Annotated in this window: 107 protein-coding genes and 4 pseudogenes (1 of these 111 running past the window's edge); 52 read left to right on the top strand and 59 right to left on the bottom strand. The window is 69.8% G+C overall.

Annotated elements, in window-relative coordinates; translation table 11 throughout:
• The 5 genes in view from ACZ4UU_RS07815 to ureA are tightly spaced (at most 56 nt apart) and all read right to left on the bottom strand, a layout consistent with a single transcriptional unit that may run on beyond the window.
• Positions 1-334, bottom strand: partial view of a TetR/AcrR family transcriptional regulator gene (locus ACZ4UU_RS07815; RefSeq protein ID WP_468037894.1) — the 5' portion only. The gene continues 215 nt to the left of window position 1, outside the view; 334 of the gene's 549 nt are visible here — the first part of the coding sequence; it begins with the start codon at positions 332-334; its stop codon lies beyond the left edge, outside the window.
• A 56-nt stretch (positions 335-390) separates the two neighbouring features.
• Positions 391-885 (bottom strand): hypothetical protein, encoded by a 495-nt coding sequence (locus ACZ4UU_RS07810; protein WP_468037475.1) that lies wholly within the window; start codon positions 883-885, stop codon positions 391-393.
• Positions 886-894: 9 nt separating this feature from the next.
• The gene (locus ACZ4UU_RS07805) at positions 895-1,944 is read right to left on the bottom strand and encodes an agmatine deiminase family protein (RefSeq protein ID WP_468037473.1); all 1,050 of its coding nucleotides are present in this window, start codon (positions 1,942-1,944) and stop codon (positions 895-897) included.
• 9 nt (positions 1,945-1,953) lie between these two features.
• Positions 1,954-3,666, bottom strand: a complete 1,713-nt coding sequence (locus ACZ4UU_RS07800) for an urease subunit alpha (protein ID WP_468037471.1) — start codon at positions 3,664-3,666, stop codon at positions 1,954-1,956.
• Complete coding sequence (ureA, locus tag ACZ4UU_RS07795) at positions 3,663-4,373, bottom strand: urease subunit gamma (protein WP_468037469.1); 711 nt, start codon at positions 4,371-4,373, stop codon at positions 3,663-3,665. The genes ACZ4UU_RS07800 and ureA overlap by 4 nt, the downstream gene beginning before the upstream one ends.
• A gap of 143 nt (positions 4,374-4,516) precedes the next feature.
• Between ureA and ACZ4UU_RS07790 the strand changes: the two genes are divergently transcribed.
• On the top strand, positions 4,517-5,953 hold the full coding sequence (locus ACZ4UU_RS07790) for a cytosine permease (RefSeq protein ID WP_468037467.1): 1,437 nt from the start codon (positions 4,517-4,519) through the stop codon (positions 5,951-5,953).
• A 62-nt stretch (positions 5,954-6,015) separates the two neighbouring features.
• Here ACZ4UU_RS07790 and ACZ4UU_RS07785 read toward each other — a convergent pair whose 3' ends face one another.
• From ACZ4UU_RS07785 to ACZ4UU_RS07770, 4 genes are all read right to left on the bottom strand, one after another.
• Positions 6,016-7,104, bottom strand: coding sequence for a branched-chain amino acid aminotransferase (locus tag ACZ4UU_RS07785; protein ID WP_468037465.1), 1,089 nt, complete (start codon positions 7,102-7,104; stop codon positions 6,016-6,018).
• Between the two features lie 273 nt (positions 7,105-7,377).
• Positions 7,378-8,421 carry a 3-isopropylmalate dehydrogenase gene (locus ACZ4UU_RS07780; protein WP_468037463.1) on the bottom strand — a complete coding sequence of 348 codons (1,044 nt, stop codon included), beginning with the start codon at positions 8,419-8,421 and terminating at the stop codon, positions 7,378-7,380.
• 189 nt (positions 8,422-8,610) lie between these two features.
• Positions 8,611-8,751: a hypothetical protein gene (locus tag ACZ4UU_RS07775; RefSeq protein ID WP_107083653.1), complete on the bottom strand. Its 141-nt coding sequence runs from the start codon at positions 8,749-8,751 to the stop codon at positions 8,611-8,613.
• Positions 8,752-9,010: 259 nt separating this feature from the next.
• A complete protein-coding gene (locus tag ACZ4UU_RS07770) occupies positions 9,011-9,568 on the bottom strand; it encodes a GNAT family N-acetyltransferase (protein WP_468037461.1) in 558 nt (185 codons plus the stop codon).
• A 93-nt stretch (positions 9,569-9,661) separates the two neighbouring features.
• Between ACZ4UU_RS07770 and ACZ4UU_RS07765 the strand changes: the two genes are divergently transcribed.
• Positions 9,662-9,868 carry a DUF5988 family protein gene (locus ACZ4UU_RS07765; protein ID WP_468037459.1) on the top strand — a complete coding sequence of 69 codons (207 nt, stop codon included), beginning with the start codon at positions 9,662-9,664 and terminating at the stop codon, positions 9,866-9,868.
• Position 9,869: 1 nt separating this feature from the next.
• Here the strand turns inward: ACZ4UU_RS07765 and ACZ4UU_RS07760 are convergent, their stop codons facing one another.
• From ACZ4UU_RS07760 to ACZ4UU_RS07750, 3 genes are all read right to left on the bottom strand, one after another.
• The gene (locus tag ACZ4UU_RS07760; protein WP_468037457.1) at positions 9,870-10,694 is read right to left on the bottom strand and encodes an alpha/beta fold hydrolase; all 825 of its coding nucleotides are present in this window, start codon (positions 10,692-10,694) and stop codon (positions 9,870-9,872) included.
• A 67-nt stretch (positions 10,695-10,761) separates the two neighbouring features.
• Complete coding sequence (gene pruA, locus ACZ4UU_RS07755) at positions 10,762-12,393, bottom strand: L-glutamate gamma-semialdehyde dehydrogenase (RefSeq protein ID WP_468037455.1); 1,632 nt, start codon at positions 12,391-12,393, stop codon at positions 10,762-10,764.
• Positions 12,394-12,444: 51 nt separating this feature from the next.
• Positions 12,445-13,371, bottom strand: coding sequence for a proline dehydrogenase family protein (locus ACZ4UU_RS07750; protein ID WP_468037453.1), 927 nt, complete (start codon positions 13,369-13,371; stop codon positions 12,445-12,447).
• Between the two features lie 128 nt (positions 13,372-13,499).
• On the opposite strand from ACZ4UU_RS07750, the gene ACZ4UU_RS07745 reads away from it, so the two are divergent.
• From ACZ4UU_RS07745 to ACZ4UU_RS07725, 5 genes are all read left to right on the top strand, one after another.
• Complete coding sequence (locus ACZ4UU_RS07745) at positions 13,500-14,687, top strand: PucR family transcriptional regulator (RefSeq protein WP_468037451.1); 1,188 nt, start codon at positions 13,500-13,502, stop codon at positions 14,685-14,687.
• A gap of 118 nt (positions 14,688-14,805) precedes the next feature.
• Positions 14,806-16,299 (top strand): ABC transporter substrate-binding protein, encoded by a 1,494-nt coding sequence (locus ACZ4UU_RS07740; RefSeq protein WP_468037449.1) that lies wholly within the window; start codon positions 14,806-14,808, stop codon positions 16,297-16,299.
• The gene (locus tag ACZ4UU_RS07735; RefSeq protein WP_468037447.1) at positions 16,296-18,125 is read left to right on the top strand and encodes an ABC transporter permease subunit; all 1,830 of its coding nucleotides are present in this window, start codon (positions 16,296-16,298) and stop codon (positions 18,123-18,125) included. The genes ACZ4UU_RS07740 and ACZ4UU_RS07735 overlap by 4 nt, the downstream gene beginning before the upstream one ends.
• Positions 18,115-19,104, top strand: coding sequence for an ABC transporter ATP-binding protein (locus tag ACZ4UU_RS07730; protein ID WP_468037445.1), 990 nt, complete (start codon positions 18,115-18,117; stop codon positions 19,102-19,104). The genes ACZ4UU_RS07735 and ACZ4UU_RS07730 overlap by 11 nt, the downstream gene beginning before the upstream one ends.
• The gene (locus ACZ4UU_RS07725; protein ID WP_468037443.1) at positions 19,097-19,813 is read left to right on the top strand and encodes an ATP-binding cassette domain-containing protein; all 717 of its coding nucleotides are present in this window, start codon (positions 19,097-19,099) and stop codon (positions 19,811-19,813) included. The genes ACZ4UU_RS07730 and ACZ4UU_RS07725 overlap by 8 nt, the downstream gene beginning before the upstream one ends.
• On the opposite strand, the gene ACZ4UU_RS07720 is transcribed toward ACZ4UU_RS07725, so the two are convergent.
• Complete coding sequence (locus tag ACZ4UU_RS07720) at positions 19,800-20,378, bottom strand: TetR/AcrR family transcriptional regulator (protein ID WP_468037441.1); 579 nt, start codon at positions 20,376-20,378, stop codon at positions 19,800-19,802. The genes ACZ4UU_RS07725 and ACZ4UU_RS07720 overlap by 14 nt on opposite strands.
• A 96-nt stretch (positions 20,379-20,474) precedes the next feature.
• Here ACZ4UU_RS07720 and ACZ4UU_RS07715 point away from each other — a divergent pair, with 96 nt between their 5' ends.
• Positions 20,475-22,025: an MFS transporter gene (locus ACZ4UU_RS07715; protein WP_468037439.1), complete on the top strand. Its 1,551-nt coding sequence runs from the start codon at positions 20,475-20,477 to the stop codon at positions 22,023-22,025.
• Between the two features lie 66 nt (positions 22,026-22,091).
• On the opposite strand, the gene serA is transcribed toward ACZ4UU_RS07715, so the two are convergent.
• From serA to ACZ4UU_RS07685, 6 genes are all read right to left on the bottom strand, one after another.
• A complete protein-coding gene (gene serA, locus ACZ4UU_RS07710; RefSeq protein ID WP_468037437.1) occupies positions 22,092-23,681 on the bottom strand; it encodes a phosphoglycerate dehydrogenase in 1,590 nt (529 codons plus the stop codon).
• A gap of 264 nt (positions 23,682-23,945) precedes the next feature.
• Positions 23,946-24,944, bottom strand: coding sequence for a ketol-acid reductoisomerase (gene ilvC, locus ACZ4UU_RS07705; RefSeq protein WP_370264994.1), 999 nt, complete (start codon positions 24,942-24,944; stop codon positions 23,946-23,948).
• A gap of 129 nt (positions 24,945-25,073) precedes the next feature.
• Positions 25,074-25,598: an acetolactate synthase small subunit gene (ilvN, locus tag ACZ4UU_RS07700; RefSeq protein ID WP_030051183.1), complete on the bottom strand. Its 525-nt coding sequence runs from the start codon at positions 25,596-25,598 to the stop codon at positions 25,074-25,076.
• Between the two features lie 25 nt (positions 25,599-25,623).
• On the bottom strand, positions 25,624-27,477 hold the full coding sequence (locus ACZ4UU_RS07695; protein ID WP_468037434.1) for an acetolactate synthase large subunit: 1,854 nt from the start codon (positions 27,475-27,477) through the stop codon (positions 25,624-25,626).
• Between the two features lie 335 nt (positions 27,478-27,812).
• Positions 27,813-30,839, bottom strand: coding sequence for a putative bifunctional diguanylate cyclase/phosphodiesterase (locus ACZ4UU_RS07690; RefSeq protein ID WP_468037432.1), 3,027 nt, complete (start codon positions 30,837-30,839; stop codon positions 27,813-27,815).
• A 452-nt stretch (positions 30,840-31,291) separates the two neighbouring features.
• Positions 31,292-32,242, bottom strand: coding sequence for a 2-hydroxyacid dehydrogenase (locus ACZ4UU_RS07685; RefSeq protein ID WP_468037430.1), 951 nt, complete (start codon positions 32,240-32,242; stop codon positions 31,292-31,294).
• Between the two features lie 150 nt (positions 32,243-32,392).
• On the opposite strand from ACZ4UU_RS07685, the gene ACZ4UU_RS07680 reads away from it, so the two are divergent.
• A complete protein-coding gene (locus ACZ4UU_RS07680) occupies positions 32,393-33,391 on the top strand; it encodes an aldo/keto reductase (protein WP_468037428.1) in 999 nt (332 codons plus the stop codon).
• A gap of 181 nt (positions 33,392-33,572) precedes the next feature.
• On the top strand, positions 33,573-34,706 hold the full coding sequence (locus tag ACZ4UU_RS07675) for a PQQ-dependent sugar dehydrogenase (protein WP_468037892.1): 1,134 nt from the start codon (positions 33,573-33,575) through the stop codon (positions 34,704-34,706).
• A gap of 9 nt (positions 34,707-34,715) precedes the next feature.
• On the opposite strand, the gene ACZ4UU_RS07670 is transcribed toward ACZ4UU_RS07675, so the two are convergent.
• The 7 genes from ACZ4UU_RS07670 to ACZ4UU_RS07640 all read right to left on the bottom strand — a co-directional run bounded on the left by ACZ4UU_RS07670 (position 34,716) and on the right by ACZ4UU_RS07640 (position 42,691).
• Positions 34,716-34,943, bottom strand: a complete 228-nt coding sequence (locus tag ACZ4UU_RS07670; protein ID WP_468037426.1) for a DUF6191 domain-containing protein — start codon at positions 34,941-34,943, stop codon at positions 34,716-34,718.
• A gap of 44 nt (positions 34,944-34,987) precedes the next feature.
• Positions 34,988-38,041, bottom strand: coding sequence for a helix-turn-helix transcriptional regulator (locus tag ACZ4UU_RS07665; RefSeq protein WP_468037424.1), 3,054 nt, complete (start codon positions 38,039-38,041; stop codon positions 34,988-34,990).
• 128 nt (positions 38,042-38,169) lie between these two features.
• Complete coding sequence (locus tag ACZ4UU_RS07660) at positions 38,170-38,364, bottom strand: hypothetical protein (protein ID WP_468037423.1); 195 nt, start codon at positions 38,362-38,364, stop codon at positions 38,170-38,172.
• Between the two features lie 208 nt (positions 38,365-38,572).
• Positions 38,573-39,151, bottom strand: a complete 579-nt coding sequence (locus ACZ4UU_RS07655; RefSeq protein ID WP_468037421.1) for a hypothetical protein — start codon at positions 39,149-39,151, stop codon at positions 38,573-38,575.
• 54 nt (positions 39,152-39,205) lie between these two features.
• On the bottom strand, positions 39,206-39,781 hold the full coding sequence (locus ACZ4UU_RS07650) for a GNAT family N-acetyltransferase (RefSeq protein WP_468037419.1): 576 nt from the start codon (positions 39,779-39,781) through the stop codon (positions 39,206-39,208).
• A complete protein-coding gene (locus ACZ4UU_RS07645) occupies positions 39,759-41,987 on the bottom strand; it encodes an MMPL family transporter (protein ID WP_468037417.1) in 2,229 nt (742 codons plus the stop codon). Before ACZ4UU_RS07645 ends, ACZ4UU_RS07650 begins: the two co-directional genes overlap by 23 nt.
• A gap of 245 nt (positions 41,988-42,232) precedes the next feature.
• Entirely contained in the window at positions 42,233-42,691 is a 459-nt protein-coding gene (locus ACZ4UU_RS07640) for a hypothetical protein (RefSeq protein WP_468037415.1), read from the bottom strand.
• A gap of 188 nt (positions 42,692-42,879) precedes the next feature.
• Between ACZ4UU_RS07640 and ACZ4UU_RS07635 the strand changes: the two genes are divergently transcribed.
• Complete coding sequence (locus tag ACZ4UU_RS07635) at positions 42,880-43,683, top strand: SAM-dependent methyltransferase (protein ID WP_468037413.1); 804 nt, start codon at positions 42,880-42,882, stop codon at positions 43,681-43,683.
• 49 nt (positions 43,684-43,732) lie between these two features.
• Here the strand turns inward: ACZ4UU_RS07635 and gatB are convergent, their stop codons facing one another.
• The 5 genes and pseudogenes from gatB to ACZ4UU_RS07610 form a co-directional block, all read right to left on the bottom strand.
• The gene (gene gatB, locus ACZ4UU_RS07630) at positions 43,733-45,247 is read right to left on the bottom strand and encodes an Asp-tRNA(Asn)/Glu-tRNA(Gln) amidotransferase subunit GatB (RefSeq protein WP_468037411.1); all 1,515 of its coding nucleotides are present in this window, start codon (positions 45,245-45,247) and stop codon (positions 43,733-43,735) included.
• A gap of 15 nt (positions 45,248-45,262) precedes the next feature.
• The gene (locus ACZ4UU_RS07625; RefSeq protein ID WP_079055846.1) at positions 45,263-45,505 is read right to left on the bottom strand and encodes a hypothetical protein; all 243 of its coding nucleotides are present in this window, start codon (positions 45,503-45,505) and stop codon (positions 45,263-45,265) included.
• Positions 45,502-46,995, bottom strand: coding sequence for an Asp-tRNA(Asn)/Glu-tRNA(Gln) amidotransferase subunit GatA (gene gatA, locus ACZ4UU_RS07620; protein WP_468037409.1), 1,494 nt, complete (start codon positions 46,993-46,995; stop codon positions 45,502-45,504). The genes ACZ4UU_RS07625 and gatA overlap by 4 nt, the downstream gene beginning before the upstream one ends.
• Positions 46,996-47,001: 6 nt before the next feature.
• Positions 47,002-47,298, bottom strand: a complete 297-nt coding sequence (gene gatC, locus ACZ4UU_RS07615; RefSeq protein WP_468037407.1) for an Asp-tRNA(Asn)/Glu-tRNA(Gln) amidotransferase subunit GatC — start codon at positions 47,296-47,298, stop codon at positions 47,002-47,004.
• 124 nt (positions 47,299-47,422) lie between these two features.
• Positions 47,423-47,560: pseudogene (locus ACZ4UU_RS07610) on the bottom strand (DUF4267 domain-containing protein); the annotation flags it as partial.
• Between ACZ4UU_RS07610 and ACZ4UU_RS07605 the strand changes: the two are divergent.
• Positions 47,552-47,983 (top strand): annotated as a pseudogene (locus ACZ4UU_RS07605) (TetR-like C-terminal domain-containing protein); the annotation flags it as partial. The pseudogenes ACZ4UU_RS07610 and ACZ4UU_RS07605 sit on opposite strands and share 9 nt — an antisense overlap.
• A 42-nt stretch (positions 47,984-48,025) precedes the next feature.
• Here the strand turns inward: ACZ4UU_RS07605 and ACZ4UU_RS07600 are convergent.
• The 3 genes from ACZ4UU_RS07600 to ACZ4UU_RS07590 form a co-directional block, all read right to left on the bottom strand.
• Complete coding sequence (locus tag ACZ4UU_RS07600) at positions 48,026-50,260, bottom strand: putative bifunctional diguanylate cyclase/phosphodiesterase (RefSeq protein ID WP_468037405.1); 2,235 nt, start codon at positions 50,258-50,260, stop codon at positions 48,026-48,028.
• A gap of 272 nt (positions 50,261-50,532) precedes the next feature.
• On the bottom strand, positions 50,533-52,728 hold the full coding sequence (gene ligA / locus ACZ4UU_RS07595; protein WP_468037403.1) for an NAD-dependent DNA ligase LigA: 2,196 nt from the start codon (positions 52,726-52,728) through the stop codon (positions 50,533-50,535).
• A gap of 15 nt (positions 52,729-52,743) precedes the next feature.
• The gene (locus ACZ4UU_RS07590; protein WP_468037401.1) at positions 52,744-53,745 is read right to left on the bottom strand and encodes a methionine synthase; all 1,002 of its coding nucleotides are present in this window, start codon (positions 53,743-53,745) and stop codon (positions 52,744-52,746) included.
• 305 nt (positions 53,746-54,050) lie between these two features.
• Here ACZ4UU_RS07590 and ACZ4UU_RS07585 point away from each other — a divergent pair, with 305 nt between their 5' ends.
• The 5 genes from ACZ4UU_RS07585 to ACZ4UU_RS07565 all read left to right on the top strand — a co-directional run bounded on the left by ACZ4UU_RS07585 (position 54,051) and on the right by ACZ4UU_RS07565 (position 56,780).
• Positions 54,051-54,788, top strand: coding sequence for an LmeA family phospholipid-binding protein (locus ACZ4UU_RS07585; protein WP_468037891.1), 738 nt, complete (start codon positions 54,051-54,053; stop codon positions 54,786-54,788).
• Positions 54,789-55,011: 223 nt separating this feature from the next.
• The gene (locus ACZ4UU_RS07580; RefSeq protein WP_370260121.1) at positions 55,012-55,116 is read left to right on the top strand and encodes a putative leader peptide; all 105 of its coding nucleotides are present in this window, start codon (positions 55,012-55,014) and stop codon (positions 55,114-55,116) included.
• A 127-nt stretch (positions 55,117-55,243) separates the two neighbouring features.
• Positions 55,244-56,083 (top strand): sulfurtransferase, encoded by an 840-nt coding sequence (locus ACZ4UU_RS07575; RefSeq protein WP_468037398.1) that lies wholly within the window; start codon positions 55,244-55,246, stop codon positions 56,081-56,083.
• A gap of 60 nt (positions 56,084-56,143) precedes the next feature.
• The gene (locus ACZ4UU_RS07570) at positions 56,144-56,431 is read left to right on the top strand and encodes a DUF1416 domain-containing protein (RefSeq protein ID WP_003991226.1); all 288 of its coding nucleotides are present in this window, start codon (positions 56,144-56,146) and stop codon (positions 56,429-56,431) included.
• Between the two features lie 88 nt (positions 56,432-56,519).
• Complete coding sequence (locus ACZ4UU_RS07565) at positions 56,520-56,780, top strand: DUF3099 domain-containing protein (protein WP_468037396.1); 261 nt, start codon at positions 56,520-56,522, stop codon at positions 56,778-56,780.
• Positions 56,781-56,807: 27 nt separating this feature from the next.
• Here the strand turns inward: ACZ4UU_RS07565 and ACZ4UU_RS07560 are convergent, their stop codons facing one another.
• Positions 56,808-57,170 carry a DsrE family protein gene (locus ACZ4UU_RS07560; protein ID WP_468037394.1) on the bottom strand — a complete coding sequence of 121 codons (363 nt, stop codon included), beginning with the start codon at positions 57,168-57,170 and terminating at the stop codon, positions 56,808-56,810.
• A gap of 103 nt (positions 57,171-57,273) precedes the next feature.
• Between ACZ4UU_RS07560 and ACZ4UU_RS07555 the strand changes: the two genes are divergently transcribed.
• From ACZ4UU_RS07555 to ygfZ, 6 genes are all read left to right on the top strand, one after another.
• Entirely contained in the window at positions 57,274-58,071 is a 798-nt protein-coding gene (locus ACZ4UU_RS07555) for a hypothetical protein (protein WP_468037392.1), read from the top strand.
• Positions 58,068-58,865 carry a hypothetical protein gene (locus ACZ4UU_RS07550; RefSeq protein ID WP_468037390.1) on the top strand — a complete coding sequence of 266 codons (798 nt, stop codon included), beginning with the start codon at positions 58,068-58,070 and terminating at the stop codon, positions 58,863-58,865. Before ACZ4UU_RS07555 ends, ACZ4UU_RS07550 begins: the two co-directional genes overlap by 4 nt.
• Positions 58,862-59,731: a hypothetical protein gene (locus ACZ4UU_RS07545; RefSeq protein WP_468037388.1), complete on the top strand. Its 870-nt coding sequence runs from the start codon at positions 58,862-58,864 to the stop codon at positions 59,729-59,731. The genes ACZ4UU_RS07550 and ACZ4UU_RS07545 overlap by 4 nt, the downstream gene beginning before the upstream one ends.
• A 228-nt stretch (positions 59,732-59,959) precedes the next feature.
• A complete protein-coding gene (locus ACZ4UU_RS07540) occupies positions 59,960-60,535 on the top strand; it encodes a heme-binding beta-barrel domain-containing protein (RefSeq protein WP_468037386.1) in 576 nt (191 codons plus the stop codon).
• 49 nt (positions 60,536-60,584) lie between these two features.
• On the top strand, positions 60,585-61,022 hold the full coding sequence (locus tag ACZ4UU_RS07535; RefSeq protein WP_030052152.1) for a Fur family transcriptional regulator: 438 nt from the start codon (positions 60,585-60,587) through the stop codon (positions 61,020-61,022).
• 10 nt (positions 61,023-61,032) lie between these two features.
• Complete coding sequence (gene ygfZ / locus ACZ4UU_RS07530; protein ID WP_468037384.1) at positions 61,033-61,998, top strand: CAF17-like 4Fe-4S cluster assembly/insertion protein YgfZ; 966 nt, start codon at positions 61,033-61,035, stop codon at positions 61,996-61,998.
• Positions 61,999-62,024: 26 nt separating this feature from the next.
• On the opposite strand, the gene dtd is transcribed toward ygfZ, so the two are convergent.
• Complete coding sequence (dtd, locus tag ACZ4UU_RS07525; RefSeq protein WP_468037382.1) at positions 62,025-62,450, bottom strand: D-aminoacyl-tRNA deacylase; 426 nt, start codon at positions 62,448-62,450, stop codon at positions 62,025-62,027.
• A gap of 183 nt (positions 62,451-62,633) precedes the next feature.
• On the opposite strand from dtd, the gene ACZ4UU_RS07520 reads away from it, so the two are divergent.
• Positions 62,634-63,257 (top strand): RsiG family protein, encoded by a 624-nt coding sequence (locus ACZ4UU_RS07520; RefSeq protein WP_468037380.1) that lies wholly within the window; start codon positions 62,634-62,636, stop codon positions 63,255-63,257.
• A 209-nt stretch (positions 63,258-63,466) separates the two neighbouring features.
• Positions 63,467-64,759 (top strand): GNAT family N-acetyltransferase, encoded by a 1,293-nt coding sequence (locus ACZ4UU_RS07515; protein ID WP_468037378.1) that lies wholly within the window; start codon positions 63,467-63,469, stop codon positions 64,757-64,759.
• A 193-nt stretch (positions 64,760-64,952) separates the two neighbouring features.
• Here the strand turns inward: ACZ4UU_RS07515 and ACZ4UU_RS07510 are convergent, their stop codons facing one another.
• Positions 64,953-65,132, bottom strand: coding sequence for a hypothetical protein (locus ACZ4UU_RS07510; RefSeq protein ID WP_468037376.1), 180 nt, complete (start codon positions 65,130-65,132; stop codon positions 64,953-64,955).
• 176 nt (positions 65,133-65,308) lie between these two features.
• Between ACZ4UU_RS07510 and ACZ4UU_RS07505 the strand changes: the two genes are divergently transcribed.
• A complete protein-coding gene (locus tag ACZ4UU_RS07505) occupies positions 65,309-66,232 on the top strand; it encodes a winged helix-turn-helix domain-containing protein (RefSeq protein WP_468037374.1) in 924 nt (307 codons plus the stop codon).
• A 35-nt stretch (positions 66,233-66,267) separates the two neighbouring features.
• On the opposite strand, the gene ACZ4UU_RS07500 is transcribed toward ACZ4UU_RS07505, so the two are convergent.
• A complete protein-coding gene (locus tag ACZ4UU_RS07500) occupies positions 66,268-66,456 on the bottom strand; it encodes a hypothetical protein (protein WP_468037372.1) in 189 nt (62 codons plus the stop codon).
• Positions 66,457-66,642: 186 nt separating this feature from the next.
• On the opposite strand from ACZ4UU_RS07500, the gene ACZ4UU_RS07495 reads away from it, so the two are divergent.
• From ACZ4UU_RS07495 to ACZ4UU_RS07480, 4 genes are all read left to right on the top strand, one after another.
• On the top strand, positions 66,643-67,524 hold the full coding sequence (locus ACZ4UU_RS07495) for a winged helix-turn-helix domain-containing protein (protein WP_468037370.1): 882 nt from the start codon (positions 66,643-66,645) through the stop codon (positions 67,522-67,524).
• A 17-nt stretch (positions 67,525-67,541) separates the two neighbouring features.
• Positions 67,542-68,411, top strand: a complete 870-nt coding sequence (locus ACZ4UU_RS07490) for a GntR family transcriptional regulator (protein ID WP_468037368.1) — start codon at positions 67,542-67,544, stop codon at positions 68,409-68,411.
• A 199-nt stretch (positions 68,412-68,610) separates the two neighbouring features.
• Positions 68,611-69,480, top strand: a complete 870-nt coding sequence (locus ACZ4UU_RS07485; RefSeq protein ID WP_468037366.1) for a winged helix-turn-helix domain-containing protein — start codon at positions 68,611-68,613, stop codon at positions 69,478-69,480.
• Between the two features lie 29 nt (positions 69,481-69,509).
• The gene (locus ACZ4UU_RS07480; protein WP_468037364.1) at positions 69,510-70,229 is read left to right on the top strand and encodes an HAD family hydrolase; all 720 of its coding nucleotides are present in this window, start codon (positions 69,510-69,512) and stop codon (positions 70,227-70,229) included.
• Here ACZ4UU_RS07480 and ACZ4UU_RS07475 read toward each other — a convergent pair.
• Complete coding sequence (locus ACZ4UU_RS07475) at positions 70,220-70,402, bottom strand: hypothetical protein (protein WP_468037362.1); 183 nt, start codon at positions 70,400-70,402, stop codon at positions 70,220-70,222. The two genes, ACZ4UU_RS07480 and ACZ4UU_RS07475, sit on opposite strands and share 10 nt — an antisense overlap.
• Before the next feature lie 187 nt (positions 70,403-70,589).
• Between ACZ4UU_RS07475 and ACZ4UU_RS07470 the strand changes: the two genes are divergently transcribed.
• The 5 genes from ACZ4UU_RS07470 (at position 70,590) to ACZ4UU_RS07450 (ending at position 77,622) form a co-directional block, all read left to right on the top strand.
• Positions 70,590-71,462, top strand: coding sequence for a winged helix-turn-helix domain-containing protein (locus ACZ4UU_RS07470; RefSeq protein WP_468037361.1), 873 nt, complete (start codon positions 70,590-70,592; stop codon positions 71,460-71,462).
• Positions 71,463-71,713: 251 nt separating this feature from the next.
• Positions 71,714-73,903, top strand: a complete 2,190-nt coding sequence (locus ACZ4UU_RS07465) for a phosphotransferase (RefSeq protein WP_468037359.1) — start codon at positions 71,714-71,716, stop codon at positions 73,901-73,903.
• 65 nt (positions 73,904-73,968) lie between these two features.
• Complete coding sequence (locus tag ACZ4UU_RS07460; protein ID WP_468037357.1) at positions 73,969-74,856, top strand: hypothetical protein; 888 nt, start codon at positions 73,969-73,971, stop codon at positions 74,854-74,856.
• Between the two features lie 43 nt (positions 74,857-74,899).
• Positions 74,900-75,526 carry a TetR/AcrR family transcriptional regulator gene (locus ACZ4UU_RS07455; protein ID WP_468037355.1) on the top strand — a complete coding sequence of 209 codons (627 nt, stop codon included), beginning with the start codon at positions 74,900-74,902 and terminating at the stop codon, positions 75,524-75,526.
• A 56-nt stretch (positions 75,527-75,582) separates the two neighbouring features.
• A complete protein-coding gene (locus tag ACZ4UU_RS07450) occupies positions 75,583-77,622 on the top strand; it encodes a HelD family protein (protein ID WP_468037353.1) in 2,040 nt (679 codons plus the stop codon).
• A 49-nt stretch (positions 77,623-77,671) separates the two neighbouring features.
• Here the strand turns inward: ACZ4UU_RS07450 and ACZ4UU_RS07445 are convergent, their stop codons facing one another.
• Positions 77,672-78,514 carry a nitroreductase/quinone reductase family protein gene (locus ACZ4UU_RS07445; RefSeq protein WP_468037351.1) on the bottom strand — a complete coding sequence of 281 codons (843 nt, stop codon included), beginning with the start codon at positions 78,512-78,514 and terminating at the stop codon, positions 77,672-77,674.
• A 179-nt stretch (positions 78,515-78,693) separates the two neighbouring features.
• Between ACZ4UU_RS07445 and ACZ4UU_RS07440 the strand changes: the two genes are divergently transcribed.
• Both ACZ4UU_RS07440 and ACZ4UU_RS07435 read left to right on the top strand, forming a co-directional pair.
• Positions 78,694-79,317, top strand: coding sequence for an RraA family protein (locus ACZ4UU_RS07440; protein ID WP_468037349.1), 624 nt, complete (start codon positions 78,694-78,696; stop codon positions 79,315-79,317).
• Between the two features lie 53 nt (positions 79,318-79,370).
• On the top strand, positions 79,371-79,898 hold the full coding sequence (locus ACZ4UU_RS07435) for an HAD domain-containing protein (protein ID WP_468037889.1): 528 nt from the start codon (positions 79,371-79,373) through the stop codon (positions 79,896-79,898).
• Here the strand turns inward: ACZ4UU_RS07435 and ACZ4UU_RS07430 are convergent.
• On the bottom strand, positions 79,858-80,751 hold the full coding sequence (locus ACZ4UU_RS07430) for an NAD(P)-dependent oxidoreductase (RefSeq protein ID WP_468037347.1): 894 nt from the start codon (positions 80,749-80,751) through the stop codon (positions 79,858-79,860). The two genes, ACZ4UU_RS07435 and ACZ4UU_RS07430, sit on opposite strands and share 41 nt — an antisense overlap.
• Before the next feature lie 51 nt (positions 80,752-80,802).
• On the opposite strand from ACZ4UU_RS07430, the gene ACZ4UU_RS07425 reads away from it, so the two are divergent.
• Positions 80,803-81,150: a winged helix-turn-helix transcriptional regulator gene (locus ACZ4UU_RS07425; protein WP_468037345.1), complete on the top strand. Its 348-nt coding sequence runs from the start codon at positions 80,803-80,805 to the stop codon at positions 81,148-81,150.
• A 280-nt stretch (positions 81,151-81,430) separates the two neighbouring features.
• On the opposite strand, the gene ACZ4UU_RS07420 is transcribed toward ACZ4UU_RS07425, so the two are convergent.
• From ACZ4UU_RS07420 to ACZ4UU_RS07410, 3 genes are all read right to left on the bottom strand, one after another.
• Positions 81,431-81,574, bottom strand: coding sequence for a hypothetical protein (locus tag ACZ4UU_RS07420; protein WP_468037343.1), 144 nt, complete (start codon positions 81,572-81,574; stop codon positions 81,431-81,433).
• Positions 81,575-81,738: 164 nt separating this feature from the next.
• On the bottom strand, positions 81,739-82,599 hold the full coding sequence (locus tag ACZ4UU_RS07415; RefSeq protein WP_468037341.1) for a GNAT family N-acetyltransferase: 861 nt from the start codon (positions 82,597-82,599) through the stop codon (positions 81,739-81,741).
• A 157-nt stretch (positions 82,600-82,756) separates the two neighbouring features.
• On the bottom strand, positions 82,757-83,551 hold the full coding sequence (locus ACZ4UU_RS07410; RefSeq protein WP_468037339.1) for a phosphotransferase: 795 nt from the start codon (positions 83,549-83,551) through the stop codon (positions 82,757-82,759).
• A 137-nt stretch (positions 83,552-83,688) separates the two neighbouring features.
• On the opposite strand from ACZ4UU_RS07410, the gene ACZ4UU_RS07405 reads away from it, so the two are divergent.
• Positions 83,689-84,237: a GNAT family N-acetyltransferase gene (locus tag ACZ4UU_RS07405; RefSeq protein ID WP_468037337.1), complete on the top strand. Its 549-nt coding sequence runs from the start codon at positions 83,689-83,691 to the stop codon at positions 84,235-84,237.
• A 255-nt stretch (positions 84,238-84,492) separates the two neighbouring features.
• Here the strand turns inward: ACZ4UU_RS07405 and ACZ4UU_RS07400 are convergent, their stop codons facing one another.
• Positions 84,493-84,750 carry a hypothetical protein gene (locus ACZ4UU_RS07400; protein ID WP_468037335.1) on the bottom strand — a complete coding sequence of 86 codons (258 nt, stop codon included), beginning with the start codon at positions 84,748-84,750 and terminating at the stop codon, positions 84,493-84,495.
• Between the two features lie 278 nt (positions 84,751-85,028).
• Here ACZ4UU_RS07400 and ACZ4UU_RS07395 point away from each other — a divergent pair, with 278 nt between their 5' ends.
• From ACZ4UU_RS07395 to ACZ4UU_RS07385, 3 genes are all read left to right on the top strand, one after another.
• Positions 85,029-85,697 (top strand): helix-turn-helix domain-containing protein, encoded by a 669-nt coding sequence (locus tag ACZ4UU_RS07395; RefSeq protein WP_468037333.1) that lies wholly within the window; start codon positions 85,029-85,031, stop codon positions 85,695-85,697.
• Between the two features lie 109 nt (positions 85,698-85,806).
• Positions 85,807-86,529 carry a hypothetical protein gene (locus tag ACZ4UU_RS07390; protein WP_468037331.1) on the top strand — a complete coding sequence of 241 codons (723 nt, stop codon included), beginning with the start codon at positions 85,807-85,809 and terminating at the stop codon, positions 86,527-86,529.
• Positions 86,530-86,717: 188 nt separating this feature from the next.
• Entirely contained in the window at positions 86,718-87,050 is a 333-nt protein-coding gene (locus ACZ4UU_RS07385) for a DUF2516 family protein (RefSeq protein WP_030052179.1), read from the top strand.
• Positions 87,051-87,134: 84 nt separating this feature from the next.
• Here the strand turns inward: ACZ4UU_RS07385 and ACZ4UU_RS07380 are convergent, their stop codons facing one another.
• The 3 genes from ACZ4UU_RS07380 to ACZ4UU_RS07370 all read right to left on the bottom strand — a co-directional run bounded on the left by ACZ4UU_RS07380 (position 87,135) and on the right by ACZ4UU_RS07370 (position 90,773).
• The gene (locus ACZ4UU_RS07380) at positions 87,135-88,430 is read right to left on the bottom strand and encodes a PP2C family protein-serine/threonine phosphatase (protein WP_468037329.1); all 1,296 of its coding nucleotides are present in this window, start codon (positions 88,428-88,430) and stop codon (positions 87,135-87,137) included.
• Between the two features lie 304 nt (positions 88,431-88,734).
• Positions 88,735-89,799, bottom strand: coding sequence for a C40 family peptidase (locus ACZ4UU_RS07375; protein WP_468037327.1), 1,065 nt, complete (start codon positions 89,797-89,799; stop codon positions 88,735-88,737).
• 164 nt (positions 89,800-89,963) lie between these two features.
• The gene (locus ACZ4UU_RS07370; RefSeq protein ID WP_468037325.1) at positions 89,964-90,773 is read right to left on the bottom strand and encodes a class I SAM-dependent methyltransferase; all 810 of its coding nucleotides are present in this window, start codon (positions 90,771-90,773) and stop codon (positions 89,964-89,966) included.
• Between the two features lie 218 nt (positions 90,774-90,991).
• Between ACZ4UU_RS07370 and mshA the strand changes: the two genes are divergently transcribed.
• The 3 genes from mshA (at position 90,992) to ACZ4UU_RS07355 (ending at position 94,615) form a co-directional block, all read left to right on the top strand.
• Positions 90,992-92,299 carry a D-inositol-3-phosphate glycosyltransferase gene (mshA, locus tag ACZ4UU_RS07365; protein ID WP_468037887.1) on the top strand — a complete coding sequence of 436 codons (1,308 nt, stop codon included), beginning with the start codon at positions 90,992-90,994 and terminating at the stop codon, positions 92,297-92,299.
• Positions 92,292-92,804 carry a type III secretion system chaperone family protein gene (locus ACZ4UU_RS07360; protein ID WP_468037323.1) on the top strand — a complete coding sequence of 171 codons (513 nt, stop codon included), beginning with the start codon at positions 92,292-92,294 and terminating at the stop codon, positions 92,802-92,804. Before mshA ends, ACZ4UU_RS07360 begins: the two co-directional genes overlap by 8 nt.
• 143 nt (positions 92,805-92,947) lie before the next feature.
• Positions 92,948-94,615, top strand: coding sequence for a glycosyl hydrolase family 28-related protein (locus tag ACZ4UU_RS07355; RefSeq protein ID WP_468037321.1), 1,668 nt, complete (start codon positions 92,948-92,950; stop codon positions 94,613-94,615).
• On the opposite strand, the gene ACZ4UU_RS07350 is transcribed toward ACZ4UU_RS07355, so the two are convergent.
• The gene (locus tag ACZ4UU_RS07350; protein WP_468037319.1) at positions 94,594-95,400 is read right to left on the bottom strand and encodes a helix-turn-helix transcriptional regulator; all 807 of its coding nucleotides are present in this window, start codon (positions 95,398-95,400) and stop codon (positions 94,594-94,596) included. The two genes, ACZ4UU_RS07355 and ACZ4UU_RS07350, sit on opposite strands and share 22 nt — an antisense overlap.
• Positions 95,401-95,449: 49 nt before the next feature.
• Here ACZ4UU_RS07350 and ACZ4UU_RS07345 point away from each other — a divergent pair, with 49 nt between their 5' ends.
• Positions 95,450-95,896 carry a DUF2000 family protein gene (locus ACZ4UU_RS07345; RefSeq protein WP_468037317.1) on the top strand — a complete coding sequence of 149 codons (447 nt, stop codon included), beginning with the start codon at positions 95,450-95,452 and terminating at the stop codon, positions 95,894-95,896.
• 20 nt (positions 95,897-95,916) lie between these two features.
• On the opposite strand, the gene ACZ4UU_RS07340 is transcribed toward ACZ4UU_RS07345, so the two are convergent.
• Positions 95,917-97,188, bottom strand: a complete 1,272-nt coding sequence (locus ACZ4UU_RS07340) for an MDR family MFS transporter (RefSeq protein WP_468037315.1) — start codon at positions 97,186-97,188, stop codon at positions 95,917-95,919.
• Positions 97,189-97,341: 153 nt separating this feature from the next.
• Between ACZ4UU_RS07340 and ACZ4UU_RS07335 the strand changes: the two genes are divergently transcribed.
• Positions 97,342-98,103, top strand: coding sequence for a phosphoglyceromutase (locus ACZ4UU_RS07335; RefSeq protein ID WP_468037313.1), 762 nt, complete (start codon positions 97,342-97,344; stop codon positions 98,101-98,103).
• A 712-nt stretch (positions 98,104-98,815) separates the two neighbouring features.
• Here ACZ4UU_RS07335 and ACZ4UU_RS07330 read toward each other — a convergent pair.
• From ACZ4UU_RS07330 to ACZ4UU_RS07305, 6 genes and pseudogenes are all read right to left on the bottom strand, one after another.
• Positions 98,816-100,040: pseudogene (locus ACZ4UU_RS07330) on the bottom strand (tyrosine-type recombinase/integrase).
• Entirely contained in the window at positions 100,040-100,279 is a 240-nt protein-coding gene (locus ACZ4UU_RS07325; protein WP_468037311.1) for a helix-turn-helix transcriptional regulator, read from the bottom strand. The pseudogene ACZ4UU_RS07330 and the gene ACZ4UU_RS07325 overlap by 1 nt, the downstream one beginning before the upstream one ends.
• Positions 100,272-100,613: pseudogene (locus ACZ4UU_RS07320) on the bottom strand (replication initiator); the annotation flags it as partial. The gene ACZ4UU_RS07325 and the pseudogene ACZ4UU_RS07320, both read right to left, overlap by 8 nt.
• A 2-nt stretch (positions 100,614-100,615) precedes the next feature.
• Positions 100,616-101,344 (bottom strand): GntR family transcriptional regulator, encoded by a 729-nt coding sequence (locus tag ACZ4UU_RS07315; RefSeq protein WP_468037309.1) that lies wholly within the window; start codon positions 101,342-101,344, stop codon positions 100,616-100,618.
• Positions 101,345-101,423: 79 nt separating this feature from the next.
• Entirely contained in the window at positions 101,424-101,861 is a 438-nt protein-coding gene (locus ACZ4UU_RS07310) for an ATP-binding protein (RefSeq protein WP_093904344.1), read from the bottom strand.
• 277 nt (positions 101,862-102,138) lie between these two features.
• A complete protein-coding gene (locus ACZ4UU_RS07305) occupies positions 102,139-102,879 on the bottom strand; it encodes a GntR family transcriptional regulator (protein WP_468037306.1) in 741 nt (246 codons plus the stop codon).
• A gap of 80 nt (positions 102,880-102,959) precedes the next feature.
• Here ACZ4UU_RS07305 and ACZ4UU_RS07300 point away from each other — a divergent pair, with 80 nt between their 5' ends.
• The 3 genes from ACZ4UU_RS07300 to ACZ4UU_RS07290 all read left to right on the top strand — a co-directional run bounded on the left by ACZ4UU_RS07300 (position 102,960) and on the right by ACZ4UU_RS07290 (position 106,536).
• Positions 102,960-104,057 carry a DUF1152 domain-containing protein gene (locus tag ACZ4UU_RS07300; protein WP_468037304.1) on the top strand — a complete coding sequence of 366 codons (1,098 nt, stop codon included), beginning with the start codon at positions 102,960-102,962 and terminating at the stop codon, positions 104,055-104,057.
• 462 nt (positions 104,058-104,519) lie between these two features.
• Positions 104,520-105,797: an AAA family ATPase gene (locus ACZ4UU_RS07295; protein ID WP_468037302.1), complete on the top strand. Its 1,278-nt coding sequence runs from the start codon at positions 104,520-104,522 to the stop codon at positions 105,795-105,797.
• Positions 105,745-106,536 (top strand): HNH endonuclease, encoded by a 792-nt coding sequence (locus tag ACZ4UU_RS07290; protein WP_468037300.1) that lies wholly within the window; start codon positions 105,745-105,747, stop codon positions 106,534-106,536. The genes ACZ4UU_RS07295 and ACZ4UU_RS07290 overlap by 53 nt, the downstream gene beginning before the upstream one ends.
• Positions 106,537-106,836: 300 nt before the next feature.
• Here the strand turns inward: ACZ4UU_RS07290 and ACZ4UU_RS07285 are convergent, their stop codons facing one another.
• Complete coding sequence (locus tag ACZ4UU_RS07285) at positions 106,837-107,727, bottom strand: DUF4365 domain-containing protein (protein ID WP_468037885.1); 891 nt, start codon at positions 107,725-107,727, stop codon at positions 106,837-106,839.
• A gap of 542 nt (positions 107,728-108,269) precedes the next feature.
• Positions 108,270-108,770, bottom strand: a complete 501-nt coding sequence (locus ACZ4UU_RS07280; RefSeq protein ID WP_468037298.1) for a YfbM family protein — start codon at positions 108,768-108,770, stop codon at positions 108,270-108,272.
• A gap of 964 nt (positions 108,771-109,734) precedes the next feature.
• On the opposite strand from ACZ4UU_RS07280, the gene ACZ4UU_RS07275 reads away from it, so the two are divergent.
• Complete coding sequence (locus tag ACZ4UU_RS07275; protein WP_468037296.1) at positions 109,735-110,049, top strand: hypothetical protein; 315 nt, start codon at positions 109,735-109,737, stop codon at positions 110,047-110,049.
• Positions 110,050-110,385: 336 nt separating this feature from the next.
• Here ACZ4UU_RS07275 and ACZ4UU_RS07270 read toward each other — a convergent pair whose 3' ends face one another.
• Positions 110,386-110,517 (bottom strand): hypothetical protein, encoded by a 132-nt coding sequence (locus ACZ4UU_RS07270; protein WP_468037294.1) that lies wholly within the window; start codon positions 110,515-110,517, stop codon positions 110,386-110,388.
• Between the two features lie 10 nt (positions 110,518-110,527).
• Between ACZ4UU_RS07270 and ACZ4UU_RS07265 the strand changes: the two genes are divergently transcribed.
• The gene (locus ACZ4UU_RS07265) at positions 110,528-111,013 is read left to right on the top strand and encodes a DUF4265 domain-containing protein (protein ID WP_468037292.1); all 486 of its coding nucleotides are present in this window, start codon (positions 110,528-110,530) and stop codon (positions 111,011-111,013) included.
• Positions 111,014-111,018 lie beyond the last annotated feature (5 nt).

Raw genomic sequence — 111,018 nt, 5'->3', positions numbered from 1 at the left:
CCTCGATCGCGGCCTGCCGGTCGCGAGCGTCGTCGTCGGCGTTCTGCGAACGGTTCCAGACCTCCAGCCACAGCGTCCAGTGCGGGTCGCGGTGCCCCTCGGGGACGTACAGGTCGACGTACGCCTCGACCCGTTCGCGGACCGTGGCGGACGCCCGCGTCAGCAGCCGGCCGCGCTCGGCGCCGAGCCGGCCCTCGCTCCACTCCAGGGTGCGCAGCAGCAACTCGTCCTTGGAGTGGAAGTAGTAGAGGAGATGGCCGCTGCTCATGCCGACCTCGCGGCCGAGCGCGGCCATGGTCAGCTTCTCCAGGCCGCGTTCGGCGATCATCTCCATGGCGGCGGCGAGGACGTCCTCGCGTGGTGGCGCGGGAGTGCGGCGGCGGGCGGGCGTCACGCGGCGGCCTCCAGGTGGACGGCGTCCGGGACGAGCCTGGTCTGGTAGCCGCCCCAGCAGTCGGAGCCGTGGACGGCGACCGCGGCCCCGCAGGCGCAGACCCGGTTGACCCCGTGGAAGGGATTCGAGCCGCAGCAGCCCTCCAGCCGGGAGGTGTCGGCGTGCAGGCCCAGGTCGACCACGTCGAGCGGGTGCAGGACATACGTCCCGCGCGGTCCGTCGGAGACCAGGAATCCGCGTTCGTCGGACATCCACATGCCGCCGGGGACGACCCCGTCGTGCTCCTCCTCGTCGGCGTCCGTCGGCACGAACGGCGCCCCGAACGGCAGGGGATCGACGACGTACGCCCCGCGCGGGACAAGCGACGGACCGTGCCGTCGGCCGTCCGGCCCCGGGAGGCCGTCCCAGCCCGGGTACTCGGGCATCTCGTCGAGCCGCCGGACCGGCTCGGTCAGCCGTGTTCCGCAGGTGCCGCAGAGCAGTACGTTCACCCGTACGTTCTACCTGACGACCCTCCTCGGCTGCTGCTGGGTGATGCAGTGGATACCGCCCCCGCCCGCGAAGATCGTCCGCGCGTCGACGAGCGTCACCGTCCGCTCCGGGAACAGCCGGCGGAAGATGCCGGCCGCGATCTCGTCGCGCGGGTCGTCGAAGCCGCACAGGACGACGCCGCCGTTGCAGAGGTAGTGGTTGATGTAGGAGTAGTCGGCCCAGTGGCCGTCCGCCTCCAGGACGGTGGGCGCCGGGATCTCGACGACCTCCAGGCTGCGGCCCCGCGCGTCCGTCTGCGCCCGCAGCAGCCCTACGACCTCCTTGGTCACCTCGTGGTCGGGGTGCGCGGAGTCCGGCTGCACATGGGCGACGACCACTCCGGGACGGGCGAACGCGGCGACGATGTCGACATGGCCGAGGGTCCCGAAGCCGTAGGGCGGGTAGTCGCCGGTCAGGCCGCGGGGCAGCCAGATCGCCTTGCGGGTGCCGAGCATGCCGTGGATCTCGGCCTCGACCTCCTCGCGCGTCCAGTGCGGGTTGCGCTCGGGGCCGAGCTGGACCGTCTCCGTCAGCAGGACCGTCCCGTCGCCGTCCACATGGATCGCACCGCCCTCGTTGACGAGCTTCGAGGCGTACGTCCTCGTCGAGCCCGCCAGGTCGGACACATGGGCGGCGATCTTCGCGTCGTGCTCCCAACGGGCCCAGTCCTGGGCGCCCCAGCCGTTGAACGTCCAGTCGACGGCGGCGAGTCCGCCTTTGCCGTCGGTCAGGAAGGTCGGACCGATGTCCCGCATCCACGCGTCGTCGAGGTCCCGCTCGACCGTCTCGACACCGTCGCCGAGCAGGGCGCGGGCCTCGGCCGACTGACCGGGTCCGCACACCACCGTCACCGGCTCGAAGCGGCGCACGGCACGGGCGACGGACGCCCAGGCGGTGCGGGCGCCGGCCAGGTCTTCCGGGTCCTCGAAGGTCACGTTCGGCCCCGGCCAGGCCATCCAGGTGCGTTCGTGCGGGGCCCACTCGGCGGGCATGCGGAAGCCGTCGGCGGCTGCGGACATGAGTGATCCTTAGAGGAAGTAGAGGCGGTTGAGGGAGACGGACTCGGCCGGCTCGGAGCGCAGCGGCTCGCCGTCGAGGGTGACCAGACCGGTGCGCTGGTCGACGTCGACGGCTCCGGTACGGGAGTTCAGGCGCAGGTCGGCCGGTCCGATGCCACGGGTGCCCCGGACGGCTACCCGCCTTCTGCGCGTGGGCATGGTGTCGTTGCCCTGGTCGGCGGCGGCCCGGGCGACGAAGGCGACCGAGATGTCGGCGGGGGTGGCCCCGTAGGCCCCGAACTGCGGTCCCAGGACGAGGGGTTCGCAGGTGTCGGTCGCGGCGCCCGGATCGCCGACCACGCCGTACGCCGGGAAGCCGGACTTCAGCACCAGCTGCGGCTTCGCGCCGAAGTACTCCGGCCGCCACAGCACGATGTCGGCGAGCTTGCCGACCTCGATCGAGCCGACCTCGTGGGAGAGTCCGTGGGCGATGGCGGGGTTGATGGTCAGCTTGGCCATGTAGCGCAGGACGCGTTCGTTGTCGTGGCCGTCGTCCGGGGCGCCGAACTCGGCCTTCATCTTCCCGGCCATCGCGAAGGTACGGCGGACCGTCTCGCCGGCCCGGCCCATGCCCTGCGCGTCGGACGAGGTGATGCCGATCGCGCCCAGGTCGTGCAGCACGTCCTCGGCGCCCATGGTCCCGGCGCGGATGCGGTCGCGGGCCATGGCGGCGTCGCCGGGCAGGTCGGTCTTGAGGTCGTGGACGGAGACGATCATCCCGTAGTGCTCGGCGACCGCGTCCCGGCCGAAGGGCAGGGTGGGGTTGGTGGAGGAGCCGATGACGTTGGGGACGCCGGCCATCTTCAGGACGTTCGGGACGTGTCCGCCGCCGCAGCCCTCGATGTGGAAGGCGTGGATGGTGCGGCCCTCCAGTACCCGCAGGGTGTCCTCGACCGACAGGCACTCGTTCAACCCGTCGCTGTGCAGGGCGACTTGGACGTCGTGTTCCTCGGCGACACGAAGGGCCGTGTCCAGGGCGCGCGTGTGGGCGCCCATGTCCTCGTGGACCTTGAACCCGCAGGCGCCGCCCTCGGCGAGGGCCTCGACGAGGGGTGCGGAGCTGGACGACGAACCCCGGCCCAGGAAGCCGATGTTGACCGGCCAGGCGTCGAAGGCGTTGAAGGCGTGCCTGAGCGCCCACGGCGAGTTGACGCCGACGCCCCACACCGGCCCGAACTCCTGCCCGATGATCGTGGTCACGCCGGACGCGAGCGAGGCCTCCATGACGCGCGGCGACAGCAGATGGACATGGGTGTCGACGGCTCCGGCGGTGGCGATGAGCCCTTCACCGGACACGATGGACGTACCCGTGCCGACCACGACGTCGACCCCGTCCAGGGTGTCGGGGTTCCCGGCCCGCCCGATCGAGCAGATCCGGCCCTCCCGGATCCCGATGGAGACCTTCCGGATGCCGAGCGCCGCGTCGATCACGACGACATTGCTGATGACGACGTCACAGGTCTCCCGGACGGCGGCGGCCTTGAGGTGCAGTCCGTCCCGGGCGGTCTTGCCGAACCCGGCGAGGAACTCGTCGCCGTACTTCTGGGAGTCCGACTCGACGCGGATCGTCAGCCCGGAGTCGCCGAGGCGTATGCGGTCGCCGGCGCGGGGGCCGTGGGTGGCGGCGTACTCGTACGGGGTGAGGCGGCGTGCCTGCGCGGGGTGGCCTCCGGGACGGCTCATCGCTCGACCTCCTGTTCCTGATCGGGCGTTCGCGTGACGCCGAGGTAGCCGCAGGCGGCGGCGCGGCGCAGTGCCTCCTCGCGGGCGCCGGGCGCGTCCAGCGCCCCGTCGACGAGCCCCGCGAACCCGATCGCGATCCGCTCGCCCCCGATCGGCACGAGCCCGACCTCGGCGCTCTCCCCCGGCCCGAACCGCTCCGAGGACCCGGCGGGCACGGCGAGCCGCATGCCGTAGGCCGCCGCGCGGTCGAAGTCGAGCCGCGGGTTGGCCTCGAAGAAGTGGAAGTGGGAGGTCACGGAGACGGGCACGGTGGCGGTGTTGGTGACCGTCATCCGGACCACCGGCTCCGGATCGGCGTGCTCGGGCCCCGGCAGCAGCGCGCCCGGAGCCCGCGCCCCGAGCCCGGCCCCGAGGGGATCGGACACGACCGCGAGCCGCGAGCCGTCGTCGAAGACGGCCTCGACATGGACCTCGGTGACGACGTCCGCGACGCCCGGCAGCACGTCGTCCGGGCGGAGCACGGACCGGGCGCGCTCGATGGCCTCCGCCAGCCGGACCCCGTCGCGGGCTGCCTCGCACACGGTGTCCGCGATCAGCGCGGTCGCCTCCGGGACGTTCAGCCTGAGCCCTCGGGCTCTGCGCGCCCGGGCCAGCTCGGCGGCTCCGAAGAGCAGCAGCCTGTCACGTTCCGTGGGGGTGAGTCTCATGACGCGGGCACCTCCTTGCCTCTCCCGCATTAGAGCATCACTCTAAACACGAAATCCAGTGAGCCGAAGTGTTGACTCGACACAGTCGATTCCCGATATTGAACGTCGCTCTAACTCTGGCGGCCGATCAAAGGAGACCTGCCATGCCGATGGAACAGCGCGGAGTCGACACCATCCCCGACGAGGAACGCACGAGCGGCCCGCGGGACCTCGTCTCGATCCTGCTGGGATCGAACCTGTGCCTGGGAGTGATCGTCTTCGGCTGGCTGCCGCCGTCGTTCGGCCTGGACTGGTGGGCGTCGGTGAGCTCGATCGTGGTCGGCACGGTGGTCGGCACGGCCCTGACCGCCCCGCTCGCGCTGATCTCCCTGCGCACGGCGACCAACCTGTCCACGTCGTCCGGCGCCCAGTTCGGCGTGCGCGGCCGGCTGGTCGGCTCGGTCGTCGGCCTCCTGCTCGCCCTCGGCTACACGGCCCTGACCGTGTGGATCGGCGGCGATGTGATGGTCGGCGTGCTGGGCCGCCTCTTCGGGCTGCCGGCCAGCGGGGTGTCGTACGGCGTGGTCTACGGACTGCTGGCCGCGGCGACCGTCGCGGGCGCGGTGTACGGCTACCGGGTGCTGCTCGCCCTGTCCCGCGTCCTCGCCATCGGCATGACGGCTCTGCTGGTCCTCGGCGTCGTCGCCTACGCGCCGCACTTCACGACCGCCGCGCTGCCGGAGGCGGGCGGCTATCTGCTGGGCGGGTTCTGGCCGACGTGGCTGCTGGCGACGGTGGCCGCGGGCCTGTCCGGCCCGATCGCCTTCATCACCCTGCTCGGCGACTACACCCGCTACATCTCCCCGGCCCGCCACACCTCACGCCGGGTGCTGCACGCGACGTGGCTCGGTCTGCTCCTGGGCCTGCTGGTCCCCCAGCTGTTCGGCACCTTCACGGCGTACGCGGCCCGGGCGGCCCTCGACTACGCCGGGCCGCTGGTCTCCGCCTCCCCCACCTGGTACCTGGTCCCGCTGCTGCTGGCCGCCTCGGCCGGATCCGTCGGCAACGCGGGCCTGATGCTCTACTCCATGGGCCTCGACCTGGACGCCATCCTCCCGCGCGCCTCCCGTGCCCGGGCCACCTACTGCGTCGCCGTCGTCGCGACCGCCTGCGTCTTCGTCGGCCACTACGCCTCCAGCGCCCAGGACGCCATGACGTCCTTCGTGCTGCTGCTGACTGCGGTCGGCACCCCGTGGGCGGTCATCACCCTGATCGGGTTCGCCCGCTGCCGTGGCGTGTACGACGCCGATGCCCTCCAGGTCTTCAACCGCCGTGCGCGGGGCGGGATCTACTGGTTCCAGGGCGGCTGGAACATCCCGGCGACCGCGGCCTGGGTGATGGGCGCGACGATCGGCCTGCTGTCCGTCTCCCTCCCGTCGTACGAGGGGCCGCTGCTGGGGCTGACGGGCGGGGTGGACTGCAGCTTCCTGCTGTCGGGGCTGGTGGGGGGCGTTGCCTACACGCTGCTGGAACCCCGGACTCAGCCCCAGCCGAGCCCGGGAATGACAGCCCGTCCGGCGTTTGAGGACGAGGCCGTTTAGGCCGAAGCGGGGGCCTGGGGGCGGCAGCCCCCAGCGGCCTCGACCTCAACGCCGAGCACTTGTCAGCCCAGCTTGTGCATCCACCCGTGCTGGTCCACGGCAGTGCCCCGCTGGATGTCGAGGAGCGCCCGGCGCAGCTTCAGCGTGACCTCGCCGGGCTCGCCGTCGCCCTGCTGCCACTGCGCGCCGGTGCGCTTGACGGTGCCGACGGGGGTGATGACCGCGGCCGTGCCGCAGGCGAAGACCTCGGTGAGGGTGCCGTTCTCCGAGTCGCGCTGCCACTGGTCGACGGAGACGCGGCCCTCCTCGGCCTTGTAGCCGAGGTCACGGGCGACCTGGAGAAGGGAGTCGCGGGTGACGCCCTCCAGGATGGAGCCGGTGAGGGACGGGGTGACGATCTTGTCGCCGTACACGAAGTACAGGTTCATGCCGCCGAGTTCCTCGACCCACTTGCGCTCGACCGCGTCCAGGTAGCAGACCTGTGCGCAGCCCTCGGCGGCGGCCTCGGCCTGGGCCAGCAGGGACGCGGCGTAGTTGCCGCCGGTCTTGGCGTCGCCCATGCCGCCGGGCACGGCGCGGACGTGGTCCTCGGAGACCCAGATGGAGACCGGCTTGACGCCGCCCGGGAAGTACGCGCCGGCGGGGGAGGCGATGACGATGAAGAGGTACTCGCTGGCGGGCTTCACGCCCAGCCCGACCTCCGTGGCGAACATGAACGGCCGCAGGTAGAGGGACTCCTCACCGCCGTGCGCGGGCACCCACGCCTCGTCCTGGCTCACCAGCGCGTCGCACGCCTCGATGAACGTCTCGACCGGAAGCTCCGGCATGCCCAGCCGGCGGGCGGAGGCCTGGAAGCGCTTGGCGTTCTTCTCCGGGCGGAAGGAGGCGACGGACCCGTCGGGCTGGCGGTAGGCCTTCAGACCCTCGAAGATCTCCTGCGCGTAGTGCAGGACCATGGTGGCCGGGTCGAGGGAGAGCGGCGCGTACGGCACGAGCTCGCCGTCGTGCCAGCCGCGGCCCTCGGTCCACTTGATCGTCACCATGTGGTCGGTGAAGTGGCGTCCGAACCCCGGGTTGGCCAGTATCGCCTCGCGCTCGGCGGCGGAGAGCGGGCTGGCGGAGGGCTTGAGCTCGATCGTGGGCGTCGTCATGAGTAGATGTCCTTCACCGGTTTGATTGTGGCGGGCCGCGCTCACGCCAGTACTGCCAGTGGCCAGTGCTAGGACGTCCGAGCATTCCCTCATTCCGCGGCTCCGCGTTCGATTATCGCAAGCGGGGGCCGCGGAAGAAATCGGCCTGATCGGCGTGATCCGGAGTGAATCGCGATCCAGGGGTTGATGGTGTCACCCGACGGCGGACATGGGGAAGCCGCCGGGCGCTTCAGTGACCCGGCGGCTTCGAAGGGTGTTCGAGTGGCGGCGGGGTCAGCCGGCTACTCGTACGGCCAGCGCGTCGCCGATCTCCGACGTCGAGCGGGCGGGCTTGCCGGTGCGCTCGGCGAGGTCGGCGGAGACCGCCTCGTCGATGCGGGCGGCCTCGGCGTCGTAGCCGAGGTGGCGCAGGAGCAGGGCGACGGACAGCACCGTGGCGGTGGGGTCGGCCTTGCCCTGGCCGGCGATGTCGGGCGCGGAACCGTGGACCGGCTCGAACATCGAGGGGAACTCGCCGGAGGGGTTGATGTTCCCGCTCGCGGCGACGCCGATGCCGCCGGATACGGCCGCGGCGAGGTCGGTGATGATGTCGCCGAAGAGGTTGTCGGTGACGATCACGTCGAAGCGACCGGGGTCGGTGACCAGGTAGATGGTCGCCGCGTCGACGTGGATGTAGTCGGTGGTGACCTCGGGGAACTCCTCGGCCACCTTGTTGAAGACGTTCGTCCACAGGTGACCCGCGAAGGCCAGCACGTTGTTCTTGTGGACCAGCGTGAGCTTCTTGCGCGGGCGGGCCTGGGCGCGGGCGAAGGCGTCCCGGACGACGCGCTCGACGCCGAAGGCCGTGTTCACGGAGACCTCGGTGGCGACCTCGTGCTCGGTGCCCTTGCGGATGGTGCCGCCGTTGCCGGTGTACGGGCCCTCGGTGCCCTCGCGGACCACGATGAAGTCGATCTCGGGCTGCCCGGCGAGCGGGGTGGCGACGCCCGGGAGGAGCTTCGACGGACGCAGGTTGACGTGGTGGTCGAAGAGGAAGCGGAGCTTCAGCAGGAAGCCGCGCTCCAGGACACCGGACGGGACCGACGGGTCGCCGATGGCGCCGAGCAGGATGGCGTCGTGCTTCTGCAGGGCATCGACGTCCGCGTCGGTGAGGGTCTCACCGGTGGCGTGGTAACGCTTGGCACCGAAGTCGTACTCCTTGGTCTCCAGCTTCACATCCTGCGGGAGGACGGCGGAGAGGACCTTGAGGCCTTCGGCCACGACTTCCTGCCCGATGCCGTCACCGGGGATCACTGCGAGATTGAGGCTGCGAGACATGTCGGCACCCTACTCCTCGTCCCATGGAATGACACACGATGTCCGCGATACGGACAGCACGCGGCCGACGGGAGTGCTGGATGATCCCGACACCTTCAGCGCCCCGCAAGGTGCGCGGGGAACCGCGCGACCAGCCACGAGGGCACCGCAGCCAAATGACGCCCCGTCGCGGCACTCCCGGCGGAGCGCCTACGCGGCCTGGTGACCCGTGGCGCCGCCGTTGTCCCTGCGGTCGAGGGCGCGCTGGAGGGCCGCGGCGGCGTTCTTGCGGTCGGACTCGCTCGTGCGGGAGAGGTGACGGACTCGGCGGCGGGCGGTCGTCTCGGCCATGGGAAATCGACTCCTTCGACAATCCGGGAGTGCGGAAAGGGGGTTACGAGACGCCGGATGGGGCGGGGAGCGGTGCCGCAGGGGTTGCCTGCACGGGGCCCGGCTCACGACCGCCATTCGCTTGATCGAGCGAGACGTTCGGCTTCTACAAAGCTAAGGGAGGACGGCGCGTCTGTCTCCACAATTACTCGGACTTCCTACTATCTGAGACGGTGGAGCCGGTCACACGCCACTGACCTGGGCTTTTCCCGTCACTCCGTCAGAGCACGTCGCCGTCGCGCCAGTCGAAGACCAGCTCGAACGCCGGGTCGAGCGAACCGGCGAGCGCGGGCCGCAGGAACGTGCTGCCCTCCTCGTCCGGCAGATGGACGACGCCCTCGGGGCCCAGCGCGCAGACCCGCCCGCCCCACACCTGCCAGCCCCGGGCGGCGTACAGCGCGGCCCCCTCGTCGCTCGCGGACAGCATTCCCGCGTCGTACGCCCGGTCGATCACCCGCTCCAGTTCCGCCATCACCCGGCCGCCGAGCCCGGTCCGGCGCGCGTCGGAGCGTACGGCGACCGCCTCGACGTACCCGACCCGCAGCCACCGCTCCCGGTGCCGCACCCTGCGCATGACCACCGACCCGTGCGCGACGAGCCGCCCGGCGTCGTCGTGGACGAGCGCGTGCATGCCGCCGAGCCCGTGGTCGAAGTCCTCGTCGGAGAAGTCCCCGCCGAAGGCCTCGTCCAACAGGGCGCGGACGGCGCGCAGTTCGGCGGCCGTGAGGTCGGCGGTGTGCGCGGTGCGGGGCGTGACGGGGGCCGTGGGTGTGGTCATCCGTCCAGTATCCGGGCGACGGTGGATCGCCCACTCGGCTGATCCTCCGCGCGGTACGGGACAGACGGCGACCGCGAGGGGAACGGTGAGGTCATGAACGACACGGCGAAAGTGTTCCTCGAGGGCGGCCCGGACGACCTGCCCGAGCGGATCGTCCCGACCCCGTCCCCCGGCCCGGACGTGAAGATCAAGCTCCGCGGCGGGTACGAGCACTTCCGGCCGACCTCGCGGCAGTCGGACACGCCCGAGGGCTCGCTGCCCGTGTACGAGTGGTGGGAGCGGACGGAGATCGCCGAGTAGATCAGGTCAGCGCGGCCGCCAGCGCCGCCCGGAATCCGTCCGGATCCTCCACCCAGGGCGAGTGCCCGGCGCCGGGCAGGATCACCCGCGTCACGTTCGGCAGCGCCCGCTCCAGGGAGTCGACCGCCGAGCGCGGCCGGATGTCGCACTCGCCGTCGACGATGAGCACGGGCACGTCCAGGGCCCGGCAGGCGGCGTACAGCTCCGGGGTGTCCAGCCCGCGCCGGTTCTCCGCGGTCACGGCGGCGTTGCACTCGGTGTTGATGCCCAGCCACGGGTCGGCCATCCGCTCGGCGTGCTCCGGCGCCCGCTTGCGGTCCTCGAACTCCGCGGACCACTGGAGCACCGCGCCTTCCCGGTCACCCGGGGGCAACTCCCGCCAGCGGGCGAGGCGTTCGGGGTCCTCGCCCAGTCTCGCGAGGAGGTTCTCCTGATAGGCGGGGCGCCACTCGGAGGTCGGGCCGATGCCGGTCCCGGCCACGTACACCAGCAGGCTCACCCGCTCCGGATGGGCCAGTGTGTAGGCGAGCGCCAGCTGGGCGCCCCAGGAGTGTCCGAACAGCGCGGTCCGCTCCGGGGCGAAGTGCCGTCGTACGGCGTCCAGATCGGCCACGAACCGGTCGGTCGTCCACGGCCCGGCGCACCGCTCGGACCGTCCGCAGCCGCGCTGGTCCCAGCGCACCACCGTGGCCAGGTCACCGAGCATCGCGGCCACGTCCTCGAACATGTCCCACAGCCCCGGCCCGCCGTGGCACAGCACCAGTGGCTCGCCCCGGCCGGAAGCACTCGCCCACAGCCGTACGCCGTCATCCGTCGTCACCGTCATGACCGCATTGTCGCAACACGAAAGGGCCGGGTCCGCTCAAGACCCGGCCCTTTACGCGGAGTTGGCGTCAGCCCATGTGCGGGTAGCCGTAGTCGGTCGGGGCGACCAGCGTCTCCTTGATGGCGCGGGTCAGCGTCCAGCGCATCAGGTTCTGCGGGGCGCCGGCCTTGTCATTGGTACCGGAGGCACGGCCGCCGCCGAAGGGCTGCTGGCCGACGACGGCGCCGGTCGACTTGTCGTTGATGTAGAAGTTGCCGGCCGCGTAGCGCAGCTTGTCCATCGTGTACGCGGCCGCGGCGCGGTCGCCGGAGATGACCGAGCCGGTCAGCGCGTACGCGGACACCGACTCCATCTGCTCCAGCATCTCGTCGTACTTGTCGTCCTCGTAGACGTGCACGGCGAGGAACGGGCCGAAGTACTCGGTGGTGAAGACCTCGTTCTCCGGGTCGGTGCACTCGACGACGGTCGGGCGCACGAAGTAGCCGACCGAGTCGTCGTAGGAACCGCCCGCGACGATCGTGCAGGTCGGGTCGGACTTGGCGCGGTCGATGGCGGCCTTGTTCTTGGCGAAGGCGCGCTCGTCGATGACGGCCCCGATGAAGTTCGACAGGTCGGTGACGTCACCCATGGTGATGTAGTCGACCTCGGCGGCGAACTCCTCCTTGAAGCCGGAGTTCCAGATCGACGCCGGGATGTACGCCCGGGAGGTCGCCGAGCACTTCTGGCCCTGGTACTCGAAGGCGCCCCGGGTGAGGGCGGTCTTCAGGACCGCCTTGTCGGCGCTCGGGTGGGCGACGACGAAGTCCTTGCCGCCGGTCTCGCCGACGATGCGCGGGTAGGAGCGGTACTTCTCGATGTTGTTGCCGACCGTCTTCCACAGGTACTGGAAGGTCTTGGTGGAGCCGGTGAAGTGGATGCCGGCGAGGTCGCGGTGCTCAAGGGCGACCTTGGAGACCTCGATGCCGTCGCCGGTGACGAGGTTGATGACGCCCTTGGGCAGGCCCGCCTCCTCCAGCAGCTGCATGAGCAGCACGGCGGCGTGGGTCTGCGTCGGGGACGGCTTCCAGACGACGACGTTGCCCATCAGGGCGGGCGCGGTGGGCAGGTTGCCCGCGATGGCCGTGAAGTTGAACGGCGTGATCGCGTAGACGAAGCCCTCCAGCGGGCGGTGGTCGAGGCGGTTCCAGACGCCCGGGGAGTTCGCCGGGGGCTGCTCGGCGAGCAGGTCACGGGCGTACTTGACGTTGAACCGCCAGAAGTCGATCAGCTCGCAGGGGGTGTCGATCTCGGCCTGCTGGGCGGTCTTGGACTGACCGAGCATCGTGGAGGCGGCCAGCGTCTCGCGCCACGGGCCGGACAGCAGTTCGGCGGCGCGCAGGATGATCGCCGCGCGGTCGTCGAAGGACATCGCGCGCCAGGCCGGCGCGGCGGCGAGGGCCGCGTCGATGGCGTCCTGGGCGTCCTGCTGGGTGGCGTTGCCGTAGCTGCCGAGGCGGGCCTTGTGGTTGTGCGGCTGCACGACGTCGAAGCGCTCGCCGCCGCCCATGCGCTTCTCGCCGCCGATGGTGCAGGGCAGGTCGATCGGGTTCTCGGCCAGCTCCTTGAGCTTGACCTCCAGCCGGGCGCGCTCGGGCGAGCCGGGGGCGTAGCCGTGCACCGGCTCGTTGACGGGGGTGGGGACCTGGGTCACAGCGTCCATGGGTTCCGTAACTCCTTACTGAGCGGTGTGTTGCGAGCCGTGTGTGGGGGCTCAGCCCTTGCTGACCATCGAGCGCAGGAAGAACCGCAGGTTGGCGGGCTTCTCCGCGAGGCGCCTCATGAAGTAGCCGTACCAGTCCGTGCCGTAGGCCGTGTAGACGCGCATGCGGTGGCCCTCCGCGGCCAGCCGCAGGTGCTCGTCGGTCCTGATCCCGTACAGCATCTGGAACTCGTACTCGTCGAGCTTTCGGCCGACGCGGTGGGCGAGTTCCTGTGCGATGGCGATCAGGCGTGGGTCGTGGGAGCCGATCATCGGGTACCCGGCGCCCTCCATGAGAATCCCGAGGACCCGGACGTACGCCTTGTCGATCTCGTGTTTCTGCTGGTAGGCGACCTCGGCGGGCTCCTTGTAGGCGCCCTTGACCAGCCGTACGCGGCTGCCGTTCGCCGCGAGGCGGCGGGCGTCGGCCTCGGTGCGGAAGAGGTAGGCCTGGATGACGCAGCCGGTCTGCGGGAAGTCCTTCCGCAGTTCCTCGTGGATGGCGAACATCGAGTCGAGGGTGGTGTGGTCCTCCGCGTCGAGGGTGACCGTCGTACCGATGGCGGCGGCGGCCTCCACGACCGGGCGGACGTTGGCGAGCGCCAGCTCGTGGCCGCCGTCCAGCGCCTGCCCGAACATGGACAGCTTCACGGACATCTCGGCCCTGGTGCCCAGCTCCAGCTCCTTGAGCCGGTCGATGAGCGCCAGATAGGCGTCCCGGGCGGCCTCGGCCTGCTCGGGCGTGGTGATGTCCTCGCCGACGACGTCCATCGTCAGCTCCAGGCCCCGAGAGGTCAGGTCCTGGATGATCGGCACGATCTGGTCGACCGTCTCACCGGGGATGAACCGGTCGACGACCTGCTTGGTCACCGGGGCCGCCGAGATCAGGCGTCGCATCCGGTCGCTGCGCGACGCGGCAAGAATCACGGGACCCAGCACGGGGCACCTCCACAAACCAGCAGATAGAACCACCGTGAAACCTAAGGATCCCTCCGATCGTCGGCCATCGACAGCTGTCACGCATCCGTGCCGCAGATCTCAGACAGATGTATGAAGGGGCTGCGGAAATGCGGGAGAATGCCCGGGTGACGTCCGAATACAGGGGTGACTTCCAGGAGCTGGTCGACGAGATCTCGGAGCTGCTGGGCGTGCCGGCGACGCTGGAGAACCGGGACTTCGAGCTGATCGCCTTCGGGGCGTACGACAGCGAGGACGAGCTCGACGCGTCGGCCCTGGACCCGGTCCGCGCCCGCTCGATCCTGACCCGTCGCTCCACGGCGGCCGTACGGACGTGGTTCGAGGGCTTCGGCATCACGCGCGCGACGGGCCCGGTGCGGATCCCGCCGACTCCGGAGGCCGGGGTGTACCGGGGACGTATCTGTCTGCCGGTACGCCATCGGGGGGTCGTCCTCGGTTACGTCTGGCTCCTGGACGACGATCCGGGCCCGACCGAGCAGCAGCTGGCGGCCGCGATGGAGGTGACGGCGCGGATCGGCGCGCTGCTCGCGGACGAGGCGCAGCACGGGGCGGATCTGAGCCGGGAGCTGCGGGCGGCGCTGGTCGCGGAGCCGGGCTGGCAGGGGGACATGGCGGTGGCGGCGCTGCGCACGGCCCTCGGCGCCCGCGGCGACGGACCGCACACCGTGGTCTGTGTCGCCCCGTGGCCGTCGGCCGACCCCGACGACGCCCCGTCCGTGCGTACGGTGCCGCACGCGACGGCACTGTGCACGGTGCCGTGGGGGGCAGGCGGGCAGAGCCTCGCGGTGCTGGTGCGGCTGCGCTCGGCGGAGGTGCGGACGCCGGCCCAGGCGGCGGCGTCGAGGCTGCTCAAGGACGAGGCGGCGCGTTCGGCGGCCGGCATCGGCGCGCCGCGCACGGGCCTCGGCGAACTGCCCGCCGCATGGCGGGAGGCCTCGGCCGCGGCCCGAGCCGCCCTGGCCGAGCCCCGGTTGGGCCCGATCGCCGAGTGGGCGCACATCGGCCCGTACCGCCTGCTGACCTCCCTCCCCCCGGAGGTCACCCACGACCCCGCGGTCGCCCTCCTCCTCTCACCGGCCCACCACGAACTCGCCCGCACCGCCGAGACCTACCTCGACCGCGCCGGCCAGGCCGCCCGCACCGCCGCCGAACTCGGGATCCACCGCCAGACCCTCTACTACCGGCTCTCCCGCGTCGAACAGCTCACGGGGCTGGACCTGGACGACGGCGAGGACCGGCTTCTGCTGCACATGGCGTTGAAAGGGGCGCGGCTGTAGCCGAACGGCCGCACGCCGAGCCGTCCCGCCACCAGGGCCGATGTATTGGAAATGATTGTCATCATGTTACGGTTCGCAGCAACCGCTCTCTTGACCGCCCCTTTACCCGGAGGGTTCCGTGCGCCTCCCCGCTCGCCGTCTGCTCCCCGCCACCGCCCTCACCGCGGCCTCCGCACTGCTCACCGGCTGCTTCGCCGGGGCGGAGAACACCGCTGACGCGGGTGCGGGCGGCAAGCGTGTCCGTGTCGCGATGATGCAGCCCCCGCGCTCCGGGCTGTCGCCGCTGTCGGACGACGCGTTCAAGCTGTCGCGCTGGTCGACCGCCGAGACCCTGGTGAAGCTCGACGAGGACGGCGACGCCCGGCCCGCGCTGGCCACCAAGTGGCAGCAGTCCGGCCGCACCTGGACGTTCGAGATACGCGACGGCGTCACCTTCCACGACGGCACGAAGCTCACCCCCGAAGCCGTCGTCACCTCCCTCACCGAGGCCGCCACCGCCTCCCCCAAGCCCCGCATCCTGGACGGCGTGGACCTGACCGCGAAGGCCGCAGGCGACAAGGTCACCGTCACCACCGCCACCGAGGACCCCCTGGTCCCGCAGCGGCTCAGCTCACCGCAGCTGTCGATCCTGGCGGCCAAGGCGTACCGGGGGAAGACGGTCGACCCGGTGGGCGCCGGCACCGGCCCCTTCGAGTTGACCAAGGTCAACGGCACCGCCTCCGCCGCCCTCGACCGGTACGACGCCTACTGGGGCGGCAAGGCCAAGGCCCCCGGCATCGACGTGACGTTCGTCCCGGACGGCACCGCCCGCGCGGCGGCGCTGCGCAGCGGCGAGGCCGACATCGTCGAGGCGATACCCGTCTCGCAGGCGGCGGTGCTCGACCAGGACCTGATCACCGAGGTGCCGATGCCGCGCACCAACACGCTCTACCTCAACACCGAGCAGGGCGTCTTCAAGGACCCCTCGCTGCGGGCCGCCGCCCGCGAGGCCCTCGACGCCGAGTCGATCGTCGAGGGGGTGTACGAGGGCCGCGCCGACGTCGCCGAGGGCCTGCTCGGCCCGGCCCTGCCCTGGGCCTCCGAACTGCGCTCGCCCGTCGAGCACGCCAAGGCCGGCAAGCCGAACGGCGCGGAGATCACCATCGGCACCTTCACCGACCGGGCCGAACTGCCGGAGGTCGCCGCCGCGTTGCAGCAACAGCTGCAGAAGGCCGGGTTCAAGGTGAAGCTGGACATCCGCGAGTACGCGAACATCGAGTCCGACGCGCTCGCGGGACGCTTCGACGCGTTCATCCTCTCCCGCGCCACCGTCCTCGACTCCGGCGACCCGGCCGCGTACCTCTACAGCGACTTCGCCTCCAAGGGCACCTTCAACATCGCGCAACTGGCGTCGCCGGAGGTCGACAAGGCCCTGCAGAAGGCCTCCGACGCCAAGGTCGGCGACGCCCGCCGCAAGGCGGTCATCGAAGCCGAGGCCGCCGTGCTCGCCCAGGACGCGGCCGTACCGCTGCTCCACGAGCGGGTGATCCAGGGCGACGCGGCCGGCGTCGTCGACGCGGCCCACGACCCGCGCGAGCGCGAGCTCGTCACGGCGGACACCTACGTCAAGTGAAGGCCCCTCAGCGTCAAGCGAGGTCCAGCGCGAAGAAGTCGGCCGGCTCCGCCGGGCTGACCCGCCTCGTCTGCCTCGTCGCCGTACTGGCCACCGTAGGCCTGCTGCCCTGGCTCTCGCACCGGGACCCGGCGCTCACCGTGCTGCGCGCCCGGTCGGCCGAGCAGGAGGCGACCGAGGAGGCGCTGTCGGCGATCCGCGCGGACCTCGGGCTGGACGCCGGCCCGCTCGCCCTGCTGGGGAGGTGGGCCTCGGACCTGCTGCGCGGCGACTTCGGCACCTCCTGGGTGTCCGGCACCGACGTCCTGCCGTCCGTGATCGGCGGGCTCCAGGTGTCGCTGGGCCTGATGGGCGCGGCGCTCGGCGTGGCGGTGGTGCTCGCCGCGGTGTTGGTGGCGCCCGTGCTGGTGCGGGGGCGTGGATCGGCCGGTGCCTTCGCCGCCATGCTCGCCGCGATCCCCGAGTTCCTGCTGGCCACCGTGGTGCTGCTGGTGTGCGGGGTGTGGCTGGGGTGGCTGCCGACGGCCGGGTGGGCGGGCCCCGAGTATCTGGTGCTGCCCGCGCTCGCCCTCGGTGTCCCGGCGGGCGGCCTGCTCGGCCGGCTGGTCGCCGACGCGCTGCCCGCCGTCCTCGACGAACGGTGGGTGGAGCTGTGGCGGGGTGCGGGAGTGAGCCGTACGGCGATCTCGGTGGCCGCCCTCAAGCGCGTACTGCCGCCGCTGGTACCGCAGTTCGGGATGGTCGCCGTCGGTCTGACCGGCGGCGCGGTCGCCGTGGAGATGGTTTTCGCGGTGCCCGGCATCGGGCGTACGGCGCTCGGTGCGGCCAAGTCGCAGGATCTGCCGCTGCTCCAGGGGGCGGTGCTGGCGCTGCTGCTGCTCGGCCTGGTCGCGGGCGCGGCGGCGGCGTTCGCACGGCGCCGGCTGCTGGGCCCCGCCCTGCGTGACGCCGGCCTCACACTGCCCCCGGCACGTCCGGTCCGTTCACACCCGGCGATCCCGTTGACCCTGTTCACAGTCCTCGCCGTGACGATCGGCTGGGGCCTGCTGCGCGACCCGTACACCGTCGACACCGCCGCCCGGCTCGCCGCCCCAACCTGGGCCCACCCGCTCGGCACCGACGCCCTCGGCCGTGACGTGCTCGCCCGGCTCGGACACGGCGCCGCCTCGACCGTCGGCACGGCCGCCGCCATCTGCGCACTGAGCCTGCTGGTCGCGCTCGCCCTCGGCTTCCTGCCCGGCGTCGCGGCGGGCGCCGCGGACATCGCCAACGCCCTGCCGCCGGTGATCGTCGGCATCCTGGTCGCCGCGGCGGTCGGCCCCGGCACCGGCGGCGCCGCCCTCGCGGTCGCGCTGATCTCCTGGCCGGCGCTGTCCGCACACGCGGCGGCACTGGTGCAGGAGGTACGGGCGTCGGCGTTCCTGACCGCCCAACGCGCCATGGGCGCGACCCCGCTGTGGATCCTCACCCGGCACGTCCTGCCGTCCGTCGCCGCGCCCGTCGCCCGGCACGCCCTCCTCCGCCTCCCCGGCATCGCCCTCGCCCTGGCCTCCCTCGGTTTCCTGGGCCTGGGCGCCCAGCCGCCCGCCCCCGAGTGGGGCCTGCTCCTCGACGAGTCACGTGCCTACGTCGAACGCGCTCCCTGGGCAGCCCTCGCCCCGGCCGTCGCGCTCGCCCTGCTGGCGGGCCTCGCCGTGTCGGGTGCGGCGGCCGTAGAGGGCCGGAGGGTGCGGCGAGCCGCGCCGACCACGAAGAAACCCGCGGCGCGGAAGCCCTCAGCGAGGAAGCCCCCGGCAGGGAAGAAGGAGACCTCCGTTGCCGTCTGATCCGCCTCTCTCGCCCGCTGCACCACCCCCGCCCGAACCGCTGCTCTCCGTGCGCGACCTGCGGATCGCCTTCGACGGCGTCGAGGCCGTGCGCGGCCTGTCCTTCGACGTCCGCCCGCGCGAAGTGCTCGCGATCGTCGGCGAGTCCGGCGCGGGCAAGTCCCTCACGGCTCGGGCGCTGCTGGGCATGCTGCCCCGGGGCGCCACGACGAGCGGGACGGTCGAGCCCGACCTCACGGCGCACCGCGGCCGCCGTATCTCCCTGGTCCCGCAGGACGCCCTGTCCGCGCTCTCCCCCGTACACCCGGTGGGCGACCAACTCGCCGCCGCCGTACGGTCGGTGGCCCGCGTCTCCCGCAGGGAGGCCCGCGCCCGGGCGGTCGCAGCGCTCGACCGGGTCGGCATCCCGGACGCCGCCCGCACGGCTCGGGCGTATCCGCACGAGTACTCCGGCGGCATGCGGCAGCGCGCGGTCATCGCCATGGCGACGATCAACGAACCCGACGTCGTCGTCGCCGACGAGCCCACCACAGCCCTCGACGAGGACCGCCGCGACCAGGTGCTGCGCGTGCTTGCCGAGCAGCGCGAGGCCGTGGGCGCCACGCTCGTCCTGGTCACCCACGACATGGACGTCGTACGCGACCACGCGGACCGCGTGCTGGTCATGTACGCCGGCCGTCTCACCGAACTCGGCCCGGCGGACGAGGTGCTGACCCGGCCCCGGGCCCCGTACACGGCGGGCCTGCTGGCCTCCCTCCCCCAGCACGCGCTTCCGGGCCGCCGCCTCCCCGCCCTCCGCGGCACCCCACCCGCCCCGGCCGCGCTCCCACCCGGCTGCGCCTTCACGCCCCGCTGCCCCCTAGCGGCGGACGTCTGCGCGACGGCGGAACCGGAGCCGCAGGAGGTGGAGGAACGCCTGGTTTCCTGTCACCGCTGGCCCGAACTTCCGTACCCGGCAACGGAGTTGTTCCATGAGTGACGCCCTGCCCGACACCCCGCCCGACACTCCGGTCGACGCCCTGCTCGACGTCCGCGACCTCGTCGTCCGCTACGGCGACGTCACGGCCGTAGACCACGTCTCGTTCACCCTGGCCCCCGGCGAGACCCTCGCCCTCAACGGCCCGTCCGGCTGCGGCAAGTCCTCCACGGCGCTCGCGGTGCTCCAGCTGCGCCGCCCGGACTCCGGTGAAGTCGTCTTCGAGGGCCGGGAGCTGACAACCCTCACCGAACGCGAGCTGCGCCCGCTCCGCCCCCGTATGCAGCCCGTCTTCCAGGACCCGTACGGCTCCCTGAGCCCGCGCCACCGCATCCGTGACGCGGTGGCGGAACCACTGAGGGTCCAGGGCCGCTGGAGCGCGGCCGACGGCCCGGCCCGCGTCGCCGAACTCCTCGACCGGGTGGGCCTCGACGCGTCGTACGGCGACCGCCTCCCGCACGAGCTCTCCGGCGGCCAGTGCCAACGCGCCGGAATCGCCCGCGCCCTGGCCTCCGACCCCCGCCTGCTGGTCCTGGACGAGCCGGTCTCGTCCCTCGACCCCTCCGTCCGGGCCGGCGTACTGAACCTGCTCGCCGACCTCCAGGACGACCTCGGCCTCGGCTACCTGTTCATCTGCCACGACCGGGCTGTCGTCCGGCATGTCGCGGACCGGGCGATCGAGATGCGCGAGGGACGCGTCATCTCCGGGTAGCGGCCTCGATCACCTGCCGCAGCCCTTCCGCCAGCTGGTCGGCCTCCGGTGCGGTCTTCGGGTCGAAGGTCCACTGCGCCATGACGCCCATCATCAAGGTCAGGTAGAAGTAGCCGAGGGTGTCCACGGTCTCCTCCGGGACATCCTCCTCGCGCCCCCCGTGGAAGAGCGTCACGATGCCGCGCGCGCCCCCGCGCTGGGCCCGCGCCAGATGCTCCCGCACCTCGGGCAGCTGATCGCCCATGACCACGATCTCCATGCTGAGCCGCCACATCGAGCCGGGGTCCCGCATGGTGCCGATGATGTTCGACCACACCTCGGCGAACCGCTCGATCGAGCCGGGCTCCCCACTGAGCTCGCCGCCGCCCTCGAAGGCGTCCGACATGCCCTCCACCATCTCGACGTACGCCTGCGCCAGCAGCGCGTCCTTCGAGCCGTAGTGGTAGCCGATCGACGCCAGGTTGGTCCCCGACTCCTTGACGACGTCGCGCGCGGTCGTGCGCACGAACCCCTTCGCCAGCAGGCAGCGCTTGGCGCCTTCGAGCAGATCCTCACGGTGTCCCATGGCATCACCCTACTCCGGATCCATACGACCGTCCTAGACGTACGTCTTATACAAGCGTTCTAGACAAGCGTTTAAGACGCGCGTACATTCACCGCCATGACAACGAACCCGCTGAGCCCTTCGACGGGCACCCGAGCCGGCCGCCGCGAATGGACCGCCCTCGGCGTCCTGATGCTTCCGCTTCTGCTGGTCTCGATGGACGTCTCGGTCCTGTACTTCGCGATCCCGGCGATCAGCGCGGACCTGGCGCCGAGCGGCACCCAGCAGCTGTGGATCTTCGACATCTACGGCTTCGTCCTGGCCGGCCTGCTGATGACGATGGGCTCGCTCGGCGACCGCATCGGCCACCGCCGCCTCCTGCTGATCGGCGCCGTCGCCTTCGGCGCCGCCTCGCTGCTGGCGGCCTACGCGCACAGCGCCGAGGTCCTGATCGCGGCCCGCGCGGTCCTCGGCATCGGCGGCGCGACCCTGATGCCGGCGACGATGGCCATCCTGCGCACGATGTTCACCGACCCCGCGCAGCGCGCGAAGGCGATCGGCATGTGGTCGGGTGTGATGACGGCCGGCGTGGCCCTCGGTTCGGTGATGAGCGGAGTCCTGGTCGAGCACTTCTGGTGGGGCTCGGTCTTCCTGGTCAACCTGCCCGCGATGGCGCTCCTGCTGCTCCTCGGCCCCTTCCTGCTGCCCGAGTCGCGAAACCCCGCGCCCAGCCGCTTCGACTGGCTGAGCATTCCGCTGTCCATGGCGGCCGTACTGCCCGTGGTCTACGGCCTGAAGGAGATCCCGTCCGAGGGCTGGAACGTCCGCTACGTCGTCTCGATCACCGTCGGCCTGCTGTTCGCGGCCCTCTTCGTCCACCGCCAGCGCACGGCCGCGGCCCCGATGATCTCCCCGGCCCTGTTCCGCGGACGCGGCTTCGCGCCCTCCGTGGCCCTCAACCTCGTGTGCATGTTCGGCGTGCTGGGCTCGTCCTACTTCACCACGCAGTACCTTCAGTCGGTGCTCGGCATGGGCGCCCTGGAGGCGGCTTTGTGGGCGCTGCTGCCGTCGGTGCCGATCGGCGCGGCGGGACCGCTCGCGACCCAGCTGGTGCAGCGGGGCGTCCACCGCGCCTATGTCGTCACCGCGGGCTTCGCGGTCTCCGCGGCCGGTTTCGCGCTGCTGTCCCTCGCCGGCACGGACTCGCTCTGGCTGGTGCTGACCGCGTGCGCGGTGATCGCCGTCGGAGGCGTCACGGTGATGTCCCAGATCATGGACCTCGCGATGGGCTCCGCCCCGGTGGAACGGGCGGGCTCCGCGTCCTCCCTGCTGGAGACCGGTGCCGAGTTCGGCGGCGCCCTCGGCATGGCCGTCCTCGGCTCGATCGGTACGGCGGTCTACCGCCACGAGATCCCGGCGTCGGCGCCGGACGTGGCGCACGAGACGCTCGGCGGAGCGCTGGCGGTCGCCGACCGGGTCCCGGGCCTGGCCACCGCCGCGCGGGAGGCGTTCACCAGCGGGATGCAGGGGGCGGCGATCGCGGGAGCGGTGCTGCTCGCGGGGGCCGCGGTGCTGGCGGCGGTGACGCTGCGGCGGGTCGAGGTCCGGGAGCAGCAAGCATGCGAAACGCCGGACGGGCCGAGTCACCTCAGCCCGTCCGGCGTTTGAGGACGAGGCCCGTTCAGGGCCGATGCGGGGGTCTGGGGGCGGCAGCCCCCAGCCACGGTGGTGGACCTAGGCCAGGTTCACCGCACGAGCCGACGTGGCCCCGATCTCCTCGGCGACCTCGGTCAGCACCCCGGCGGGCACCGTGTCGTCGACGGTCAGGACGGCCAGCGCCTCACCACCGGCGACGGCACGCGAGACCTGCATGCCGGCGATGTTGATGCCCGCCTCGCCGAAGACCCGGCCGACGGTGCCGACGACACCGGGACGGTCCTCGTACTTCAGGACGACCATGTGGTCGGCGAGCGCGAGGTCCACGTCGTAGTCGCCGACCGCGACGATCTTCTGGAGGTGCTTGGGGCCGGCCAGCGTGCCGGAGACGGACACCTCCTCGCCGCCCGAGAGCGTGCCGCGCACGGTGACGACGTTGCGGTGGTCGGTGGCCTCCGAGCTGGTGGTCAGCCGGACCTCGACACCCCGCTCCTGGGCGAACAGCGGCGCGTTGACGTACGACACCGTCTCGTCGACGACGTCCTCGAAGACACCCTTGAGGGCGCTGAGCTCCAGCACCTTCACGTCGTGCTGGGTGATCTCGCCGTAGACCTCGACGTCGAGGCGGACCGCGACCTCACCGGCGAGCGCCGTGAAGATCCGGCCCAGGCGCTCGGCGAGCGGCAGGCCCGGCTTGACGTCCTCGGCGATGACGCCGCCCTGGACGTTCACCGCGTCCGGCACGAGCTCACCGGCGAGGGCGAGGCGCACCGAGCGGGCGACGGCGATACCGGCCTTCTCCTGCGCCTCGTCGGTGGAGGCGCCGAGGTGCGGGGTGGCGACGACCTGGTCGAACTCGAACAGCGGGGAGTCCGTGCAGGGCTCCTTCGCGTACACGTCGAGACCGGCGCCGGCGACCCGGCCCTCCTTGAGGGCGGAGTACAGCGCCTCCTCGTCGACGATCCCGCCGCGCGCGGCGTTGACGATGCGCACGCTCGGCTTGACCTTGCGCAGCGCCTCGTCGCCGATGAGGCCCACGGTCTCGGGGGTCTTGGGCAGGTGGACGGTGATGAAGTCGGAGACCTCGAGCAGCTCGTCCAGCGAGAGCACCTTGACGCCCATCTGGGCGGCGCGCGCGGGCTGGATGTAGGGGTCGTAGGCGACGACCTTCATGCCGAAGCCGGACATGCGCTGGGCGACCAGCGCGCCGATGCGGCCCAGACCCACGACACCGAGGGTCTTCTCGGCGAGCTCCACGCCCGTGTACTTGCTGCGCTTCCACTCGCCGTTCTTCAGCGCGGCGTTGGCCTGCGGGATGTGGCGGGCGGTGGCGACGAGGAGACCGCAGGCCAGCTCGGCGGCGGTCACGATGTTCGAGGTGGGGGCGTTGACGACCATCACGCCGGCCTTGGTGGCGGCGGAGACGTCGACGTTGTCCAGGCCGACGCCGGCTCGGGCGACGACCTTCAGCTTGTTCGCGGCGGCGATGGCCTCGGCGTCGACCTTGGTGGCGGAGCGGATCAGAATCGCGTCCACTTCGGCGATGGCCGGGAGCAGTTCGGCTCGGTCCGCTCCGTTGCAGTGGCGAATCTCGAAGTCGGGGCCAAGCGCGTCCACGGTCGCGGGCGACAGCTCTTCAGCGATGAGTACGACGGGTTTCGAGCTCACGTGAGTCCTCACAAGTCCAATGCGGACGGCCGTCCCGACGGCCGCAGGCGGTGGAGGGGGCTTGCCGCGTGGAAGACGCACGACGTTGTGGGCCTGACGCGTATGTAGTACGGCAGTGTAGTGCCGTGGCGGAGGGCGTCTTGCGCCTCTGCGGAAGGATCACCCGGACGAGAAACGCCATTTTGTAGGGGTCTCCGGGTCGGGTCCGGGGCAAAGCCCCGTGGCGGTACCCCCAGCCGAGGGTACCGCCACGGAAGGCGTGGCTCACGCCTCTTCGTCGACCCAGCTCATCAGCTTGCGCAGCTGCTTGCCGGTGGTCTCCAGCAGGTGCTCGGAGTCCTGCTTCTTGTACTCGTTGTACTTCTTCAGACCGCCGTGGTACTCGTCCATCCACTGCTGCGCGAAGGTGCCGTCCTGGATCTCGGCGAGGACCTTCTTCATCTCGGCCTTGGTGGCGTCCGTGATGATCCGCGGGCCGGTGACGTAGTCGCCCCACTCGGCGGTCTCGGAGATCGACCAGCGCATCTTCTCCAGGCCGCCCTCGTACATGAGGTCCACGATCAGCTTCAGCTCGTGCAGGCACTCGAAGTACGCGATCTCCGGCTGGTATCCGGCCTCGGTCAGCGTCTCGAAACCGGCCTTGACCAGCGCGGCCGTACCACCGCAGAGAACGGCCTGCTCACCGAACAGGTCGGTCTCGGTCTCCTCGGTGAAGGTCGTCTTGATGACGCCCGCGCGGGTGCCGCCGATGCCCTTGGCGTACGACAGGGCCAGCGCGAAGGCGTTGCCGGAGGCGTCCTGCTCGACGGCCGCGATGCACGGAACGCCGCGGCCCTCCTCGTACTGGCGGCGCACCAGGTGGCCCGGGCCCTTCGGGGCGACCATGCAGACGTCGACGCCGGCCGGGGGCTTGATGAAGCCGTAGCGGATGTTCAGGCCGTGGCCGAAGAACAGCGCGTCGCCGTCGTTCAGGTTCGGGGCGATGTGCTCCTCGTAGACCTGGGCCTGGATCGGGTCCGGGACGAGGATCATGATGACGTCGGCCTCGGCGGCGGCCTCGGACGGGCTCACCACGCGCAGGCCCTGTTCCTCGGCCTTCGCCTTGGACTTGGAGCCCTCGTGCAGACCGACACGGACGTCGACACCCGAGTCACGGAGCGACAGCGCGTGGGCGTGGCCCTGGCTGCCGTAACCGATGACCGCGACCTTGCGGCCCTGGATGATGGACAGGTCGGCGTCGGCGTCGTAGAACAGCTCGGCCACTTTGGGTTCTCTCCTTGTGTGCAGGTGTTGCGTCCCACCGTATGACGGCGGGGGGAAGGGAAGTTTCGGGGTCTCGCTATACGGGCGCGATCCGGACGGCCGGTGTCACCCGACCGTCCGAACGCGTCCTTACGCCGACCGGTCGAGCGCGCGCAGCGAGCGGTCCGTGATCGAGCGGGCGCCGCGGCCGATCGCGATGGTGCCGGACTGGACGAGCTCCTTGATGCCGAACGGCTCCAGCATCTTCAGCATGGCCTCCAGCTTGTCGCTGGAGCCGGTGGCCTCGATGGTGACGGCCTCCGGGGAGACGTCGACGGTCTTGGCGCGGAAGAGCTGGACGATCTCGATGATCTGGGAGCGGGTCTCGTTGTCGGCGCGCACCTTCACCAGAACGAGTTCGCGCTGAACGGCCGAGCCCGGCTCCAGCTCGACGATCTTCAGCACGTTGACCAGCTTGTTGAGCTGCTTGGTCACCTGCTCCAGCGGGAGGTCGGCGACGCTCACCACGATGGTGATGCGGGAGATGTCGGGGTGCTCGGTGACACCGACCGCGAGCGAGTCGATGTTGAAGCCGCGGCGGGAGAACAGCGCGGCGATCCGGGCGAGGATGCCCGGCGTGTTCTCCACCAGGACGGAGAGCGTGTGCTTGGACATGGTCTGCTTCCTTTACCTACGGCTCTCAGTCGTCTTCGTTGTCGCCGAAGTCGGGGCGGACGTCCCGGGCGGCCATGATCTCGTCGTTGGAGGTGCCGGCGGCGACCATCGGCCACACCATGGCGTCCTCGTGGACGATGAAGTCGACGACGACGGGGCGGTCGTTGATGGAGTTCGCCTCTTCGATGACCTTGTCGAGGTCCTCGGGCCGCTCGCAGCGGATGGCGTAGCAGCCCATGGCCTCCGACAGCTTCACGAAGTCCGGCACGCGCGTGCCGGCGCTCGGCTGCTTGCCGTCGGCCTCGGGGCCCGAGTGCAGCACGGTGTTGGAGTAGCGCTGGTTGTAGAAGAGGGTCTGCCACTGGCGGACCATCCCGAGGGCGCCGTTGTTGATGATGGCGACCTTGATCGGGATGTTGTTCAGGGCGCAGGTGGTGAGCTCCTGATTGGTCATCTGGAAGCAGCCGTCGCCGTCGATCGCCCAGACCGCCTTGTCCGGCGCTCCGGCCTTGGCGCCCATCGCGGCCGGGACCGCGTAGCCCATCGTCCCGGCGCCCCCGGAGTTCAGCCAGGTCGCGGGCTTGTCGTACTGGATGAAGTGCGCGGCCCACATCTGGTGCTGGCCGACGCCCGCCGCGAAGACCGTGCCCTCCGGGGCGAGTTGGCCGATGCGTTCGATGACCTGCTGCGGGGACAGCGAGCCGTCCTCGGGCTGGTCGTAGCCGAGCGGGTAGGTCTCGCGCCAGCGGGACAGGTCCTTCCACCAGGCGCTGTAGTCGCCCTGGTGCCCCTCGGCGTGCTCCTTCTGCACGGCCTGGACGAGGTCGGCGATGACCTCGCGGGCGTCCCCGACGATCGGCACGTCGGCGGCGCGGTTCTTGCCGATCTCGGCCGGGTCGATGTCGGCGTGGACGATCTTGGCGTACGGGGCGAAGCTGTCCAGCTTGCCGGTGACGCGGTCGTCGAAGCGGGCTCCGAGGGCGACGATCAGGTCGGCCTTCTGCAGCGCGGTGACGGCGGTGACCGCACCGTGCATGCCCGGCATTCCCACGTGCAGCGGGTGGCTGTCGGGGAATGCGCCGAGCGCCATCAGGGTGGTGGTGACGGGCGCTCCGGTGAGTTCGGCGAGGACCTTCAGCTCGGTGGTGGCACCGGCCTTGATCACGCCGCCGCCGACGTACAGGACCGGCCGCTTCGCGGCGGTGATCAGCTTGGCGGCCTCGCGGATCTGCTTGGCGTGCGGCTTGGTCACCGGGCGGTAGCCGGGCAGGTCCATGGCGGGCGGCCAGGAGAAGGTCGTCTTCGCCTGGAGGGCGTCCTTGGCGATGTCGACCAGGACCGGGCCGGGCCGGCCGGTGGAGGCGATGTGGAACGCCTGCGCGATGATCCGCGGGATGTCCTCGGCCTTGGTGACCAGGAAGTTGTGCTTGGTGATCGGCATGGTGATGCCGACGATGTCCGCCTCCTGGAAGGCGTCCGTACCGATCGCCTTGGACGCCACCTGCCCGGTGATCGCCACGAGCGGCACCGAGTCCATGTGCGCGTCCGCGATCGGCGTGACCAGGTTGGTGGCACCCGGCCCCGAGGTCGCCATGCAGACACCGACCCGGCCGGTGGCCTGGGCGTAACCGGTGGCGGCGTGGCCGGCGCCCTGCTCGTGCCGGACCAGGACGTGACGCACCCGGGTGGAGTCCATCAGCGGGTCGTACGCGGGAAGGATCGCACCGCCGGGAATGCCGAATACCGTGTCGGCGCCGACCTCCTCGAGCGAACGGATGAGGGACTGCGCACCCGTGACGTGCTCGGGGGCGGACGGGTGTCCTCCGGATCGGGGCCGCGGCTGCGGGTGAGCCCCGGTGGCCTGCTCGGTCATCGGCATTCTCTTCTCGATGCTGAGGGTTTTTGCGAGGTTTGGGCGGAGTTTCGGTGCTGCACGACTGGTGCTTGTGCAACAAAAAACCCCTCGTGCCAAAAGGCAAGCGAGGGGAGCGCGCCGGGTGGGGTCGCTGGGAGTTCCGGGTCTGTCCGGACGTCACCAGCTTCAGCCGACGCGCTTTCCAAGTACGAGAATTCGGGTGCGCATGGCACTGACCCTCTCCCCGGCGCACACCCACTGTCAAGTAGGTGGGACGGGAGTCTCATTATGTGAACGCAGGGCACATCCGCCTCCCAGAACGGCGGCCACACCACTGGTGTACACCCCAGAGCCCCCTTTCACCTCCGGGGCGCCGCAGTCGGCGTAGAGGCCACGACCGTGCTCAGCCCTTCGGACCTGCGTGCGCTCGTGCCCTCCACGCCGACGCGTCCCTGCGGCTCTCTCGCGCCACCCGCGAAAGCGGGCTCCACCGGCCCGTGCGGCACCGGATAGCGGCCGGCACCGATCGCCCGGCGCAGCCGGTACTCGTCCAGCGGCCCGGAGAACGCCATCCCCTGCCCGTGCGTGCACCCCATCGCCCGCAGCGCGACGACCTGTTCCGGCAGGTCCACGCCGTCGGCCACGGACTGGAGCCCGAGGTCGCCGGCGATCCGCAGCAGCCCACCGGTGATCTTGTGCAGCCGCGCGGACTCGACGACCCCCTCGACCAGACCGCGGTCGAGTTTGAGGACGTCGACGGGGAGCCGGCGCAGGGCCGTGAGCGCCGCGTAGCCGCTGCCGAAGCCGTCCAGGGCGATCCGGACGCCGACTCGGCGCAGACCGCTCAGACGCCGCTCCAGCTCGTCCAGCGAGACACGGGGGTCGAGGTCGGACAACTCGATGATCAGCGACCCCGGCGGCAGCCCGTGCCGGGTCAGCAGCGCCTCGATCGAGCCGAGCGGCATCGACCGGTCCAGCAGTCGGCGGGCACTCATCCGTACGGCCACGGGTACGGCGAGCCCGGTCGCGGTGCGCTCGGCGGCCTGCTCGACGGCCTCCTCCAGCATCCATCGGCCCAGCTCGGCCGTCTTGTCGCTGTCCTCGGCCACCCGCAGGAACTCGGCGGGCGTGAACAGCACCCCTTGCGAGGACCGCCAGCGCGCCTGGGTGGCGACCGACGTGATCCGGCCGTTCTCCAGGCACACCACCGGCTGGTGCAGCAGCGCGAACTCGCCGTCGTGCAGCGCGGCACGCAGGCGCGTGGCCAGCTCCGCCTTGCGCACGACGTCCTGCTGCATCTGCGGCTTGTACAGCTCGACGCGGCCCTTGCCGCCCGCCTTGGCCCGGTACATCGCCAGGTCGGCGTTGCGCAGCAGCTCCCCCGCGCCGAGCCCCGGCTCGGCGAAGGCGACGCCGATGGAGGCGTTGACACGGACATCGTTGCCGTCGATGAGGTACGGCTGGGACAGCGTCACCCTGAGGCGGTCGGCGAGCTCCAGGATGTGTCGTTCTCGTGCGGTGCGGTCACGGGTGCCGTCACCGGCGATCAGGGCCGCGAACTCGTCGCCGCCGAGCCGGGACGCGGTGTCCCCGCCCCGGACGGCGTCCTGGAGTCTGCGGGCGGCCTGGACGAGCAGTTCGTCCCCGGCCTGGTGCCCGATGGTGTCGTTGACGCCCTTGAAACCGTCGAGGTCGATGAAGAGGACGGCCGTGTTGCGCAGGGCGATGCCCCGGTCGGAGGCGCGGCGGCCGGACAGGGCCTGCTGGACCCGCTTGGTGAACAGGGCGCGGTTGGGCAGGTCGGTGAGCGGGTCGTGCTCGGCGTTGTGCTGGAGCTGCGCCTGCAGGCGCACTCTTTCGGTCACGTCCCGGCTGTTGAAGATGAGGCCGCCGTGGTGGCGGTTGACGGTCGATTCGACGTTGAGCCAGCCGTCGTCACCGGACCGGAAGCGGCACTCGATGCGCGTAGTGGGTTCCTCAAGTGGGCTGGCGGCGAGGAAGCGGCGCACTTCGTGCACCACACAGCCCAGGTCCTCCGGGTGGATGAGATTGGCCAGTTCGGTACCCACCAGCTCCTCGGCGGAGCGGCCGTAGACCCCGGCGGCGGCCGGGGAGACGTACCGGAGGATGCCGTTGGGTGCGGCGATCATGATGACGTCGCTGGAGCCCTGCACCAGGGAGCGGAAGTGGTTCTCCTTCTGCGCCAGTTCCTGGGTGAGGGTGATGTTGTCGAGCAGCATGATGCCCTGGCGCATCACGAGAGCGAGCACGACCGTGCCACCGGTGATGAGCACCACGCGGTCGACGCTGCGGCCGTTGAGGACGTTGTAGAGGATCCCCAGGGTGCAGACGGCGGCGGCGAGGTACGGCGTGAGCGCGGCCAGGGAGCCCGCGATCGGCCGGGTGATCGGGTACCGGGTGTGATCACTCCCCGGCGCGGGTGGTGTGTGATGGTGGCTCGTGCCGCGCTGTCCGGGCACGTGCTCGTGCACCACGCGCGTGTGCCCGGTCCCGTCGTGCCGTTCGCCGTCCGCGTTTCTCGGCGCGGCCCACGGGGCGTACGCCAGGAGCAGCGAGCCGGCGAACCAGCCCGCGTCGAGGAGTTGGCCGGAGCGGTAGCTGTTGTGCAGCAGTGGCGAGGTGAACAGGGCGTCGCACATCACGGTCAGCGCGAGCGCGCCGATCGCGGTGTTGACCGCGGTGCGGTTCGCCGAGGAGCGGCGGAAGTGCAGTGCGAGCACCATGCTGACCAGGGCGATGTCGAGCAGCGGGTAGGCGAGCGACAGCGCGGTGTGCGCCACGCTCTCGCCGCCGCCGGCGTCGATCTTGGCCGCCTGGGCGAGGGCCAGGCTCCAGGCCAGCGTCAGCAGCGATCCGCCGATCAGCCAGGCGTCCAGGCCCAGGCAGACCCAGCCGGCCTTCGTCACCGGACGCTTGGCGAGCACCAGGAGTCCCACGATGGCGGGCGGCGCGAAGCAGAGGAAGAACCCGTCGGCGTAGGAGGGGCTGGGCACGGGCCGTTGGAGGACGACCTCGTACCACCCCCAGACCAGGTTTCCGAGGGCCGCCATCGCGGAGGAGAGGGCGAACAGCAGCCAGGCGGGTCGAAAGCGGATGCGGCGGCTACGGGCGTAGCGGAAGCAGGACACCGCGGCCGCGCCGGCCGCGGCTGCCAGCCCGAAGTCACCCATGATCAGCGCGACTTGGTTCGAACCCCAGCCGAGCGCGGAACCGACGGCGTATCCCGCGCACAGCAGGGCCAGAACGACTTGCGGGACGAATCCCGTGCCGCCCCGGAACGAGGGGCGGGGCAGTGTCGCCGCCGACGAAGGCTGCGCCCGCAGCCCTGCGTCGAGCGTGCTCGTGGAGGGCGGCGGCGAACTCACCGGGTCCTCCCGGTCCGTGCCGCTCGCGGGTCCCGAGGGTCCCGGTGCGCTGGACGCGCATGCCGCCTGCGGCCGCTGTGTCCGCGGTGATGGTGAGTGTGACGGCAGCTGTGGGTGCCGTGGCGGCCGCGTCTGCGCGCGGCCGTCCGCCAGGGTCGCCGTCGACGGCCCCGCCGCGTCGGATCGCTCGTCCATAGGCCGTGCATCGCCCGTCGCCCCCCTCACAAATCTGAAATGTCCATCCCCGGCGCCGAACAGTGCGCGGCGCAGCCCCTGTCGGGACGATACACCAGTCTCGTCACTCAGGGACATAGCACCTCTACGCTCCGTGACGACCAGGGCATATGCGAGCACGGACCGCTTCCGGGAGGTTGCGGACGGTACTCGAACCGGATGTCCGGCGTATTGCGCGCGACGCACTCGACGCGCGCTCGATGGTCAGCCGATGAGCGTCACGCGCGTGTCGCGCCCGTCGTAAGGATCACGTTGCGCAGGGGCTCGCGGTTCACGAACCGCGTCAACTGGTCCACCAGGAGCCGCTTGGCGCGGGGCAGGAACGCGGAGGTCGGCCCGCCCACGTGCGGGCTGATCAGCACGCCCGGCGCACGCCACAGGGGGTGGTCGCGGGGCAGGGGTTCGGGGTCGGTGACGTCCAGGGCGGCGGTGAGGCGCCCGGTCTCCAGTTCGGCGAGCAGTGCCTTGGTGTCGACGACAGGGCCGCGCGCGACGTTGACCAGCAGCGCGCCGTCCTTCATGCGGGCGAGGAAGTCGGCGTCGACCAGGTGGCGGGTGGTCTCCGTCAGGGGTGTGGAGAGGATGACTACGTCCGCTTCCGGGAGCAGAGCGGGCAGTTCGGTGAGCGGATGCACTTCTCCGCGCGCCGTGGTGCGCTCAGAGCGCGCGACGCGCGCCACCCGCGCGAGTTCAAAGGGTACGAGCCGGTCCTCGATGGCCGCGCCGATCGAGCCGTATCCCACGATGAGGACGTTCTTGTCCGCCAGCGCCGGCCGGAATCCGCCGAGCCACTCCCCCTTGTCCTGAGCCCGGACGAAGTCGGGGATGCCGCGCAGTGAGGCGAGGATCAGTGTGAGCGTGAGCTCGGCGGTGCTCGCCTCGTGCACCCCGCGCGCGTTGCACAGCCGCACGCCGGGACGCAGGTGCTTCAGGCCCGGCTCGACGTGGTCGATGCCGGCGGAGAGCGTCTGCACGACTTCCACGGAGATCATCTCCGGCAGGGGGCGCTGCCCGAGTTCGGGGGCCTTCATGTACGGGACGACGTAGAAGGCGCACTCGGCCGGGTCGGCGGGAAAGTCCTCGGCGCCGTTCCAGTAGCGGTAGGCGGGGCCCGCGGGAAGGCCCTCGATCTCGTCCGGCGGGATGGGGAGCCACACGTCAGCAGTCATGCCTTGGAGGCTAGGGCCTTCCCTCCCGGACAGGCCGGTCGGGCCGGACGGGACGGCGCCTGATCATGATCCATGGGCCAGGCCCATGGTCGGCCGAACAGGTGTGCAGAGGTTAGGTTGGGGTGCCGGAAGAGGGAGGGTTACGGCCAGGTGGAGCGCAGGACGATCGGCGCGGCGGCACTCGCGGTGGGAGCCGTCGGGCTCGGGTGCATGCCGATGAGCTGGGCGTACAGCTCGTCGCGGCAGCGGGGCGAGGAGTCGGTCAGGGCGGTGCACCGGGCGCTCGATCTGGGCTCGACGCTGCTGGACACGGCCGACATGTACGGCCCGTTCACCAACGAGCTGCTGGTGGGGCGGGTGTTGAAGGAACGCCGCCAGGACGCCTTCGTGTCGACCAAGGTCGGCCTGCTGGTGGGAGAGCAGCACATCGTCGCCAACGGCCGCCCCGGCTATGTGAAGCGGGCCTGCGACGCCTCTCTGCGCCGGCTTCAGACGGACGTGATCGACCTCTACCAACTGCACCGCGCGGACCCCGAGGTCCCCGTCGAGGAGACGTGGGGCGCGATGGCGGAGCTCGTCCGGGCCGGAAAGGTACGGGCGTTGGGATTGTGCGCCGTCGGCGCGCGGGGTGGGCGCCGCTCCGGAACCCGGCTGCACGACGCCACGATCCGCCAACTGCAGCGCGTGCAGCAGGTCTTCCCGGTGAGCGCCGTACAGGCCGAGTTGTCGGTGTGGTCGCCCGACGCCCTGGAGGCCCTGCTGCCGTGGTGCGAGGCACGCGGCGTGGGGTTCCTCGCGGCGATGCCCCTGGGCAACGGCTTCCTGACCGGCACCCTCACCCCCGGCCAGGGCTTCGAGCCGGACGACGTCCGCGCCCGGCACCCCCGTTTCACCGCGGAGATGATGGCGGCCAACCAGCCCATAGTCGCCGGCCTGCGCCGCATCGCGGCCCGCCACGGCACCGAGACCACGCCCGCCCAGATCGCGCTGGCCTGGGTACTCTCCCAGGGTCGGCACGTGATCGCGCTCCCCGGAACGAAACAGGAACGCTGGGTCACCGAGAACGCCACGGCCGCGAGCCTGCGGCTGACGGCAGGGGACCTGGCGGAGGTGGCGGAGCTGCCGGGGGCACTGGGGTCCTGGGACTGACGGTGCGGGTCGGCCCCCTGGCTGGACACCGCCAGGACCGGGCCCGGCAGCGGTCGACTGGCGGCCGGGTGATTCAAGATTCACGGATCGGGAACCTGTGAAGCTCGAGCGGTGTAAGAAAAGTAGAACCTGCCGCGTCGAAGGGACCGTGATCGTGCAACGTCGAGTTGTGACGGCCGTGATGGCCGCGGCCGTACTTGTGCTGACGGCCGGATGTTCCTCCGACGACGGGGAGCCGCCGGGTGGCGGCGGGGCCGCGGCGTCGAGCAGCGACAAGGGGGCGTCACCCACGGGGCGGGCCGCCGTGCAGACGCCGCCGGCGCAGGGGTCCGTGAAGGTGGTGCGTACGGTCGCCGAGGGATTGGCCACCCCTTGGGGCCTGGCCCCGCTCCCCGGCGGGGATCTGCTCGTGTCCTCCCGCGACGACGCCACGATCACGCGGGTCGACGGGGAGACCGGCAAGAAGACCGAGCTGGGCGAGGTGCCGGGGGTGTCGCCGGCGGGTGAGGGCGGCCTCATGGGCCTGGCGCTGTCGCCGGACTACGCCTCGGACCGCATGGTCTACGCGTACTTCACCTCGGCCTCGGACAACCGCATCGTCCGCATGCTGTACGACGAGAAGCGGCCGGCCGGCGAGCAACTGGGCGCGCCCGACACCATCTTCAAGGGCATCCCGAAGGGCTTCATCCACAACGGCGGCCGGATAGCTTTCGGCCCGGACAAGATGCTGTACGCGGGCACGGGCGAGAGCGGCGACACGGGCCTGTCCCAGGACAAGGACTCCCTGGGCGGCAAGATCCTCCGCCTGACACCGGAGGGCGAACCGGCTCCGGGCAACCCCTTCACCGACTCCCCCGTGTACTCGTACGGCCATCGCAATGTGCAGGGCCTGGCCTGGGACTCCGAACAGCGTCTGTTCGCCGCGGAGTTCGGCCAGGACACCTGGGACGAGCTGAACTCGATCAAGCCGGGTGACAACTACGGCTGGCCGGAGGCGGAGGGCAAGTCCGACGACGCCAAGTACCACAACCCGCTGGCCCAGTGGGGCACGGACGAGGCCTCGCCCAGCGGCATCGCCTACGCCGAGGGGTCTGTCTGGATGGCGGGGCTGAAGGGCCAGCGCCTGTGGCGCGTCCCTCTGAACGGCACAGAGGCGTCGGCGGACCCGCAGGCCTTCCTGGAGGGCGAGTACGGCCGGCTGCGGACGGTCGTCCCGGCCGGCGGCGACAAGCTCTGGGTCACGACGAGCAACACGGACGGGCGGGGCGACCCGAAGGACGGGGACGACCGGATTCTGGAGGTGCAGGTGAGCTGAGCGGCGGCGTCACTCCGTTCCGTCGGCCGTCTGCTCCCCCTCGCCGTCGCCCTCGGCGGCGTCCTCACCGGCCGACGGCTCCGGCATCCGTACGACGACCTTCCCGGACGCGAGGTCTATCGGCCCGCGCACGGGGTCGTTGTCCCCGACGTCCTCGCGGGTCAGTTCCAGACGGTTCTGTTCGTCGCGGGTGTGCTTGCGGCCGGGCGCGAAGAGTTCCTCGAACGCGTTGAACACGGAACCTCCCAGGACCGATGTCCCTTACAGCGTAAGCCTCGGGCTCACGTCCCCGAGGTGAGGGATTCGGACACGAACAGACCCATCCGATGCGCCAGCGCCGCGGCCTCGCCCCGCCCGGAGACGCCGAGCTTGCCCAGGATGTTCGACACATGGACGCTGGCCGTCTTCGGGGAGATGAAGAGTTCCTCGGCGATCTGGCGGTTGGTGCGGCCAGCGGCGACCAGACGGAGGACGTCGCGTTCACGGGTGGTGAGGCCGAGGGCCTCGGCCGGGTCGGCCGGGGGCGGGGGTGGGGCCGTCGTGAGAGTGAGGCGGGCTCGCTGGGCCAGGTGGGTCGTGGCGTCGACGAGCGGGCGGGCACCCAGGTGGGTGGCGGCGGCCCGGGTCAGGCGGAGCAGCTCCGTGGCGCGGGCGCGCTCGTCGTCCCCGCCGACCGCGAGCAGCGCCTCGGCCAGACGGTGGCGGACCTGGGCGAGGTCGTAGGGGCGCTCCAGGGCTTCGAAGGTGGTGACCAGGTCCGACCAGGTATCGGGCTCGAGGGTCTGGCTCGTGGCCCGGTCGAGTTCGGCTCGGGTCCACTTCTCGTACGCCAGCCACAGGGGCGCGCCCGTGGTGAGCTTGCGGACGGCCTCGAAGAGCCGGTCCAGGAAGGCGGTGCGGCCCTCCTGTGCGGCGGGCAGCGCGTGGGTGCGGGCGTCGGACTCGGCTATGGCGGCGGCCAGCAGCAGGGGCCAGGCGTAGCGCTGTGTGCCGGGTGGGAAGCCGGCGCTCATGGCCCGGTCGGCCTCCGCGCGGGCGTCGAGGAGACGGCCCTCGGCGGCGGATATGCCGAGTGCGACGTAGGACATCGGCAGGTTGTTCTGCGGCATGGGGTCGTGGGTGCCGTAGAAGGCGCGGGCGGCGGCAAGCTGACGGTCGGCCTCGGGGATGTCGCCGCGGGCGAGCGCGAGGCGGGCGAGGCTGTTGGAGCCGCCGCCGCGCGGCTTCACGGCCTGCCCCGTGCGTTGGGCGTTCACCGCGGCGTCGGCGGCCTCGTCCCAGCGGCCCAGGGAGACCAGTGACTCGGCGAGGTTCGCCCAGACCCAGGCCTCGGAGTCGCGCAGGCCCCACCGCTGGGTGAGCCGCAGGCCCTCGCGCAGGATGCCGACGGCGTCCTCTGAGCGGCCGACGCCTTCGAGGACGGACGGCAGGTTCACATGGCTGCGGCCCACCACCGCGGTGAGGCCACGGGCCAGTACCTCGTCCCTGACCTCGTGCATCTGGGCCAGCCCGGCCTCGGTGTCGCCGGCTTCGACCATGAGGCCGCCGAGGGTGAGGCGCGCGTTCAGTTCGATGTCCTCGGCGCCGACCATGCGCGCGTACTCGACGGCCCGCTCGGCGGCCGACATGGCGTCGGGGCCGGGGTCGCGGAGCATCGCCCAGTTGGCGGCGGTGGCCAGCACCTCGGCGTGCACCTCGGACGGCGGCAGGCCGCGGACCAGTTCCTGCGCGGTGCCCAGCTCCTTCCAGCCGTCGCCGCGGGCCTGCGCCTGGACCAGCCGGGAGCGCTGGACCCAGAACCAGGCGGCGCGCAGGGGGTCGCCGTCGTCCTCCAGCAGGTGCAGGGCACGCTTGGTGATCTTCAGGGCGCGTTCGCGCTCTCCGCAGAGCCGTCCGGCGACGGCGGCCTCGGCCATGAGGTCGAGGTAGCGCAGGGGTGTGGTCGCGGGGTCGCAGCCGCAGGGCGGATAGACCTCGGTGTAGTCGACGGGGCGCAGGGTGGCGCGGATGTCCTCCGGGGCGGAGTCCCACAGCTCCATCGCGCGTTCCAGCAGCCGTAGTTGCTCGGCGTGCGCGTGCCGGCGGCGGGCGGTGACGGAGGCGTCCAGGACGGCGGGCAGTGCCTTGGCCGGGTCGTGGGCGTGGTACCAGTAGCTGGCCAGCCGCATGACGCGTTCACCGGCGGGGACGAGCGTCGGGTCGGCCTCCAGGGCTTCGGCGTAGCGGCGGTTGAGGCGGGAGCGTTCGCCGGGCAGCAGGTCGTCGCCGACGGCCTCGCGGACCAGGGAGTGGCGGAAGCGGTAGCCGTCGCCGCCGGGCGCCGCGGTCAGGATGTTGGCGCCCACGGCGGCCCGCAGCGCCTCGATGAGGTCGTCCTCGGCGAGCCGGGCGACGGCCGCGAGCAGCCGGTACTCGACGGTGGAGCCGCCCTCGGCGACGATCCGGGCGACCCGCTGGGCGGACTCGGGCAGCCGTTCCACCCGTACGAGGAGCAGGTCGCGCAGGGTGTCGGTGAGGCCGGTGCAGCAGCCCTCGTGGGTCGCGACGGCGAGTTCCTCGACGAAGAAGGCGTTGCCGTCGGAGCGTTCGAAGATCTCGTCGACCTGGGCCGGGTCGGGTTCGGTGGCGAGGATGCCGCCGAGCTGGCGGCCGACCTCGGCCCGGTTGAAGCGGCCGAGTTCGATACGGCGGACCGTGCGCAGACGGTCGAGTTCGGCGAGGAGCGGGCGCAGGGGGTGACGGCGGTGGATGTCGTCGGAGCGGTAGGTGGCCAGGACGACGAGGCGGCCGGTGCGCAGGGTGCGGAAGAGGTAGGCGAGGAGGTGGCGGGTGGAGGCGTCGGCCCAGTGCAGGTCCTCCAGGGCGACGACGACCGTGCGGTCGGCGGCGACTCGCTCCAGGAGGCGGGCGGTGAGCTCGAAGAGGCGGGCCATGCCCTCCTCGTCGGAACGGTTCCCTCCGTGGGCCGGTGCCGTCTCGCCCAACTCGGGCAGCAGCCGGGCCAGTTCCTCCTCCTGACTGGCCGCGGCCGCGGCCAGTTCGTCGGGCAACTCGCGGCGCAGGGCGCGCAGTGCGGTGGAGAACGGGGCGAACGGCAGCCCGTCGGCACCGATCTCGACGCAGCCGCCGAGCACGACGACGGTGCCCTCACGGGCGGCGGCGGTGGCGAACTCCTCGACGAGACGCGTCTTGCCGACGCCGGCCTCACCGCCGATCACCAACGCCTGGGGCTCGCCCGCCGCGGCGCGGGCGAGGGCGTCGTGCAGCGTTTCCAACTCGGTTGCGCGACCGACGAACACGGGGCTGACGGACTTGGTCTCCACGGGTGCGAGCATCGCACGTGCCGCTGACAGCCCGGCATCGGTTTTCCGGGGGCCACCGCCCCCAGACCCCCGCTCAGGCCCCGAAAGGGCCTCGTCCGCAAACGCCGGACGGGCTGGAAGAGCCCGACCGGCATCCACCATCACGCGGTGCGTGGGTGCCGGTGTCCACGGGAGCGGGACGTATGTTCCTCCGTCGCCGCACCCTCGGCGGAGCGTTCCGCGGTCTCGCGGCGGGCGGCGCGGCGCAGCCGCAGCGCCTCGCGGGCCAGGCGTTCGTGCTCGGCCCGGCGGATCAGTTCGGCGGAGCGGAGGTGGTGGAGTTCGTAGCCGTACATGGCGGGTCCTCGTTTCCCCTGGTGAGAAGGTGGTGTCGGCGTCGATTCGCCGATGCCTCAACCTTCGCCCGTCAGGCGGGTCCGCCACATCGGGAGAGTTCCGCATCTTCGCGCGGGCAAGGGGCCTTAGACACGCTTGAGGGGCCTCAGGGCGCCGTCCGATGTGCTTAGGGACGGCGCCCTGAGGCCCCTCGGGGACCGCGGTGGTTCAGCCCACTGACGGCAGGCCGAGCAGGACGTCGGTGTACTTGAGTACGGCCAGCAGCAGGCCGATGACGCCCAGCGAGACGCCGCCCCAGGCGACCGACTTGATCCATGCGGGCTGCGGCCTGCCCGGCGCACCGAACGCGGGCCGGGCGAGCACGACGACGCCGACGATCAGCGCGGCGAGCGCGAAGGCACCGGCCCACAGGGCGGTGGCGTTCCAGGCGTCGCCGTAGCCCTGCTCCAGCAGCTTGGAGACGTTCTGGGACGACGACGCCGAGGACTCCAGCTGGGCGACGAGGGACTGCCGCGCGGAGGCGACCGTACCGAGCCAGCCGCCGCTCAGGGAGACGAGGCCGAGCGCCGCTGAGACGACCGCGCCCGCGCCCTGGCCGACGCCGGAGGGCGCCGCTTCCGTCGCCTCGGCGGCCACCTCCTCCTCGGTCTCGTCGACCTCCGTCGCCTCGTCGGCGTCGGTGGGGTCAGTGGCGTCGGTCGCCTTGACGACGTCCGCCTTCTCCTCGTCGGTCTTCGTCTCGGTGCCGGTTCCGGCGCCGGTCTCGTCCACTGTCTTCGTTCCCATGCCTCGCACCGTACGGACGCTGTCTGAGAAGTCTCTTAATGATCCAGAGGCCTCTCAATGATCGTTGTGAGCGGCACGCGCGCGTGCCTCACGCCACTCGGAGGCGAGGACGGACCACACTTCGAGGTCATGGCGTACTCCCCGGTAAGGGTAGGTCTCCCGCAGTACGCCGTCGCGGCTCATGCCCAGTCGTCGCGCCACGTTGACGCTCGGTTCATTGGCGGACGACGCCTGCCACTCCACACGGTGGATGCCGCGCTCGTCAACCGCCCAGTCGATGAGGACCCGCATGGCGCGCGTGACCAGCCCGCGCCCCGCGCCGGCCGGCTCCAGCCAGCAGCCGACCTCGCACGTGCCTCGCTCGGCGTCGAAGAGCAGGAACAGCACACCGCCGACGAGCTTCCCACCCAGCCACAGCCCGTGCAGGCTGCCGGTGTCGGCGGCACGCTTTTCGGCGTACGACTGCAGCAGCTCCCGCGCGGAGTCGACGTCGGTGGCGTTGGCCCCGAACGGGATGTACTGATTGATGAAGTCGCGGCCCCGCTCCAGATGGCTCAGGAACTCCTCGGCGTGCCACGGCTCCAGAGGCCTGAGCTCGGCTCCGTCGTCACCCAGCGATATCGCGTACATCGCCCCGCTGCTCCTTCTCCAGTTCCGACACGACGTCGGTGAGCCTCTCATGGGCGGCGCGGGACTCGGGCGGTTCGATGCTGATGCGGGGCAGGCGCCGGTCGAGCCAGCGGGGCAGCCACCAGTTGGCGCCGCCGAGCAGGTGCATCAGGGCGGGGACGAGGAGGGTGCGCAGGACGAAGGCGTCCAGGGCGACCGCGGCGGCCAGCGCGATGCCGAACATGGCGATCACCCGGTCGCCGCTGAGGACGAAGGCGAGGAAGACCGAGATCATGATGACCGCGGCGGAGTTGATCACCCGGCCGGTCTCGGCGAGGCCGATCCGGACAGCCCGCCGGTTGTCGCCGGTCTCCAGCCACTCCTCGTACATCCGGCTGACCAGGAAGACCTGGTAGTCCATGGAGAGGCCGAAGAGGACGGACACCATGATGACCGGGAGGAAGGGCTCGATCGGGCCCGCGCGGCCGAGGCCCAGCAGCTCGCTGCCCCAGCCCCACTGGAAGATCGCGACGACGACACCGAAGGCGGCGGCGACAGCGGCCACGTTCATCGCGGCGGCCTTCAGCGGGATGCCGACGGACCGGAAGGCGAGCAGGAGCAGCAGACAGCCCAGGCCGATGACGACGCCGACGAACAGCGGCAGCTTGCCGACGATCACCTCGGCGAAGTCGTCGTAGCCGGCCGTCATGCCGCCGACCTGCACATCGAGCGAGGTGCCGGTCTCGGCGCGCGGCAGGATGTCGTCGCGCAGCCGGTCGACGAGGTCGCTGGTCTGCCGTGACTGCGGGGAGGAGTCGGGTACGACGGTGAGGTACGCGGTGTCGCCGCCGGTGTTGTAGGTCACCGGGGTCACCGACGCGACGCCCTCGGTGGTGCGCAGGGTGGCGTCGAGGTTGTCGAGGGCGAGCTTGTCGTCGCCGCCGTCGACCTCGGTGACCAGGGTGAGCGGGCCGTTCACGCCGGGCCCGAAGCCGTCGGCGAGCAGGTCGTAGGCCTGGCGGGTGGTGGAGGACTCCGGGTTGTTGCCCTGGTCGGAGGTGCCCAGGCGCAGGCCGAGGGTGGGCAGGGCGAGGACGGTGATGACGGCCAGGGCGATCACGCCGAGCGTCCTCGGGTGGCGCTCCACGAACGCCGACCAGCGGGCGGCGAACCCGGTCGGCAGCTCGGGTTCGGGGCCGTGCTCCGTCAGCCGGCGACGCTCGCGTCGGCTCAGGGCGCGCATGCCGATGAAGGACAGCAGGGCGGGCAGCAGGGTCACGGAGGCGGCGACCGTGAGGACCACGGTGAGGCAGGCGGCTATCGCGACGCCGTTGAGGAAGCCGAGCCGCAGGATCAGCATTCCGAGCAGGGCGATGCACACGGTCGCGCCCGCGAAGACGACGGCTCGTCCGGTGGTGGCCACGGCGTTGGTGATCGACTCGGTGACGGACAGGCCGCGTTTCAGGCCGCGCCGGTGCCGGGTGACGATGCACAGGGCGTAGTCGATGCCTACGCCGAGCCCGATGAGCATGCCGAGCATGGGCGCGAAGTCGGCCACGGTCATGGCGTGCCCGAGCAGCGCTATGCCGGCGTACGCGGTGCCGACGCTCACCAGCGCGGTGGCGATGGGCAGCAGGGAAGCGGCGAGCGACCCGAAGGCGAGGAACAGCACGACGGCGGCCACGGCCACGCCGACGACCTCGGCGATGTGCCCCTCGGGCGACTCGGTGAGCGCGACGGCGCCGCCGCCCAGCGCCACCTGGAGCTCGTCGGTCTCGGCTGACTCGGCCGCGCTCACGACGGCCTGCGCCTCGCCCTTGTCGAGGTTCTCGGCGCCGGCGTCGAAGGTGACGGTGGCGTACGCCGTGCGCCCGTCCTCGCTGACCTGGGCGGCGCCCTGCTTGTCGTAGGGGCTGCCCACGGCGGCGACCCCGGGAAGTTCCGCGATGTCGCCGAGGGTGCGCGTCATGGTCTGTTCGACGTCGGCGGCGCGGACGGTGCCGGACCCGGTGTGCCAGACCACGGTGTCGCTGTCGCCGCCGAGTCCCGGGAAGCCGTCCCGCAACAGCTGGGTGGCGCGGCCCGATTCGGTGCCGGGGACCTCGTAGTCGTTCGAGTAGGCGGAGCCGGTCACGGCGGCGGCCGCGGTCACCCCGCCGAAGGCGAGGAGCCAGAGCAGTACGGCGACGAGGCGTCGTTGGACACACCAGCGTGCAAGGGCTGCCACGAACGTGCTCCCGGGGGCGATATATGGATCTTTGACCGGGAGACGTCGAAACGTCGTTCATGAAGTGAACAGCCCGCAAAGAACGCATGAGCGATGTGAAGCAAACTCTCGCAGGCGCCAGTGATCGTTTGCCCCGTTCGTGGGCTTATTCACACGAGTGGGAGGCAGATCACAGGACAGTAACGGCCACTCTGTCGTCGCAGGTGGCGTCTCTCACAGAATTGCGCGCTCGCACCGGGAACTCCTCAGTCGAACTGGTCCCCCAGCGCCATCACCATCACCCCGGTGACAAGCAGCCACAGGGCCCGCCGGGTGCGACCGCGCGAGCCGAGGAACGCGGCGAAAGCACAGACGGCGGCGCCGAGCGCGTAGGCGGCCGGGACGAGGACCGGAGCGGAGCCGGTGGCCCGGAGCGTGGAGGCGGCCAGCCCGGCGAGGGCGAGGAGCGCCCCGGTCACTGCCGCCGTCCAACGGGCCCGCCGCGCCACGTGCGCCGGGTCGTCGAGGTCTTCTTCGTCGTCTGCCGGATCTGCTTCGTCGCCTGTCGGGCGTTCCACGTCGCCCGCCCGGTCGTCTACGTCGTCCGTGTCCTGGGCATCCACCGGGTCCTCGGCGTCCACCGGGTCCTCGGCATGGTCGTCCTCAGGCGTCTCGGACCGCTCCTTCCGTGTCTCGGCTATCTCGGAATCACCGCGTCCACTCATGGCGGGCGAGCGTAGCGCGTCGCGCCGGGAAATCGGATGCCGGTCCGAAGGGCGGGCTGCTAGCGTCCGAAGGTCCGCCGTTCCCGCGGCACACCGCCGCCGACCTGGGCAGGTGCATTGTTTGAGCGTCCGACCGAGCTCCTCCGTATCCCTTTCCGCTTCCCCGGACTCAAGGAGCCGGTTCACCGATGCCAGACATCACCCCGAGGACCTCGGATGAGGAACTCACCCAGCGGCTGACCCACGCCCGCTACCCGCGCAGCAACAGCTATGACGTCCGCTGGGTCATCGAGAACCAGATGGGCCCGAACGCGCTGTGGCTGCTGGAGTGGCTCGCCCCCGCTCTCGGCCTGGACGCCCTGCGCCCCGGTGCCCGCGTCCTCGACCTGGGCTGCGGCCGCGCCATGACCTCCGTCTTCCTGGCCAGGGAGTTCAACGCCCAGGTCACCGCGGCCGACCTGTGGGTCAAGCCCGACGACAACGCCAAGCGCGTCGCCGAAGCCGGTTTCGCCGACCTGGTGCTGCCCGTGCACGCCGAGGCGCACGACCTGCCGTTCGCCGAGGCCTGCTTCGACGCGATCGTGAGCATCGACGCGTACCAGTACTTCGGCACGAACGATCTCTATCTGCCCACGCTGACCCGGCTGTTGAAGCCGGGCGGGCGGATCGGGATCGTCGTTCCCGCGGTGCGGGAGGAGATCGAGGGCACCGAGCCCCCGGAGCATCTCAAGGAGTACTGGGAGCCCGACTGGTGGGTCTTCCACTCCACCGACTGGTGGCGGCGCCACTGGACCCGCAGCGGGGTCGTCGAGGTCGAGACCGCCGACTGGCTGGACGACGGCTGGCGGGACTGGCTGCTGTGGTGCGACGTCGTCGCCGAGGAGAGCCCGGAGGAGTTCCATCGCACGATGGCCCGCCGGGTCCGCAAGGCCGTACGGGCGGACGAGGGCCGGGCGCTGGGCTTCGTACGACTCGTAGGACGCCGTAAGTAAGCCAATGGCCCCGGAGGCACCGCCTCCGGGGCCATTCTCAGGTCCGGGCTCAGCCCTCGCTGACGCCCAGCTTCTCCAGGATCAGCTCCTTGACGCGGGCCGCGTCCGCCTGACCGCGCGTGGCCTTCATGACCGCGCCGACCAGGGCACCGGCCGCGGCGACCTTGCCGGAGCGGATCTTGTCGGCGATGCCCGGGTTGCCGGCGATGGCCTCGTCGACGGCGGCACCCAGAGCGCCCTCGTCCGAGACGACCTTCAGACCGCGCTTGTCGACGACCTCGTCCGGGGTGCCCTCGCCCGCGAGGACGCCCTCGATGACCTGGCGGGCCAGCTTGTCGTTGAGGGAGCCCTCGCCCACCAGGGCCGTGACCCGGGCGACCTGCTCCGGCGTGATGGCCAGCTCGTCCAGCGTCTTGCCCGACTCGTTGGCGCTGCGCGCCAGTTCGCCCATCCACCACTTACGGGCGGACGCGGCGTCGGCACCGGCGTCGATCGTGGCAACGATCGGGTCCAGCGCACCGGCGTTGAGGATGGCCTGCATGTCGGTGGCCGAGATGCCCCACTCGGCGAGGAGCCGGGTGCGGCGGGCCAGCGGCAGCTCGGGCAGGGCCGCCCGGATCTCCTCGACCCACTCGCGCGAGGGGGCCACCGGAACGAGGTCCGGCTCGGGGAAGTACCGGTAGTCCTCGGCCTCTTCCTTCACGCGGCCCGAGGTCGTCGACCCCGTGTCCTCGTGGAAGTGACGGGTCTCCTGGATGATCGTCCCGCCGCTGCTGAGCACGGCCGCGTGACGCTGGATCTCGAAACGGGCCGCGCGCTCCACGGACCGCAGCGAGTTGACGTTCTTCGTCTCCGAGCGGGTGCCGAACTTCTCGGTGCCGTTCGGGCGCAGCGACAGGTTCACGTCGCAGCGCATCTGCCCCATCTCCATGCGGGCTTCCGACACGCCGAGCGCCTTGATGACCTCGCGCAGCTCACGGACGTACGCCTTCGCCACCTCGGGGGCACGCTCGCCCGCGCCCTCGATCGGCTTGGTGACGATCTCGATGAGCGGGATGCCGGCGCGGTTGTAGTCCAGCAGCGAGTGCGAGGCGCCGTGGATACGGCCCGTCGCACCGCCGACGTGGGTCGACTTGCCGGTGTCCTCCTCCATGTGGGCGCGCTCGATCTCCACACGGAAGGTCTCGCCGTCCTCCAGCTGGACGTCGAGGTAGCCGTTGAAGGCGATCGGCTCGTCGTACTGGGAGGTCTGGAAGTTCTTCGGCATGTCCGGATAGAAGTAGTTCTTCCGGGCGAAGCGGCACCACTCGGCGATCTCGCAGTTCAGCGCGAGACCGATCTTGATCGCGGACTCGACGCCGGTCGCGTTGACGACCGGGAGCGCGCCGGGCAGGCCGAGGCAGACGGGGCAGGTCTGCGTGTTGGCGTCCTGACCGAGTTCGGTCGAACAGCCGCAGAACATCTTGGTCTTGGTGCCGAGTTCGACATGGACCTCAAGGCCCATGACGGGGTCGTACGACGCGAGTGCGTCCTCGTACGACACCAGGTCGGTCGTGGTGGTCACGGTGAAACTTCCCTCTCAGCCCAGCAGGACGTCGTCGTCGCCCAGCCGCTTCAGCTCGCGGTAGAGGATGGCGAGGCCGGTGACGATCGCGGTGGCGGACACTGCGGCGTCGATCAGACGGAGCGTGTCGCTCTCCACGCGGGCCTTCTTGGCCTGCTTGACGACGTTGACCGCACCGAACGCGGTGGTGGCCATGGACAGGTACAGACCGGACTTGGAGTTCTTGAAGCCCTTGGCCTTGGACATTGCCTTACTCACAGCGACGGAGCCTCCTCGATCAGCGGGTGACCCCACTTTTCCACGAAGGCCGCCTCGACGGCCGCCCCGACCTTGTACAGCCGGTCGTCCTTCAGCGCCGGGGCGATGATCTGGAGGCCGACCGGGAGGTTGTCCTCCGGTGCGAGACCGCAGGGCAGCGACATGGCCGCGTTGCCCGCGAGGTTCGTCGGGATGGTGCACAGGTCCGCGAGGTACATCGCCATCGGGTCGTCGGCGCGCTCGCCGATCGCGAAGGCGGTGGTCGGCGTCGTCGGCGAGACGATCACGTCGACCTGCTCGAAAGCCTTCTCGAAGTCGCGGGTGATGAGCGTACGGACCTTCTGCGCGGAGCCGTAGTACGCGTCGTAGTACCCGCTCGACAGGGCGTACGTGCCCAGCATGATGCGGCGCTTGACCTCGGGGCCGAAGCCCGCCTCACGGGTGAGGGAGGTGACCGCCTCGGCGGAGTTCGAGCCGTCGTCGCCGGTCCGCAGGCCGTAGCGCAGGCCGTCGAAGCGGGCGAGGTTGGAGGAGCACTCGGAGGGCGCGATCAGGTAGTACGCGGAGAGTGCGAGATCGAAGGACGGGCAGTCCAGCTCGACGATCTCCGCGCCCAGCTCCTTGAGGAGGGCGACGGACTCGTCGAAACGCTGGATGACGCCGACCTGGTAGCCCTCGCCGCGGAACTGCTTGACGACGCCGACGCGCATGCCCTGCACGCTGCCGTTGCGGGCGGCCTCGACGACCGGCGGGACGGGCGCGTCGATCGACGTCGAGTCCATCGGGTCGTGCCCGGCGATGACCTCGTGCAGCAGCGCCGCGTCGAGCACCGTACGGGCACAGGGCCCGCCCTGGTCCAGCGAGCTGGAGAACGCGACCATGCCGTAGCGGGAGACGGCCCCGTATGTCGGCTTCACGCCGACCGTGCCGGTGACGGCGGCCGGCTGGCGGATGGAGCCGCCGGTGTCGGTGCCGATGGCGAGGGGCGCCTGGAACGAGGCGAGCGCGGCGGAGGAGCCGCCGCCGGAGCCGCCGGGGATCTTGGTGAGGTCCCAGGGGTTGCCGGTGGGACCGTAGGCGCTGTTCTCCGTCGACGACCCCATGGCGAACTCGTCCATGTTGGTCTTGCCGAGGATGACGACGTCAGCGGCCTTGAGGCGCTTGGTGAGGGTGGCGTCGTACGGCGGAATCCACCCTTCCAGGATCTTCGAGCCGACGGTCGTGGGGATGCCCTCGGTGGTGAAGATGTCCTTCAGCGCGAGGGGAACACCGGCGAGCGGTCCGAGCTTCTCGCCCCTCTCCCGCTTCTCGTCGACGGCGCGCGCCTGGGCGAGGGCGCCCTCGCGGTCGACGTACAGGAAGGCGTGCACCTTCTCGTCGACGGCCTCGATACGGGCCAGGTGGGCCTCGGTGACCGCGACCGCGGTGAGCTCGCCGGAGGCGATCTTCGCGGCGGTCTCGGCGGCGGTGAGCTTGATGATGTCCGTCATGACTTCTTAGTCCTCCCCCAGGATCTGCGGCACCTTGAAACGCTGCTGCTCCTGGGCCGGGGCGCCGGAGAGCGCCTGCTCGGGGGTGAGCGAGGGACGGACCTCGTCCTCGCGCATGACGTTCGTCAGCGGGAGCGGGTGCGAGGTCGGCGGTACGTCTTGGTCGGCGACCTCACTGACGCGTGCGACCGCGCCGATGATGTCGTCCAGCTGTCCCGCGAAGTGCTCGAGCTCTTCGGGCTTCAGCTCCAGACGCGCCAGCCGGGCGAGGTGGGCGACCTCCTCGCGCGTGATGCCAGGCATGCAGCGATCCTCTGGGTGAGAGTTTGTGGTTCGGGGCTGGGGCTAGTCGTCCCAATCCTATGGGGCGGGGAGCGATGCCCGTGAAACGGTTTCCCCGGCCCCGTTCGCGGACCCGGTCCCGGCCTCAGACGAGGAAGAGCAGGACGGCACTGATGAGTACGACGACCGCCGTGGCGAAGTGAATGCCGAAGGCGACGGCCTTCGTACCGCCGTGCCGCAGCACTGTCAGCGTGTCGGAGAGCGGCACGATCGCCACGGCGACTTCAAGGGCAAGACCGCGATCATGGCGGCGGTCGCGGTGCAGGGCTGCGCCGAGATGGCCGTCGAGTTGCGTACGGCCCGGACGGCGGCGAAGGGCAGAGAGGGGGCGCTCGCGGCGGTGGGCGAGGCGTACACGGCGTTCGCACGACGCCGACCGGCCCTGTACGACGCGATGTTCACGCTCCGCGTGGACCTGCCGTTCGCCACGCCCGAGGCCCCGGCCCCCCTCCAGGAGGCCTTCGCCGAACTGCTGGCGGCGGTGGAGCCGATCGCCGCCGAGGGGGAAGACCCGGCTCTGCTCACGGAGACGTACTGGGCCGCCCTGCACGGCCTGGTGACCCTGATGCGCAGCGGCCGGCTACCGGAGCGGGCGCATCAGCAGCGACTGGAGCTGCTGACGCGGCACTTCACGGCGGGGGCGTAGCGGCGGGGGTGTGACGGACGGGGTGCCGGCCGTCGACGGACGTCACTCGGCGGCGGGCAGCGCTGCGCGCGGCCGCTGCCAGCCCCGGGAGCCGCGGGCGCGCAACCACGCCGTCGTCTCCTCCGGCGGCATCGCCGCCGCGACCAGCCAACCCTGTACGGCGTCACAGCGCAGGTCCCGCAGGCGCTCCCAGGTCTCGTCGTCCTCGACGCCCTCGGCGACCACGAGCAGGCCCAGGGAGTGCGCCAGGTCCACGGTGCAGCGCACGATCTCAGCGTCCTCGTTGTCCACCGCGAGCCGCGCCACGAACGAGCGGTCGATCTTCAGCTCGCTCACGGGCAGACGTCTGAGGTGCACGAGGGAGGAGTACCCGGTGCCGAAGTCGTCCAGGGACATCTTCACGCCGTGGCCGGTCAGCCCGGCGAGCGTGTCGGCGGCGCGCTGCGGGTCCTCCAGCAGGACGTGTTCCGTTATCTCCAGTTGGAGTGCTCCCGCCGGGACGCCGTGCCGGGCGAGCCGCGCGGCGACGGAGCCGGCGAATCCGGGGGTGTGGACGTCACGGGGAGAGACGTTGACCGCGACCGGCACGTACAGCCCCTGGGCACGCCACCGCGCCACCTGCCCGAGCGCCGTCTCCAGCACGTACTCCGTCAGCTGCGGCATCAGCCCCGACGACTCGGCGATCGCTATGAACTCGTCCGGCGGCACCTTCCCGCGCTCCGGATGCACCCAGCGGACCAGGGCCTCCAGGCCTGCGACCTGGCCGTCGAAGCGGACCTTCGGCTGGTAGTGCAGCTCGACCTCGTGCGCGTCCAGGGCACGGCGCAGATCCCCCAGCAGACCCAGCCGGTCCGGGGTGTTGGAGTCCCGCTTCGACTCGTAGACCTCTACGCCGGTGCGGTCCCGCTTCGCCTGGTACATCGCCACGTCCGCGCGCCGCAGCATCCCCTCGGCGTCGAGGGCGTGGTCGGGGAAGACGGCGACGCCCGCGCTGGCCTCCAGGACCAGGGTGAGGCCGTCGAGGTCGAGCGGGGAGCTGAGGGCGGCGACCAGGCTGCGGGCCACCCGGGTCGCGGACGTCGTGGAGTCGGCGACCGGCAGTAAGACGGCGAACTCGTCGCCGCCGAGCCGCGCGGCCTCCGCTCCGCGTGGCAGGGCGAGGCGCAGCCGATCGGCTATCTGCAACAGCAACCGGTCTCCGGCGAGATGACCGAGCGTGTCGTTGACCGATCGGAAACGGTCGAGGTCGATCAGCATCAGGGCGGACCGGGCGCCGATGCGCTCGGCGTCGTCGAGCGCGGTCCAGATCCGTTCCAGCAGCCACTGCCGGTTGGGCAGTCCGGTCAGCGGGTCGCGCAGCTGCTCCTCCGCGCGCGCCCGGGCGATCCACAGGGTGGAGTCGAGGGCGATGAGCGGGATGGCGAACAGCGGCAGCAGCAGGGGCTTGGCGAGGGCGACCACACACACCAGCGGTGCGATGCCGAGCAGCGCGACCGCGACCAGGCCCTGCCGGACCAGGGCGGTGCGGGCGACGGTGGGCAGACCGGCGCGCGGGGCGTTCAGATACCAGAGCAGGACCCGGGTGACCGCGAGATAGGCGGCTGCTACGAGCACCACGCCGGGTGCGGTGTAGAGCGTCCAGGTGTCCGGGTCCCAGGGGGTCTCGACGGTCGGCACCCGGCCGAAGGCGGCCAGCACCAGGGCGCCGGCGGCGATGCCGAGGATGTCCACCGCGCCGTGCAGCACGCCCTGCCGCCAGCGGCCCCGGCGGGCGATGCCGACCAGCACGACCACGGTGAGGCTGACCATGCCCGCGGGGACCCAGCCGTACAGCATCAGCACGGCGAGGGTGAGGGCGGCGCCGGAGCCGGTGCCGCCCCACCAGCGGGCGCGGCCGAGCGCGACGAGGTGGCCGACGATGATGCCGGTCAGCACGGCCAGGGACCAGCCGACGGTGCCGGACGGGAAGAGCGCGTGGTCGTCGGTGAACGCCCGGTAGAACCCGGCGCCGAGGACGAACCCGGCCGCCGCGACGACCGCCGCGGGCAGCGCCGGCCAGGACAGGTGCCGTTCGTGGTCGGAGTCGGGCGGCGCGGTGGTGTGCTCGGCGTCGAGCCGCACGGCGGTGTGGCCGTCCGCCGCGGTGCGCTGTCCGGCGCCGCCCGCCGCGTCTCTTTCCAAGCGCGAACGCTCCGCGCTTCGCGCCGCCCACCCCCGCCACGCGCCGGCCATCCGGCGCAGCCGTGAGTCGGGGGCGGCGCTCTCGGTCGGTTCCATTCCCGTCCCTCTCACAGCCGGCGGTGCCCACGCCACGCGGCCCGATGCCCGACAACAACCTTCAACGGCACCGCGTTGGAAAACCCTTCCCCCGGCCCTTCAAGGCTCGTGAAGAGCAAGGGGATGCCCCAACCGCAGCTGGGCACGGCAGGCGCACATCTCAACAGTAGGCCGCAGAAGGCTTCCACGGGCAGCGGTCGTCGACGGTTGCCCGAATGCGCCCCAGGCACCCGTATGCATCTGGTATGCGCCGATCAGGGGGCCTTCAACCGCTACTCCTCCGGGGAGAGGGCAACTTCGGCCGCCGCGTCCGGTCCCTGTTCCAGCAGAACGGTGAAGCCGTCCTCGTTCAGAACAGGCACCTTGAGCTGCATGGCCTTGTCGTACTTGGAACCCGGGCTGTCACCCACCACCACAAAAGATGTCTTCTTCGAAACGGAGCCGGTCACTTTCGCTCCGCGACTCTGCAACGCCTCCTTGGCGCCGTCGCGGGTGAACTGCTCCAGCGTGCCGGTGACGACGACGGTAAGCCCTTCCAGCGGACGCGGGCCTTCGTCCTCGCCCGTCGACTGCTCCTCCAGCGGGACCCCGGCCGCCTTCCATTTCCGGACGATCTCGCGGTGCCAGTCCTCGGCGAACCACTCCTTGAGCGCGGCGGCGATGATGGGCCCGACGCCGTCGGTCGCCGCCAGCTCCTCCTCGGTGGCCTGTTCGATGCGGTCCACCGAGCGGAACTCGCGCGCGAGGGCCTGCGCCGCCACCGGCCCGACATGCCGGATGGACAACCCGTTGAGGAAGCGGGCGAGCGGGCGCTGCTTGGCCGCCTCGATGTGCTCCAGCAGGGCCAGGGTGTTCTTCTTCGGTTCACCCTTCTGGTTGGCGAAGACCGTGACAACCTTCTCCTCGCCCGTCTTGGGGTCCCGCTTGGGCAGACCGCTGTCCTGGTCGAGGACATAGGCCTTGATGGGCAGCAGCTTCTCCACCGTCAGGTCGAACAGGTCGCCCTCGTCGACCAGCGGCGGATCGGCCGGCTCCAGCGGCCGGGTGAGCGCGGCGGCGGCCACGTCACCGAAGTGCTCGATGTCCAGGCACTCGCGGCCCGCGAGATAGGAGACCCGCTCCCGCAACTGGGCCGGACAGGTACGGGCGTTGGGGCAGCGGAGGTCGATGTCGCCCTCCTTCATGGGCCTGAGCGCCGTACCGCACTCGGGGCACTCGCTCGGCATCACGAACTCCCGCTCACTGCCGTCGCGCAGGTCGACGACCGGTCCGAGGATCTCCGGGATGACGTCCCCGGCCTTGCGGATGACCACGGTGTCGCCGATGAGCACGCCCTTGGCCTTGACGACCTCCTGGTTGTGCAGCGTCGCGAACTCCACCTCGCTGCCGGCCACCGTGACCGGCTCGACCTGGGCGTACGGCGTGACGCGGCCGGTGCGGCCGACGCCGACCTTGATGTCGACGAGCCTGGTGTTGACCTCTTCCGGCGCGTACTTGTAGGCGATCGCCCAGCGCGGAGCACGCGCGGTGGAGCCGAGGCGGCCCTGGAGACGGATCTCGTCGAGCTTGACGACGACTCCGTCGATCTCGTGCTCCACGGAGTGGCGGTTCTCGCCGTAGTGGGCGATGAACTCCCGTACGCCACCGAGGTCGTCGACCACGCGGTTGTGCCGCGAGGTGGGCAGACCCCAGGTCTTGAGGAGGTCGTAGGCCTGGGAGAGCCGGGTCATGCCCGTGAAGCCCTCCAGGGCGCCGATGCCGTGGACGACCATGTGCAGCGGGCGGGTGGCGGTGACGCGCGGGTCCTTCTGGCGCAGCGAACCGGCGGCGGCGTTACGGGGGTTGGCGAAGGGCTTGTCGCCCGCCGCGACCAGGCGCTCGTTGAGCTCCAGGAACTTCTCCATCGGGAAGTAGACCTCACCGCGGATCTCCACCAGGTCGGGGACCTCGTCACCCTGGAGACGGTCCGGGATCTCCGCGATGGTGCGGACGTTCGGGGTGATGTCCTCGCCCGTGCGGCCGTCGCCCCGGGTGGCCGCGCGCACGAGGCGGCCGTTCTCGTAGGTGAGGTTGACGGCGAGGCCGTCCACCTTCAGTTCGCACAGGAAGTGGTACTCCTGCTCGCCCAGCTCCCGGGCGATGCGGTCGACCCAGGCGGCGAGTTCGTCGTCGTTGAAGGTGTTGTCGAGCGACAGCATCCGCTGGCGGTGCTCGACCGCCGTGAACTCCGTCTCGTAGGACCCCGCGACCTTCTGGGTCGGCGAGTCCGGTGTACGCAGCTCCGGGTGCTTCTCCTCCAACGCCTCCAGCGTCTTCAGCAACTTGTCGAAGTCCGCGTCGCTGATGACGGGCGCGTCCTTCACGTAGTACCGGAAGCGGTGCTCCTCGACCTGCTCCGCCAGCTGCGCGTGCTCGTCGCGGGCCTCGGCGGGCACCGCCGTCGTCTCCGCCTGCTTGTCGCCGGCCACCGTATCGTCCTCCCGTTACTCTGGGTTGTCCGCGAGGGATCTCGCCGCCTGGACACAATGGGCGAGTGCCCTGCGCGCGTAATCCGGGGACGCCCCCGCGAGTCCGCACGACGGCGTGATGGTGACCGCCTCCGCGAGAAGCCCCGGTGCCAGCCCCAACCTGCGCCACAGCGTCCTGACACCCATGACGCTACCGGCAGGGTCTGACAATCGGCCGTCCGTGCCCGGGACGACACCGGCGAAGAGCCGCGTCCCGGCTTCCACCGCCTCGCCGATCGCGTCGTCGTCACGCTCGGTGAGGAGGGAGAAGTCGAAGGAGATCGCCGCCGCGCCCGCCCGGCGCAGCAGAGCGAACGGGACGTCCGGCGCGCACGAGTGCACCACGACGGGGCCGTCGCCGTGAACCCCGACGACGTCACGCAGGCCCGCCTCGACGATCTGCCGGTCCACGGCGCGGTGGGTGCGGTAGCCGCTGGCCGACTTGATCTGCCCGCGGAGTACGGCGACGAGGGAGGGTTCGTCGAGCTGGAGGACGAGCTGTGCGCCGGGGACTCGGCGGTGGACCTCCGCCAGGTGCAGGCGCAGGCCCTCGGCGAGGGAGGCGGTGAGGTCGCGGCAGGCGCCCGGGTCGGAGAGGACCACCTCGCCGTTCCTCAACTCCAGTGCCGCCGCCAGGGTCCAGGGACCGACTGCCTGGATCTTCAGCAGCCCCTCGTATCCCTGGGTGAACTCCTCCAGCGCGTCGAGGTCCTCGCCCAGCCAGGACCGGGCGCGCCTGGTGTCCCGGCCCGGGCGGTCCCCGATGCGCCAGCCGCTGGGCTCCACGCGTGCGTACAGCTCAACGAGCAGTCCCGCGGTGCGGCCGATCATGTCCGCGCCGGGGCCGCGGGCGGGGAGCTCGGGGAGGTGGGGGAAGTCCTCGAAGGAGCCGGTGACGGTCTTGGCTGCCTCGCGGGCGTCGGCGCCGGGCATGGAGCCGATGGCGGTGGCCGCGCCGAAGCGAATGTCTGCGTTCACGTGAGCACCCTATGTTTTCGCCCCCGCCGCCCCTACCCGTCCCGTCCCTGGGGGCTGCGCCCCCAGACCCCCGCTCTCGGCCCTTCGGGCCTCGTCCTCAAACGCCGGACGGGCTGAAGTACTCAGCCCCTCCGGCGTTTGAGGAGCGGGGTCTGGGGCGGAGCCCCAGAAGGATGGGACGGGTAGGGGCGGCGGGGGCGAGAGAAGTCCCGCTGTCACAGGTGATCGACAATCCGCCGGGTCAAGCCTTCCGCAGAGTTACGCTCGTCGTCGTTGACGACTCCGAGGTGGGGGAACACCACAACATGCGAGCCCTGCGGATACTGCTGATAACCGTCGTGATCCTGGGTGGCCTCTTCGTGCTGGCCGACCGGCTCGCCGTGGGGTTCGCCGAGGACGAGGCGGCCGGGAAGCTGCAGACCTCTGAGAACCTGGCCGCCGCACCGGACGTGTCCATCAAGGGCTTTCCGTTCCTGACGCAGGTGGCGAGCGGTTCGCTGGACGACGTCGAGGTCGGGATCAAGGACTACGAGGCGGCCACCGGCACCGACGGCAAGACGATCCGGATCGACGACCTCACGGCGAACATGAAGGGCGTCGAGTTCTCCGGCGACTACAGCTCCGCCACCGCGGCCACCGCAACCGGCACCGCGTCCATCACCTACGCCGAGCTGCTGAAGACCGCCAAGTCCGAGCCCACCGAGGTCGCGCCCGGTGTCACCGCCAGCGTCATCGGACTGTCGGACGGCGGCAACGGCAAGATCAAGGTCGCCGTAGAGGCCACCGTCCTCGGCACCAAGCTCCCGAACCCGGTCTACGTCCTCAGCTCGGTCACCACCGAGGGCGACACCGTGAAGGTGCACGCCGACACCCTGCCCAGCTTCGGCGGCGCCGACATCGCCGAAGACCGGGCCCGTGCCATCACCGACTTCGAGCAGAAGATCGACGGTCTGCCAGGCGGCATCCAGCTCGACAAGGTCCAGGCGGCGAAGAACGGCGTCGAGATCACGGTGAAGGGTTCGAACGTCCGCCTCGCCGGGTAGTACGGCTGCGACCGCCAAGGGCCGCCTCCTGTGCCCCGGCTCCCGCGCCCGGCTCCAGTGCCCGACCGACTGTGTCCAATTGGCGAGACGGCGCCGTCCGCAGCGTAGATGTGACCGCCGCTACACCCGCCCGGAACCCGTGCGGGACCGGACTCGACGCCCTCTCCATCCCGTATCGCGGACAATCTCGTCTCAGCATGCGACACGCCGGTGACACGCCCGCATGTCCGTCCCTACGATCGAGCCCATGAAGCGACAGGCGGATCTCACGAAGCGGCGGGCAGTAGACCTCTGCCGCGTTGCCGCCATGCTCTGTCGCCCCTTCTGAGCGGAAGCTCCGACTTCTGCGTTTCCCCGCTGCCCTGACCAGGGCACAGGTGCGTCGTCTCGGCCCGAGCACGCACCACCCTCGCACTCGCACGCCCCGCCGCAACTGCCCCGGAGGAGAGAAGAGCATGAGCCGCAGCGACGTCCTCGTCGACGCCGACTGGGTCCAGGAGAACCTGGACAACCCCAGCATCGCGATCGTGGAGGTGGACGAGGACACGTCCGCCTACGAGAAGAACCACATCAGGAACGCGATCCGTATCGACTGGACCAAGGACCTCCAGGACCCGGTCCGCCGTGACTTCGTCGACCAGGCGGGCTTCGAGAAGCTCCTGTCGGCCAAGGGCATCGCCAACGACACCCTGGTGATCCTCTACGGCGGCAACAACAACTGGTTCGCGTCGTACGCCTACTGGTACTTCAAGCTCTACGGCCACGAGAACGTCAAGCTTCTCGACGGCGGCCGCAAGAAGTGGGAGCTGGACGCCCGCGAGCTGGTCGAGGAGGTCCCGGAGCGCCCCGAGACCACCTACAAGGCCAAGCCGCAGAACACGGCCATCCGCGCCTTCCGTGACGACGTCGTCGCCGCGATCGGCTCGCAGAACCTGGTCGACGTCCGTTCGCCCGACGAGTTCAGCGGCAAGCTGCTCGCCCCGGCCCACCTCCCGCAGGAACAGTCGCAGCGTCCGGGCCACGTCCCGTCCGCGCGCAACATCCCGTGGTCGAAGAACGCCAACGACGACGGCACCTTCAAGTCGGACGACGAGCTCAAGGAGCTCTACGCCGAGGAGCAGGTCGACCTGGCGAAGGACACCATCGCCTACTGCCGTATCGGCGAGCGCTCCGCGCTGACCTGGTTCGTCCTGCACGAGCTGCTCGGTGTCGAGAACGTCAAGAACTACGACGGCTCCTGGACCGAGTACGGCTCGCTCGTCGGCGTTCCGATCGAGCTCGGCGCCAACAAGTAAGCAAACCTCTTCCATCCCGACCGGCCTTCGTTTCCGGTCAGACCCCTCTTGGAGAAAGACATGTGTGGAGCGAAGGCCGGCGGCCCCGACGCCTCGACGATCAAGCCCGGTGAGACCACGATCCAGGGCCAGGTGACGAAGGACGGCGAGCCCGTGGTCGGTTACGTCCGACTGCTGGACTCGACCGGCGAGTTCACCGCGGAGGTCCCCACCTCCGCCACGGGCCAGTTCCGCTTCTACGCGGCCGAGGGCACCTGGACCGTACGCGCGCTGGTCCCCGGCGCCACCGCCGACCGCACGGTCGTCGCCCAGCAGGGCGGCCTGGCCGAGGTCGCGATCGCGGTCTGAGACGCACCTGATCGGTCGAAGGGCCGTACCCCGCGGGTTGGACGCCCGGGGTACGGCCCTTCGGTCTGTGCGGACCTACTCTGGACGTATGTACGCACGGCGACGCCACATCTACTTCGCCATGATGGGGACGTGCATCACGCTCTTCGTCCTGGCCTGGGGCGTGGTACGCCTCTGGTCGGTGCCGGCGGCCGTGGGCATGTGTGTGGTCGCCATGGTCATCCCGCCGCTGGCCGCGATGGTCGCCAACCGGCGGGGGCCGGAGGACCGCTGGTGGGACGACCCCTCCGGTGACCCACAGTCCGACGAGTGGTGGGACGAGCTGGACGGCAAGAAGCGGCCACAGTAGGTGTGCGGCTCCGGTACCCCTGATGTCTCAGTAGACGAGCGCCTGCGTCTCGTCCCCCAGCGCCTCCTGCACGAACACCTGCGCACCCGCGATCCGTACGCCCTCGATGACGTCCTTCTCCGTGATGTCCCGGCGGGCCGCGCACTGGGTGCACAGGGTGAGGCGGCCGCTCGCGAGGATCGCGTCGATCAGGTCGGGGAGCGGGGCCGCGTGGGGGAGCTCGAACTCGGCGGCGCGGCCCGGCAGGGCGAACCACGCGGACTCGCCGGTCAGCCATACGGAGACGTCGACTCCGCTGGCCACGGCCACCGCCGCGACCGTGAACGCCTGTGAGCAGCGTTCGGGGGCATCGGCCCCCGCCGTCACCTTGATCACCAGCTTCTTCGCCATGGCCGAATCGTAATCAACTCCCTTACAACCTGAAGCGTTGGCCATGGGTCTCCTGTGCGCGCGCATACGGAATGCGCACTTCACGTTCCGTGGGGGAGACGTCTTGGACGTACCTGAAGAGTTGGATGTGCCTGAAGGGGTGGGGGAGGCAGCGCCCGGCCCGCTGCCCCAGTCGGAGCCCGAGCCCCGGCCCAGGCCTCGGCCGCGTGGGCGTACGGCGCTGCTGATCGCCGGAGCCGTCGTGCTCGGGCTCGTCGCCGGGACCTGCGCCGGTTACCTGGTGCAGGCCGAACGCCAGCCCACGAAGCTGCCGCCCCTGTCCCAGCCCGTGGTCGAGCGGGCCAAGGGCGTGGCCGAGCCGCTGTCCGCCGCCGAGGACCGCCGGGTGAGGACCGCCGGTGATCTGCGCGAGCTGCTGCTCCAGCGGCCCAAGGGCGCGCGGGATCCCCTGATCCCGGCAGGCAGCGACGGCTGGTTGGACCTCGCCGACTATGCGGGTGGCTACGAGGAGCCGGGCGAGATGTTCAGTGACCTCGTCGACGACGAGTTCCGCCGGGCCGCCGTCACGGGCTGGCGGGTGGGCACCACCCACAACGTCGAGATCGAGCTGGCGCAGTTCCGCCAGGAGGAGGCCCTGGCGGCCGGCACCCATGCCGAGACCGCGTACTACTGGGCCGAGGAGAAGACCGACACCCGCAGCTGGCCCGTCCCCGGCACGGGTGACGGCATGGCGTACGTGCACGACACCCCGGAGCGGAACGCCGGCTACCTCCCGGTGTACTCGGCCGAGGCCCACGCCTGGCGCGGCGACATCGTGATGCACGTCTGGGTCTTCGACACCAAGCCGATCTCCAAGGAGAAGATCATGGATCTCGCCGAGCGGCAGATGGAGCGGCTGTGACCGAGACACCTGAGAGCCCCCAGCCCTCCGAGCGGAAGCGGCCGCGCCCCTCGCGTCTCGCCGCCCTCGCCGGGACCGTCCTGCTGGTCGGTGCCGTCGTCGCCGGTGCCGGCTACACCGTGGTCACCGTCCAGAACGCCGACCGCGATCCGGGCCGCCCGACCTGGAAGTTCTCCGAGCCGTCCGCGGCCGCCGGCAAGGCGGCACAGGCGGCGGAGGCGGTCCCGGGGCTGCGCGGGCTGCTGCTGCCGTACGGGGAGAACAGCTACACCCGCGGCCCCGATCTCGGAGAGTTCGGCTCCGACGCCGAGCTCAGCGGCCGTCAGGCCACCGCCCTGCGCAAGGAGTCGCTCAAGGACCTCCCCCGCACCCAGCGCCGGCAGCTGGAGAAGGAGATCGACAAGCAGAGCGTCAAGGGCATGGTGATGCGCAGCTACTTCTACGCGACCCGCCGTGCGATCAACTTCGGCGAGGCGTTCTCCGTCAGCGTCGCCATCGCGCGGATGGAGAGCCGTGCCGCCGCACGGGACATCGCGACGTCCCAGAACGAGTTCTTCTCCGACCTCGGCGTCTTCCGCAAGGGGCCGAAGATCGAGGGCCACAAGAACGCCAAGTGCTTCCTGACGCCCAAGGGCGAGGACCAGCAGCTCGACCGGGTGTTCTGCGCGGCCTACTCGGGAGACGTCCTGATCAGCTTCACGGCTGCGGGCAGCCGACCGGTCGACATGGCCGGCATCGGGGTGTTCGTCACCCGACAGCTCGACCGCATCGACGAACCGGGGAAGGCCGTATGACCGAGCAGCAGCACACGACGACGGCGCCCTCGACCGACACACCGCCGCAGCCGGACGGCGATCCGGTCGCTCCCCCCGTTCCCCCCGTTCCCCCGGCAAAGAAGGACCGCCGTGTCCTGCGCGCCGCCCTGCGTTGGACCGCGGCCGTCGTCGTCTTCGCCGCCGTCGGTGCCTCCACCGCGTACGGCATCACGCGCATGGAACGTACGGAGGTGCCCGGTCTCGCGACCGAGACGGACGGACGCTGGACGTACCCGGAGATCACCAGGCCACCGCTGCCCGCCGGCAGCCCGGAGCCGTTCGCCGAGGAGAACCCGGCCTCCCTCCACCACGCTGACCTGCGCGAGCTGCTGCTGCCGGCGCCCACGGGGGCCGAGGCGGACAAGAAGCTGAGCGGGCGCGACGGCTGGCTGGCGACGAAGGACTTCCTGGCGGCGTACGAACAGGAGGAGGACCGGGACGACCTCCGCCAGCTGCTCACGGACCATGCCCTGCGGCACATCGCGGCCCGCGGCTGGACCACGCCGGACGGTACGCACACCCGGATCTACCTGCTGCAGTTCGAGACCGGTCAGGTGGCCGACGTGCTCCAGCAGGACCACCTCACCAACTTCGACTCGCCCACCTACGCCCTGCGCGGCGCCGACCAGGTGCACACGGACGAGGACTTCTCCACCGACGCCGAGGTGGTCGAGGTACGGCACTACGCCTACGTCGAGGCCAAGCCCTACGGCGCCGAGCAGGTCCGGCAGGCGTACCTCGTCTCGGGTGACGTCCTGGGGCTGGTCGTGCAGTCCCGCGAGGGCGGTGCCGCGGCCGTCCCCTTCCAGCAGACGGTGGTGCTCCAGAGCCAGCTGCTCGGCTGAGCCCGCGAGGGCGCACCTCACACAGAGGGCCCGGCCCCGGCCGCGTAAGCTGGGGCCCGGCCCTGTGTACCCAAAGCATTCCCCGCGCTCAATCGAGGAGCACCCCGTGGAGATCTTCTTCGAAGCCCTGCTGGTCCTGGTCTGCGTCGGCGTTCTCGCCTTCGCCGGGCTGACCGTGAAGAAGCTGTACCAGGGCCAGCGCTGACCCACACCTAGGAACTTCCCCTCATGATCGAGATCCCGTCCGACCTCCACAAGGACCTCGTCCCCCTCGCCTTCCTGCTCGGCAACTGGGCGGGCGCGGGCGTACACGACTTCCCCGGCTCCGAGAAGTGCAACTTCGGGCAGGAGGTCGCCTTCACGCACGACGGCCGGGACTTCCTGGAGTACCGCTCGCACACCTGGGTGCTGGACAACGACGGCAACAAGGTGAGGCCCCTGGAATCCGAGCACGGCTTCTGGCGCATCGACGCCGACCGCAAGGTCGAGGTCACGATGGTCCGCCACGACGGCGTCGTCGAGGTCTGGTACGGCGAGCTCGCCGCCAAGAAGCCCCAGATCGACCTGGTCACGGACGCGGTGGCCCGCACGGCCGCCTCCGGGCCCTACACCGGCGGCAAGCGCCTGTACGGCTACGTCAAGAGCGACCTGATGTGGGTCGGCGAGAAGCAGACCCCCGAGGTCGAGCTGCGCCCCTACATGTCGGCGCACCTGAAGAAGGTCGTCACCCCGGAGGAGGTCGAGCGCTGGGCCAAGGCCCTGCCCGACGACATGCCGGACGACGGCATCGCCTTCTTCAAGTAGGCGGGCTCGTTCCGTAGGCATTCCTTCGAGTGGCTCTAGACTTTCCGGTGTGGTGAGCACCGACTGGAAGAGCGACCTCAGGCAGCGCGGCTACCGGCTGACGCCGCAGCGTCAGCTTGTCCTCGAAGCCGTGGACACCCTTGAGCACGCGACCCCCGACGACATCCTCGTGGAAGTGAGGAAGACGGCGTCGGGGGTCAACATCTCCACCGTGTACCGGACCCTGGAGCTCCTTGAGGAACTCGGGCTGGTCAGCCACGCCCACCTCGGGCACGGTGCGCCGACGTATCACCTCGCCGACCGCCACCACCACCTCCACCTGGTCTGCCGGGACTGCGAGAGCGTCATCGAGGCGGACGTCCAGGTGGCCGCCGAGTTCACCGCCAAGCTGAGCCGGACCTTCGGCTTCGAGACCGACATGAAGCACTTCGCGATCTTCGGCCGCTGCAAGGACTGCTCCCTGAAGAGTTCAACTACCGAGTCGTAGGCTTAGGCATATGAAGAGCCCCCTGCTGACCCTGCCCGGCGCTGTACCCGCCGAGGGCGTGGACGAAGGCGTCGCCGCGCACTACGGCGATCTGTTCCGCGAGCAGCGCGCGCTCGCCGACGGCTCCGGTTTCGTCGACCTCTCGCACCGCGGAGTCGTCGCCGTCACCGGCCAGGACCGGCTGAGCTGGCTGCATCTGCTGCTCACCCAGCACGTCAGCGACCTCCCGGTGGGCCAGGCCACCGAGGCGCTGATCCTCTCCGCGAACGGACACATCGAGCACGCGCTGTATCTCGTCGACGACGGCACGACGGTCTGGGCCCATGTCGAGCCCGGCACCCAGGACGCGCTGATCGCGTACCTGGAGTCGATGAAGTTCTTCTACCAGGTCGAAGTCGCCGACCGGACCGCCGAGTTCGCGGTCGTCCATCTGCCCGCCGGGTCCATCGCCGAGGTCCCCGAGGGCGCCGTCGTACGCGAGACGGCGTACGGCCGTGATCTGTTCCTCCCGCGCGCCGACCTGGAGTCGTACGCCGAGAAGGCGGGCCCGGCGGCCGGCATCCTCGCCCACGAGGCACTGCGCGTCGAGCACCACCGCCCGCGCCTCGGCTTCGAGACCGACCACCGCACCATCCCGCACGAGCTGGGCTGGATCGGCACCGCGGTGCACCTGCAGAAGGGCTGCTACCGAGGCCAGGAGACGGTCGCCCGGGTCCAGAACCTCGGCAAGCCGCCGCGCCGCCTGGTCTTCCTGCACCTGGACGGCAGCGAGGTCCACCTGCCCGCTCACGGCACGGAGCTCCGTCCGGCCGACGAGGGCCCCGACGGCCGGAAGATCGGCTTCATCACCACGTCGGTACGCCACCACGAGCTGGGCCCGGTCGCGCTGGCGCTGGTCAAGCGGAACGTGCCGGTGGACGCGAGGCTCCTGGCCGGAGAGACGGCGGCCGCGCAGGAAGTGGTCGTCGAGCCGTAGCCGGGCGACCGGGGCCGCGTAGTGGCCTAGATCTCCAGGAGCACGGTGAACGGACCGTCGTTCGTCAGGCCCACCCGCATCTTGGCACCGAACCGGCCCGTCGCCACCGTCGCGCCCAGGGCGCGGAGCCGGGCGACGACCTCGTCGACGAGCGGCTCGGCGACATCGCCGGGCGCGGCGGCGTTCCAGGTGGGCCGGCGTCCCTTGCGGGCGTCGCCGTAGAGGGTGAACTGGCTGATGACGAGGAGCGGGGCGTCGATGTCGCTGCACGACTTCTCGTCGTTCAGCATGCGGATCGACCAGAGCTTGCGGGCGAGTTGGGCCGCCTTCTCCTTGGTGTCCTCGTGCGTGACTCCGACGAGCACGCACAGCCCTTCGCCCACGATCTCGCCGACGGTCTCGTCGTCCACGACGACACTCGCGCCGTCCACCCTCTGCACCACAGCTCGCATGCGGCCATCATGCCGGGTGCGGGGAGAGCCGCAGGTAAAGGGGCCTACGCGGGGCTTCTTTGGGGGACTGTTTTTTGATCCTTAAGCCCCCATCTGGGGCTGTTCGTGGGCACTCGGTCACATAGGGGCCACTTGGGATGGCACCATGCTTCCACACGCCGGTCGAGGGGACGGTAGAGGCATATGAGCACACCGAGTACCGGGCAGCCTCCTGGGGCTGTCGTGTTGAGCCACGCGGGCCAGCCTGCCGGGCTGAGGCCGCCCACACAGCGCACCGCCGACGATCCGGGCCCGGGGGCGGATCCACGGCTGCCCGCCGATCCGCCCGAGCCCGATCTGACCGTGCTCAGTCTTCCCGAACTGCGCACCCTGCGGCGGGACGCGCAGCGGGACGAGGCGGACCTGAGTTATGTACGTCGGCTGCTGCAAGGGCGGATCGACATCCTGCGGGCGGAACTCGCGCGGCGCTCTCCCGCGGGCGCCGCGTCCGTCGTGGAGCGCCTCTCGGAGATCCTCACCGACGCCCCGGCCCGCCACCGCTCCTCCGCCCGCCACGTCACGCTGGGCACCCCGCAGAGCGAGGAGTACCGGCTGCTGGCGGCCGAGATGCTGGCGGAGGTCGAACTGTCGGACCTGGAGGCACGGACGGACGTCGAGCTGAACGCCGCGATGGCGAGGCTCGTGGGGTACGAGCAGCAGGTGTCCCGACGCCGACAGCGGTTGCAGCGGACGGCGGACGAGTGCGGGGCGGAGATCACGCGGCGGTACCGGGACGGTGAGGCTGTGGTGGACGACCTGCTGACCTAGGGGGTGTCGCGCAGTTCCCCGCGCTCTTTCAGGTCCTTCAGCCCGTCCGGCGTTTGAGGACGAGGCCCTCGGGTCGATGGCGGGGCCTGGGGCGGCAGCCCCAGTGGGGTGGAAGGGGCGGAGCCCCTTCGAGGGATGGGACGGGTAGGGGCGGCGGGGGCGGGAAAAATTGGGAGCACTCCCGGTGCCCGCGCCCCTACCGTGACTCCATGAGCCGTCCCGCACCCGACACAGGCACAGAGGTCCGCCCCATCACCGAGGCCGACATCCCCGACTGGACCAGGGCCCTGAACACCGGCTTCCTCCGCAACCCCGACGTCTCCGAGACGGAGATCGCCGACCGCAGCTCGTACATCGTCCCGTCCCGCACCCTCGGCGCCTTCGACAACGGCCGCTGCGTCGCCACCTTCCGCTCCTTCGCGCAGGAGATCACCGCGGTCGGCGGCACCCCCGTCCCGGCCGACGCCATATCGAACGTCACCGTCACCCCCACCCACCGCCGCCGAGGCATCCTGACCCGCATGATGGCCCACGACCTCACCGCCGCGAAGGACCGCGGCGACGTCGTGGCCACCCTGATCGCCGCCGAGTATCCGATCTACGGCCGCTACGGCTTCGGCCCCGCCACCTGGACCACCCAGTGGACGGTCGACGTCCCCCGCACCGGCCTCGACCCGAGATGGGCCGGCCCCGAGGACGGCGGCCGTATCGACCTCGTGGACGGCGCGGACGTACGCAAGCTCGGCCCGGAGCTGTACGAGCGGGTGCGCGGGGCGCAGCCGGGCGCCGTCGACCGGGACGAGCGGTGGTGGCAGGTCAGCACCGGGGCGCTGCGCCTGGACAGGACCCCGTGGACCGAGCCCTTCTTCGCCGTGTACCGCTCGGCGGGCGGCGAGGTCCAGGGGCTGGTGTCGTACCAGGCTGACGACCACTGGGGCGACGGCAAGCAGCCGTTGAACACGGCGTCCGTGAACTGGCTGATCGCGGCGACCCCGGACGCGGAGCGCGCGTTGTGGCGCTACCTGTGCTCGATCGACTGGATCACCACGGTGAAGAGCGGCTGGCGGGCCCCCGACGACCTGCTGCCCTTCTACCTGCCCGATCCGCGGGCGGCCAGGGTCACGACCCAGGCGGACTGGCTGTGGGTGCGGGTCCTGGACGTCGTACGGGCCCTGGAGGCGCGGACGTACGAGGGGCAGGGGGCGCTGGTGCTCGACGTCGTGGACGGGGACGACGGCCACGGGAGCGGCGGCGGGGGCGGGTTCACGGGCGGGCGGTTCCGGCTGGAGGCGTCCGCGGACGGCGCCTCGTGCACCCCGACCACGGCCACCGCCGAACTCACCCTGGACATCGCGGACCTGGGCCGTCTCTGGCTCGGCGACGAGTCCGCGGTGCGGCTCGCCGCGCTGGGCCGGGTGCGGGAAGAGCGAGCGGGCGCCGCCCTGGTGGCCGACGCCCTGCTGCGTACATCCAGGCGGCCTTGGTGCCCGGACGTCTTCTGAACCTCCGTTTCGCCGGCGACAGGACTGCTCATCCGTAGCGAGCTGTGCGGTTGTGGTTGTTGTTCTGCTTGCTCTTTTTCAGTTGTGGCTGTGCGCATCGATGTTCGGTTGTCGATGTGGAGTTGTGGCTGTGCTGACCGACCGGGCTCCCGGCTCCCCTCCGGAAGGGAGCCCGGTCAGCCGAAACTGGTACCTACTGGGCCAGCAGCATGACGAGGATCACCGCGCCGATGCCGCTGATCATGGTGTTCCTTGCCTTGAGGCCGATGGACAGGGCCAGGAAGGCGATGATGCCCATCGGCCCGTACTTCCACTGGACGAGCTGCTCGAATCCGATGGCGAGTGCGGCGACGGCGAGATAGATCAGCGGCATGCCGTCCTCCTTCGGGGACGATGGTCGACAGAACCGACTCTGGTGGCCAACCCCTCAGGAAGTTTGACCATGTTGCCTAAGTTGGCGACCAACTTCACTTTACTTATGTCCACTTGGAAGCGTCTCATAACCATCTACCTTTGAACTGCCACAAGATGGCGGGAAGTTGTAGTGTTTTGGTTGTGGACCCGGAACACGCCTCCGTCAATGGACGGAAGAGGACACAGCGGCCACAGAAGACACACCTAGAGGTGGCCGACGAGCTGCGCACGCGGATCAGGTCCGGCGTGCTGCGGGCGGGGCAGCGCATGCCCACACAGGCCAAGCTGGCCGACGAGTTCGGCGTCGAGCGCGGTGCCGTACGGCAGGCGCTGCGCATCCTGCAGTCGGAGCATCTGCTCACCAACGTCTCCAAGGGCAGCCCCGCCACCGTGGCCCCGCTGCGGGGCACGGCGGCCGGCCTGGTCCCGACCGGCCCCGGCGCCCCGCCGATGCCGACCACCGCGGCCCTGGCTCCGCGTATCGCGGCCGCGTTCGCGGCGCCCCATGTCGAGGTCGACGCCCTGTGCCTCACGTCGGTCTCCCTGACCCTCGCCATCGGCGAACCGCTGCGCCGGATCCACGCCGGGGAGCTGAAACCGGCCAAGGTCGACGTCCGCGTCCTGCTGCCGTCGCGGGACATCGACCTGGCCTTCCCGACCCCGGTGGACGCCCCGGACGAGCAGGGCCGGCTGCAACGCCGCTGGCTGGCCCATCGCAACGCGCAGGGGCAGGTGCTGCGGCACAACCTGCTGGCCCTGCGCTCCTCGCACGGCATCGACGTGAACGTGACGTTCCGCGCCCTGCCCTTCACGCCGCCGGTGAAGCTCTACCTCCTCAACGGCGTGGAGGCGCTCTTCGCGTACTACACGGTCACGCGCCGCGAGGAGGAGGTCGATCACGAGCAGCTGGAGATGTACGACGCCGAGGGCACCCGGTCGATGCTGTTCGCCTTCGAGCAGGGTGCCGGGCTGCGTGACACGACGTTCGTCGAGCAGTCGCACATCTGGTTCAACGCGCTGTGGGAGACGATCAGCTCGGAGCTGGTGCTCACGACCTGACCTCTCCCACGGCGGCCGACCCGGGTACTCGCCGGTCACAGCGCCGGGCGGGTGACCAGGGCGGCGAGCACCACGGCCCCGATGGAGCTGAGGGCCGGGCTTCTGGCCTTGAGGCCGATGGTGAGCAGCAGTAGCCCGATGATGCCCATCGGGCCGTACTTCCACTGGACGAGTTGCTCGAAGCCGAGGATGAAGACTGCGGAGAGGAAGGTGATGGCAGGCACGGTCGTTCCCCCTTCTGGCTGCCGGACGGGACGGGCGTGGAGCGTCGGGGGTTGTGCGGAAAGAAGGCAAAGGTTCTGCCAACTTGATCGAGTTGGTTGCCAACTCTAATAAGGTTGTCCCCACTTGGTACCTAGTCATAAACAACCTTCGGACAACTCCCCGTAGATGGATGGGAGTTGTAGCGTTTGGTCGTGACCCAGGAGAGCGTGGCAGTGAACGGCAGCAGGAGACCCTCGCCCCAGGAGATCGCCGACATCCTGCGGGAACGTATCCGCAGCGGCGAGCTCAGGGCCGGGGACCGCCTGCCCACCCAGGCCGAGCTCGCCGAGGAGTTCGGTGTGGAGCGCGGTGCCGTGCGCCAGGCCCTGCGGGCACTCCAGGACGACGGACTCCTCAGCAATGTGAGCAAGGGCAGCCCGCCGCGGATCGCCGAGTCGACGCCCACCCGGGAGGAGCCGCAGCCGACGATGGTGGCGCTGGCCCCCAGGCTGGCGGAGGCGTTCGCCGCGCCGCGGGTGCGCATCGACGCGGTCTGTCTCACCGCCGAGACCCTGATGCTGGCCCTGAGCGAACCCCTCCGCCTGATCCACGAGGGCCGGGTGGGCCCCGAGTCGATCGAGGCCCGGATCCTGCTGCCGTCACGGGAGATCAACCTCGCCTTCCCCATCTCGGTCGAGGGGCACAGCGACGACGATCCCGTCCACCAGGACTGGCTGGCCCGGCGCAACGCCCAGGGACAGGTCCTGCGTCACAACCTCCAGGCACTGCGCTACTCGCACGGGATCGACGTCCGTGTCGCCTTCCGGGCCCTGCCCTTCACGCCGCCGGTGAAGCTGTACCTCCTCAACGGCGTCGAGGCGCTGTTCTCCTACTACATGATCGGCCGGCGTGAGGGACCCTTGGAGTCCGGGCCCACGGACGTGTACGACGTGCTGGGCACCGAGTCGCTCCTCTTCTCCTTCGAGGAGGCGGCCGGCCGGCGTGACGTCGCGTTCGTGACGGAGTCCCAGAAGTGGTTCGACGCCCTGTGGGAAACCATCACCACAGACCTGAACCTGAACAGCTGACCCAGGAGAACGACGTAGTGGCCGGCAGCAACAAGGGGTTGCCCCAGGGCATCGCGGACACCCTGCGGGGCCGTATCCGCAGTGGCGAGCTCAAGAAGGGCGACAAACTGCCGACCCAGTCGCAGCTCGCCGCCGAGTTCGGTGTCGAACGCGGCACGGTGCGGCAGGCGCTGCGCATCCTCCAGCAGGACGGACTGCTCAGCAACACGGGCAAGGGCAGCCCGCCCCGGGTCTTCGAGGCGGCCCCCGAGCCCGACGGCCCCCAGCAGACGACAGCGATCCTGCACACCTGCCTGGAGCGGGCGTTCGAGAGCAGGAACGTGCTGGTCGACGTCGTCTGCTTCACCGCCGAGACCCTGATCCTGGCGCTCTCCGAACCGCTCCGGCTGATCCACCGGGGCCGGCTGCGCCCCGAATCGATCCAGCTCCGCTGTCTGGTGCCCGCCCGTGGCCTCGCCCTGGCCTTTCCGGTCCCGGTCGAGGAGGGGGACGCCTCGCGGGCGCAGGCCATCCACGAGGAGCTGATGAACCAGCGCGACAGCCAGTTGAAGGTCCTGCGCAGCACGCTGAAGAGGCTGACGAGGGAGGGCGAGAACAGGGTCGGCGACGTCCGCGTGACCTACAAGGAACTGCCCTTCACGCCGCCGGTGAAGCTGTACCTGCTCAACGGGGAGGAGGCGGTGTTCGGTTACTACCAGGTCGGTGAGCGGCCGCGGGACACCGCGGGCGGCGAGATCCAGACCTACGACGTGAGCGGTCACAAGGCGATGCTCTTCTCGTTCGCCGGCAGCAGGGGCGGCCGCGACGGCGCCTTCGTCGAGGAGTCGCTGAAATGGTTCGACGCGCTCTGGGAAACGATCGCAACTGATCTGACACTGTCCGAATGACACCTCGAAGGACAACCGGAGGGGACGCGGCAGCCGGCGGGCCGGGGTTTCCGCCTTCGCGTTCCTGGGGATGCAAGGATTGCCCTGCCAACTCGGCTAACTTGGGCCAACTGAAATCAAGTTGTCCCGACTTGGCCCCCAGTCATCTGCGTACTTCAGGCAACTCTCAGTAGTTGACGGGGAGTTGTAGCGTTCGGTTGTGACCCAGGAGAGCGTGGCCGTGAACGGCAGCAAGAGGCACTCGCCCCAGGAGATCGCCGAGGTCCTGCGGGAGCGGATCCGTCTCGGCGAGCTCAAGCCGGGTGACCGGCTGCCCACGCAGTCCGAGCTCGCCGAGGAGTTCGGTGTGGAGCGCGGTGCCGTGCGCCAGGCTCTGCGCGCCCTTCAGCAGGACGGTCTGCTCACCAACGTGAGCAGGGGAAGTCCGCCGAGGGTCGCCGGGGCGACGGCCGTGCGGGAGGGGCCGCAGCCGACGATGGTCGGATTGGCGCCCCGGCTCATGGCGGCGTTCTCGGCGTCGCACGTCCGTATCGACGCCGTCTGTCTCACGTCCGAGAGCCTGATGGTCGCCCTGGGGGAGTCCATCCGCCTGATCCACGAGGGCCGGGTGCGCCCCGAGTCGATCGAGGTCCGCATCCTGCTGCCGTCCCGGAAGATCAACCTCGCCTTCCCGGTCCCGGTCGAGAACGGCGAGGGCGACCTGGTCCACCAACGCTGGCTGGAGATGCGCAACGCCCAGGCACAGGTGCTGCGGCACAACCTGCTCGCCGTACGCTCCACGCACGGCATCGACGTCCATGTCACCTTCCGGGCACTGCCGTTCACGCCGCCGGTGAAGCTGTATCTGCTCAACGGTTCGGAGGCGCTGATCGGCTACTACGTCCTCACCGAGCGCCAGGAGGAGTACGAGAGCGCGATGCTGGACATGTACGACGCACTGGGCTCGAAGTCCGTGCTCTTCTCCTTCGAGGAGCAGGCCGGGGAGCGCGACGCCGCGTTCGTGGCGGAATCCCAGAAGTGGTTCGACGGCCTCTGGGAAACCATCACGACGGACATGACACTCTCCTAGTGACTTCTGATACGAAGCAGACTGAACCGGTGGCGTCCGAGACGGAGACAGAGATAGCGGAACTGCGGGAGTCGGTCACGCGTGCCCGAGTCGTCCTGTGGGACTTCGACGGTCCGATCTGCCGGCTGTTCGCGGGGCACTCGGCGGAGCGGGTGGCGACCGACCTGGTGGACTGGCTCGCCGGCCGCGGCCTGCACGGCCTGCTGACGGAGGAGGAACGCGGCTCTCTCGACCCGCACGTCGTGCTGCGTGCCGTCGATCGCCGGCGTCCCGGCAGCGACCTGGTGGCGGAACTGGAGGAGCGTCTCACCACGGAGGAGCTGCGGGCCACCGACTCCGCGATGCCCACCGCGTACGCCGACCCGCTGATACGCACCTGGACGGCCATGGGCTCCCGGCTGGCCATCGCCACCAACAACTCCCCGCGCGTGGTGCGCACGTACCTGAACAGCCGCGGTCTGGTCCCCTGCTTCAGCCCTCACATCTACGGCCGCACCCAGAACCTCCACCACCTCAAGCCCGACCCGCACTGCCTCAACCGCGCCCTGAACGCCATGGGCGCGGCCCCCTCCACCGCCCTGATGATCGGCGACACCCCCTCCGACTTCGCCGCCGCCCAGCAGGCGCGGGTCCCGTTCCTCGGCTACGCGCGTAACGCCCACAAGGAGAAGCTCTTGCGCAAGGCCGGGGCCACCTCGATCGTGGCCTCGCTGGAGCCGATCCTGAAGGTGCTACGGACTCAGGCCTGAATCATCAGCAGGGCGAACAGCGTGGCTGTCACGGTGGCCAGGTCGGTACGTCGGGCGCGTAGGGCCACCCCGGTCAGGAACAGCAGCAGTACGCCGACACCTCCGAGCCTGGCCTCCGCGAGCCGGCCCAGGACGAGCACGAAGAGATCCCCCGACACCTGGAGCACGAGCATGCCGCCACCTACCCTCCACTTTCGTGCTTCACCTCAACTGTCAGTCCAATTGGACTGGTTGACTTGAGAGTTGTCTGCCCGGTCCGATTGATCCCTTAACCACTGCGGTCATGCCAACCCACTCTTCTGGTCGGGTAGTTGACTGGGTCCTGGTTTGCCGGTGGATGGAAGGCGGTACGGTCCACAGGTGGACGCACAGCACCCCGGCGAAGGCGGCGGCAGGGAGTTTCAGCGGGTCTCCGACGAACTCCGTGCCCGGATGACCGACGGCACGTACGCGCTTCGGTCCTTTCTTCCCTCGCAGCGCGATCTCGCGGTGGAGTTCGGTGTCTCCCGCGACACCGTTCAGCGGGCGCTGCGGGAACTGGTCGGCGAAGGCTGGATCGAATCCCGGCGGGGCAGTGGTTCCCGGGTGATCAAAACCCAGCTCATCCAGTCCTCGGCGGCCAAGGCCACCAGGTTGCGCCGTGGCGCGACCCTGGGCCCGTTCATCAGCGAGGCCTTCGAGCAACCCGAAGTCACCCTGGACGTCTACACGTTGACCTCTGAGTCCCTGGACGCTCACATACGCCTCCAGGTGGAGCGGATCCGCGCGGGTTCCATCACGCCGCAGCGCATCTCCCTGCGCATGCTCCTGCCGGACGAGGACCTGTTCCTGCCCTACCCGCGCGCCAAGGACACCAAGGACGATCCTCGCCCGCGCGAAAGGCTGCGGGGCATCAGCAGGCGCCACACGGAGTCGATGCAGTCGGCGCTCAAGGACCTGACGACCGAGGAACTCGTCGGGTCCGTCGACATGGAGGTCCGGCACGCGCCGCTGACGCCGACCTTCAAGCTCTATCTGCTCAACGGCGTCGAAGCCCTGCACGGCATGTACGAGGTGATCGAGCGCCCGATGTCGCTGGACACCGATGAAGTGATCAATGCTCTCGACGTCCTGGGTCTCGGTGCCACCCTGACTCACCACATGAAGGACGAGGCCCCGGATTCGGCCGGCTCCGTCTTCGTGGACAGCATGCGGGCGTGGTTCGACTCGGTCTGGAACCTGCTCGCCGTGTAGGCGGGTGCCTGGCGAAAAGGGTATGGGCGAGTGCGCTAGCATCTGCGCACCGCCTGAGCAACCGCTCTGTTCCGCGCGTATGAGGTGGCGAACAAGCCAATCTCGAAACGACCTTCAGGGACGACTCAGTAAGAAGAGTGGCAGAATCACCCGTTCTGGCTACTCGAGCTTGACTCCGGTCGTGCCTGTTACCCCTGGCAACTAGTGTTGCCGTACCTTCCGTGTCTTGCGCGAATCACTCGGAGCGGCCCGTGGGTCCACGACCTCGTCCCCGTCCTTACCTCGGGGAACGTGCCGCGACCGCCGTCGCCCTGCGGTGGTTCCTGGAGCGGGCCCGACGGGAAGGGCAGCTGACCAGCGGGCACCACAACCTGAACTATGTGCTGCCGCTGACGGATGACGTCGCCCGGCTGCTGGGCCGTGAGGCCGGTACGTCGGTGACCGTGCGGATGCGGCGCACCGAGGCGCTGCCCGTGGTGATCAGAACCTGGCAGGACGAGGCGGAGATCCTCGGCGCCATCAGGGGAATCCTGCCCCATGTTCCCCAGTGTCTCGTCCAGGGGGACGACTTCGCTCTCCACAGCTATGTGGAGGGCGTTCCGCTCTCCAGCGTGTGCGGCAACGGCAAACCCGTCGACACCCTGCTCATCAAGGCGCTGGCCGGTCTGCTCGCGCAGATGGCTCAGGTGCGCAGGGGTGCGCTGCCACCCCTGCCGGCGGGTTGGCCCAACAACGACGACACGGACAGTCAGGGCTTTCTCCAGACCTTGGCCATCATGGCGGACCGTCAGGTCAGGCAGCCCAACTGGACTGAGTTCGGTGGGCTGTTCGCGGCCCTGGGCATCCCCGAGGACGCCCTGATCCGGTTGGCGGAGCGGGTACCCGCGATGACCCGGCGGCCGTACAGCCTGCTCCACGCGGACCTGCACCGGGACAACCTGATCATGTCGTACGGCGGTGACCCGCCGCTCATCTGCGTCGACTGGGAGCTGGCCACCTACGGCGATCCGCTGCACGATCTCGCGACCCACCTCGTCCGCATGCGCTACCCGATCCACCAGTGGGACGAGGTCATCGACGCGTGGGCGGCCGCCATGCAGCGGATCCGGCCCGCGGCGGTCAACGGCCTTGCCAAGGACCTGCGGCACTACGTCGCCTTCGAGCGGGCGCAGTCCGTCTACCCGGACGTGATGCGGGCCGCCAACTCGCTGCAGGGTTCGCGTGACCAGAAGAGCCTGGACGAGGCCATCGTGTCGGTGCGCCGGGCGCTGGAGGCCGCGGCCGAGCCGCTCAGGCTCAGAAACCTGCCCGATGAGCGTGAGATCCAGCGGATCCTCTTCCGGTGGCGGGCCGCACGCAACGGCGGCGTCGGACTGTCCGCCGAGATGAAGGCCTGCGAGGACTGGCATCCCGATCTGCGAGTTCCGGAGCATCCCGATTTTCCGCTGTCGGCCGTTCGGCACGCTCTGTTCGCGGAGGGGGCGGCACCCGCCAGACGGGTGTTCAAGGGCACGGGGCACCTCAATTCGGTGGTCAGGGTTCCGGGCGTCGACGTCTCGGTGGTGGTGCGGCGCAAGGTGGCGAACGTGTGCCGCCGTGAGCGCGGCTTTCTCAGTGAGCACGCCGTGCTGCGGGCCATCGAGGTGTCGGGGATCGCGGTAGCGGCACCGAAGTTCCTCGCCCTCGGCACGAGTTACCAGGGGGAACCTTTCGCCATCCACACCTACGAGGGACCGCGCGACATCGATCAGCCGCCCAACCATCCGGTGCACGGGCTGCTGCCGCACGAGGCCGACCGGCTCGTCGACCAGCTCGTCGAGCTGACGTGGGTGGACTACAAACAGCTCGACCCGGCGGCCGGCGAGGGCCTCTACTACGCCTGGCTGAGCGAGCAGATCGTGCATCTGGTGGCGGAGTTGCCGAAGGAGTCGCAGCAGCTGGCCCGGCTTCTCGGACTCCCCGACGCGCCCAGGTTGCGGGAGATCCTGTCGCGTTACCAGGTGAGTGAGCGCAGACCCGCCCTCCTGCACGGCGACCTGAACCCGTGGAACCTCGTCCGCCGCGACGACGAGCTGGCGCTGACCATCATCGACTGGGAGATGGCAGTGGTCGGCGATCCGCTCTACGACCTGGTCCGCCATATGCACCTGACACCCACCCGCCCGGAGATCCGCGACCGCATGTTCCGCCGCTGGGAGCGTCGGCTGGCCCCCGAGTACACCGTCAACTGGCGCCGCGACTGGCGTGTCTACCGCTGGATCGAGATCGTGCGTTCCGCGTATGTGGACCTCGACCGCCTGGTCACCGGCGCGAGCCTGGACGCCCCCAACGTCCGCCGGGCCGTCGACTCCTACGCGATGACCTTGGCGGCGGCCACGGGCTCGCTCGGCATGCCGGCCCGCTCCACGGCGAACCCCTATCTTGCCCGCGCCCTGGTCTGAGGGGACCATGACTCCACCCAAGGCCGGTTTGTACAGGGGCATATGAGCGGTGGAAGGGGGCGGGCATGCCCGAGCGGGGGAGCGGAGCGACCGACGTCGGCATGGGGCAGAGGCTGAAGCGTTTTCAGGAGCGCTTCGAGCCCATGGTGGTCAGGTTCCTGCTGCTGGGGATCTTCGCCACCGGGCTGACGGCTCAGTTCGTCAAGCCGGTCGGGGACGCACTCGAGGGCAAGGCCTATCTCGGTGGCGCGCTGCTGAGCCTCGTCGGATATGTGCTGTACGACCAGGTCAAGGAGCTCTCGTCGTCGGTCAGGGCACCGACTCGTGCCCTCGTGAACTCCAGCCAGCTGGGCAGTTTCGTCAGCGAGGCCTTCCAGGCCCGGCATGTGGAGATCGGCTTCCTCGGCTACACCGGCGAGACCCTGTACCACGCGCTCTACCATCGGCTCGAGGACCTCTCCGACAATCCCGGGCCCACCCGGAGCGTCTCGATCCGCATGCTGGTCCCGGACTTCGGGCAGCCGATGATCGTGCCGTCCAAGGTGGGCGACGGCGATCATCCCGAGGATGACGAGGCGTTCCGCCGGCGTATGGCGCAGCGCTGTCGCGAGTACGACGACATACTGTCCGAACTGGCCGAGCAGCTCTCCGTCTCCCCCAGCCTGACCGTCCATTGCGAGTACCGCCTCTACCCCGGCATTCCGCGCGACAAGATCTGCCTCTTCAACCGGGAACTCGTCCTGCACGGTCTGTACGACCTGTCCGCGCGGATGCGGCTGAATCAGAGTGGCGACCAGTACTACGACCCGAAGGGGTTCAAGACCGATCTCAACGTGTGGTCCCGCAAAGGAACGGCGGCCGCGGAGGCGGCCGTCTCGACGTGGAACAAGCACTTCGACGACCTCTGGTTCCTGGCGAAGAGCCCGGAGTGGCGACAGCAGGCGGCTGCCTGAGGCCGAGCGGCGGCCGACGGGACGGGAGCATAGGCTCACCGGCATGAACGAGTCGGGTACCAGTGAGATCGGCCTCCGCGAACGCAAGAAGCAGCGGATGTACCAGACCGTCTCGGACACCGCCGTCCGCCTCTTCCTGGAGAAGGGCTTCGACGCCGTCTCCGTCGCCGACGTCGCCGCCGCCGCGGAGATCTCCAAGCCGACGCTGTTCCGGTACTTCCCGACGAAGGAGGATCTCGTCCTGTACCGGTTCGCCGATCACGAGGGCGAGGCAGCGCGGGTCGTGCGGGAGGGCCCGTCGCCGGTCGAGGCGTTGCGGCGGCACTTTCTCGACGGGCTGGAGCGGTGCGACCCGATCACCGGCCTCAATGACCATCCCGAGGTGCTCGCCTACCAGTCGTTGCTGTACGGGACTCCCGCGCTGGTCGCTCGTATGTACGGCTACCTGGAGCGTTCGGAGGCCGCGCTCGCCGAGGCGCTCGGGGGAGGGCTTCAGGCGCGGCTGGCCGCGGGGCAGATCGTGGCGGTGCAGCGGATCCTCGCGCAGGAGAACTGGCGGCGGATCGCGGCGGGGGAGCGGGCGACCGAGGTGCGGGCGGATGCCGTGGCCGCCGCCGAGCGGGCGTTCGGGGTGTTGGCGGCCGGGCTGCCCGGGCTGGTCGCCCACTGAACTGAAGCTCGGTAAAAGATTTAACTCGGTTACGTTATTTCGGTACGCTCCATGGAATGACGTCACCCGACCCCGCCCTCCACCAGAACCGCCTCCGCCACGCCCTCGACCAGGAACGCGCGCACCACGACCGCTGCCGGACCGCCCTCGCCGCCATGGTCGACGGCGCCGACGAACAGGTCGTCATCGGCGAGAGCGCCTCCGCCTCGGGTGCCGACGCCGAGGTCCTCGGATACCAGCTGCGCAGCCAGGCCAAGGCGATGCACGAGCTGCCCGAAGGGCCGTTGTTCTTCGGGCGGCTGGACTTCGGCGGCCCGGAGCAGCAGGCGCTGCACATCGGGCGGCTGCGGATCAGCGAGCACCCCGCCGAGCCACCCCTCGTCGTCGACTGGCGCGCCCCCGTATCCCGCGCCTTCTACCAGGCCGGCGCCCGCGACCCGCAGGGCGTCGCCGTACGGCGACGATTCGGCTGGGCTCCGGGCAGCCGCGGGGACTCCGCCGACCTCACCGGGATGGAGGACGAGCACCTCGGGGCGGGCGAGTCCGGGGCGAGCGAGATCGTCGCGCGGGAGATCGAACGGCCCCGCGTCGGACCCATGCGCGACATCGCGGCCACCATCCAGCCCGAACAGGACGATCTCGTACGAGGCGACCTCGCCCTCTCCGTGTGCGTCCAGGGTGCGCCGGGCACCGGCAAGACCGCCGTCGGCCTGCACCGCGCCGCGTACCTGCTCTACACCCATCCGCAGCGCATCCGCCGTGGCGGCCTGCTGATCCTCGGGCCGAACCCGACCTTCCTCTCCTACATCGCCGAGGTGCTGCCCGCCCTCGGCGAGACCGGCGTACGGCAGTCCACGCCGCGGGACGAGATCGCCCGGCATCCGGTCAAGGGCACGGACGACGAGAGGGCCGCAGTCGTCAAGCACGACGCCCGGATGGCCGAGGTGCTGCGGCGTGCCCTGTACGCGCGCGTGGACGAGGGCGACGGGATCGGTCCGCTGGCCGTGCCCGAGGGGTCGTATCGGTGGCGGGTGGCGGAGGGCGAGCTGCGGCGGATCGTGGCGGGGGTGCGGGCCGAGGAGCCGCCGTACGCCGTGGGGCGGGAGCGGGTGCGCACGCGGGTCGTGCGGCGGATCCTGGAGCAGGCCGAGCGGCGGGGCGGACCGCCGGGCGCCGCGTGGCTGAAGAAGATCTCGCGCGCGCGGGAGGTCGGGGAGTACGTCGACGCCGTGTGGCCCCGGGTGCGGCCGGAGGAGGTCGTGTGCCGACTGCTCATGGATCCCGATGCGTTGGCGGAGGCCGCCGACGGGCTGCTGGCCGCTGACGAGCAGAAGGCGCTGCTGTGGGCGCGGCCGCCGCGGTCGTGGAAGTCGGCGCGCTGGTCGGCCGCCGACCTCGTGCTGCTCGACGAGGTGGCCGGGCTCATCGAGCATCCGCGGCAGTACGGTCATGTCGTCGTCGACGAGGCGCAGGACCTGTCGCCGATGGAGTGCCGGGCGATCGCGCGCCGGGCCGCCTTCGGGTCGGTGACCGTGCTCGGGGACCTGGCACAGGGGACGACCGCGTGGGCGGCGCGGTCCTGGGAGACCGTGCTGGCCCACCTGGGGAAGCCCGACGCGGTGGTCGTGCCGCTCACCACCGGGTTCCGGGTACCCCGGGCGGTGCTGGCGCTGGCCAACCGGCTGCTGGAGCGGCTGGACGTGGCGGTGCCGGCGGCCCGTTCGCTGCGGGGCGACGGGGAGCTGCGGTTCCGGCCGGCGGACGGGGATCTGCCGGGGGCGGTCGTGGGTGCCGTCCGGGACGCGCTGGGCCGGGAGGGGTCCGTCGGGGTCGTCGCCGCGGACGGGGACGTGGACCGGGTGCGGGAGGCGTTGTGGTCGGCCGGTATCGAGGCGGGCGGCGCGGACGAGCTCGGGGCGCGGGTGGCCGTCGTGCCGGCGAGTGTGGTGAAGGGGCTGGAGTACGACCATGTCGTCGCCGTGGAGCCGGCGGCGATCGTGGAGGCCGAGGCGCGGGGGCTGCACCGGCTGTATGTGGTGGTGACGCGGGCCGTGGCGGGTCTTGAGGTGGTGCACGGGAGGCCGTTGCCGTGGTGAGAGCCCCGAAGGGTGAGGGCCCCGAAGGGCGACGGCCTCCCGCGCGCGGTCACACCGCTGCCAGGAGCGGCATCAACTGCTCTTCCTCGTACGTCAGATGCGCCTCCAGCGCCGCCGTGAGCCGTTCCACCTCGGCGCGGGCGGCGGCCGGGTCCGCGTCCTCGGCGGACACCACGCGGCGCAGGTCCTCGACGAGCTCGGCGATCCGCTCGTGCTCCTCGCCGAGCCGGGCCAGCGCGGGCGCGAACTCGGGGTGGCGGTCGGCCAGCACCGGGAACATGCCGATGTCCTCGCCGGTGTGGTGGTTGTGCAGGCCCGCGCAGAAGGTCAGACAGTTGACGCGCAGCTGGGCGCCGAGGGTCGTACCGCCGCCGGTGCTCATCTCCTCGCGGATCAGGGCGAGTTCGCGGCGGAAGGCGTCGTGGACGACCTTGATGGCCTCGCCCATGGAGGAGGCGTTGATGTTCGGGGGCCCGCCCTGGGCGATCTCGTACAGGGCGACGACGGGAATCACCCTTTCCGTCTTCTCCTGGTACGCCGCCCAGCCCGGATCCGCCTCCACGGCCCGAGCGAAGGCCCGGTCACGCTCCTCGCCGTCGAGGACGACGGCCCGCGCCTCGTAGGTGAACGCGCCGCTCTCGATGGTCACTCGCGGGTTCGCCCGGAGGTTGTGGAACCACGCCGGGTGTTTCGGGGCGCCGGCGGCCGAGGCGATGACGAGCACTCGGTCGCCGCCGTCGGGAAGGTAGCCGACGGGGGTGGTGTGCGGGCGGCCGGTGCGGGCGCCGGTAGTGGTGAGCAGCAGGAGCCGGGCGCCTTCGAAGTAGCCGCCGACGCGGCCCTTGTTGGCGCGGAACTCCTCGATGACCTGCTGGTTGAAATCGTGGGGCAATTCTGTCTCTTTCTCTGTCGCTGGATGTCCGTACGAAGGGCACGGAGGGAAAGGCGAAGAGAAAGAGGCGGGCTCCTGGCCCGCCGCCACAGCCTCACTCAGAGGCCGGGCAACACCCAACTCGCTCACGGCACATGGCCGACCCGGCAGTCATGGATCAGGACAGTACCGTGCGTCCCATGACGACCGCCACGCAATTCCAGGACATCCCCACGACGACGCTCGCCGACCTGCTGGGCCGAGCGCAGGTCATGGGCGTCGGCATCCGCCCGCTGTGGGGCCCCGTCCCGCGCGTCGCCGGACCGGCGTACACGGTGTCGTGCCCGCCCGGCGACAACCTGATGCTGCACGCCGCCATCCACCGTGCCCCGGCCGGCTCGGTCGTGGTCGTGGAGTCGGGCGATCTCGACTACGCCCTGGCCGGCGGAAACGTCTGTGCCGTGGCCCAGCGCCGCGGAATCGCCGCGTTCGTCGCCGACGGCGTGATCCGGGACCTCGCGGAGGTGCGGGAGGCACGCTTCCCGGTCTTCGCGCGGGGCGTCATCCCGGTCCCGGGCACCAAGGCGGCCGTACGGCCGTTGAACGAGCGGGTGAGCTGCGGCGGCGTGGCGGTCGACGCCGGGGACGTGGTGGTCGCCGACGAGGAGGGCGTCGTGGTCGTCCCCGCGGCCCGCCGGGAGGAGATCCTCGCGGCGGCCCGCACCAAGCTGGCCAAGGAGGCGGAGGAATCCCTCGACGACTGGGAGACGGCCCACCGCGCCCGGATCGACAGGATCCTGGCGGAGGGCGGGTTCGAGGCGTGAACCCGCTCCCACCGGTCCCTTCGGATCCTTCGGCGCCTCCCGTGCCGTCCTCGGTGCTGGTGTTCCTGGATGTCGACGGAACGCTGGTCCCGTTCGGGGCGGACCGCCCGTACCCCGTGTACGAGGCGGCCCACCCGCTTCCCGAGACGGCCGTCCACCCCCTGCTCTCCCGCGTCGCCCCCGCCCTCGGCGTCCGCCTGGCCGAACTCGCCGCGCTCGGCTGTGAGCTGGTGTGGGCCACGACCTGGCTGGACGACGCGAACACCTGCCTCGCGCCGTGGCTCGGGCTGCCCGCGCTGCCGGTGGTGGAGTGGCCGGACGAGGGCGACGAACCCCGGCTCGGGCCGCGCGTCCCGCACTGGAAGACACGGCCGTTGGTGGCACGGGCCGCGGGGCGGCCCTTCGTCTGGGTCGACGACGAGATCACCGACGCCGACCGGGCCTGGGTGGCCGGCCACCATCGCGCGCCCGCTCTGCTCCACCACGTCGACCACCGCTACGGCCTGACCGAGCGGGACTTCGCCGTGCTGGTGGAGTGGGTCAGCGCAAATGGCGGGCCAGTACCTCGGCCACCCGGGTGATCCCGTCCGTCCCGTGCCCCAGTCCGATGGCCCGGCGGGCCTGGCCCTCGGCCGCGCGCATGACGCCCGCGTCGATGCCGTGGGCCTCCGAGGTCTCGACGATGTGGGCCATGGAGGAGGCGCCGGAGGTGATCGGGTTGAGTTCGCCGGAGTAGGTGCCGTCGTCGGCGTCGCCCGCGAACTCCTCGAAGAGCGGCGACATGATCGTGCCGATGCCCTGCGCGAAGGGGAGAAGTTCAGTCGCGGTGATGCCCTCGGCCCGCGCCATGGCCAGGGCGTGTGCGTAGCCCGACATGGCCGTCCAGAAGATGTCGAGCAGCGCGATGTCGTAGGCGGCGGCCCGGCCGATGTCCTCGCCGAGGTGGGTGTGGGTGCCGCCGAGCGTGTCCAGGACGGGCTGGTGCTCGCGGTACAGCTCCTCGGGACCGCTGTAGATGACCACCGCGTCAGGTGTCCCGATGGTCGTGGTCATCGCCATGATCGCGCCGTCCAGGTAACGGATGCCGTGCGCGTCCGCCCAGGCGGCCGCTTCCCGGGCCCGGTCCGGGGTGTCGGCGGTCAGATTGACGACCGTACGGCCCTTGAGCGCGTCGGTGACCGCGTCCTGCCGCAGGACGGAGTCGGCGGCGTCGTAGTTCACCACGCAGACGACGGTCAGCGCACTGGCGGCGACCGCCTCGGCGGCGGACGCGGCCGACGTGGCACCGCGGTCGACGAGCTCCCGGTCCCGCCCCGGCGTGCGGTTCCAGACGGTGACACGCAGGCCCGCGTCCAGAAACGCACCGGCCAGCGCCCGGCCCATCGGGCCGAGACCGATGACGGTGACGGTGGACTCGTGGTCGAAGGTGGGCATGACTCAACTCCCTGTAGGGTGGCGATAATTGATGACAAAAGGGGTGGTGACATGTCGCGTCGGCGCCATGATCCGAACGTCTGCGGAGTGACCGCCGCGATCGCGGTGGTGGACGGCAAGTGGAAGACGTCGCTGCTCTGGCTGCTGGAGTCCGGCCCGCTGCGCCCGGCGGAACTGCGCCGTCGGCTGCCCGGCCTCAGCGAGAAGGTGCTGACCCAGGCGCTGCGCGAGATGGAGGCGGACGGTCTGGTGGACCGTGAGGTGTACGACGTACTGCCGCTGAAGACCGTCTACTCACTGACCGAATTCGGCCGCGACCTGGCCGAGGCTCTCGGCCCGCTCTCCGACTGGGGCCACCGCCGCCTGGAGCGGCTGACCGGTGCCCAGCCGGTCTCCTGAACCGAAACGCCACCTCCGTCCGCCGCGCCGTCGTCGATCACCCACATCAAGGGTCGGACGACGGCGGCGCGCTGCCAAGTACCCACAAAAAAGTGGGTATCGGCGTGGTGCGTACGGCTGCGACCGTGCCCGCTCAGCCCCTGAACCCCTGGCGCCACGACGGACGACGCGGCTCCCAGTCAGAGGTAGAACCCGCCGTGCCGAAGGACCGTCCCTTTGGGGCGCAGCCGGTGGTCGTGGCGGACCAACGGTCGAAATGCGGCGGGTCTGTCGAGGGCCTCTAGAGCACGCGGAGGTTGGCGATCGGGATGTTCCACTCGTTCCGCTCGATGTTCCCATGGTCGTCCTGGGCGGCAGCGGGTACCGCGGCCAGCATCAGCCCGGCGACGACAGCGGCCAGAACGGCGGCGACTCCACGCTTCACGGTTTCCTCCTCGACGACGCCCGTACCGACGCTCGAATCGATGTCTGTACCGATGCCGGTACCGACCACCCTGCGCCGGGCCACCGCGTCCGCCCGCCCGGACACGCCGCGCGGGCGGACGGTTCAGCCGCTCGGTGGCGGTGGGGGCCGCGAGCGGCTGGGCGTCAGGAGAAGTCGTACGCCGCCCAGTCGGTGAGCGTGCGATAGCCGAGGCGCTGGTAGAGGGCGTTGCTGGTGGGGTTGGCCAGGTCGGCGAAGAGGACGACGTCCTGCGCGCCGGCGGCCAGCGCGGCGCGGCTCACCTCTGCCGTCACGGCCGCCGCGTAGCCGCGACCGCGCAGGTGGGCCGGGGTGTAGACGATGTCCACCTGGATCTGGCCGCCGATCAGCGGATTCATTCCGGCGATGGAGACGGGGGTGCCGTCCGGGGTCTCCCAGAGGGTGTAGCGCTTGTCGGCGTAACGCGTACCGGCCCACGACTCGGCGTCGATGGTGACGTCTTCCCCGACGGCCTTGGCGAACTCGCCGCACCAGAACATGACCTGATCGAGATCCTCCTCGCCCAGGACCCGCCCCCGACCAGCCGGCATCGGATCCGGCGGGGTGAGCGTGCCGAGGCGATACAGCCGGAGCCGGATGTCACGGAGTTTCGGCGTGACGCCGGTGTGCCGCTGCCAGGCCTCGGCGAAGGCGGTGGCGGTGCTGTGGTCCGCGCTGACGGCGGGGAGGGAGTGCCCGAGTGCGGAGAGGTAGGCGGCGAGGCTGTCGGCCTGCTCGGGTGTGAGCGGGGTGAGGCACAGCGCGCGGGGCGGGAGGCGGTAGAAGACGGCGTGCGCCTGGCCGGCCCGCTCCAGCACGCCGTAGACGGGCGCCTCGCTCCCGAACGCCTCCGCCCCACGCGTCCGCACTCTCTCGGCCCACGTCAACGGCATGACATGCATCCCGGGCCGAGCCCGAAGAAAGCCTCCGGCTCGGGCGAGGAAGTCGTCCACGTCTTGGGCGAGGTGCCAGTCGTCTGGGCGCATGGGGTCAGCATTCCCGATCGGGTCGGCGGGGGGTGTGGGGAGCGGGGGCGGGGGTGGTGGGTTTTGGTCAACTGGCCCTGGGGTGAGGTCGCTCGGCAAGTCGCCCCCCCCGTACTCGACCGCACGCCGCCCCCTCCTCCCGGTCGTCAGCAGGCCCTCACCCCCCGGCCAACTGACACCGGTGGGCGGCAATCCATTCGCGGGAGCGCCTGTTCATCTCCTCGTAGCCGTCGGCCCACACGCGCGCGTACCCCGGATGCCCGGCCGCCGCGCTCGCGCGGATCTCCTTCAGCGCGATGTCGAGGAAGCCCTGCAGCATGTCGACCACCCGCCCCCGTTCGTCGGACGTCAGACCGTGCACCGCGGCGAAGCGACGAAAGCGACCGAAGAGATCGCTGTCGGCCCGGGCGTCGGTGATGTCCGACGGAGCCCGCAGGGGCACCCAGTGCCGGACGGCGACCGCGATGTCGAAGAGCCGGTCCGCGGGTACGGCCAAGTCGAAGTCGATGAAGGCCACCGCCCGGCCGTCCCGCACCACGACGTTCTCCAGGCAAAGATCGGTATGGCAGACCAGGTCGCCCTCGGCCCCCGGCGGCAGCCGTCTCCCACGCCAGACGACCCCGTCGGGCAACTCGAACCCGACCGCGGCAGCGTGCAACGCCCGTTGGAGCCGAGCAACGCTGACCAGCAGTTCCTCATCCGCCGCCCAGTCCGGGAAGGGCGGCACGGCGACATCGCCGGGAACGTGGTCCAGGATCTCCCGGCCGTGCCGGTCCATCCCCAGAAACCTCGGAGCCGCGCGGAACCCCGACAGCTCCAAGTGCTTCAGGAACAGACGCACCGCCTCGGCGTTCACGCCCCCGGGACGGCGTACCGTCTCGCCGACCCGTACGACCGTGCCGGCCTGGTCTATCCCGCCGGCCAGGGAGTGCTCCACCACGTCGTCGGCCACATCCCGATTCTCACCCGTTCTGTCCCAGGTGTGTCCGGGTGGAGCGAAGTCGATGACCTGCGGTGCCCGAGGATCGGTGAGACAGTTTCGGTCCGCCCGCCTTGGCCACAGCCGGGACAGCTGATTGGCTGGCCGTCATGACTGAGCTCGGCCCCGTCGTCTGGCCGCCTGACCCGATCAAGACCGAGCGGCTTGTACTCCGTGAGCCCGCGGCCCGGGACCGTGCGGCGGTCATCGAGCTGCTGGCCTCGCCGGAGGTGGGCGCCTACGTCGGCGGCCCCCGACCACGTGACGAACTCGAGCGCGACATCCCTGCGGTGCCCGGCGGGCGCCCCGGCCTTTTCGTCGTCGATCTCGACGGAGCGATGATCGGCCGGATCACGCTCACCCGCGAGACAGGACACCTTCTTCAGGCGGCCGGGAAGGCTGAGCTCGGCTACCTGTTCCTGCCACAGGCGTGGGGGTACGGATACGCCGCCGAAGCATGCGCGGCGGCACTCGACTGGTTCGCCGGCGCGCTTCCCGGTGAACCCGTGGTGCTCGCCACCCAGACCGCCAACCTCCGCTCGATGCGCCTCGCGGCGAAGCTGGGGTTCACCGAGGTGGAGCGCTTCGAGGCCTACGGCGCCGAGCAGTGGTTCGGCATCTGGTCCTCGGCCACGCCGCCCGTGTCCCAGGTGCCGTGACCGTGCCGCTCAGTCGGTTCGTCGCAATCCTGCTGCCAGGCCCGTGAGCGGTGATCAGAGCAGCAGTGGCAACGGCTTCCACCCCGTCTCCGCCGTCCACCCGCGTGCCGGAATCCGCGACGTGGCTGTCCTGTCCCGCATAGCCGTTGGCATTAACCAGCCGCATGGGGGCAGGGCGCGGGTCCTCACCGACCCTGCTGGACATCCCTTCTGCACCGTCAGGCGCTGATCGGCGTACTGTCGCGGACCCCGTGGTCAGCAGGGGCGCCGTCGAGCCAGGATCTGAATCCCTTGTGCTTCGTGCCCGTTCATGGTGGCGACGGAGATGCGGCGGGTGTCGGCGATCTTGAAGTCGGCGAGCAGGGAGGGAAACCAGTCGCGGGAGTGGTGGCGGCAGACCGCCCCGCCGCCGGTCTCGAACACCCCGTAGGTGCCGTAGCGTTCCGCGAACCTGGCATAGCGGTCTCGGTTGCGCTCGTCGTCCTGCAGCAGCAGATCACTGAGGTAGAGCATGCCGCCCGGTTTGAGATCGGCCACAGGCGACCTGAAGACCCCCGCTCACGGACACCGGCTGCGTTGATGTAGTCCAGCTCGACGTCCGCCGCCGACACTCCGCGCACATCCATCCGGGCCTCCGGTACGACGCCGACCAGTCGCTTCGACCAACGGGACTGCCTAGACATCGCGGAGACAGGGCAGCGGCGATCTCCCGGAGCCCCTTCGCAGTGGCATGGCGCACTTTTGCAAGCGGGTGCTTGCAATAGTTAGCGACGGTGAGGCAAGGTGGAGACATGGCATCGCTCAACGTCGGCAATCTCGGCGAGTATCTGCGCGAGCAGCGGCGCACCGCGCAGCTGTCGCTGCGGCAACTCGCCGATGCCGCCGGGGTGTCCAATCCGTATCTGAGTCAGATCGAGCGCGGGCTGCGCAAGCCGAGCGCGGAGGTGTTGCAGCAGGTCGCCAAGGCGCTGCGGATCTCCGCCGAGACGCTGTACGTGCGGGCCGGCATCCTCGACGCCGAGCGGGACCGGGACGAGGTGGAGACGCGCGCCGTCATACTCGCCGATCCCACGCTGAACGAGCGGCAGAAGCAGGTGCTGCTCCAGATCTACGAATCCTTCCGCAAGGAGAACGGGTTCGGGATATCCCCCGAGGCGGGGGAGACGGACGAGGCCGCCGAGGCAGTGCAGCGAGCAGCCGAAGCCGTCTCGGCGGGCCGGGACGCGGCGCACTCCGAGCGAAGCGATACGACCGACACGGGCCGCACCGGCGGCACGAACGGCTCGAACGGCTCGAACGACACGGCCGACGCCGACCGCAAGCCCGCCGCGCGCCGTACCCGTAAGACCGGCAGCACCAGCAGCACCCGCAAGACCCGCACCACCCGCAACACCCGCACCTCCGGCGGCAGTGACGCCGCCCCGGAGGACCCGATCGACCCCCAGCAGTCGGCGGGCTGACCGCAAAACTGCCGTACGCGCGACCCCCGTCCGCGTCGGCGAGTATCGGCCCGGCCGATCGCGGGGACCCAAAACCCTCACCTCAGAGCAAACCGGGAGGACCAGCACCATGGCCATCACCGACGACCTGCGTAAGACCCTCAGCGACCCGACCCCGCTCTACTTCGCCGCCGGCACCGCCGACCTGGCCCTTCAGCAGGCCAAGAAGGTGCCCGGCCTGGTGGAGCAGCTGCGCGCCGAGGCGCCGGCGCGGTTCGAGGCCGTGCGCAACACCGACCCGAAGGCCGTCCAGGAGAAGGCCACCGCCCGAGCCAAGGAGGCGGGTGCCAAGGCGAAGGAGGCTCAGGAGAGCTTCCAGACGAGGGTCAACGAGTTCGTCAGCGGCCTGGACGCCGACATCAAGAAGTTCGGCACCAACCTGGACGCGGACTTCAAGAAGCTCGGCAGCAACCTCGACGCCGACCTGAAGAAGTTCGGCGAGAGCGCCCAGGACGTCGCGCTGCGCACCCTCGGTGTCGCCGCCGAGTACGCCGTGAAGGCCCGTGAGACCTACGAGAAGGTCGCCGAGCACGGCGAGCAGGCCGTGAAGACCTGGCGCGGCGAGGCGGCCGAGGAGATCGAGGAACTCGCCGTGGCCGTCGAACCGAAGGCCGAGCCCGTCGAGGTCAAGGCGGATAAGGCGGACAAGGCGGACAACACGGGGAAGGCCGAGGCCGAGCCGACCGGGACCGCGCCCGCCGCCGAGGCCGCCCCCGCGAAGAAGGCCCCGGCCAAGAAGGCCACGGGCGCGCGGAAGACCACCGCCAAGAAGACGACTCCGCCCGCCAAGTAACCCCCTGACCCCCGCCCGACCGGCCCGCCCCGAGTACCCCCAGGTCACACGGGCGGGTGAAACGGGGCCATCGGGCACGGGCCGGGCACTTAACAGGTGCTCGGCCCGTTGTTCGGGTAGCCGGCCTGTGGTTGCGGGTACGGTGACCGCGTAGATACGAGCCGAGTCGGGTGGTGGACGTAGTGCTGATGCAGGGCTTCGCGGGGTTCATGTGGCTGCTGAGCATGGCCCTGATCCTTTTCAGCGGCTTCGCGTTGATCGACGCGGCCATCCGTCGCGAGGACGCCTACCGCGCGGCCGACAAGCAGACCAAGCCGTTCTGGATGATCGTCCTCGGGCTCGCCTTCGTGGTGAACCTGATCTTCAACATCCTGTCGTTCCTGCCGATCATCGGCCTCATCGCGACGATCGTGTACATGGTGGACGTGCGCCCCGCGATCAAGGGCCTCCCCGGCGGCGGCCGCAGCAGAAAGGGCTCGAGCAGCGACGGCCCGTACGGCCCGTGGAACGGCGGCCGCTGATCAGCGCTCCGCAGGGGGAACGCCCTCAGGGGCAAGGCCCGCAGGGGTGACGCCCGCGGCGGTAACGCCCTCAGGCGCGAGCCCTCAAACCCCCCGGTCCAGCAACAACACCGCCACGTCGTCCGCCAGCTCGCCCCCATTGAGGTCCCGAACCTCATTGACCGCGGCCCGCAGCAGCGCCTCCCCGCGCAGCCCCTCGGACAGCTGCCGACGGACCATGGACACCATGCCGTCCTGTCCGAGCCGTTCCCGCCCCTCGCCGACCCGGCCCTCGATCAGGCCGTCGGTGTAGAGCATCAGGGACCACTCCGCCCCGAGCTCCACCTGCATCCGGGGCCAGCGAGCCCCGGACAGCAGCCCGAGCGCGGGCCCGTTGTTGTCGTACGGCAGCAGCCGTGCCGCCCGCCCCGGCCGGGCGAGCAGCGGCGACGGATGCCCCGCCAGGCACAGCCCGGCGCGTCGCCCGTCCGGCGCGATGTCCACCGTGCACAGCGTCGCGAAGATCTCGTCGTCGGCCCGCTCGTGCTCCAGGACCTGCTGCAACGTGCTCAGCAGCTCATCGCCGCACAGCCCAGCCAGCGTCAGCGCCCGCCAGGCGATCCGCAGCTCCACACCGAGCGCGGCCTCGTCGGGCCCATGGCCGCAGACGTCACCGATCATGGCGTGCACGGTGCCGTCCGCGGTCCGGACGACGTCGTAGAAGTCACCGCCCAGCAGCGCACGCGAGCGCCCTGGCCGATATCGCGCGGCGAACCGCAGCGACGAGCCCTCCAGCAGCGGCGTCGGGAGCAGGCCGCGCTCCAGGCGACGGTTCTCCTGGGCCCGCATCCGGCCCTCGGCGAGCCGGCGCTCGGCCGTGTCGGAACGTTTCCGCTCGACGGCGTACCGGATCGCCCTGCTCAGCAGCCGCCCGTCCAGTTCGTCCCGGAAGAGGTAGTCCTGGGCGCCGACGCGCACGGCTTCGGCGCCGCGCTCGGCGTCACCGGAGGCGGTGAGGGCGAGGACGGCGTGCCGGGGTGCGAGCTCCAGGACGTGCTTGAGCACGCCCAGCTCGTCCTCGTCGTCGGTGCGGCCGGGCAGCGCGAGGTCCAGCAGGATGCAGTGGACGTCGTCGGTGAGCAGCCGCTCGGCCTCGGTGAGGTTGCGGGCGGTGCGCACCCGGATCGGCTTGCCGGCCGAGTCGAGCAGCTCGGGCACGATCGCGGAGCCGCCGGGATCGTCCTCGATCAGCAGCAGCGTCAGGTTGGTGTGGCTGGGGTTCTCGACCGTTGTTTCCTTACGCGGGGCCTCTTCCATGGAGGTGCCGCCTGGGGACGCGGCCTGCGCCTGACCACTTTCCACGGCCGGGATCGCTCTCTGCCGCGGTATGGGTACGGGCATCTCTTGCGTTCCTTCCCTCCCCCCGAGGGCTGGTGGAACGAGGGGTCTCGATCCACCGACGGGGACCATAGCGGTTGTCGGCGCCGCAACGGAATGGTGTGGCGCACGCCGGATGGGTGCTGGCCGCTGTCATATGCCGCGTTCCCTACCGCAGTTGGACAGCTTGGGAGACGCCCAGGGATGACGAAGGTCACGTCATTAGTCAGACGGGAAACCGGGGGACGTGGGTTGGGTCACGTGGCAGGGATCACGACCCGCGGCCCCGACATCTCCCCGCCCCCACCCCGCAAGTCACCCTCAATGCTTACGCATCGGGTCGAACCACCCCGAGGATCGGCATCGATCCGGCCCCCGCCACCGTCACCGTCCGCCCCGGCCGCGGGGCGTGGATGATCGCGCCGTCGCCGATGTACAGGGCGACATGGCTGGCGTCGTCGTTGTAGATGATGAGGTCGCCGGGGCGCATGTCCTCGATGTCGATGTGCTTGAGCTGCTTCCACTGCTCCTGCGAGGTCCGTGGAATGCCGCTGCCGGCGCTCGCCCAGGCCTCCGACGTGAGGCCCGAACAGTCGTACGTCTTGGGTCCCTCGGCGCCCCATTCATACGGTTTGCCGAGCTGGGCGGTGGCGTATTCGATGGCCTTGCGCCCCTTTTCGGACGCCTCGCCCTTGATGTCCTTCAGGATGCCGGAGTCCAGCCACGCGGTCTGTGCCTTGTGTGCGGCCGCCGCCTCCAGCTCGGCGAGGCGCTCCTTCTCCTCCTCCTCCAGCTGGGACTCCAGCTTCTCGGCCGCCGCGATCTGCTTCTTGATCTTCTTCTTGGCGGCGGCCTTGGCCTTGCGGCCGTCCTCCAGCTTCTGCCACTGGGCGGAGGCGTCCTTGGCGTACTGCTCCAAGTCCTGCTGGGTGCGGGTCATTTCCGCCAGCAGCCCCTTGGTCGCCCGCTGCCCCTGCAGTACCCGGCCCGTGCCGTCGAGGAATGCCTGCGGGTCGTCGCTGAGCAGCAGATGCGCCTCGTCGGGCAGTCCGCCCGAGCGGTACTGGGCGGCGGCCGCGGCGCCCGCGCGCTTCTTCAAGTCGGCGAGCTTCTCCCGGCCTTCGACGATCTTCTTGGCCAGCGCGACGATCTGGGCGGACTGCGTCTTTGCCGCCTCCTCGGCGGCGTTGTACTCGTCGGTGGCGACGGCGGCCGAGTGGTAGAGCTTGTCCAGCTTCTTGCGCACGGCCTCAAGGTCGTTGTGCGACGCGGACGGTGAGGCACTCGGGGTCGGTGAAGGTGCCGCGAAAGCCGTTCCCGATGCTCCCAGAACGGTGACCGCGCAGACGACGGTCACGGCCGCGGCGACCAGGCCGCGCTTGCCCGAACCCATACCAGTGCCCCCAAACTGATGTCCCGTCAGTAACTTACGGGGGATCGTGCCATGTCGACGCGCAAAGTGACAGAGGTCTGCTTCCCCCCTTTCCCTCCCCGTCATGACGATCTCCCCGCCTTTGTGACGAACAACTCCCGGAGATCGTTCCCCCGGACCCGCCCTCACCCCCGCGGCGCCAACGCCTCCCACAGCATCGTCACTTCCCCCTGCCGCCACCGCCCCGGCCCGTCGACCACCGGCCAGTCCACGGCGAGGTCCCGCACCGCCCGGATCCACCGCTGCCGGGCACCGTACGAGGCATACGGCGCCGCGGCGGCCCAGGCCCGGTCGAAGTCCCGTAGAAACGCGTGCACGGGCTCACCGCTCACATTGCGATGAATAAGGGCCTTCGGCAGCCGCTCGGCAAGATCCGAAGGCCGCTGCAACGACCCCAACCGAGCCGCGAAGGTCACCGTACGCGGACCCTCCGGCCCCAACGCCACCCACACATGCCGCCGCCCGATCTCGTCACAGGTCCCCTCGACGAGCAACCCGCCACCGCCCCCCGCCTCGGCCGGCGCAAGCCGAGCGCACAGCCGCTCCCAGACCCCGGCGACCTCCCCCTCCTCGTACTGCCGCAGCACATTGGCCGCCCGCACGAGCATCGGCCGCTCCGCGACCGGAATCTCGAACCCCCCGTGCCGAAAGACCAGCCCGTCCCGCTCGTACGGCCTGGCGGCGGCAACCCGAGCCGGCTCGATCTCCAGCCCGACCACCCGCACCCGAGGAGCAACGCCCCGCAGCCGCCTGAGCAACTCGACGGCCGTCCAGGGAGCGGCGCCGTACCCGAGATCGACAGCCACAGGCTCGACGGCCCGCCGCAACGCGGCACCATGCACATGGGCGATCCACCGATCCATACGGCGCAGCCGATTCGGATTGGTGGTCCCGCGAGTCACCGTTCCCACGGGGCGGGAGGCGCGGGCAGTCATGCCTACGAGGGTAAGTGGCCGCCCTCGGGCGGGGGCCACCGCACCGGGGCGGCTCCGACCCCCACGCACCCACCCACCGAACAGTTGAGCGACACCCGGTAATTCCTAGGCAAAAAACACCCCACCAGGAATGGGAATCGGGCCTTCCGCTGTTGCACCCCCTTGGAGGGCGCCCACACCCTCCCCCAGGCATGCCCGCAGCCAAGGAGGACCGCCACGTGAGCCACTACGTCAACCGGCTCGGGTGGCTCCACCGCCGCCCCCGCCGCGTAGCCATGCTCAGCGTGCACACCTCACCGCTCCACCAGCCCGGCACCGGCGACGCCGGCGGCATGAACGTCTACATCGTGGAGCTCGCGCAACGCCTCGCCGCGATCAACATCGAGGTCGAGATCTTCACCCGCACCACGGCGGCAGACCTCCCGCCCACCGTCGAGCTGGCCCCGGGCGTACTCGTCCGCCACGTGGACGCCGGCCCGTACGAGGGCCTCAACAAGGAAGACCTCCCCGCCCAGCTCTGCGCCTTCACCCACGGCGTGATGCAGGCCTGGGCCGGCCACCGCCCCGGCCACTACGACCTGGTCCACTCCCACTACTGGCTCTCCGGCCACGTCGGCTGGCTCGCAGCCCAGCGCTGGGGCGCCCCCTTGGTGCACGCCATGCACACCATGGCCAAGGTCAAGAACGCCAACCTCGCCGACGGCGACACCCCCGAGCCCGCCGCCCGGGTCATCGGTGAGACCCAGATCGTCACGGCCGCGGACCGCCTGATCGCCAACACCTCCGAAGAGGCCGACGAACTGGTACGCCACTACGCCGCGGCCCCCGACAAGGTCGCGGTGGTCCACCCCGGCGTCAACCTCACCCGGTTCTCGCCGGCCGACGGCCGGGCCGCCGCCCGAGCCCGCCTCGGCCTCCCCCAGGACGCCCTGATCCCGCTGTTCGCGGGCCGCATCCAGCCCCTGAAGGCGCCGGACATCCTCCTGCGCGCCGTGGCCGTCCTCCTCGACGAGCACCCCCACCTCCGCTCCCGCGTCCTCGTCCCGATCGTCGGGGGGCCCAGCGGCAGCGGCATGGCCAAGCCCGAGGGCCTGCAGAAGCTCGCCGCCCGCCTGGGCATCGCGGATGTCGTACGGTTCCGCCCACCCGTCGGCCAGGAGCAGCTCGCGGACTGGTTCCGCGCGGCATCCGTGCTGGTCATGCCGTCGTACAGCGAGTCGTTCGGCCTGGTGGCCATCGAGGCACAGGCGGCCGGCACCCCCGTCCTCGCCGCAGCCGTGGGGGGCCTTCCGGTGGCGGTCCGGGACGGCCGTACCGGCTACCTGGTGCAGGGCCACAACCCGGCCGACTACGCGCGCGTGCTGCACGGCTTCGCCGAGAACCCCGACCTGGCCCCCCGGATGGGCGAGGCGGCGGCCCGGCACGCCCAGTCGTTCGGCTGGGACACCGCGGCCGCCGCCACGGCGGACGTCTACACGGCAGCGACCCAGGCCCACCGGCGTCACGTACGCTCCCACCATGGCTGACGCACAGAAGGCGGAGCAGGTCGTCGCACAGGTCGTCGAGGGAGCCCTGAAGGACGCCGAACTCGACTGGGAGAGTCCGGCCCCCGGCAACTACGTCGTCAAACTCCCCGGCACCCGCAAACTGTCGACGACGGTCTCCCTCCTCGTCGGCCGCCACTCCGTCTCCCTCAACGCCTTCGTCATCCGCCACCCCGACGAGAACGAGCCCGGCGTCCACCGCTGGCTCCTGGAGCGCAACCTCAAGCTGTACGGCGTGAGTTACGCGGTCGACCGACTGGGTGACATCTACGTCACGGCCAAGCTGCCCCTGTCCGCCATCACCCCCGACGAGATCGACCGTCTCCTCGGCCAGGTCCTGGAGGCGGCGGACGGCGCCTTCAACACGCTCCTGGAGCTCGGCTTCGCCTCCGCGATCCGCAAGGAGTACGAGTGGCGGGTGGCGCGCGGCGAGTCGACGCGCAACTTGGACGCGTTCGCCCATCTGACCAAACAGTCCACCGACTGAACTCAGGTCCGTACCAAATAACAACCAGGTAACCCACGGCGCACCCTCTTCCCGGCGCAGGGGTCTCGTGGCATGCTCACCCGCCGACGCAGATCTGAACGTCGTTCACATCCATGAAAATTTGCATGGAAGGACGCACGGACATGAGCAACGCGCAAGGCATGCCCAGACGGACCCTCTTCCTCGGTGCCACCGCCATGGCCGCCACCGCACTGAGCCTCACCGCCGCCCCCGCCCTCGCGGCCCCTCCCCGAACTCCCTCCCTCTGGCGGGAGTTCACCCGCACCCCCTTCACCCACCCCCAGATCCCCTATATAGGCCGGGCAGGCTGCCGCGCCGGGGACCGCCGCTTCCCCCGCCACCCCCGCACCACCGACGTACGCGACTTCGGCGCGGTACCGGACGGCACGACCGACTCCGCCCCCGCGATCAACCGCGCCCTCGCCGTCGCCGGAAGGGCAGGCGGCGGCACGGTCACCCTCCCGCCCGGCGCGTTCCGCATCGACGACCTGATCCGCATCGGCCACTCGAACGTGGTCCTCCGCGGCGCCGGCAGCACCCGCACGACACTCCACGCGACCAAGAACCTCACCGAACTGATCGGCGCCTACGGATCCCGCTACGGCGGCGACAAGTCGTCCTGGTCCTGGGCAGGCGGCCTCATATGGCTGGCCCCCGCAGCCCGCTGGGCCTCCCTCGTCGCCGCGATCAGGGCGAAGGCCTGGCCCTTCGAGGGCTGGACCGGCAACAGACGCGACGAGTGGCGCACCCTCACCACCCTCGCGCCCGCCCGACAGGGCTCCTGGACGGTGACGGCCGACGACCCCTCCGCCCTGCGCCCCGGCGCCCTCGTCCTGCTCCGCCTCGCCGACGACAACGGCCACACCCTCCTGCAGCACATGTGCGGCGGCGGCCCGGGCCCCGAGGCCTACACCTGGGACGACAAGACCAAGCTCATCTCGTACGTCCCCTACGAGTGGCCCGTCCGCATCACCCGCGTGCACGGCCGCGAGGTCACCCTGGAACGCCCGCTCCCGCTCGACCTGCGCCCCGAATGGGACCCGCGACTGACCACCCACGTGCCCGAACTGACCGGCTCGGGCGTCGAAGGCCTCACCCTGGAGGCGACGGAGACCCCGCAACAGCCCCACCTCCTCGACAAGGGCCACAACGGGGTCGTCCTCCAGTGTGCCTACGACTGCTGGGTGGACGACGTGACCGTCCGCCACGTCGACAACGGCTTCGGCCTGGTCGCCGCCTCCGCCTGCACACTGCGCCACACGCGCGTGGCGGGCCGCGGCAGCCACCACCCCTACTTCTGCCGCGAGGGCTCGCACGACAACCTGATCGAGGACTTCACGATCGAGGCCCGCACCACTCCCGCCCCGCCCGGCACCCAGCTCCACGGCATCAACGTCGAGGGGCTGTCCTCCCACAACGTCTGGTCCCGCGGCGACATGCGGACGGGCACCTTCGACAGCCACCGTGGCCTGCCCTTCGCCGACGTCCGCACCGACATCACCGTCCACAACGACGGCCGCCACGGCGGCGACGCCAGCGCGGGCCCGCTGTTCGGCGCCCGCTTCACGCACTGGAACATCCGGGTGACCAACGGCCGCGCCGGCATGATCCGCCTCGACGGCCTGGCCCCGTACTCCGCGACCGTCGGCCTGAACGAGGTCAGGGAGTTCGACCAGATCGACGTCCCCGACTTCGCGGGCGACCTGCGCTCCCGCCTGGAGCTGTACGGCACGACGGACGCCGTACGGCCGCGCAATCTGTACGACGCTCAGCGCGCGCTGCCGCGATAGCGCCCCGGTGGCACGCCCACCAGTTTCCGGAAGTGCCGGGTGAGATGGGACTGGTCGTAGAAGCCGGTCGCGGTGGCCACCTCGGCCGGCGACCGGCCCTCCAGGAGCAGTCGCCGGGCCCGGTCGACGCGGCGGGACATCAGGTACTGGTGCGGGGCGATGCCGTACGCGGTGCTGAACGACCGTACGAGATGGGCGGGATGGGCGTGCAGCAGCCCGGTCGCCTCGTCGAGGGCGAGGCCCCGCACGACGCGCTCGTCGAGGAGTTCGCGCAGCCGGCGGGCGAGGGCGGGGTCACGGCGTGGGGCGTCGGTGACGGCCTCGGGCCGCAGGTGGGCGCGCAACCGGTCGCCGATGAGGGTCAGCCTGCTGTCCGCCTCCAGCTCGTCGCCGGGCCGGGCGAGGGCGGTGTGCAACTGGCCGACGCGCCGCCGCAGCACCGGGTCGCGCAGGTCGGGGGAGTCGACCGCCCGGCCGATCAGGTCGTCGCCCAGCCGGCTGCTGTCCAGGTACAGCACCCGTTTGCGAAAGCCGTGCGGGGTGGCGGGGGAGCCGTTGTGCGGGACGTGCGGCGGCAGCAGGGTCACGGTGTCGTGCGGGGTGCCGTGCTCGTGCCGGTCGAGGTCGTACCGTACGGCGCCGTCGTCGACGATCAGCAGCGTCCAGGCCTCGTGGACGTGCATCGGGTACGCGTACTCGGTGAAGTGGGCGTGGAAGACCTCGGTGACGCCCGGGACGGAGGGGCGCCACGCGGAGACTTCCCGGCGGTTCCGTGCGGCGGCCATGCAAAGAACGTACAAGACGGGGGCGTACGGCCGCCGCGAGTGTCGTCGTATGAGCGATGCGAGCCGTACGACCGACCAGTCCCCTGTCCGTTTCGACACGAAGATCGCCGTGCTGCTGCGTGACGACCTGGAGACCTGGCAACGCCTGAACGTCACCGCGTTCCTGGTCAGCGGCCTGGGCACGCAGCTTCCCGAGGTGATCGGGGAGGAGTACGAGGACGCGGACGGGGTGCCCTACCTGCCGATGTTCCGCCAGCCGGTGCTGGTCTTCGAGGGCACCAAGGAGACGCTGACGACGGCCCACGCGCGCGTGCTGTCCCGCGCCCTGCCGCGCGCGGTCTTCACCTCCGACCTGTTCACGACGGGCAACGACCGGGACAACCGGGCGGCGGTGCGGGCCGTGCCGACGGGCGAGCTGGATGTGGTGGGACTGGCGGTGTACGGGCCGAGGAACGCGGTGGACAAGGTGATGAAGGGGGCGCGGATGCATCCCTGAGGACGTGGACGGCCGACCGGTCAGGCGGGGCTGACCTCGGCCTTCGAGGTGGCGGCAGGCGTTCCGTCCTCGTCGGCGGCGGGCTCCTGAGCGCCCAGTCGGCGCATCAGGACGGCGTACCCGATGGCCGCCGCCGTACCGATGACCGCGCACATCCCCCACAGCCACTCGGCGCCGAAGCGGTCGATGACGAGGCCGGACATCAAGGGTGCGACGAGGGCCGCCACCGACCAGGACAGGGTGTACATGCCCTGGTACCGGCCACGCCCCTGGGTTTGGGACAGCCGCACCACGAGCCCGGTCTGAGTGGGCGCGTTCAGCATCTCGCCCAGCGTCCACACGCACACCGTCAGCGCGAAGACGCCGACCGAGCCGGCGAAGGCGGTGAGTCCGAAGCCGTAGCCGGCGAGCAGGGACGAGACGACGAGGATGCGGCCCGTGTCCCGGCGTTCGATGAACCGGGTGACGGGGATCTGGAGCGCGACGATCAGCACCCCGTTGACGGCGATGGCGAGCCCGTAGTCGGCGGGCGAGAACCCGGCCGAGCCCATCGCCACCGGCAGTCCGACCGCCCCCTGCTGAAAGACGAGGGCGACGAGGAAGGACAGCCCGACGACCGCCATGAACCGCCGGTCGCGCAGCACGGTCCCGAGCCGGACTTCCTCGCCGCCACCCTTCTCCGTACCGGTCTGCCGGGGCGGGCGCGACTCGGGCAGCTTCACGAACACCACGACCGCGCACACGGCCGTCATCGCGGCCTCGATCAGGAACCCGGAGAGGTAGCTGACCTCGGCGATGAACCCGGCCGCCATGGAGGAGACGGCGAACCCGAGGTTGATCGCCCAGTAGTTGAGGGAGAAGGCACGCACCCGGTCCTCGGGCCGGACGATGTCGGCCATCATCGCCTGCACGGCGGGCCGGGAGGCGTTGGAGGCGGCGCCGACGAGGAAGGCGACGGCGGCGATGGCGACCGGGTGGTGCATGAACCCGAGGAGCGCGACGGAGGCGGCCGTGGACGCCTGGGCGACGAGCAGGGTGGGCCGCCGCCCGAGCCGGTCGGTCATGACGCCGGCGCCGATCGACGAGACGACGCCGCCGAGGCCGTGCAGGGCGGCGACGAGACCGGCGTAGGTGGCGGAGTACCCGCGGTCGAGGGTGAGGTACAGGGCCATGAACGTGGCGACGAAGGCCCCGAGCCGGTTCACCAGCGTGCTGGTCCACAGCCACCAGAACTCGCGAGGGAGCCCGGAGACGGTTTCTCGGGTGGCACGTCTCAGGGCGGCGACGGACATGCGGAATCCCCCACGGATGTAAGAAGTCAAGGCGGCGAACGCAACTTACAAGCGGGCCGCTCCGCGAGGCCACTCAATTAACAGATCCCGTCAACCGTCCGCTCCTCGGGCGGGGGGCACACCCGGCCGAAGCCGTGGATTACGCTCGGACGCATGGCCGACGCACCGTACAAGCTGATCCTCCTCCGCCACGGCGAGAGCGAGTGGAACGCGAAGAACCTGTTCACCGGCTGGGTGGACGTCAACCTCAACGAGAAGGGCGAGAAGGAGGCGGTCCGCGGTGGCGAGCTCCTGAAGGACGCCGACCTCCTGCCCGACGTGGTCCACACGTCCCTCCAGAAGCGAGCGATCCGCACGGCGCAGCTGGCCCTGGAGGCCGCCGACCGCCACTGGATCCCGGTCCACCGCAGCTGGCGCCTCAACGAGCGCCACTACGGCGCCCTCCAGGGCAAGGACAAGGCCCAGACCCTCGCCGAGTTCGGCGAGGAGCAGTTCATGCTGTGGCGCCGCTCCTACGACACCCCGCCGCCCCCGCTCGAGGACGGCACGGAGTTCTCCCAGTCCGACGACCCTCGCTACGCGACGATCCCCCCGGAGCTGCGCCCCCGCACGGAGTGCCTGAAGGACGTCGTCGTCCGCATGCTCCCCTACTGGTACGACGGCATCGTCCCCGACCTCCTGACCGGCCGCACGGTCCTGGTCGCGGCCCACGGCAACTCGCTGCGCGCCCTCGTCAAGCACCTCGACGGCATCTCCGACGCCGACATCGCGGGCCTGAACATCCCCACCGGCATCCCGCTCTACTACGAGCTCGACGCCGACTTCAACCCGGTGACGCCGGGCGGGAAGTACCTGGACCCGGAGGCGGCTGCGGCGGCTATTGAGGCGGTCAAGAACCAGGGCAAGAAGAAGTAAGCAGAGCTGATCAAGGCCCCTACCTGCGGTTTCTCCGCTGGCAGGGGCCTTGTTGCTGTAGTGGGGCCGCCGCTGGGCCGTGAAAGGGATTTGGGGCCGCTGTCAAGCCTTCTGTCGTCCCTCGGTGAATGACAACATGACCGGTATGCTGGTCGCGCCTCACCTGATCCTTCCCTGAACTCCGCCCACTGGCGCGGGAGTTCCAAGGCACCGGTCCGAGAAGCGGGCCGGTTGAAGGAGGAAGGGAGGCAGTAGAGGTGAGCCTTGAGAAGGACGAGCCCCGTAGGTGGACCAGCGCCGAGAGGTGGCAGGTCTGGCTTACGGGAGCCGGTCTACTGGTGGCCATCGCTACCGGCGTGATGCAGTTCGCTCGATGAGCGGATCACGCGCGAGGACGGTCGCGACCGGGAGCTGTACATGCAGCGAGCCCGGTCTGCTGGTACGCGACCGGGCTCGTTGACTGCAAGAGGGCCTGGATCTGGTTGCCGCCGGATCCAGGTCCTCGGTCGTTCCAGAGTCTCCTAGAACTTCCGTAAGTCATCTAGAGCCAACTAGATGACTCTAGAGCTTGGACTTCAATCTCTCACGCGTGAGGTCTCGAATCAACTTCGTGAGCTTGTCCGCTAACTCTGATCTGTGCCTCTTCAGAGAGCTTCTTCCCTCACTGCTCATGTGGCTAGCGGAGTACCGATCTCTGATTACAGCGTTCATCTCAGCGATGCTGGAAGACCGAAGCCACAGCCTTGTGGGTCCGTTCCTGGCTGGACGGCATCAAGTGCGCGTAGACGCGGAGCGTCAAGCCCGGATCTGAGTGGCCTAGGTACTCGGCTAGAGCCTTGATGTTCTCTCCAGCGTCCAGGAGCATCGAGGCGTAGAAGTGGCGCAGAGCGTGCATGCCGTTCTCGCGGGACCCCGCATAGGACTCGCCTGGCTTCCGCTCAGGGATCACTTCGGCCGAGGCAAGCGCCCGCTTCCACACTTCCTCGTTGAGGGACGTCCGCCAGACATGACCGCCACGCGGGCCGGTGAAGATCAGCCGCTTGGCCACCGGAGGCCCCGTCCGCCACCTTCCACGGCAAGGTGATCTCCACCGGCGGGAACCGCTTCATGTGGTCCCGGAGGACATCAGCGACCGGACCGGGCAGCGGCACGTCCCGTAGCTTGCCACCCTTGGGTGGGGCGAACACGGGCTTGCTGCGGCTCAGCTTGAGCTGCTGGACCACGTGGAGCGTGCCCGCCGCAAAGTCGATCGCGTCGACGGCGATGCCCAGGATCTCCCCCTGGCGTAGACCGCAGCCGCCGCCCAGATCGACCATGGCTTGGTACCGCTCGGGCATGCCGGCCCGGACTGCGAAGACCCGCTCTGCCGTCCATGGGATGACTCGGTTGCTGTCCACGGTCGGCGGCCGGACCGAGCGAGCAGCACACGGGTTCCGGGGAAGATGCCCATCGTCCACGGCAGCGCTCAGAGCCGCCCGCACGTTGGAGTAGATCGTCCGAGCGTACGAGCCACGGACGCCGTTCTCTTGGAGCTGCCTCACCCAGTCACGGATGTGAGCAGGCTGGAAGGAGCCGAGCGGACGCGACCCCAGGTACGGGAACGCGTGCAGCCGAAGCTGCGACTCCATCGACGCCTGAGTGTTCGGATCCGGCGCGTGGGTCACCCAGTTCTCGGCGTACTGCTGGAACGTGATCCGGGCCGCGCGCGGGTCGATGTAGTGCCCGCGCGCCATGTCCGCCTCAGTGTGAGCCAACCACTGTTCAGCCAGCCGCTTCTGTCGGTCAGGGAAGCTCTTCGACTTCTCAGTGCCGTCCGGGCCGACGTAGCGAGCGCGATAGCGCATACCCGTGCCGTAGCGCTCGCTCTTGACCTTGCGTGTCTTGCCATCAGGCCCGACCTCGGTCTTGTACCAGCGGTCTTGGATGTGCCCAGCCATCAGGCAGCCACCCCTTCACGCTGGGCGTCCCCCCAGGCCTGCACGTCCGCCGGGTCGAAGCGGAGGTGCAGGCCGACGCGGAAGCCTCGGGGGCCGGTGCGCTTGCGGCGCCACTGGTAGACAGTCTCGACGCTGGGCAGCTCGAACATCTCCACCAGGTCGTCAGGAGTCAGGAACCGCGAGGGCAGGGCGCGCGATGCGGCGGCCACTTCCGCCGAGGAACGGCGTCGGTCAGCCATGGGTGGGCTCTCCTTCCGTTCCGGGGGAGGGTTCGAGGGAAGCGGCGAGCCAGGTCTCTCCGGCACATAGGCTGGTTCCGGCGAACACCCAGTGAGCGAGGACGAGCGTGGTTTCACCGTCCTCCGGGACGGTCGGCACGGCCTGTGCACGGCGCCAGTCGGCACGGGCATCACGGAGGGCGCCGAGGGTGGTGGAGTAGCGGCGGGACTTGGTGGAGAAGTGGCCGCGGAAGCCGAGCATGTGCGCCCAGGCTCGAAGGCAGAGATCCGCCAACTCTCGACGTCCGCCGAGAGACCATGCGGTGCGGATCATGCGCTGGGCGTGGTCGCTGAGGCTCAGTTCAAGCGATAGGTGTCTTCGAGTTCCTGTCGATCAGCAGGAAGTAGCACGTCAGCGACTTGTAGCGCCTGCCCGGAAGCGTCACACGCGATGACGAGGACACTCAGGACAGGCGCGCCCTCTGGCAAGTCGAGCAGCTCGGCTTCGTAGCCTTCCGGCAGTCGAGCAGAGACCCGCGCCGTGACGTGATCGAAGCGGATCTTCTTACGGGCTTCCAGGTGCTCCCGGGGGCTGCCGGGCATGGCCTCAGGACTGTCCAGCTCGGTGCCATCGACCAGGCCGGCGGGGAAGTACGACGAGACCAACTCGACAGCCTCGCCGTCCGCTTCGACAAGGAATCGGCGCACAAGGACCTTGGCCCGCTTTGGCAGCCCGAGTGCGGAAACGACGCGGCCGGGCACCGGGATCTGGCCGACTTCGACCAGTCGTCCCGAGGTCAGCGACTCATCGCGCTCCAGCGCCTCACGACCCCGACGGTCCCTCTGCTCGGCGACGGCCGGCCGACCACGCACGATCGTGCCGTAGCCCTGCCGGGACTCCAGCCAGCCATCCCGCTTCAGCAGCTCCAGGGCCCGTACGACAGTCGGGCGGGACATTCCGAAGGCCTGCACCAGCTGGTTCTCGCTGGGGACGCGGGTGCCCGGCGGATACGTACCGTCCTCGATGCGACGCTGAATCGTCTGCGCGAGGCGAACGTACTTCGGTGCCTCCACCTCATACGCCATGAACGCCGCCTGTCGAGATTGGCCAAGTCAACTGGTCAACCAGCGACAGTTCGGGCGTCATAACAGACGGGGTCGTGCATCAAGACGGCCAGGCATCGGCCATCACGAAGGAGACGACCGTACCGCCGAAGTGGCTCGGACCGGAGTGCCAAGAGTCGGCGATGGAGTCGACCAGGAGAAGGCCGCGGCCGTGCGCGTCGTTGGCGTCTGGGCGGCGCACGCGCACATTCGCGGGGAATCCGGGATTGTGTACCTCCACGCGCAGCGAGGCTCCCTCGCGGAACCACTCCACCCGCACGACCCACGGATCATCCGACCGTCCGTAGACGATGGCATTGGTGACCAGTTCGGAGATCATCAGTGCGCAGTCGTCGACCGAGCAGGCCGGGTTGTACGGGGCGATGAATTTCTGGAACCAGCGCCGGGCCCGGGGGACTGACTCCGCGATGGGATGCAAGACCATCGCTCCGAGTCGCGGTGCGTCCGGGCCCGGGTGGCGGTCGATTGTGTAGGCCATCCGTGCTCACTCCCTGCCGGTGCCGTCACAGTCGAGGCACCGTCGCTTTGATGTGGCACGGGCACGGTCGTTGACGGTGGAGAGCGCCAGCGCCGTACGCGAGCTGACGCGCTTCCAACCGCGTCCCCGGCAGTTCCGGCAAGCTAAGCGTGCGTCCTGTTCTGGCCGCTGACCCGTCACGCCGTGCCCCCTTCCGATCAAGTGGCCTTAGCCACTCACTGGATAGTGGCATTAGCCACTCACGCCGTGCAAGCGGTTCGACGGAACTTACAAGCCGTCAGGCGAGTGGGTAGCCCTGCTCGAACGCCCAGCGGTGCGGCGGATAGGTGGCTTCGGCGAACTCCAACGGCCGGTCCTGGAGGTCGAAGACCACGTGATGGGCAATCAACACCGCTGAGCCAGGGGCAAGTTTCAGGTCTGCCGATTCCTCGTCCGCGGCAGCCCGCGCGCACATGCGGTCCTCGGCGTAGCTTCCCTGGCGCCCCGTCATGTTCTCGACGTACATCAGGGTGCCTTCCTGGATCCGTTCGGGATCCAGGAGCTTCGGCGCCTTCTGGCCGACATCGGGGGCGAACCACGAGGTGGACAGCGTGATGGGCCCGTCCTGGTTATTGGTGATGCGCCGGCGATGCACGGCTCGCCGATCCTTGACCAGGCCCAATGCCTCAGCGACGTGGTCAGGCGCCTCCAGCCAGCCCGCAGACGTGATGACCGCGTACTCACCCGAGGTGTAGATCTTCCCTGTCTGCCTGGCCCGCCCGTACAACTCCCGTGCGCGTCGGTTCACTTCGAGGCTACGTACATACGTACCCGACCCCTGCCGCTTCTCGACCAGGCCCTGATGGCTCAGAGCCTCCAGCGAACGGGCCGCCGTCGGCCGCGACACCTTCCAGTCCGCAGCAAGCTGCCGTTCCGAGGGAACCTCGTCCCCCGGCCGCAGATCCCCCCGCAGGATCTGATCACGGATGAAGTGCGCGATCTGGAGATACTTCGGCTGAGCCTCCTCGATCTGAGGCATGCCCCCTCCTTGTCCAAGTGGCTATGGCCTCTAGCCACTATAGGGTGGGTGGCAAATGTTCGACCCCGTACGCTGTCCGCATGACGCGGTTGATCGTCGCAGCAGGAGGAGGGGGCGACGCAGTCGCCGCCGCAATGCTTGACGCCGCCCTCTACGGCTACGAGGACCAGGCGGTGATCCTCACGTACGCATGGGACCGCTTGCTCGTCGATCCGGTCCCGGGCCCCCGAGGCGTCCAGGACTTCACCGGCCTCGAACAACTCACCCCGTCCGTCTCGGCAGTGCCGGCCGAAGCCCGCCCGATTGCTCCGGCGGGTTCTACTCTTCCTCGACTGGCGGCAGAGCTTCGGCACACGTTCGCACTGATCGATCCCTACCAGGGCGCCGCAGGCGTCGCTCGCCAACTCGACGAGCTGGTGAGCCACTTGGAACCCACGTCGATCGACCTCCTGGACGTCGGCGGCGACATCCTGGCCCGAGGCGACGAGCCGACTCTCAAGAGCCCACTCGCCGACGCCCTCACCCTGGCTGCGTGCTGTCAGGTGAACGTACCCATCCGTCTCCTGGTCGCCGGGCCCGGCCTGGACGGCGAACTCCCGCCCGAAGATTTGCGCGACATGCTCGGCCCCCTGGTCCACACCTTCACAGCGAAGGACACGGAGTCGATCAGCTCGGTCCTGGAGTGGCACCCGTCCGAGGCAACCGGGATGCTCGCGGCGACTGCACGAGGAGCGCGAGGTACCTGTGAAGTGCGGGACGCTGGGCTTCCCGTACCGCTCACGGACGAAGGTCCGACGGTCCACGAGGTCGACATGGACGAGGCGTTGAGCCGTAACCAGCTGGCTCGAGCCGTCATAGCGACGGAAAACCTTGACGACGTGGAGACACACAGCCGTGAAATCTGCGGCTACTCGGAGATCGACTACGAGCGCAACAAGGCCGCATGGCTCAACGAGCGGCCACCGCTGAAACTGAACCCGGATGCAGTCCTGGCCCAGCTGGACCAGTTCGAGGCCGAAGCCCTGGACCGCGGAATCACCCACACGACGTTCCGCCACATCACCGAGGCCTTGAACCTCGATGGCAACCAGCGCCACGACCTACGTGAGCTGCTCATCAACCGCCGACCTGAGCGGTACGACGCGCCCCTGTGGCGCATCACGACGCAACCTGAGTAACAACCTTCTTCACGGGTTCAAGGGCGGCTCGCTCTGCTCGCCGCGCGCGGCCCGGCCCCCGGCCGGGCCTGCGCTCCTGTCTCCGCCCCTCTCCAGCCCGGCCGGCGCCCGTGCCGCGCTCAAAGCATGCAGCCGCCTGATGCCAGAGAAGGGGTACGTCGTGGCTGGGGCGGTCGGCTCCACGGCTTTAGCCACCTCCCCGGTCCGGGTCCCGCGTCGAGCAAGACCAGGGGACCACTCGTGCTAATTGCGGTCAGGCCCAAAGCCTGCCCGAGTTGCTGGCCAGCGTACGGTCCCCTGATCATGCTCGACCCCAGACCGGGCAGGCCACCGGCCAAACCCGCTCCGCCGACCTCATAGCTGAAGCTTCTGCTCCGTGATCCTGCCAACAGACCAGCGCCGTCCCTATGCTGCTCAGAGGAGCACTGTCGCAGGAGCTGTGGCCGACATCGGAGAACTGTCTTGTACATCGAGAGAGTAGTACTCAAGAACATTAAAGGTTTTGAGAGCGCAGACCTTGACTTCTCCGGTTTCGATGGAGAACACGCAGGCTGGGCAGTGATCACTGGCGACAACGGGTCTGGAAAGACTGCCCTCCTGAAATCCATCTGCATGGCGATTCTAGGGCCAGATGATTCACGCGTCCTCCTAACGGACACCCGAGGATGGGTTACCGAGGGCGAGGAATCAGGAACCATCTCGGTTGAAATCAAACCCTTCAGGGAGTGGGATCGCACCGCTAAGGGTGGATTCCCCGTCCAAAATACTTTTTGGGCCGAAATTGGCTTCTCTCGCGAAACAAGCGCGTGGGTAATTTCGTCTGTAGACGTGTACAGAAACAAAAAGAAGGGAGCATTCAACGGCCCGTGGGCTCCAGGAACACAAGGCTGGTTCTCCCTTGGATACGGACCCTTTCGTCGCCTCTACGGCAGTTCACCCGACGCGCAGCGACTGATGGTAATCCCTGGGCGCGTTCCCAGATTCGCCACTCTTTTTAAAGAGGATGCAACCCTTGCAGAGTGCGAACAATGGGTTAAACAGCTTAACTATAAGAAGCTGGAGCAGCAGGAATCTGAAAAGGTCGCCCTGGAAAGCCTCCTTGAGCTACTTAATGACGACTTCTTGCGTCAGGGAATGGCAGTCAGCGAAGTTAACTCTGAGGGGATCTGGCTTACGGATTCTGCTGGCCGGCGGATGCCTCTCGCGGACATGAGTGAAGGGTACCGATCTGCACTCGCAATGCTGATCGACATCTTCCGCCATATGGTGGACGTTTACGGAACAACAGATTTGACCAAGAAACGCGATGACGGATCCACTTACATCAATCGCCCGGGCGTGGTGATCATTGATGAAGTGGACTCACACCTGCACCCTGCCTGGCAGCGAGAGATTGGATTTTGGCTTAAGAAGCATTTCCCGCTGGTCCAATTCATCGTCACGACGCACAGCCCGCTCGTATGCCAAGCAGCTGACAGGGGCAGGGTGTACCACATGCCTCAGCCCGGTCAGGGGCAACCGTTCCAGCTCGCCCCTGATGATTTCAATCGGGTGATCGCGGGGAAGCCGGACCAAATCCTCCTCACGCCTGCTTTCGGAATGAGTCACACCCGCTCTCCACGAGCCGTTGCAGCTAATAGGAGACACTCCCGACTGCGAGCAAAGCAGATCGCTGGAAAGCTCACAAATGATGAATCCAGCGAGTTGGAACAGCTGTCGCTCTTCGCTGAAGCGGAGTGACGGGAAGCAGATGAGAAGGATCTACCGAACCGATCTTGACTTTTCTACGCGTTGCGACCTAGCGGCAAGGCGAAGGAAGGTAACAAATAAAGAGACCGCGAGGACGGAGTGGAACAGCTATCGCAGATCAGTAAAGAGCCGGCCAGTACTTGAAGCGTTGAAAGAGATGAACGGTCAGCGCCAGCGCTGCGTTTACTGTTGCGATTCTCGTTCCGCTGACGTTGACCACTTCACTCCGATCTCGGTGGACTACTCCCAGGCTTTCACATGGAACAACTTCATCCTGGTATGCCCAGAGTGCAACAGGAAGAAAGGCGCAAGGTTCCCCAGGGACAAGGACGGGAAGCCTTTGATTATTAATCCTACGAGAGAAGACCCCTGGGACTTTTTGATCCTTGACACCAAGACCGGATACTTGGCAGCCCGTTTCCTCGACGAGGATTTCGACCCTAAGGGTGAGTCAACCGTGGAGGTCATATCCTTCATTAATCACGAGGCTGTCGTTGAAGGGAGACGCCGCATAATCGCACGATACAACGAAGCCGTTGACTACCTACTTTCGAGCGTCGAGCCAAAAAAGTCCACGGGCAAACTCCTGAGAGAGATCCGTGAAGACGAGCACGGCATCGGGGAATGGTTTGCACGTCGAGAGGGCTCATTGGAACCACGTTTCTCGGAATTGAGGGCCCGTTTCCCTTCGATCTGGAGGAGATTCGTCCGGGAAGCGTGCAGCGCCTAGGATGATTCCGGGCGAGACAGAGTTCTCTAGCTGCTCGGGCCCTTTAACGATGAGACGCCGTCGTCGTAAGGCGTTGCGCTGTCAGTTGTGAACGCTCTCTCATGCCCGTGTCTCAACGCGGCGCAGGCCCTAGGTAGTCCTCAATGCCTTCTGTGCCTGGTAGCCCGCGACGTGCATTGCTGACGAACATCCCAGAACGGACTTGATCAGCGCAGTGTTGCACGCTCTGCAGGACAGAGATGAACTGCGGATTCCGGCACCTTGATTCGTTACACCGCCTGGCGAGACGCCACTAATGTTTTAGGATCGCCGGGTTAGATGAGTACCCTTTTGCGCTTTGTTCTTAAGTATCTTCTGCATCCCCGGCTTGTCTGCAACACGCCACATTCTCTCCCATGCGCGCATGTCTGTCAGGTAGCCCGGAATCTTGATTTCTCTTTCGCATGCACATTCAATGAGCGCTTCAACGATTGCGACAACCCGACCTCTACTTGGGTGAGTAAATCCCTCAAGATAGGAAGCCAGCTTCGCGACCTCGTAACCGGTCTTCGACGACACAATATCGAGCTCGGGCGCTCCAGCACGGCGATGCAGCGCGCGTAGCTGAGAAGCAAAGGCGAAGCGGAAGTCTTTCGGCGTCGCTTCTTCTACCGTTTTGCCCATAACTGAAACCAGCAGATCGATGGCACCTGCCAGTTCATAGTCAGCTTGTCGTACAGATGTGACTCGCGTAGGTTTCGTTGTTATCGTGCCGCCACTGATCTGACTTCGAGCCGGAATGCCGAGGTCATTTCTGCAGGATTCATTCAGTTTATTCTTCAAAGGGACAAGCACTTTATGGCCCTGCCCTGCGACAATGACCGTATCATCGTTCACGTGCTGCCAGTAAATTTGCTCAGATTCTGGCTCGAACAACATGAGAGTGACTGGAAGTGAGTGATTCATCCAATACTCGACATGGTTCGCGCTGCAATAGAACCACCACCCGAGATCTGTCGACTTTGTGAATTGACTGGCGCCAGACTTTATCTGTACAGCCAACAGTCGGCCAGTTCCTCGTCCAGAGGCGCTGCTAGGGAGGTCAGCCCCCTCGACCACCTCAATGTGGGCGTCAATTCCAATATCACTGGTCTCCTGTTCACGGAAGATCCAGCCCAATTGGGTGGTGACCAAGTATGCGGCCCGAGACACTCCAGCCCGGTCCACCAAGTGGGTGGGAGGGACGACTGTCAAAGTTGCATCTCCTCATGCTTGCTCCGGCCAACCAACGAGTCCCTAGCCTAGAGGGAGGGACTGACAGCTGGTACGTAACTCAACCTCGCGGAAGGGGGGTTGGTCTCGTTGCCGAAGGTCAGGCAGATGAACGCCCCGTGCGTCACGACCTCACCATCTCGGTCCGCAGAGGCACAGCGAGAACACGCTACGTCCTTGAACAGGCCGCACTGCCAGCCGACCCGCGTTCGAAGGCCCAGCTGAATGCCGAGGGCCGCCGTTGGCATTGGGGGCACACAGCGCTGTTCGACTTCACCTTCAACCAGCTCGGGGCTGGCTACCGACCCGGTGAGCGCGTGCCACACGCGTGCCAGAACGGGCGGGGAACAGCGGGGAATCACGGGGCAAAGAGGCAGCGCACCGAGGGGTGGCGATCAAGCCGTTTCGGCAGGCCAGAGGTCCGGATGATCTCCAGATGACCTAAGCTTCCCAAGCTGAGGTCTCACCACTGTCGTGGCCCGTCAGTCCAGCCAGACGAGCATCGCGTCGTCCGCCCCGGCAGCAGCCTCGAAGAACAGTGTGAGGTCGTCGTACCAGGGACGCCCCCACTCCAGCGAGCCGGGCTCACTCCATCCGAGCGGATACACCTCGGCGCTGGTCAGTTCAGCGGGGTCCACCCCACTGATCAGCTGGGCATAGCTGGTAGCCCGCAGGGCTTCCGCCGCGAGCCGGACCCGCTCGGGCCGCAGGTCCCTGGGAGGCCCGTACCCCCAGTCCTCATCCTCGGCGAACGCCTCCTCGCCGTGGATCACGTTCACGGGGAACTCGACGCGCGTCAGCAGGAAGCGGAGCATGTCCCAACTCTTGTACGTGCTGAAGTGACGCGTCTCGGCCGGCGAAGGCTCAGACTCCTCCTCGGCGTCCTGGACCTCCTCAACAAGGTCCAAGGCCCAGTCGGGATCTTGGATTGCTCGGTCAAGCTCAGCAGCCGTAACACGCAGATACTCACCGATCATGCTCATGGCCGGAGACTAAGCGAGACCACTGACAACGGTCGCTGTGCCCGTCTCACTTTCCGTCTCATTCATTGTGGTTCACCGACGTTCACCCCAGACCCGGAGCCGATCCCGACCCGGCGGCGAGCCCTCCATGAACCCTGGTGAACGCCCCTGGACGGGTCCTCAAGAGGCACCAACACAGTTGGAAAGCGTGCACCTGGAGGAACGCTCCCGCTGTACCGACCCGCGTGCGCCTGCACCATCTGACTTCGCTAGCCATGCTCCCTGCTCTGTGCCGGATGTGTGACGCACGCTGGTGGCCCGGACGCAAGCAAGCCAACGGGAGGGGGCACCCCGTGGGTGAGTGGAAGCAGGGAAAGTGCGGGTGGCCGACGGCAGTTGGTGGCCGCTGTCAGAACAAGACGCTGAAGGGCACGTCACGTTGCTATCTCCACCAGGGCGACTGGACGAAGCGTGGCCAGGCCGAACTGAAGAAGCGGGCGGGCAGGCGCCGTAGGAAGTGATCCGTACGCGGTCCGGGGCCTCTCAGCGGCTGGTTGGAGGGGGGTGGGGTCGAAGCTTCACGAGTTCCCGGACCATCGTGGCTCGGGGATCTCTTCTGAGCCCCCCCTTGGTCGCGCGCTCTCGTTGCCGAGACAGCAGGCCGACCCAACGCTCCGCAGCGTACGGGTAGCCGCTGACAACGCCGTGCACCACTGGCGCACCAGATAGTGCGGGGAGCAGCGGGGAATGACGGTGAAAGCCGCCCAGCCCAACGGCGTGCCGAGCCAGCCGTTTGGCCAGGTCAGCGTCCCAACGTCCCCCCAAATGCCCCAGCTTCCGAAGCTGATGTCCTGAGCACAGTCCTCGCACTGATGTCTCTGTCCTCACCGTTAACGGGGAGATCGTTCAGCGTGGTGTTGTTCTGGCACGAACCTGGGGGAGACCTCTGGCGACCCGTTCAAGGCCAGCTGAGGGAGATGGGCCCGTGACAAGGCACAACGAAGCGCAGACGCCGATGCGGACGACCGACTACGCCAAGAAGGTGCCGAGTCCTCAGCGTCTTCTCGACGTCCCTCTGGCTGAGCTTCTCGCTGAGCTGGACGTCACGTTGGAGGAGTCTTCGATCACCGACCCAAGCTTCACGGGTGCTGCTGTCGTCACCCGAGACCGCTTGATTCTTTCGATGAGAACAGGCCAACCGGACACAGAGCGCGACGTGGTTGCACGGGCCTTGTTGGGACGCGCGCTTGGCGTGCCGCTGTCGCCGTTGCCTGAGCCGTACCGGATGAGTGAGGACTGAGTCGGTCGGCTGTTTGGGCCGTCCCGGGGCCGTCCGACGCTGCTCAACAGTGGCCAATGACGACCAACGACGACCACCAGGCGCACGAGCCCACCACCCCTGACCAGCAAAAACCCAGCTCACCAAGATCCCCGACAAGACCCAGGGCAAGAAGAAGTAGGTTTTGTGATCATGCCCCCGACCTGCGCCTACGGCGCGGATCGGGGGCATTTTCACGGTCTGGGGCCCACTGTGGGCCCTCAGTGCCCCGACCCTTGAGGCCGGAGTGCCAGGCCGAGGGCCTTCCGGACACGGTCGCGGCCGCCCACTTTCGCCAGGGTGGGCTTCCAGTGGTCCTCATTCAGCGACGTGGGCCAGACGTGCCCACAGCACGGCGAACAGCACGTCACCGAGCAGCGGCAACGCCGCCGGTCCTCTGGAGGCCAGGGCTCTCGGCCACCTGCGGCCGGTGCGGGCAGAACTGTGCATCCTGAACACCATGACGAACCTCGAAGGCCCGCACGTGAAGGTGCACTTCCGGCTTGAGATCAAGGACGACTGGCCCCCGGCGTCGGTGGAGAGTCTGTGGGCGGTCGACCAAGGTGACGGCACCGCACGGCTCGACAACATCCCCTGGTTCGTCCGTGGCATTGCCTGCGGGGACATCGTGGCCACCGAGTCCGACGAGGAGGGCGTGCGATGGGCCGGCAAGGTGGTTCGGCGTTCTGAGAACTGCACCATCCGCCTTATCGTGCTCCGTGACAGCGGCTCAGGAGCCGCACGGCAGAGCGTGATCAACGCGTTCAAGGAACTCGACGTCGACGGCGAGGGCATAGAGCGGTACGGCATGGTCGCCCTGGACGTCCCGCCCACTGCCGATCTGGCCAAGGTGCAGCGGCTCCTCAAGCACGGTGTGGCCAAGGAGTGGTGGGACATGGAAGAGGGCTGCATCACCGCCGAATGGCGGGCCGCATCCGCTGGTTGACGCCG

Source organism: Streptomyces sp. NPDC028907, assembly GCF_055564995.1.
Note: the sequence above shows the minus strand (reverse complement) of the source record. Positions and strands in the feature narration are given on the sequence as shown.

What these genes read in the sequence shown, in the direction of transcription:
- ACZ4UU_RS07805 (WP_468037473.1), bottom strand. Translation starts at nt 1,944, where the DNA reads ATGTCCGCAGCCGCCGACGGCTTCCGCATGCCCGCCGAGTGGGCCCCG.
- ACZ4UU_RS07800 (WP_468037471.1), bottom strand. Translation starts at nt 3,666, where the DNA reads ATGAGCCGTCCCGGAGGCCACCCCGCGCAGGCACGCCGCCTCACCCCG.
- ureA (WP_468037469.1), bottom strand. Translation starts at nt 4,373, where the DNA reads ATGAGACTCACCCCCACGGAACGTGACAGGCTGCTGCTCTTCGGAGCC.
- ACZ4UU_RS07790 (WP_468037467.1), top strand. Translation starts at nt 4,517, where the DNA reads ATGCCGATGGAACAGCGCGGAGTCGACACCATCCCCGACGAGGAACGC.
- ACZ4UU_RS07785 (WP_468037465.1), bottom strand. Translation starts at nt 7,104, where the DNA reads ATGACGACGCCCACGATCGAGCTCAAGCCCTCCGCCAGCCCGCTCTCC.
- ACZ4UU_RS07780 (WP_468037463.1), bottom strand. Translation starts at nt 8,421, where the DNA reads ATGTCTCGCAGCCTCAATCTCGCAGTGATCCCCGGTGACGGCATCGGG.
- ACZ4UU_RS07775 (WP_107083653.1), bottom strand. Translation starts at nt 8,751, where the DNA reads ATGGCCGAGACGACCGCCCGCCGCCGAGTCCGTCACCTCTCCCGCACG.
- ACZ4UU_RS07770 (WP_468037461.1), bottom strand. Translation starts at nt 9,568, where the DNA reads ATGACCACACCCACGGCCCCCGTCACGCCCCGCACCGCGCACACCGCC.
- ACZ4UU_RS07765 (WP_468037459.1), top strand. Translation starts at nt 9,662, where the DNA reads ATGAACGACACGGCGAAAGTGTTCCTCGAGGGCGGCCCGGACGACCTG.
- ACZ4UU_RS07760 (WP_468037457.1), bottom strand. Translation starts at nt 10,694, where the DNA reads ATGACGGTGACGACGGATGACGGCGTACGGCTGTGGGCGAGTGCTTCC.
- pruA (WP_468037455.1), bottom strand. Translation starts at nt 12,393, where the DNA reads ATGGACGCTGTGACCCAGGTCCCCACCCCCGTCAACGAGCCGGTGCAC.
- ACZ4UU_RS07745 (WP_468037451.1), top strand. Translation starts at nt 13,500, where the DNA reads ATGCGGGAGAATGCCCGGGTGACGTCCGAATACAGGGGTGACTTCCAG.
- ACZ4UU_RS07725 (WP_468037443.1), top strand. Translation starts at nt 19,097, where the DNA reads ATGAGTGACGCCCTGCCCGACACCCCGCCCGACACTCCGGTCGACGCC.
- ACZ4UU_RS07720 (WP_468037441.1), bottom strand. Translation starts at nt 20,378, where the DNA reads ATGGGACACCGTGAGGATCTGCTCGAAGGCGCCAAGCGCTGCCTGCTG.
- ACZ4UU_RS07715 (WP_468037439.1), top strand. Translation starts at nt 20,475, where the DNA reads ATGACAACGAACCCGCTGAGCCCTTCGACGGGCACCCGAGCCGGCCGC.
- ilvN (WP_030051183.1), bottom strand. Translation starts at nt 25,598, where the DNA reads ATGTCCAAGCACACGCTCTCCGTCCTGGTGGAGAACACGCCGGGCATC.
- ACZ4UU_RS07695 (WP_468037434.1), bottom strand. Translation starts at nt 27,477, where the DNA reads ATGCCGATGACCGAGCAGGCCACCGGGGCTCACCCGCAGCCGCGGCCC.
- ACZ4UU_RS07685 (WP_468037430.1), bottom strand. Translation starts at nt 32,242, where the DNA reads ATGACTGCTGACGTGTGGCTCCCCATCCCGCCGGACGAGATCGAGGGC.
- ACZ4UU_RS07675 (WP_468037892.1), top strand. Translation starts at nt 33,573, where the DNA reads ATGGCCGCGGCCGTACTTGTGCTGACGGCCGGATGTTCCTCCGACGAC.
- ACZ4UU_RS07665 (WP_468037424.1), bottom strand. Translation starts at nt 38,041, where the DNA reads ATGCTCGCACCCGTGGAGACCAAGTCCGTCAGCCCCGTGTTCGTCGGT.
- ACZ4UU_RS07660 (WP_468037423.1), bottom strand. Translation starts at nt 38,364, where the DNA reads ATGTACGGCTACGAACTCCACCACCTCCGCTCCGCCGAACTGATCCGC.
- ACZ4UU_RS07655 (WP_468037421.1), bottom strand. Translation starts at nt 39,151, where the DNA reads ATGGGAACGAAGACAGTGGACGAGACCGGCGCCGGAACCGGCACCGAG.
- ACZ4UU_RS07650 (WP_468037419.1), bottom strand. Translation starts at nt 39,781, where the DNA reads ATGTACGCGATATCGCTGGGTGACGACGGAGCCGAGCTCAGGCCTCTG.
- ACZ4UU_RS07640 (WP_468037415.1), bottom strand. Translation starts at nt 42,691, where the DNA reads ATGAGTGGACGCGGTGATTCCGAGATAGCCGAGACACGGAAGGAGCGG.
- ACZ4UU_RS07635 (WP_468037413.1), top strand. Translation starts at nt 42,880, where the DNA reads ATGCCAGACATCACCCCGAGGACCTCGGATGAGGAACTCACCCAGCGG.
- gatA (WP_468037409.1), bottom strand. Translation starts at nt 46,995, where the DNA reads ATGACGGACATCATCAAGCTCACCGCCGCCGAGACCGCCGCGAAGATC.
- gatC (WP_468037407.1), bottom strand. Translation starts at nt 47,298, where the DNA reads ATGCCTGGCATCACGCGCGAGGAGGTCGCCCACCTCGCCCGGCTGGCG.
- ACZ4UU_RS07600 (WP_468037405.1), bottom strand. Translation starts at nt 50,260, where the DNA reads ATGGAACCGACCGAGAGCGCCGCCCCCGACTCACGGCTGCGCCGGATG.
- ACZ4UU_RS07585 (WP_468037891.1), top strand. Translation starts at nt 54,051, where the DNA reads ATGCGAGCCCTGCGGATACTGCTGATAACCGTCGTGATCCTGGGTGGC.
- ACZ4UU_RS07580 (WP_370260121.1), top strand. Translation starts at nt 55,012, where the DNA reads ATGTCCGTCCCTACGATCGAGCCCATGAAGCGACAGGCGGATCTCACG.
- ACZ4UU_RS07575 (WP_468037398.1), top strand. Translation starts at nt 55,244, where the DNA reads ATGAGCCGCAGCGACGTCCTCGTCGACGCCGACTGGGTCCAGGAGAAC.
- ACZ4UU_RS07570 (WP_003991226.1), top strand. Translation starts at nt 56,144, where the DNA reads ATGTGTGGAGCGAAGGCCGGCGGCCCCGACGCCTCGACGATCAAGCCC.
- ACZ4UU_RS07565 (WP_468037396.1), top strand. Translation starts at nt 56,520, where the DNA reads ATGTACGCACGGCGACGCCACATCTACTTCGCCATGATGGGGACGTGC.
- ACZ4UU_RS07560 (WP_468037394.1), bottom strand. Translation starts at nt 57,170, where the DNA reads ATGGCGAAGAAGCTGGTGATCAAGGTGACGGCGGGGGCCGATGCCCCC.
- ACZ4UU_RS07545 (WP_468037388.1), top strand. Translation starts at nt 58,862, where the DNA reads ATGACCGAGCAGCAGCACACGACGACGGCGCCCTCGACCGACACACCG.
- ACZ4UU_RS07540 (WP_468037386.1), top strand. Translation starts at nt 59,960, where the DNA reads ATGATCGAGATCCCGTCCGACCTCCACAAGGACCTCGTCCCCCTCGCC.
- ygfZ (WP_468037384.1), top strand. Translation starts at nt 61,033, where the DNA reads ATGAAGAGCCCCCTGCTGACCCTGCCCGGCGCTGTACCCGCCGAGGGC.
- dtd (WP_468037382.1), bottom strand. Translation starts at nt 62,450, where the DNA reads ATGCGAGCTGTGGTGCAGAGGGTGGACGGCGCGAGTGTCGTCGTGGAC.
- ACZ4UU_RS07520 (WP_468037380.1), top strand. Translation starts at nt 62,634, where the DNA reads ATGAGCACACCGAGTACCGGGCAGCCTCCTGGGGCTGTCGTGTTGAGC.
- ACZ4UU_RS07515 (WP_468037378.1), top strand. Translation starts at nt 63,467, where the DNA reads ATGAGCCGTCCCGCACCCGACACAGGCACAGAGGTCCGCCCCATCACC.
- ACZ4UU_RS07510 (WP_468037376.1), bottom strand. Translation starts at nt 65,132, where the DNA reads ATGCCGCTGATCTATCTCGCCGTCGCCGCACTCGCCATCGGATTCGAG.
- ACZ4UU_RS07475 (WP_468037362.1), bottom strand. Translation starts at nt 70,402, where the DNA reads ATGCTCGTGCTCCAGGTGTCGGGGGATCTCTTCGTGCTCGTCCTGGGC.
- ACZ4UU_RS07460 (WP_468037357.1), top strand. Translation starts at nt 73,969, where the DNA reads ATGCCCGAGCGGGGGAGCGGAGCGACCGACGTCGGCATGGGGCAGAGG.
- ACZ4UU_RS07455 (WP_468037355.1), top strand. Translation starts at nt 74,900, where the DNA reads ATGAACGAGTCGGGTACCAGTGAGATCGGCCTCCGCGAACGCAAGAAG.
- ACZ4UU_RS07450 (WP_468037353.1), top strand. Translation starts at nt 75,583, where the DNA reads ATGACGTCACCCGACCCCGCCCTCCACCAGAACCGCCTCCGCCACGCC.
- ACZ4UU_RS07440 (WP_468037349.1), top strand. Translation starts at nt 78,694, where the DNA reads ATGACGACCGCCACGCAATTCCAGGACATCCCCACGACGACGCTCGCC.
- ACZ4UU_RS07430 (WP_468037347.1), bottom strand. Translation starts at nt 80,751, where the DNA reads ATGCCCACCTTCGACCACGAGTCCACCGTCACCGTCATCGGTCTCGGC.
- ACZ4UU_RS07425 (WP_468037345.1), top strand. Translation starts at nt 80,803, where the DNA reads ATGTCGCGTCGGCGCCATGATCCGAACGTCTGCGGAGTGACCGCCGCG.
- ACZ4UU_RS07415 (WP_468037341.1), bottom strand. Translation starts at nt 82,599, where the DNA reads ATGCGCCCAGACGACTGGCACCTCGCCCAAGACGTGGACGACTTCCTC.
- ACZ4UU_RS07405 (WP_468037337.1), top strand. Translation starts at nt 83,689, where the DNA reads ATGACTGAGCTCGGCCCCGTCGTCTGGCCGCCTGACCCGATCAAGACC.
- ACZ4UU_RS07400 (WP_468037335.1), bottom strand. Translation starts at nt 84,750, where the DNA reads ATGCTCTACCTCAGTGATCTGCTGCTGCAGGACGACGAGCGCAACCGA.
- ACZ4UU_RS07395 (WP_468037333.1), top strand. Translation starts at nt 85,029, where the DNA reads ATGGCATCGCTCAACGTCGGCAATCTCGGCGAGTATCTGCGCGAGCAG.
- ACZ4UU_RS07390 (WP_468037331.1), top strand. Translation starts at nt 85,807, where the DNA reads ATGGCCATCACCGACGACCTGCGTAAGACCCTCAGCGACCCGACCCCG.
- ACZ4UU_RS07385 (WP_030052179.1), top strand. Translation starts at nt 86,718, where the DNA reads ATGCAGGGCTTCGCGGGGTTCATGTGGCTGCTGAGCATGGCCCTGATC.
- ACZ4UU_RS07380 (WP_468037329.1), bottom strand. Translation starts at nt 88,430, where the DNA reads ATGCCCGTACCCATACCGCGGCAGAGAGCGATCCCGGCCGTGGAAAGT.
- ACZ4UU_RS07375 (WP_468037327.1), bottom strand. Translation starts at nt 89,799, where the DNA reads ATGGGTTCGGGCAAGCGCGGCCTGGTCGCCGCGGCCGTGACCGTCGTC.
- ACZ4UU_RS07370 (WP_468037325.1), bottom strand. Translation starts at nt 90,773, where the DNA reads ATGACTGCCCGCGCCTCCCGCCCCGTGGGAACGGTGACTCGCGGGACC.
- ACZ4UU_RS07360 (WP_468037323.1), top strand. Translation starts at nt 92,292, where the DNA reads ATGGCTGACGCACAGAAGGCGGAGCAGGTCGTCGCACAGGTCGTCGAG.
- ACZ4UU_RS07355 (WP_468037321.1), top strand. Translation starts at nt 92,948, where the DNA reads ATGAGCAACGCGCAAGGCATGCCCAGACGGACCCTCTTCCTCGGTGCC.
- ACZ4UU_RS07350 (WP_468037319.1), bottom strand. Translation starts at nt 95,400, where the DNA reads ATGGCCGCCGCACGGAACCGCCGGGAAGTCTCCGCGTGGCGCCCCTCC.
- ACZ4UU_RS07345 (WP_468037317.1), top strand. Translation starts at nt 95,450, where the DNA reads ATGAGCGATGCGAGCCGTACGACCGACCAGTCCCCTGTCCGTTTCGAC.
- ACZ4UU_RS07340 (WP_468037315.1), bottom strand. Translation starts at nt 97,188, where the DNA reads ATGTCCGTCGCCGCCCTGAGACGTGCCACCCGAGAAACCGTCTCCGGG.
- ACZ4UU_RS07335 (WP_468037313.1), top strand. Translation starts at nt 97,342, where the DNA reads ATGGCCGACGCACCGTACAAGCTGATCCTCCTCCGCCACGGCGAGAGC.
- ACZ4UU_RS07325 (WP_468037311.1), bottom strand. Translation starts at nt 100,279, where the DNA reads ATGGCTGACCGACGCCGTTCCTCGGCGGAAGTGGCCGCCGCATCGCGC.
- ACZ4UU_RS07315 (WP_468037309.1), bottom strand. Translation starts at nt 101,344, where the DNA reads ATGGCGTATGAGGTGGAGGCACCGAAGTACGTTCGCCTCGCGCAGACG.
- ACZ4UU_RS07310 (WP_093904344.1), bottom strand. Translation starts at nt 101,861, where the DNA reads ATGGCCTACACAATCGACCGCCACCCGGGCCCGGACGCACCGCGACTC.
- ACZ4UU_RS07305 (WP_468037306.1), bottom strand. Translation starts at nt 102,879, where the DNA reads ATGCCTCAGATCGAGGAGGCTCAGCCGAAGTATCTCCAGATCGCGCAC.
- ACZ4UU_RS07300 (WP_468037304.1), top strand. Translation starts at nt 102,960, where the DNA reads ATGACGCGGTTGATCGTCGCAGCAGGAGGAGGGGGCGACGCAGTCGCC.
- ACZ4UU_RS07290 (WP_468037300.1), top strand. Translation starts at nt 105,745, where the DNA reads ATGATGAATCCAGCGAGTTGGAACAGCTGTCGCTCTTCGCTGAAGCGG.
- ACZ4UU_RS07280 (WP_468037298.1), bottom strand. Translation starts at nt 108,770, where the DNA reads ATGAGCATGATCGGTGAGTATCTGCGTGTTACGGCTGCTGAGCTTGAC.
- ACZ4UU_RS07270 (WP_468037294.1), bottom strand. Translation starts at nt 110,517, where the DNA reads ATGCACAGTTCTGCCCGCACCGGCCGCAGGTGGCCGAGAGCCCTGGCC.
- ACZ4UU_RS07265 (WP_468037292.1), top strand. Translation starts at nt 110,528, where the DNA reads ATGACGAACCTCGAAGGCCCGCACGTGAAGGTGCACTTCCGGCTTGAG.